The sequence below is a fragment of the Photorhabdus caribbeanensis genome (genome assembly GCF_018448885.1).
Lineage (GTDB): Bacteria > Pseudomonadota > Gammaproteobacteria > Enterobacterales > Enterobacteriaceae > Photorhabdus > Photorhabdus caribbeanensis.
Window position 1 is genome coordinate 1 of sequence record NZ_RCWB01000004.1, and the last position, 115,343, is coordinate 115,343.

Here is a 115,343-nt window from a genome sequence, read left to right on the forward strand (position 1 = left end):
TTTGTGGTAAACCGATTAAATAATCGCCCCCGAAAAACCCGGGGAGGGAAAACCCCGAATGAATTATTTAAAGGAATACGAACATGTTTACTTCCGGATTAACGATGTTGCACTTATTATGTGAATCCAAGAGGTATTAATGACTTTATTATATTTGGTTTTTTTTGATCTTTTGAGGATTAGAGCTACTTATTTTTGTAGTTATGTTTTAGTCTGGTTGGTGAAGTAATATCTCTGTGTTTTTCTGATCAAATTCAAGGCTGAGTGATAAATAGATACATTTATTAGCATCATTGATTTTAAAATTCGTGTAGAATGCGCAACCACGGAGTTAGGATGTATGATGTATTTTTTGACATCCTATGCGATCAAATGTATTAAAATCAGTTTGTTATGATTGAATTCCACCATAACATATTGATTGATATATAACACGACGCCTGTGAAGGCGACAACAGAGGTTGCTCAATGAGCGGTAAGACACAGAAATCTGAAAAGTTACAGAAAATTCTCGCGCGTTCCGGTCACGGTTCCCGCCGCGAAATAGAAGGTTATATTCAACAAGGGCGCGTCAGTGTTGACGGTAAGATTGCGACTTTAGGCGATCGCCTTGAAGTTCAGCCCGCCACGAAAATTCGTCTCGATGGCCGGATATTAAATATCAAAGAATCGCAAAAAGCGGTTTGCCGTGTTCTGGCTTATTACAAACCAGAGGGTGAGCTTTGTACTCGTCATGATCCAGAAGGGCGGCCAACGGTTTTTGATCGTCTGCCTAAATTGCTAGGTTCCCGCTGGATAGCGGTTGGGCGTCTGGATGTGAATACTTGTGGTTTGTTGCTATTTACCACGGATGGTGAACTGGCTAATCGTTTGATGCATCCAAGCCGTGAGGTTGAACGCGAATATGCTGTCCGTGTCTTCGGTGAAGTTGATGATGCTAAATTGAGACAATTGGCTAAAGGCATTCAACTGGAAGATGGCCCCGCCGCATTCCGCACTATCGCGTTTAAAGGCGGTGAGGGGATGAATCAGTGGTATAACGTCACGCTGACAGAAGGACGTAACCGTGAAGTTCGTCGTCTTTGGGAAGCAGTTGGTGTACAGGTGAGTCGTCTTATTCGTGTGCGTTATGGTGATATTGGTTTGCCAAAAGGCTTACCACGCGGGGGATGGACAGAACTGGGTCTGGAGCAGACTAACTATTTACGCCAATTAGTGGGTTTGAATGAAGAGACGGTTTCTAAAGTGGCTGTGGGACCTGATCAACGTCGCCTTAAAGCTAACCAAATTCGCCGAGCGGTTAAACGCCATGCTCAAGTCGCATCGCGTCCAGCCGCAGGCAAGCGTCCGGGCAGTTCACGCCAGAAGACGGGGCGAACAACCGCACCAAAAAGCCGTTAAGTTTTCTGGGCCTCGTGTTATAGCGGGGCCTTTTTTACCAATCGATCCCTTTTCGTGCCTTAATACCGGCGTCAAAGGCATGTTTTACCGGCCGCATCTCTGTGACGGTATCTGCCATTTCCAATAATTCACGATGACAACCGCGACCAGTGATAATAACGGATTGGTGCTCCGGTCGGTGTTTGAGCGCAGTAATCACTTCTTCCAGAGGAAGATAGCCATAACTCACCATATAAGTCAGTTCATCCAGAACAACCAGCGCTAAATCGGGATCAGATAGCATCTCTAACGCATGGCGCCATACTTGGCGGCAGGCTACAGTATCGGTTTCCCGGCTTTGAGTTTCCCAGGTAAAACCTGTCGCCATAACATGGAAATTCACTCCATGTTGTTCTAGCAGGTTTTTTTCGCCATTCTCCCATGTACCTTTGATAAATTGGATCACGCCGGCACGAAATCCATGACCTATCGCACGGGTCACTGTGCCAAATGCCGCAGTGGTTTTGCCTTTACCATTGCCGGTAAAAACAATGAGAATACCCCGTTCTAACTGGGCGGCTTCAATGCGGGAATCTACTTTTTCTTTTAGGCGTTGTTGTCTTTTTTGATGTTGGTTGTCATTGATTGTCATTATTCGGCTGGCCCTGCTTTGCGTCCGGGTTGGGCATCAAAACTGATGCCTGTTTTATGCAGACTATCTCTGCCCATAAGATAAAGATACAGCGGCATAATATCTGCCGGTGTTTTCAGTTTAGCAGAATTTTCGTTAGGGAATGCGCGGGCGCGCATATTTGTGCGTGTACCGCCGGGATTAATACAGTTAACGCGCAGAGAAGTGTGTTTATATTCTTCGGCTAAAACTTGCATCATGCCTTCGGTTGCAAATTTAGAGGCTGAATAGGCTCCCCAACCACAACGACCTTCGCGACCAACGCTCGAACTGGTAAAGATTAATGATCCGTCAGGTGATTTCAATAATAGCGGCAATAAGGCTTGCGTTAACATAAAGGTCGCATTGACGTTGACTTGCATAACATCATGCCATAATTGGACGGGTTGCTCTGCCATTGGCGCGACAGCTCCCAATAAACCGGCATTATGCAATACGCCATCCAGACGCGGATAATGTTGCGCTAAATTGTCAGCGAATGCCTGGCACTCTTTAGCTGTGACGGTAAGCAGATCCATTGTGTAAATAGTTGCAGGGGCATCACCTGCTTGTTCAATCTCTTTTTGGACAGCTTCCAGTTTGTGTGTTGTTCTGCCAAGTAAGATCACTTGTGCGCCGTAACGGGCATAAGTCAAAGCCGCTTCACGGCCAATACCCTCTCCAGCGCCTGTCACTAAAATAATGCGTTGTTGTAGAAGGTCATGTTTTGGTTGGTAATGTAACATTTGAAGATTTCCTGTTATTGACGGCGCGATTTATTACCGTCGGAGGCCGTTCGGGCTATCAAAACAGAAAGTTATATATTGAGTCAAATTTGCCAAGGTTGATTGCTCAGGAGATAAACGGAGAAACATTGCAGGTTATAGCGGTTTGCATAAGTTTTTATGGTGCGGAGTTTCTTGTTGTCTGATTTATAAAGATAATGCTGTGTTGGTAGTTATTTGTTTTTAGCTAATGTATAATTTTTCTTCATCAGAGATTGAGTATTTAATCTAATTTCGTACCGGAGTGATTATGATCCCAATACAAACAGAGAGAACAGCCCTTCTAATTTAATTGATTTGTTAAATCTTACATTAGAAGGGGAAAACATGAATTACTCAAAGGTTGATATAGCGCTCTGGGATAGGAAAGAGCATTTCTTGCATTACCGTAATGTCGTGCAATGCGGATTTAGTCTAACAACAAAGATTGATATTACCCATTTGTTATCTTCGTTGGTAGAAAAACGATATCAATTCTACCCAACCATGATTTATTTAATATCTAAAGTTGTGAACTCTTACTCTGAGTTCAGAATGGCTATAAAAGATGAAGAATTAATTGTATGGGAGGGTGTAAATCCTGCGTATACAATCTTTCACCAGGAAACTGAAACATTCTCAGCGGTTTGGACTGAGTTCAATTCTGATTTGGCAGAGTTTATGAAAAACTATTCTGCTGATTATGAAACCTATAAAGATGATCTTTGCTTTTTTTCTAAACCAGAACTACCTGAAAACCACTTTCACATATCGTCAGTGCCGTGGGTAAGTTTTGATGGATTTAACCTGAACATAGCGAATTTTACGGATTATTTTCCGCCTATATTTACAATGGGAAAATTTTACCAAAATGGAAATCAAACTCAGTTGCCTTTGGCAATTCAGGCGCATCATGCTGCTTGTGATGGTTTCCATGTGGGACGTGTTATTAATAGCTTACAAGAGCTATGTAACGATTTTATTTAGTTGAAGCCAACTTGAATTATTTATGCTAATAGCCATCAGTTAACACTGGTGGTTTTCACGATGAGAGAAGCATTTAAGGTACTGGCGCATCAGCATAACTCTGACGAAATCGAAGCAGAGTTATTTTTACCAGTATAGAAGTAAGCCTTACATGAGACTTTCCGTTCAAATGTCGTAATGGCAACTTAAGTAGCTGAAGTTGGTCGGGATCATGATTATGACTGGGCTATTGCCGTACAAGCGGTGGGTTGTTAAATTTGTTGAACTAGAGGTTCAATGCGGCTACTATCATGTTAAGTGATATAAATTTGTATCATGCTAAGCACTGTTTAATTTCGATTTCCCAATGTTAGGGGGCTATGTGAGAACTGAACATACTAGATCTATACAGACCATTAGCCACTCAACAGAAGTTATCAATTCTTTTTTTGATGAACCGTCACAGAGGATGTTTTCTGTTAGACGCTTAAGTTGTAGAGTTGATATTAAGCGTCAATTGTTTATTGTGACTGTTGAAAACATAAACAACTCAAGCAAGTTCAAGGTGATCCCATACGCTGAACTTACTGTTTGTAAAGACAAGATAAGATATCTTGTAAATCCGGCATATCAGTATCCTGAACTGGAAGATAGATTGTCTTCAATAAACATCAATATTGAAAAAACTGTTTGTGATTTTATTCAGAAATATGCTCCTGTTGCTAGTGTGTAGTTGAGATAAAGATGGCTCCTAATCTGAACGATTCATATATTAAAGATTTAAGTAGAAAACCTGACTGTATAAAAGAAGAGATTGTAGAGAAGTTCTATCACTTATCAAAAGATGGTGATTTATTAGAGGTAATTGAATACCTCTTAAGTGGTGGCGAGTATCATTACTACATAGGGATCATTCGATTAGGATGCTTCACTGAAGATTACTATAAGTCTCAGTCTTTTGAGATGCTTGATAGTGGTTACGATGAACAAGAAATTATTCAGTATCTAATAGATCTTGATATGCACAATCCTGATGAGGATGAGTTAATAGGTCGCATTGCATACAATGATTTTAATTTCTATGACGATGGTATAAAAAAGACAGGCAAGCAGATAAAGGGGGCATTTATTTCGCCAGATTATCAGGCAGCAGGTCTGGGGCGTTCAATATACAGAAGGCTAGTCTTAAAGCACAATCATATTATTTGCGATAATATTCAAAGTGTTGCTGGTGGTACATTGTGGGCGAGCGGAATAATAGCATTAGCTGATGTTAGGGTGTATGACACCATGCGGCATAAATTTATCGATGTGCTGACAGAGGGTGGAATTGGGATTAATGGCGTTAAGCCTTGGAGTGTTACACATGAACTTTCTCGGTGGGAACCGAACTCGATGTCTCATGATTGTTGCCATCATATCGTTAACATTATAAGCAAAGATAAATTGTACAACTAAACCCGCTTCGGTGAGTTTTTTCATATATGCCGCTTAATTGCGGTTTTTTGTATTTAAAATAACCATAGGTGAAGATATATCATTGATTAAAGATGTCATTTCATCATTTTTTGGGAAAGTTTAGGAATGGAAATGGTCGGAATATTTGCATCTAGAACCATTTTGCGGCGTGTCCTTTTATGTGGTTCTATACAGTGGTTTTGTTGATATTGAAGTTAGGATACTAAAGGAGATCTGTGATTCTGCAATCTATCCCTTGATCCCCCATTTCTTCATCTAATGGTGTAGAATTAGCTATTGGGACCGATATACTGGACGTTTTTATTTGTGCGTAATTGTGTGCATCGTTTTATTGAATGCGAATTAATTATAATATATTGTTTTTAAATGAAAAAAATCAAATACATTTATTTGGTAAATGTCTAAGAAACAAAAGGTGAATTTTGTGGAATACTTATCTCTTTACGGGTTGTTTTTAGCCAAAGTAGTTACGCTGGTGTTGGCGGTTATTGCTCTGGCAATATTCGGTATTGGCCTGGGAATGCGGAAATCTTCACTAAAAGGAGAACTGAAACTTACCGATCTTGGTGAGTCATATCGGGATAAACAGCGTCAAATGCAGCGGGCGCGCATGACAGAAGCGGAAGGGAAAATCTGGCAGAAAGAGTTTAATAAGCAACAAAAACTCGAATCCAAGCAGAAGAAGAGTGACGCTAAGGCAGGCCATAAAGGGGTACAGAAACCTTGCCTTTATGTACTGGATTTTAAAGGAAGTATGGATGCACACGAAGTCGATTCATTACGTGAAGAGATTAGCGCAATTCTAGCCGTGGCAGATGCAAAAGATGAAGTGTTGCTACGTCTGGAAAGTCCCGGAGGTATGGTGCATGGTTATGGATTGGCGGCCTCTCAGCTTGCCCGTTTGCGCCAGAAAGGTATTCGCTTGACTATCGTGGTAGATAAAGTTGCTGCCAGTGGCGGCTATATGATGGCTTGTGTTGCTGATCGTGTGGTTGCTGCACCTTTTGCCATTATTGGTTCTATTGGCGTGGTCGCTCAGATTCCGAACATTCATAAGCTATTGAAGAAAAATGATATCGATGTAGAACTCCACACGGCGGGTGAATATAAACGTACACTGACTGTGTTGGGAGAAAATACAGAGCAGGGACGGAAAAAATTTCAGGAAGATCTGAATCAGACTCACGAACTATTCAAAGCGTTTATCCATACACATCGCCCATCACTTGACGTAGAAAGTGTGGCGACAGGCGAATATTGGTACGGCTCACAGGCGAAAGAGAAGGGATTGATTGACGAAATTGGTGTCAGCGATGATCTGTTGATTGCTCAAATAGATAATTGTGAAGTTATTGGCGTCAGTTATACACGCCGTAAACGCATGGTAGAGCGTTTCACCGGCAGTGCAATGGAAAGTATTGATAAACTGTTATTGCGCTGGTGGCAAAGAGGGGAGAAGCCTCTGCTTTAATTAAGATTCTGCTATTTTGGATTAATTATCTTGGCGTCCCCTAAGGCGTTCTATTTCGACGTTCAGGGACGCCTTGATATATTGCTTAATTGTAATGTGCTAATTGAACAGAGCGACGCTTATTCTCATGATGCTATTCCACTGAAAAACCAGCTATTTTGACCCTGTTAAAATATTACAGGTGTTACATAATTTGCTTTACATCCCCCTTCCTGCTTGTGATGAGCCGCAGGCTTTTCTACACCAATAGTTGATACGCTGGCTTTGCGTTTATCTGTTCTGCTTAGCTGATCTTCAAACAAGTCCAAGTCACTTTTGCACAGCGCTATTGGCGTCTTTAAACGCATTATGAAAATCCTCGAAGAACGGCAACATACAATAATATTCATAAGGAAATAAAGTATTATGGCTATTTCACAATACGATATTCATACCAGTCATGCTGTCATCTCTGTTGCTGATACGGGAGGTGATGGATTACCGGTCCTCCTTATACATGGTAATTCAAGTTGTAAAGAAGTTTTTCGTCATCAAATTAACTGTTTTGGTGACGAATACCGGATTTTAGCTATTGATTTACCAGGACACGGCGCTTCATCAAATGCAGTGGACCCTCGCCGGACCTATTCGATACCTGGCTATGCCCTTTGCATCATCGAAGTACTGGAAAAATTAGGCATCGATAAAGTTGCTGTTTTTGGATGGTCACTGGGGGGGCATATCGGTTTGGAGCTGATCCCGCGATTCCCAGGGATTGTTGGGCTAATGATTTGTGGCACGCCGCCGGTTAGCCCAGGTGCAGAAAATGTCAGTCTTGGATTTAAACCAAGTCGGTTTATGGCAATATCTGGTAAGGCTTTGCTGACAGAAGAGGAAATTACGGATTATACCCAAGCGTTGTATGGGGAAAATGCACTTTGTGAGCCGTTTTTAAGAGCCGCAGTGGCGCGGACCGATGGTTTGGCCCGGCAATATATGTCTGAAGCATCGGTTTCACCGGACGTTATGGATCAACGGTTATTGGTTGAAACAAACCCAACACCACTAGCTATCGTTAATGGTGCAGAAGATTTATTTGTTAATATTGATTACATTAACGGGATAACCTACAAAAATCTTTGGACTGGTCAGGTGTATAACTTGCTCAACTTGGGACATGGGCCATTCTGGGAAGCGCCAGAGCAGTTTAATCGTTTAATGGCGGGTTTTTTCTCTGATCTCACCTTGGAAGCGTAATTGATACCTGTAGTTTATCGCCAGAGGCGCTTTATATACCCGGCAGATATATTTTTATATCGTTTTCATATATCTGCCTATTCATTGCTCAATAAATTTTTTTTATTAATTCCCGAGATAATCGTGTTTCGATAGCATATACGTCAGGTGCTTGAACATATTGAAAATGGCAGGACTTTTGATTGTGGGTAAACCACTTTCGTTTAGAAAAGATTCACCATCAATACTAATACATCTCCTTTTTGTTCTACTCTATTTATATACATGCTATGAATAAAATCTTCATGTTGGCGGATAATACAACCGGCTTTTTTTAGTCATTGATTTCGTTTAATCGGCGTTGTTTTGTTCTGTCTTTTCCTGTCCTTATCAAAAATAATTTGTTGCGCATCATTTTTTATCAGGTAGAGTGTGAACTTTTCATCATGCAGATGGAAGATTTTGTTTACGGTGATCACTTCATCCATTTGCATAGCACATGGGCGGTATCTAAAATACCTTAGATAATTCAATATGTTTCGAGTTTGGGGAAATCAACTGAATAAAAATAAGTTGATATATTGAGAATCTATCGCAATATAAAAAGAGGTTTTAAATACCGTGATATGGCGCAGTGAATTCCACCATCTGAAAAGATAATTAGGTAAAGATAACTATGGGTAAAGCTCTTGTAATAGTGGAGTCCCCGGCAAAGGCCAAAACAATCAACAAATATTTGGGGAGTGACTACGTGGTGAAATCCAGCGTTGGTCATATCCGTGATTTGCCGACCAGTGGCTCAGCCAGCCAAAAGAGTTCGAGCTCATCTACCGATAAGTCTAAGAAGAAGGTTAAAAAAGATGAGAAAGCTGCATTAGTCAACCGTATGGGGGTTGATCCATACCGTGGTTGGGAAGCGAATTATCAGATTTTGCCGGGCAAAGAGAAGGTCGTGGCAGAGCTAAAATCATTGGCTGAAAAAGTTGATCATGTTTATCTCGCAACGGATCTTGACCGTGAGGGAGAAGCCATTGCATGGCACTTGCGGGAAGTGATTGGTGGTGATGGCGATCGTTTTAGCCGGGTTGTTTTTAATGAAATCACTAAAAATGCCATCAAGCAGGCATTTGATAATCCGGGTGAATTAAATATTCACCGGATAAATGCTCAACAAGCTCGCCGTTTTATGGATCGAGTCGTGGGTTATATGGTTTCTCCGCTACTGTGGAAAAAGGTTGCCAGAGGGCTTTCCGCCGGTCGTGTGCAATCGGTGGCGGTACGCCTTGTGGTAGAAAGGGAGCGTGAGATTAAAGCGTTTGTGCCGGTAGAATATTGGCAATTGCATGCTGATTTGCTGGCGAAAGGCGAAATTTCACTGCATATGGAAGTGACCCATCAGCAGGGTAAACCGTTTAAGCCGGTTAATAGTGAACAAACCCAAGCCGCCGTCTCTTTGCTGGAAAAAGCCCGTTACAAGGTGATCGATCGTGAAGATCGTCCAACATCCAGCAAACCGAGTGCGCCGTTTATCACATCTACGTTGCAACAGGCCGCCAGCACGCGTTTAGGGTTTGGTGTTAAAAAGACCATGATGATGGCTCAGCGTTTGTATGAGGCCGGATATATTACTTATATGCGTACTGATTCGACTAATTTGAGTCAGGATGCGCTGGATATGGTTCGTGGTTATATCAGTGATAATTTTGGCGATAAATACCTGCCAAAAGCGGCCAATACTTACAGTAGTAAAGAGAATTCACAGGAAGCGCATGAAGCGATTCGTCCTTCCAGTGTTGATATCATGGCAGAACAACTGAAAGATATGGATGCGGATGCACAGAAGTTGTATCAGCTAATTTGGCGTCAGTTTGTGGCTTGCCAGATGACACCGGCGAAATACGATTCCACAACATTGACTGTACAGGCGGGTGATTTTGAATTGCGTGCCAAAGGTCGTACATTGCGTTTTGATGGCTGGACAAAAGTGATGCCTGTATTGCGCAAAGGTGACGAAGACCACACGTTGCCGGTTGTTGAAATTGGTACAGAACTTGATTTGCAACAACTGATCCCAAGCCAGCACTTCACCAAACCACCGGCACGTTACAGTGAGGCATCCCTGGTTAAAGAGCTGGAGAAACGCAGTATTGGTCGGCCATCCACTTATGCTTCCATTATCTCTACGATTCAGGAGCGTGGTTATGTTCGCGTAGAGAGTCGCCGTTTCTACTCAGAGAAAATGGGGGAGATTGTTACTGATCGTCTGGAAGAGAATTTCAACGAGCTGATGAGTTATGATTTTACTGCGCGAATGGAAGATCAGCTTGATCAGGTTGCAAGTAATAAAGCCGAATGGAAAGGGGTTCTGGATGAGTTTTTCACTGATTTTAGTGAACAACTAGACGTAGCTAATAAAGAACCGGAAGAGGGTGGCATGCGCCCCAATCCGATGGTTATTACCTCTATTGAGTGTCCGACATGTCAGCGCTCTATGGGCATTCGAACGGCAACTACCGGCGTTTTCCTGGGTTGTTCTGGCTATGCGTTGTCACCTAAAGAGCGTTGTAAACAGACGATAAACCTTATCCCTGAGAATGAAATTCTTAACGTCTTGGAAGGGGATGAGGCGGAAACAAACGCATTGCGCGCCCGCCGTCGCTGTAAAAAATGTGGTACGGCGATGGACAGCTACCTCATTGATAACCAACGTAAATTACATGTTTGCGGTAATAACCCTGCTTGTGATGGTTATGAAGTGGAAGAGGGTGAATTTCGCATTAAGGGATATGACGGCCCTGTTATCGAATGTGATAAATGTGGCGCTGAAATGCACCTGAAAATGGGGCGTTTCGGTAAATACATGGGCTGTACCGATGAGGCTTGTAAAAATACCCGTAAGATCTTGCGTAGTGGAGAAGTCGCGCCGCCAAAAGAGGACCCGGTTCCGTTACCAGAGCTTCCTTGTGAAAAATCTGACGCCTATTTTGTATTGCGCGATGGTGCCGCTGGCGTATTTTTAGCGGCAAATACTTTCCCTAAATCTAGAGAGACCAGAGCGCCATTGGTAGAAGAGTTAGCGCGTTTTAAAGAGCGTCTGCCGGAGAAATTGCGCTATTTGGCTGATGCTCCTGTGGCAGATGCTGAAGGCAACAAAACAGTTATCCGTTTCAGCCGTAAAACTAAACAGCAATATGCTTCTTCGGAGAAAAATGGCAAGGCAACGGGTTGGAGTGTGTTTTATGTTGATGGAAAATGGGTTGAGAAAGATAAAAAGTAACAAATTTTGACAGAATCAACACTCTCTTTTTCTTAGAAAAGGGATTATTTTCTTCTATTAAGCCAACCTAATAGGTTGGCTTTTTTCGTCTATAGGCAGTATCTTAAAATATATGAATTAGAGTCGCGCTAAACATTCATTATGAATTTTCAATTATTCGTTATATAAATATATAATCGTGTTATAGTGGTTATATGCGACATCAATATTATTTCTATTCGTTATAATAAATAGCAAACAGCAATATCAGTCCAGGTTTCTAAGTCATAATTGTTCACAGCGTTTATTTTGGGATGGTGTTTATATGAAATTGCAACAGCTTCGTTACATCGTGGAGGTGGTAAACCACAACCTTAATGTTTCATCTACGGCAGAAGGATTGTATACATCTCAACCAGGGATAAGTAAGCAAGTCAGAATGCTTGAAGATGAATTAGGCATTCAGATTTTTTCCCGTAGTGGTAAACACCTGACGCATGTTACTCCCGCAGGTGAAGAGGTTGTCCGAATTTCTCGTGAAGTATTATCTAAGATTGATGCAATACGGTCAGTTGCTAGTGAACATACTTATCCGAATCGTGGTTCGCTATATATTGCTACTACCCACACACAGGCCCGTTATGCATTACCTCCTGTGATTAAAGGCTTTATTGAACGTTATCCGCAGGTTTCTTTACACATGCATCAAGGGTCGCCAACGCAAATTGCTGAAGCTGTGAGTAAAGGTAATGCTGATTTTGCTATTGCAACTGAGGCACTGCATTTATATGAAGATTTGGTCATGTTGCCTTGTTACCATTGGAACAGGACGCTGGTGGTGACATCAGATCACCCGCTGGCAGGTAAAGAGAGCGTTTCAATTGAAGAATTGGCTGAATATCAACTGGTCACTTATACATTTGGCTTTACTGGTCGTTCTGAGTTAGATGTTGCATTCGATAAAGTGGGTTTAAAACCTAAAATTGTTTTCACGGCGACGGATGCTGATGTGATTAAAACTTATGTCCGGTTAGGGTTAGGTGTGGGGGTTATTGCCAACATGGCGGTTGATCCGGTACAGGATAAAGATCTGGTTTGCATTGATATGCGTGATAAATTCGGCTATAGCACAACTAAGATTGGTTTTCGTCGCAGTAGTTTCTTACGCAGCTACATGTATGACTTTATGTGGCGTTTTGCGCCTCACTTGACGCGTGATGTTATTGATCAAGCAGTTGCTTTACGCTCAAATGAAGATATCGAAGCTATGTTCAAAGATATCAAATTACCGATCGTATAATGAAATAATTAGGGAGCTAATATTGCTATTAGCTTCCTAATTTTGTTTATCAGTTGGATTCAAACTCACCACTGAAGAAGTCATCAGACTCTTCTATTGATGTTTTTCTGTGTTTGTTAATGAAACTATCAAAACTGGCTTTAATCTCAGGATTTTCTAGCGCTTCATAGTCTAGGATCGATATTAAGGATGAATACTCAAAATCAATGTTGACATTTTCATTGGAAGCACAACTTGATAAAAAGTTTGAATTAGTGCTATCAAAATTAACTCGATAGAGTTTTAGTTTCGGAATATATACGGTCTTATCTCCTACAATCAAGGTATCGATCGCAATTGTCAGTGTTACAGTAGAATAGAAGCCTTTATTTTTCCGTATACCTAAGCGGATCGTTTCCCCTTGTTTAGTAAGGAACTTAGCGAAATCTGGCAGCATATCTGTATTTTCAAATACAACCACATTCATAATGAAATTAAGGAAACTTTTTGAGATGCTTAAACCATTTAATGAATCGGTGTAATTTTTCGATTCAACTTTGCTGGTGCCCATTATAGGTAACTTGTTAACCACTTTACTCCAAAAATCCATATCTGTTTTATATTGTTCTCCATACTTTTCCGCGTATTTATTGACATAATTGGTTGCAATGGAGGAAAGTGCAATTAATGTTTGACTTAATCTATTAGTTTTCTCTATAACTTCTGGTTTATCAGATAATTGTTTGGCTATAATGAACTGAACTAAACCATCTTTTTCGTTATATTTATTGGTATTTTCTATATTAAAATAAGCATCGTCGATGTGAAAGAACGTATTAGCTTCATTGATTTTTGCGATATGTTCCTGGTTATGTGTAATTGCGTTTTTTATATCCATTATTTTTTCCTTGTTTTTTTAATTGATAATTTAAATTCAATTGAATTGTTAGCGAACTAATTCTAGCTGATTATCATTCGATTGTTTACCCGACTAAATTATCAAAATTTATTACTGAAATTCTGATAAATACACTGCATTGACCCATTGTGCGGTAATAAAAAACAAATATTTGCTTATATGTTATGTTTAATATGTGCCATTATCATTAAGGTAGTTTTGAGTTATGCCAGTATAAGAAGAAGGAGGAGTTATGTCGTTTGATTTGAAAAAGGTTTGTGTTTCAACACTTTCCGCTGCAAGTAAACAATATGATTATTACAGCTTACCACTGGTTGCTAAACATTTGGGGGATATTTCCCGTTTGCCCAAATCCATGAAAGTGCTTCTGGAAAATCTTCTTCGCAATATTGATGGCAATTCTGTTGTTGATGATGATTTGAAAGCGCTTATTGATTGGCAGAATACCGGCCATGCAGATAGAGAAATTGCTTACCGGCCGGCACGTGTATTAATGCAGGATTTCACCGGTGTTCCTGCCGTTGTTGATTTAGCGGCTATGAGAGAAGCGGTTCAGCGTCTTGGTGGTGATGTTGAACAAGTTAATCCACTATCACCCGTTGATTTAGTTATTGACCATTCAGTTATGGTGGATAAATTCGGCACGGAAAAAGCCTTTGAACAAAATGTTCAATTAGAAATGGAACGGAACTATGAACGTTATCTCTTTCTGCGTTGGGGGCAGAAAGCATTTAACCGTTTTCGTGTTGTTCCGCCAGGAACGGGAATTTGTCATCAGGTCAATCTGGAATACCTGGGAAAAACGGTTTGGCATGAAATGCATAACGGGCGGGAGCTGGCTTATCCTGATACCTTAGTTGGTACTGATTCTCATACCACCATGATCAATGGCCTGGGTGTCTTAGGGTGGGGTGTAGGGGGTATTGAAGCTGAAGCAGCTATGTTAGGGCAACCTGTTTCCATGCTTATTCCTGATGTGGTGGGTTTTAAACTTACCGGCAAGTTACGCGAAGGGATTACCGCAACAGATCTGGTACTGACAGTAACTCAGATGCTGCGTAAACATGGCGTGGTCGGGAAATTTGTAGAATTTTATGGGGATGGGTTAGCTGATTTGCCGCTGGCAGACAGGGCAACTATTGCTAATATGTCGCCGGAATATGGTGCAACTTGCGGTTTCTTCCCGGTAGATGATATTACTCTGAGCTACATGCGGTTGACAGGGCGTACGGAACAGCAGATTGCGCTGGTGGAAGCCTATTGTAAGGTTCAGGGATTATGGCGAAATCTTGGTGATGAACCGGTATTTACCAGCACTCTTGAGCTGGATATGTCAACAGTGGAAGCGAGCCTCGCTGGACCAAAGCGTCCACAAGACAGAGTGGCTTTAGCGCAAGTACCTCAAGTATTCCAATCAGCCGTTGATCTGGAAATAAATAAATCCCAGGGGAAAACCGCCTCAGCGCCAGTTAATCAAGATAACCAGAAGTATGAGTTAGCAGAGGGGGCGGTCGTTATTGCGGCAATAACTTCTTGTACCAATACATCTAATCCCAGCGTACTGATGGCTGCGGGTTTGTTGGCGAAGAAAGCGGTTGAGAGGGGGCTTAAACGCCAACCGTGGGTGAAAACTTCACTGGCGCCCGGCTCGAAAGTAGTGACGGATTACCTTGAACTGGCGGGTTTGATGCCATATCTGGAGAAACTGGGCTTCAATCTGGTTGGTTATGGTTGCACAACTTGCATTGGTAACTCTGGGCCACTGCCTGAATCTATTGAAATTGCGATTAAGCAAGCTGATCTTACCGTCGGCGCCGTCCTTTCTGGCAACCGAAACTTTGAAGGCCGTATCCATCCTCTGATAAAAACTAACTGGCTAGCGTCGCCGCCGTTGGTTGTGGCGTATGCTTTATCCGGCAGCATGAAAAAGGATTTGACTAAAGATCCCCTTGGTCAAGATCAACAAGGCAATGATATCTATTTGAAAGATATATGGCCTGATAGCAAAGAAATTGCTGAAGCCGTTGATCAAATTAAGGCTGATATGTTTCACAAAGAGTATGCGGAAGTCTTTGATGGTGATGAAACATGGCAATCGCTGGATGTTGCCAGCTCGGCAACTTATCACTTCCAGCCTGATTCTACTTATATTCGCCACCCGCCGTTCTTTAGTGAAATGACAGCAGAGCCAGAAGCAATAACGGATATTCACGGTGCGAATATATTGGCTATTCTTGGGGATTCTGTCACCACAGATCATATTTCTCCGGCGGGGAATATCAAAGCTGACAGCCCGGCAGGGCGTTATCTTCAAGAACATGGCGTTGAACCTAAAGATTTTAACTCCTATGGCTCAAGGCGCGGTAATCATGAAGTGATGATGCGTGGAACGTTTGCCAATATTCGCATTCGTAATGAGATGATTTCTGGTGTAGAAGGAGGATATACCCGCCATATTCCGTCACAGACACAATTAGCGATTTATGATGCGGCTATGCGTTATCAGGAAGAAAAAACGCCATTAGCTATTATTGCGGGTAAAGAATATGGTTCCGGTTCGAGCCGCGACTGGGCAGCGAAAGGGACTCGATTATTGGGCGTTAGAGTGGTGATCGCGGAATCATTTGAGCGGATTCACCGTTCGAATCTGATTGGTATGGGCGTATTACCATTGGAATTTCCTCATGGCGTAAATCGTAAGACGCTAAATCTGCAAGGTGATGAGACAATTGATATTGAAGGGATGAATAACCTCAAGCCGGGACAGATTGTACCGGTGAAAGTGACTTATGTGGATGGGCGTAAGGAAATCATTAATGCCCAGTGTCGTATTGATACCAGAACTGAATTAGATTATTTCCACCACGGTGGTATCCTGCATTATGTTATTCGCCACATGTTGAAATAGTTTTTGCAGCATACTAAAGACGGCACTGATTATTTAGGCGCCGTCTTTACCTGCTAGTTTACTGAAAAACTAATTTTGCTCAGGTAACAAATGCCCCATTTTTCTGGCTTTGGTGTCCAAGTAATAAGCATTTTTAGGATTCCGGCCGGTAATTAATGGAACACGTTCTACGATATTAATACCTGCTTCGGTCATAATTTCCACTTTTTTGGGATTATTTGTCAGCAGACGAATAGCTTGAACGCCGAGTAATTTATACATATCTGCACATAGGGTGAAATCACGCTCGTCGGCGGCAAAACCTAACTGATGGTTAGCTTCTACAGTATCGATACCATTGTCTTGTAATGCGTAAGCTCGAATTTTATTGATTAAACCGATATTACGGCCTTCTTGCCGATGGTAAAGTAATACACCTCGCCCTTCTTTAGCAATCTGAGCAAGGGCGGCTTCAAGTTGAAATCCGCAATCACAACGTAGACTAAACAGGGCGTCACCGGTCAGGCATTCTGAATGGATCCTGGAAAGAACGGGCTCATTGCCAGCAATAGCACCGTATACTAATGCGATATGATCTTGACCTGTGGCGACTTCTTCAAAGCCGACCATTAAAAAATCGCCCCAAGGAGTAGGTAACTTGGCCTCAGCGACTCGTTTTAATTGCATTTTATTGCTCATATGTTGATTCAGACTCGTTGCAAGACATATACCCGTCATCTTTCAAATTACCTCTTTGTTGGCTGCGCTCACTCACCCCAGTCACATAGTTATCTATGCTCCCGGGGATTCGTTCCCTTGCCGTTACGATGCATCTTGAAATCCATAGGGTATAGATGTGGAAAACAATATCGGTCTGGGAAATCAGCGGACACTGCATAAAAGATTTTCTCTGATTATAATGCGGCGTATTTTGCCATATTTACTGAAAATTATCTGTCAAAAACTTTCAAATAATCATATATAAATAGCAGTGATGGCACTAACATGCTAACGCTGAACAGGTTTTTAAAATGTGTATAAAAATAGTCTGGTGTCAGATATGAATCAATTTCTCAAACCCATTATTATCGCAACTCTGATTCTATTGTTACCACCTGTAGCAGTATTGATGGTAGGTTGGCAATGGCAGCCTATGAGTGAGTATTTATGGCTTGAAATACTGTATTGGATTACGAATACTTCTGGTAAGCCGTGGTGTTATCTGGTTTTTCTGTTCTTTATTTTAGGGCTGTTACTGTTGTTCGCGACTTCGGTTAGACAGGGGGGAGTATTGGTCGCTGTTGTTATGGCGCTCCTTTTAACGGGGCAAGGCATAAAGATTTTGGTAAAAAATACCACTAAAGAGCCTCGCCCCTATGTTATTTGGTTAGAAAAAAATTATCGGGTGCCAACAGATGAGTTTTATCAGCACCAACGAAAACAGCGGGCTGAGTTGTTGCAACGCTATTTAAAAGCTGATGACCGTATTCCACAATGGCAACTTATTCATTGGAAAAGAGAGACTGGATATGCTTTTCCTTCTGGGCATACCTTGTTTGCTGCAAGTTTGTCACTACTTTTAGTTGGTTTTTTATGGCCGCGTCGTCGCTATATTTTATCTATAATTGTGACGATATGGGCAATGAGTGTTTTGAGTAGCAGGATGGCATTAGGTATGCACTGGCCGCAGGATATTATCACATCAACGTTAATTAGCGCGGTACTAGTGATGGCTATTTGTTATCTCACAGAAAAATGGCGGTTGATTGACGACAAAAAGGATTTGGCGGAGTAATTGCTTCTTATTTACACTTAATCGATGGGAAGATAGCGTAAAATAGCTGAAAGGCGCATTTATCATGATAAATTGCTTCCTTTATCCAGACTGGAAATGCTAATTTAATGAGCCGTTATCCAGCATAATGTCCAAGCAACAATAGATAACAGGAAAAAATGTGAAATATTTTCTGATTTTATTACTGGTGTTGGTGATCTTTGTCATCTCGGTGACTCTTGGATCAAATAACGATCAGGTTGTTACATTTAACTATCTGATTGCTAAAGGGAATTACTCTGTATCTACACTTTTAGCTGTATTGTTTGCTAGCGGTTTCGTGTTAGGTTGGGTTATTTGTGGATTATTTTATCTTCGTGCTCGTTTGTCATTAGGAAGAGCGGAACGAAAGATTAAGCGACTCGAAGCGCAACTGGAGCAACCTGCTGAGCCTTCGGTTACTCATTCATCGCTTGCACTTAGCAAGGAATAAACTCCTATGTTAGAGCTGTTGTTTCTGCTGCTTCCTGTGGCCGCTGCTTATGGCTGGTATATGGGGCGCAGAAGTGCTCAACAGGATAAGCAACAAAATGCTGATCGCTTATCACGGGAATATGTTGCCGGGGTTAACTTTCTCTTATCAAACCAGCAAGATAAAGCTGTGGATCTGTTTCTTGAAATGCTTAAAGAGGACAGTTCTGCTTTTGAAGCTCATTTGACTTTGGGGAATTTATTCCGTTCCAGGGGTGAAGTAGAACGGGCTATCCGCATCCATCAATCTCTCATGGAAAGCGCTTCTCTGACATTTGATCAGCGTCTGCTTGCGACGCAACAATTGGGCCGCGATTATATGTCTGCGGGTTTGTATGATCGTGCTGAAAATATGTTTGCTCAATTGGTAAATGAGAAAGATTTTCGGGAAAATGCGCTTCAATCGTTGCTGGCTATTTATCAATTAACCAGTGATTGGAAAAAAGCCATTGATATCGCTGAAAAATTAGTCAAATCCGGCAAGCATGATTTACGGGAAAAAATTGCTCATTTTTATTGTGAACTCGCTTTGCAGGAGATGAGTAGCGATGATCTTGATGAGGCTATCAGTTATCTCAATAAAGCGGTTCAGGCAGATAAAAACTGCGCTAGAGTTTCCATCATGTTGGGGCGCCTGTTTATGGCCCGCCAAGAGTACATGAAAGCAGCGGATGCTTTAAAATCGGTTCTTGAGCAAGATAAAAAGTTGGTTAGTGAGGTGTTGCCTATTCTCCAGGAGTGTTACCAGCATCTGAATCAGATTGATGAATGGGAAGATTTCCTGAGACGTTGTGTAGAGGAAGATTGTGGGGCCACGGCTGAACTTTTGTTGGCTGATATTATCGAGCAGCAAAAAGGGCGTGAAGTCGCACAAATTTATATCAACCATCGATTAGAGCGTCATCCGACCATGCGCCTGTTTTATCGCCTGATGGATTACCATTTGGCCGAGGCAGAAGAGGGACGGGCGAAAGAGAGTATTATCTTGCTGCGGGACATGGTTGGTGAGCAAATTCGTACCAAACCTAATTATCGCTGCCATAAATGCGGCTTTACTTCTCATTCACTTTATTGGCACTGTCCATCATGCCGTTCGTGGGATTCAATTAAACCGATCCGTGGATTAGATGGTCAGTGACATAGTGTCATCATAATGTTGCTTTGTTAGTCAAAAAGGTTAAAAAATGACATCTCATACCTTAACATCATTCGGTAGACAGATTAGCTCGCCTGTCATTGTTGCTTTAGATTACGATAATCAGGATGCGGCGCTGGCTTTTGTCGATAAAATTGATCCGCAAGATTGTCGTCTGAAAGTGGGTAAAGAGATGTTTACCCTTCATGGTCCGCAGTTTGTTAAGTTATTGCACCAACGTGGTTTTGAAGTATTTTTGGATTTGAAATTCCATGATATTCCTAATACCACCGCCAGAGCGGTAGCTGCGGCTGCTGAAATGGGGGTTTGGATGGTAAACGTACATGCGAGTGGCGGCGCCAGAATGATGACAGCGGCGAAAGAAGCGCTGCTGCCTTATGGTCATAATGCGCCGTTGTTAATTGCTGTCACAGTATTAACCAGCATGGAACAATCGGATCTGCAAGGCACTGGTATTGATATAACGCCCGCGCAACAGGCCGAAAGGTTGGCAAAACTGGCTCAGGCATGCGGGCTAGATGGTGTGGTTTGTTCTGCGCATGAAGCTCAGCAACTGAAAAAAGTTTGTGGTCAGCATTTTCAGTTAGTTACTCCCGGCATTCGCCCGATGGGCAGTGATGCGGGCGATCAGCGCCGTATCATGACGCCGGAACAGGCGGTATTGGCTGGTGTTGATTATATGGTTATTGGGCGTCCGATTACCCGTGCCGCCGATCCTGCGGCAGCATTGCGTCAGATTAATCAATCTATTGCAGGAGTGATTAATGCAAGATAATAATTCGCGCCTAGTCTATTCCACAGACAGAGGGCGTATCCAGGAAGAAACAGTTAAACCTCAGCGTCCAAAAGGTGATGGTATTGTTCGTATTCAACGTCAAACCAGTGGTCGCAAAGGAAAAGGGGTTTGTGTAATTACCGGAATTGATGCTGATGATCAGGCACTGATTAAACTGGCGGCTGAATTGAAGAAAAAATGTGGCTGTGGTGGTTCAGTAAAGGATGGTGAAATAGAAATTCAAGGTGATAAAAGGGATTTATTGAAACAGTTACTTGAAGCCAAAGGTATGACAGTTAAATTAGCTGGTGGTTGACAGAAGGGCGGATATTCGCCCTTCATTTATTCTATTCCTCAGTTTCATTATTAGTAGTGCTTAATGTATTTTTTTATTTTTCAATAATATTCCCAAGTATTTAAATTAAAAAATAATTCACAATAAAAATATAATATGGATTATTGTAAATAATATTTTAATATTATTTTTTCTTTTAAAAATAAATTTCTATTTTTTGATTGATATAATAAGCAAGAAACAGTAGTGGGAAATTTAATATTATTTCTTCGTTTCTTTGATAATATTCTTATTTAAAAGGGCTATCATGTGGAAATGAGCAGTTTTGATGAAAAAGGTGATAAGTATTATAATTTGTTTTAAATCATACAGATAACAATTTAAATCCATTTTTTTAGTAAAGAGGTTGACTATGGAGAATGATCGTTCTACCATGAAAAACATGGAAGGTGAGCAGGAGCCCAACATCAGGGAAAACATGTTGGATGTTGTAGAGGAATTGATTTACACCAGGGGGATTGCGGCGACAGGTATCGATCTGATAACGCGCACGACAGGTTCTTCACGTAAAACAATTTATCGTTATTTTGGTACGAAAGAGGGGTTGATTGAAGCAGTTCTTCGTCGGCGAGATGAACGCTGGATGCGGTGGTTTACTTCATCAATAGCTGAATATAAAACGCCTAAAGATAAATTGCTGAATATTTTTCTGGTATTACAAGGATGGTTCTCAAATGATGATTTCAGAGGATGTGCATTCATCAATACATCCGGTGAACGGCCTAATCCAGATGATCCGGTAAGAATAATTGCTAAAGAACATAAAGAGAAAGTTTTTACTTACGTACTTTCTATTTGTGAAGAAATATCGCCAGATTCATCAGTGGATTTAGCGAGGAAGCTCCTACTCTTAATAGAAGGCGCTATTACAACTGCGCATGTGATGAATGATACACACTATGCTTTAGAGGCGATGAATATTGCCAGGGCATTGCTGAATAAATACGATGTGAGTTAATGAAGTTTAATTATAATTAGGAGACACTATGTCTGATACAAAAGAAATTCGTCAGCCGGTACCGCCATTTACTCGGGAAACCGCTATTCAAAAAGTCCGTTTAGCGGAAGATGGATGGAATAGCCGTGATCCTGAAAAGGTTTCATTGGCCTATTCATTGGATACCCATTGGCGTAATCGTGCTGAATTTGTGCATAGTCGTAAAGAAGCTCAGGACTTATTAGCCAGAAAATGGGCGAAAGAGCATGAATATCGATTAATTAAAGAACTTTGGGCGTTTACTGATAATAGAATAGCGGTTCGTTATGCTTATGAATGGCATGACGATTCCGGTAACTGGTTTCGCTCATATGGTAATGAGAATTGGGAATTTAACGAAGATGGCTTGATGTACAACCGTTATGCCTGCATTAATGATCTGCCGATAAAAGAATCTGAACGTAAATTTCATTGGCCTTTAGGTCGCCGTCCTGATGATCATCCTGGATTATCTGAGTTAGGGTTGTAATCCTTTTAGAAGATGGCCGAAACGCGGCTGATGTGCATGCTTGGCCTTCTGATAACGGAAGAATTCAGAAGGCCCGTATGTTGAATTTATCGTTTGAGACAAGACAGATTACGGTTAATGCAGTCCGTGACCTGATGGAGTTCGTCAGTGGGAATATCATCAGTTACATTCCGTGCCGTATGGGCGAAGTCAGCGGCGACATCTGCCACTTCATCAATAATGTTGTTCATTTTGGCCGATGCGATGCCCGCATTTTTGGCAATCTTAAGCAACATGGTGCGGGTGATATTCGTGCCATGACCACCCACTGCGGTTTGATGTTGTCCGCCGGGGCCGGCCGCAAAGGTCAAATCATAGGCGGGAGATACCACCCACTCATTGCTTTTATTCAGAATGAAGGAGAAATTCTTCACATGGTCATCGCGGTTATGCATCAACACATTGAACACCATACGACGAGCTTGGATTTCTCGCTCAGCAACAGAGCGCGTGATGAAGCCAGTTGCCCGTAAGATATCTATGTAATCCATACAGGGTAATCGGAAGTCGACGTGTAGGGCACCAGCCATACTCAGTACCGGCACTCGCATTCCATTCTCACGATCGAAACGCTGGACACCGAATGCAGCGAGTCCGCCTTCAAGGCGGAAGTAGCGACTTGTGGGGAAATCAATGCCTGCCATTCTGGCCGTACAGGCGTACACTTCCTCAAGGGCACAAACCCAAGGCTTTTCCTCTGCTGCGGGGAATTTGACCAGCCAGGGCTCACTCCCTGGGAATGCAGTTGTTTTCATCTGGCCGGTGGATGGATTATATTCTACCTGTGCCTTTGGTCTGGCGCCGTGGGGCGAGCCGCCAAGTAGAAAAAGTTCGCGCAGTGCCTCTGAGTCCTGACCAGTTACTTCCTGACGAATCTGTTGAGCCAGCCCGGTCAAGTTCAGAATACTATATTTGTCTTCCTGATCGTCCGGTAAAGGCAGAGCAGGTTGGTAGGTGAGAGCCCCCATTGTGTTATTGCCCAATAATGCCAGGCGTTCCAGGACGGAAATCCGACCGGGATCGACATGATTACGGCGAAGGAACCGGTCCATAAGCAGCCGTCCCCAGCCATCCGGCAGGGAATCTGCGATGAAGCCAGGGAGCCAGTCCTGAAAGTGCTCGAAATTTGCATAAGTCTGTGTGGAAAGTGGCAGTTGTAGGGGGGAGAATTCAATGCCGCTATCAAGAGCTTCATGGGTGTACTCAAATAAATAGCGGCCACGCACAGTACTTTCGGCCAGATGGCCCAACACCCATTGTTCCCCACGACCACTGTAGATCACTTGTAGCCGACCCAGTGATTGGTACTGAAAGTTTTGTGTCGTCATTTTTTTGCGTCTCCTGATTGATGAGCGCGGCCATTGCCGGAGGATTTCCGAGCCGAACGTTGGGTTCGCCGGGCGCGTTGGCGAGCCGGTGCCTTCATGGCTTCAAGCTGTGCAATGCTGATCTGTTGTGGCGCAAACAGAGACTTTATTTCGTTCTCCAGTCGTAGAGCAAAGACGACCTTCATGAAATTCTCAAGCGTGCCCTGTCCGCTGCCTTCAAGTTTTTTGAGCGCAGAGACGGAAATACCGCTCCTGAGAGCTAGTTCTGTCTGGAGCATGTTACGCTGTAACCGATGCCAACGGAGGCGGTGCCCAAGTTCTTCTAGCAACTCCGATTCGGTATAAAGCATTAGAGACACATATACACCTATTAAGTTTAAATTTTATTGTTAAGAGTCTTTATTATACCTCTTATTTTACTAAAATATGATATGAAAGGATAAGCATTTAAGAGTGCTATTTGAAGCTTATAAAGGTATTTAAGATTCTTTAAAGCTTTATATGAGTCCTTTATAAGAGAAATGTCAGCGATATGCTAGTAGCCTGCTGGTAGGTTCATCAGCTAAATTTTCAGCTGATCGGAACTGGGCAAAAAAATTTGCTGAGTGACGAGCCAAATGGGGGCCTCGGCTACTGGTTGGTACGTTAAACGCACCGGTCGTTTTTTTAATCGCCCCTCTTAAAGAGGTTAGCCTCAGCCTCTGAGATTGAGGACTCCTTAATCTCAATAAATCCTTAGACTTCATTTTCACTGCCTCCGTTTCAAACAGTTCATGAATCTGGTTTATTCGTGTTGACCTCCTTAAGAATTTATTGCCATACTTACCTATACATCAAATTTTAAAATGTGAGGTAACATGGCAAAACATCCGGTAGAACAATCACCTAAACTTGATTTCTCAAATTTAGACTTTGTTAAATTTGGGGAATACCTCAGTGAATATAGTATTGTTGATAAACAAGGAAGATACCTTCATTGGAGTCAGCTTAAGTGGCGAGTTCCTAGTAAAGAAGCTGAGTACATCTGGTATGCAGTAAAGTTCTGTAGAGATCAGGCAAAGAAAAGTACGGGCTTATTTGATAAAAGCGGGAATGAGTTTAGTTTTTGTATACATGATTCGCTAGAACCAAAGTTGCACAAAATTGTACAACTTGGTGCAGGTAAAGTAGCCGCAATTGCAGGATCTCAAGCATCAGATAATATTCAACAGAATTACTTAGTATCATCTTTACTGATGGAAGAAGCCATCACCAGCGCTCAATTGGAAGGTGCGGCAACTACCCGAGCTGACGCAAAAAAAATGCTAGAGGAAGAATTAGCGCCCAGCACTCCTGATGAGAGAATGATTCTGAATAATTATATGCTATTGAAGCTAGCGGATAAAAGAAAACAAGAACCCCTTACAAGGGATTTGATGCTTGAATTTCACAGAATAGCGACTAATGGTGTATCTGAAAACGAAAATATACCGGGGGAATTTAGGTGCAGTAATGATATCTACATTGGAAATGATGACAATCCATTATTTTACCCGCCAAACTATGAGGAGTTAGAAAATAGGTTAGAAGAATTATGTACTTTTGCTAACGAAAATCATAATGGAGAGGATGGCCGGAAATTTATACCACCAGTAATAAAAGCGATTATTCTTCATTTCATGATGGGGTATGAACATGCATTTAGGGACGGGAATGGCAGAACTGCAAGGGCGATATTTTACTGGTATATGCTAAAGAACGGATATGATATTTTTAAATATATTTCAATAAGCAAGGTTATCAAGGAGCACGCTAAAGACTATGGTATGTCATATCTTTATGTTCAAAAGGATTATGGAGATTTAACTTATTTTATCAATTTTAATGTTAATATTATTCTAAACGCATTTGATGAATTGCAAGAGTATTTAAAAGTAAAAACAAAAGAATTCTATGAAATTGTCGATGTGTTGGAAAACTCAAAGTATAAAAGTAAGCTAAATTTCATTCAGAAAGATTTAATCAAAAAAGGTGTAAAAGAGCCCGGAAGATTGTTTAAAGTAAAATCGGTTCAAAATATATATGACGTTAGTGAAAATACAGCCAGAAAATTACTTAGAGAGCTTGAGGCAATGAATATATTTCTTCCTATAAAAATAAGACGAACAACTCATTATATTGCTCCCGCAGATCTACGTAGTAGGCTAAATAAGATATCAAAATTGTAGGATGCTTTTTCTTACTCCTCACGGCGCGAGGCTGGATTCCTATACCAAGTGCAAAGATTTGTCAGTATCCTGAGGCGAGAAAACATTTCTCGCCTCAATTTAGTATTTCAAGTAATACAAAAAGACCTTTTAATTATCCATAAGCAGGAAAGGAGCGATGCCAACGATTTTTTCTGTTATGAAATTATGATGCAGATTTACTGCAATAACCGAATAAATTATTGCTCCGTCGGGCGTAAGTGTCGCTGATCGTTTTGAACGTGAAAGAATTACTGTTGGTTGTAGTTTGGGTTCATAACCACCGCCAAGGCCGGTATCATGTACTGATTTCATGTTTATTCTATTCAATTCCTCACGACAGGCAACAAAGGTTATTTCATCATATTTTGCCATCCTTTCATCGGTTCTCAGCAGGGTAAAAATATCGGACAATTTTTTACGATTTCCAGCTTCCGGGCTGACTAATAGGGCGTCGTATTTATTAATATTCGTATTGTCTGCTCTATTTTTCCATACTGCGGCCTTCACTTCCTCATCAGGCATTCTTTCGTAATATTTAATACCGTAATTTCTTACCTTACCATGATTGGTTGCATTGGCTTCTACTCCGGTGGCTAACAGATAATTTTCAATATCATCGGCAGCCATATTCTGAATATCGTTCACAGTAAATGTTTTATCACCTATTTTTACACTGGCCGAACCGGCTTTATTGCCTGATTCTATCGTTGCGTAAGATTGTATCGTCAAGCCACTATTACCCAATGTGACATCAAAAGGGGAATTTAATGGATTTTCTGGTGCTTCTAATAATGTCTGACCGTGGGGACCAAGAAACTGAATTGTTTTCCCCGCGGGAATTTGTGTTGCTGCACTATCAGAGAAAAAATATCCATGTGAACTCAGCATTAATCTATTCGCCGGTTCATTAGGTACTGTCCATAATTCGAATGCACCACCAAGCTCAATTTTTTGCGGTTCAAATTGAGGATATTCTTTTTGTAAAAGTCCAATTCTGTATTGTGCTTTTGTTTTTCTAATATCACTTAATCCAATATCTATATCCATCCCTGGTTTTTTATTGGCTTCCCTCCATTCTCTCACTCTATTACGGTAATCAGTAGCTGATTCACCGGGCATTTTTTCAGGTTTTTCACTACCCACACCCATAACATTGCGATGTGATTTATTTATATTTATTTTGATATTTTCCAATGGAATTTGGTTATCACCTTTACCATAATAAGGTTGAATAACATACTCGTTTTCGCCTTTGAACATGGCATATTCTGCTCTGAATCTATTTTCTGTCAATAAGGCTGAATTATTTTCCAATAAATAGTCGGAACTACTGAAATCGAATAATGTATTTTTATCGTTGGCGTAATATTTTGTTCCCACAATACGTGATTCTTCCAGCAAAGAAAAACCTCCACTGACTTTTTGATCAATCATTTTATTATCGATAGAAGTAAACCATGTTGGGTAACGATTATAATAGATATGTAGCATCTCATGATATAAAGCGATAGCAGGCTCACGGGAACGCCAAGGCTCCTCAGTGAGTTTCTCTTCTGTGCCAATCAGGTGATTCTCTGGATCAAAGGCAATACTGCTGCCGGCGCTATTATGGGCATAAAATTGACCATCTTTTTCGCGAACAATAGCATTCATTGTTGGCGGTTGGATATTTAAACCCTGTTTTTCAAGTTCCTGAATAACGATATTGCCGGAAGGGATCTCACTTATTTCGTCGAGTACATGAGTGACTTGATTAATAAACAGATCATTACCTGTTATTGTGATGCCGACAGGAGGGATATCGACATGGTTACTCTCTACGGATGTGTATTGTATAGTTTTTTGGATATTACCCGAAGAATACTTTGGCATCAGTGTGTTAGGTATTTCCTCAATGGCAAAGGCAATTTTATTGATTGCTGATGCATTAGGTAATTGATTGTCAATGGGATAGATTTCCCTCAGTAAATAAGGCAGTTCGGTTTTGAAGGCATTAATTTTTTCAGCCGAAATACGTATATCGTTTTGTAATGGTAAGGTGACTTCACGTATCCAGGTTTGTTGGATATTCACTACCTCTGTGTTAAGTAGGGCTTCTTTATTGCCAAGTTTTAGGGACTTTTCGAAGAAATGGGTCAATGTGTCAGTAATATCTGATAGTTTATCGATATCGTATTTCTCATAATTTTTGAATGCAGTGTTGATATGAATAAATGCATCCAATATTTTATCGTTATTAATATTACTACGTGCTGCTTCAAGTTCCTGATCTATTTTTTTACTTTGCTCCAAGATAAGAAATTTATTAGATACATCGGTATGAGTAACCCAATGTCCATTTTTATCTAATTTCACCGCGGGCCAATAGCTAAATTGTTCGTGGTAAGCTGGATTGGCTACGCGCCAGGTGTGGTTTGCTTCATCCCATTTGACTTGATAATTAATACCATATTCCTTTATATAGTAATTTTGTTTAATTGCTGTTTCCATACTGGCAGGGCGTATTGAATAAATCCCTTTATATATTCCTTCATTTGTATGAGGCATCATCCCATCGAGTGAAATATTGTTGACTTGCCATTCACTTTTAAGTTTACCGAGTCCTATGGAGCTTTTACCAAAAATATCAGCGAAACTTTTCTCAAGTTTAATACTATTTTTTATCGCCCCTACTGCGCTGACAACGCCCCGGTAAGTTAAGGTGAGTGTCGATCTGATCGGTAAAGGTTCGATTAAATCAATTAATCCGCCGAGCAGAATGCGAGAAGATTGGCGTAGGGTTGTGATGCCATGCTCAGGTAATGTCCTGATAACTGCTGTAATTAACGCTCGTCCGGCCAGACCGGCTTGTTTGAGGCGCAATGTGGTTTGCGTGACTTTTGCGGCCATTGATTCAGTCAATGACATGCCTAGAGTAGCAATAACTAATAGCACATTTGCTGTATCAAAGATAATTGAGCCAATATCCTCTCCTGTTAATTCATATTCACTATCGGTTGTTGATTTATAGATAACATTATAGAAAGGAATAAGAATGGTTGCGGCGATGTGCCAACCAGAGGTAATATCCAGTGCTTGTTTACTTTTTATTGCGATATCGTTTAAACCTTGCTGTACTATATTCGTAGTAACAGAAAGTAAGTTCTCTTCTTTATTAAAATTAAATTTAGGTGAACCTGTGAAGCTAATTCCTACATTCATTCCTGAAGTTATACCGTAATAATCATTCCAAAATGCGTCGTAAGAGTATTTATACCTGCTTGTTTCTGAGAAGCCACTTAAGGTTTTGGCCCGTTCATAGCCAATTGGAAACAGTCTTTTTCCTGTATTGATTATTTGGTTTTCCATAAATATTCCGATGCCTATCATAATTTTTCGCTCAATTAAAAATAGTGCATTGGGTCTAGACATAGCACGTAAGGTGGGCTGGCTATCGACTTGTTGTTGGGAATATTTTTTTGCTTTTACTCCTCCTTGTATTGTTGAGACAACCAACCAATTGCCCTGATACATTTTTATCATGGCGACATTTCCCATACCCTGTTCGACTGAATAGAGAAAGGCTTCTTCTGGTGGGTTAATAATTTCTTCAACAGTTAATTGAGCAGCCGGAGATGAAAGTATTAATTTACTGAGTGAAATGGATTCATAATGACTATATTTATTTTTATAAACATTAAATTGTTCATTAAAATTATATTGTGAATCAAATTTATCTCTCTTTTTGAAATCGATAAAAGAAAAGTATCCTGCTGGCTTTATGTTACTTTTATTGAAAGGATTAAATTTTTGTTTATCATTTTCGAATAATTTTATTGTTCCTAATGTAGAATAATTAAATGCTTGTTCCACATTAGCACTTTCTTTTCTCATCCGATAAATGATTGCTGCGGTTAAAATAATACAGCCTTCCATTTCAATATGTTTTGATTCTTGAGAAAGAATATGATCAGTATCATAGTGAATATTATGTTTTTTAAATAATAATTCAGCCTGATCTTGAGCAAAAAGGATATCGTGATAATCACCATGACCTTGAGTCATTTTTCCGACTTTAGGGGCGATCTGATATAATAGGTCGCCTAATGAAGATAAAACTAATAGATGATATTTGGCAGCTTGTAGAGTTTGCAATTCAAAAATATCTTTCTGGCTATACTCGGTACGATATTGTTTTTTTAATATTATCTCTTCTTTGGCTAATTGGGCTAACAATATATCATAACCAATATTAATACTTTGATTTGTATCCGGGTGAGTAATTGGTATACCTGGATTAATATCATTCGAGGTAATTAAATTCATTACCTTTTCAATTCCTTGTTTATAGGATTTGAAAAGATCTTCTTTATCTTTTATTCGTTGGTTATAATCTGATTTTTCTTTATCACTTAATGTTACATTTCCATCTGACATAAAAGTTAGCAATGCATCTGAATAGAGCTCATCATCGATATCTCCGGTAGAGAATGCCTGACGATATATTTTCAATAAAGGCTCTTCGGCATTGATACCCAGTTCTTGCCATATATCGACTTTAGTTTGGTCTGAATCAATTTTATCCTGATTTATGTTTCTTAATTTTTCATGAATTTCTATCTTTGATATTAATATATTGATTACTGTATCGATATCGGAACTGTTATAATTTTTTATAAAGAAAAGATTAAATATATTATTAATGTTATCCAGTAACTCAGAATATTTTATTTCAGAATATTCATTGAAAACGGCGTTTACAGCTTGTTTTAAAGTCTGTTGTAATTTAGCTGGGTATTTATTATAAGAAAGTAAATTTTCTATGATATATAGAGCAGTTTCTTTAATATCAGAGGTTATTAAAGTTGGATAGTCTTGATTGTCTTGCAGCAGGAAAATAAATGGCTTATCTTCATTTTTATTATTGTCTTGCTTATATTCCCAATATTTTCCATTGACTATGGTATATTCCGTTTCTGTTGGCTGATAGATGTTTTTTTTATTTTCGATATCGTATTCGGAATGTGACATATAATCCTCCAGGTTGATTAAATTTATTATTTGTATATATAGCTACCGTATTCATCTGATTTACGGAGATGATTGTCCATATAAAAATATTATTTTGTGATTTTAAAGTCACAATTGTAAGTCAGGGTGATTATAATTGATCTTGGTTAATATCAAATATCAATTAATAACATTATAAAATTATTAATTAGTATAACTATATATAACTATCTATTTATAGTTTTTTATAAAATGGTTAAATATAAATCAATATATCCATTGATAAGTGGGTTGAAAGGCTTTTGTAGCTAATACGGGATGTTTATTAAAGTGATTCTGTGGTGAGTAGTAAACAGTAGGAATAGTAAATATTTGTAAAGAAGTGGAAAGGAAAATGTTATCACTATGAAGGAATGATGATAATTAAACGTATTGATTGGCATGCAGCCGTGTATTTGGGAAATAATTCAATTAAATTACGGCTGAAAAATTTAAAATAAACTTTTATATGTGATTTTGTATGTTATTATTTTTATGGATATTAATTGCCGTAAACGTTTTTTCTGATGGCTCGCAGTTACTCTCTTTTTTAATGTTGATTTCGCTGTTACAGCAATAGTCTTGTTTCAAGATAACAGGTTGACGTCGGGTTTTATCTAAAAGCAGGCAGGTTACATCGGGCCGTGAATAGTGTCCGGCGGGGTCTGCAACTGCTTTTGCCAAGGTAATAATTCTGGGTAGTGATGTTATTTTTTGAACACTGAAATTAAAAAAATCCCTGACAATATTTGCCAGAGATTTTTTTATAAAAGACTATTTTTATGTTTGATTAATGGATGTTTATTCTTCCTACTGCCTTTTAGTCCATTCAGGGGGTTTGATAATCAGTCGCTCAATTTTTTTGCTATTGAAATCTTTGTATTCCTTGCGGAGGGACAATAAGAAATCTGGATCTTGGGCGGTATAGTATAAATACCGTGCTGATAGGGTAAATGAATCTGCATTTTCCAGCGCATTTCTGGCGGCGGCGGCGCGACGTTGTTTCTCCGTTCGATCCTGCTCATTTGCCGGTGGCATAAGGATATTGAGTAAATCGGTTAAATCGTGTGAGCCTGGGGTGGAGAGAACGCCAATATATTGATGATCTTGCGTCTGCAATACGCCATGAGAGAGTTCATGAATAGCAATGTGTGCGACATGCTCACGGCCTAATAGCGGATCTTTATAGACCCTGTTCAGCGCGTCAGTATATACATTGAGATAGATACTCTTATCGCCTTTTGACCGTTTTCTATATTCATCAACATTCAGATCGGCAACGGTGCTGGATGAACCTGACTTATCCTGCTGAAAATGAATATTTTTTGTGGTTTTTAATTTATCTAGCCCATGAATAACACTGTCAATACGCTTCTTCCATTGCGGTAGTTGATCGACTTCCTGATGACTACCGAAAAATATCTTGAAGATTTCAAGAGCACTTTCATTATTTTTACTCTCTTTCAAGAAGTTACTGGCTATTTTGAGTTGATTAATGGCTCTTTTTTTACCTTCTTTAAAAGTAGCTTGAGCTTTATCGTGTACGTTAGTGCCCAATTCATCCTGATAACGGATCGGGTTATTCTTGACCATGCGGTACAAGTTCAAGCCGTCGATTGTTCCAGCGGGATCGGCACTTAGCCATCTTCCCATCCACGGCTGATAGTAACGATATTGGTAATAATACAACCCGGTTTTGTCTCGCTCTTTACTTGAATACCTGACGGTTTTATAACTGGCTTCGATTTGGTTTCTGGCGGTCCATATTGCTGTGCCTCCGTATGGATAATACTCTTCTTGGCTGATAGTTTTACCTTTGGCATCCAGTTCCAACATGCTGCTGCCAATTAGATTGTCATAACTGTAGCGTATTTGGTCTTTGTTGATGTCATTGGACTTTATTTTTTCCCAGTGTAGTACCTGAACTTGTGCTCGACCGGCTTTCCCAATAGTAATAACTTGTAGGCTTTCGGTGATCTCGGAGCCTGATTTTGTTTCCCGTAGTTCTAGTCCGGGCAGATAAACAACCCGTTGCTGTTGCGTGCTATTACTTGTGTGCTGTTCGCTCACTTTCAGCACCCGCGTTGCGTCTGCATTGTAGCGGTACCATTCCTTATCTGTTGCACTATTATTATCGTCACGGTTGATCGTAGTGACTTGTTGCAGTTCACCTCGTTGGTTCCAATGCAAGTTTTGTCCCGTTCGTAGTGACATCTGATGCCCTCCGGCATCAAATTGTAAATCGACATCACCTGACGTTACTCCGTGCTTGTTCAGTATGGCTCGATTGCTGCGGTGAGATACGGTGATTTCCGTCGTATAAATATTACGAGTTGCCGAGGAGTTATGTTGGATCTGCGTCAAGTTGTTACCTCGGTCATAGCGGTAGGTACGAATGTATTTGGTATAGGTATTGTCATCAGAAGGAAGGGGAACAATAGGGTTGGGGAGACGACTGTTCTGCTGACTCATGTTAGCCATCTCACGACCGGTAGATTCGATAAGTTGATATAGAGAATCATAGGTGTAGGTGTTTTGAGAGGGCACTTTTTGATTACGCCAGAAACGGGTCTCTTCTGCACTATTGCGAATACTCACCACATTGCCTACTGGGTCGTACACATAGCGTAAAGCTTGTAATAATTTCTCATTAAGGAGATATCTTTTGGAATGTTGTGTAGAGATATTGATCAATCGTTGGGTTTCTGGCTCATAAGAGTATTTGGTGATTATGCCGTTACCATGTTCTTCACGTAGCTTTTGCCCTGTTGCTTCATAGGAGAGGGAGCTAACTATTGTCTGCTCTGGTTGCCCTTGGATCGTTAACCAACGACTTTTCAGTTGCCCGGCGACATTGTACGCCAGACGCTGCATATTTCCTTTGGCATCAACTTGTATCAGGGGAGCACCGGTAGTATCAGTAGTATTTTTTGAGGTGTAAATCTTATTTTCTAGTTTGTTTTGCCAGACTGGCCGGTTATCACCGCTCCAATCCGGTGTTTGATCGTCTTTGAGCAGTTGTAGTGACCAGGACAATTTCGCACCAGTCAGAGACAAGCTGTTATATTGATTCATCCCTGCGGTGTCATAGTGACGTGTATGCTGACCGGCTAAATTTTTATATCCCGCTCTGCATAGAGAGCGGGGAAGAAAGTATATCAGGCTGCTTTTTTCCTACTCGATTTTCTTACCTTAATTAGTCCGTCTTCATTAGGCGTCTATTATGTGATTCAATCGTCTCTATAAATCCTGAGGTTGCACTATGAGTGTCACCGATATAATCCGCACTGATTATTCCCGCATGAGGGATCTTTTCAACAGCATCAGCCAAAACGGTATTATTTCTAGATAGGTAACTTTTTACCCCTGAAGTAAATTGTCTGCGTCCAATAGAAGCCACAGGGATGTTTGTCTGCATAATATTAAGTTTACCTTCAGGTGCTGGATTTGCATGAAACTCACTAAGGAACTTGGCTGTACCCCTTGCGTTTGCTCGATTAGCCCACTTTGTGTGAACTTGTTCTTTGTAGGCCCAATGTGGCTCAACTCCGTCATAGCCATGCACCATAATTCCGATGTTTTTTCCTTTGCTTAATAAATCAACCGTTGCTTCGCTTAAACTCTTTGTATCATTACTGGTAATAAGATTATTACGGTGATCTTCGAGTACATTCTGCAAAAATATATCTGAATCCGACGTTCCAGAAGCGGTGTTCTTTTTCTTACCTTCTCCTTTAAATACAAATTTAATGAGATAAAAATTGTTGATATCTCCTGCTGCGTGACTTAATAATTCCTTAACATCGGCAATGGCATCTCCGGCCGCAACACTAGGGCCGTGAAAAAAGCTAAATGTGCCATCTTTATTCCGCGCTACGCGAATATCGAAGTATCTTGTCCCCGCTTCTGCCTGCTCTCTCAAACTCTTATTTTGGGTTTTAAATGCAGAGGGAAATAGCGCTCCTAAGCTACTGAACATTCCATTTCTTTTTTTACTATAAGCATAGGTACCTGCATCATGGCTACCCAACATTGCTATCTGAGATAGCTGAGTGTCAGCAGGTAATTCATTATGATTTATGGAAGTACGCCCATCCATGATATGACTTGAGCTCCTGTTTCTTGGCGCTGCATTTAATTCTAATGAATCGCTTTCATGATGAGTTGCATTCTTTGACTGTGAAGAGCGTCTTTTTTGCTTTTCTTTATAATATTCATGTTCCATATTATCACCTACCTATTAGTTAGTTTTAAGTAAGAAATATTTTTGAAATAAATAGCATACTGAGTGATCATATCTAATGCAATAATTTTGCCCTACAGCATAATTATATATATATTTTAAACGGTTATCCTAGATAACGATTAGATTTTTTCTTTAACTATTTGTTTCAAAATGTGTAATTGGTTTTCTACTTTTGGTGTGCTAAATCTCCACTCATATTCTTTGAGAAAGAATTCAAAATGCTCCTTGGGTATTTCATTAAATTTACGCATATGACGTTCGGTTTGGTTCCATTATAGACTCATTAGCATATCAAATTCATATGACAGTTTTATTTCTTCTTTGGTGAGACCTTTAAATCTATTAATTTTCTTTCTATATGAGTTTAATCATATTCAGTAGGGTGGTTTGATTTTCTTGAGAGATTTTTTCTCTGGAATACAATTTTTTAATTGCTTTTTCACGAATGTCATTTTTAAGAATTTATAAATCTTTCGTTATGGCTGCATTTTCTATTTAATTTTTAGCATTATTTTAATGATCTTATATTCCATCACAGATATATAATTGATTAAATAGTAATGCTAGATTTCAATTAATTTATCAGCATTTTCTCCAACAATTATAATACCTATACCGTTAATCTTAATTACGGCATACTGACTGTTTTTCCACGTTGAGAGAATGTTCTTAATGGCAGGAAATTGCGTAATTATATTATTTTTCATGTGTATTACATGTTAAGCGCGATTATTTCTTTGTTTCTCTTAGCATTTAGTGATAGACAATAGCTACCGCACTAACCTGTTTTGCCTTGGTTACTATTTATAGAGGAACTTTTTACATAGGAACGTTATTTGATGAATCTGAGATCAGATTAATGATCACGGTAAATTATAATCAATGTTTGTTAGTTTTAAATATCAATTGTTGATGTGTGTAATTATTAGTTATAAAAACAATTTTTATGTAAATTGTTTCTCAATCATATTGTTATATTTTTTTAGCAAAGGGTGAATAAATATTGTGTTATAACTTTTGACATGAGGACAATGAGCGGTTTTCAATAAAATTATTTATTAACATGTAGTTATGCCTATTTTTGTAAGATTTAATTTGGCGGGATGTTTTATTTCAATAATGGGAGGTTCAGGAAATGAGTTTCTCATTATCTATTGTGATTGAGTTATGATGCACATCGTTTAGATGTTATCGATAAGATTATGTTTTATTTGATAGTTAAATATATCTAAAGGAATATAACTTGATGAATTACAAATTTTTTCTAGCTATTTCAACGGCAATGTCGTTTGTTGTTTTTAATCCACCGGTATTTAGCCATTCAAACAGCTCTTTTCCCGCAACTACAGTGACTAAACAAATTAATGCCGAAATGGCATCAACTTTGCCATTCAATGATAAATCTGATTTTGATGATGCGAAACGAGGTTTTATCGCCAGGCCGGATTCTCTGATTATTCGTGATGATAAAGGTAAAGTTATATTAGATCTCGATAGTTACCGTAAATTTATTACGGATAAAACACCGGCGCCAGACACGGTTAACCCGAGTTTGTGGCGTAATGCACAACTAAATATGGAATATGGGCTCTATAAAGTGAGCGATCATATTTATCAAGTACGTGGGTATGACCTGGCTAATATTACTTTTATTGCAGGAAATACCGGGTGGATTGTTTTAGATCCGGCGACATCCACGGAAGCGGCAAAAGCGGCCTACGATTTGGTCAGTAAACACTTGGGTAAAAAGCCGGTGGTGAGTGTGATTTACAGCCATTCTCACGTTGATCATTACGGAGGTGTGCGCGGTATTGTCAACGAGGATGATGTTAAAGCCGGAAAAGTACAAATTATTGCGCCAGAAGGTTTTATGGAACAGGCTGCTAGTGAGAAGGTGATTGCCGGTAATGCTATGAGCCGTCGGGCTGTTTATATGTTTGGTTCTTTGTTGCCGCGTACTCCTCAGGGGCATGTGGGGTCGGGTTTGAGTTTGGCATCGGTAGCTGGAACGGTGACGTTGATTCCACCAACACGCACCATCAAACTCACGGGAGAAAAAGTGACGGTTGATGGTGTGGATATGGTATTTCAGGTGACGCCCGGCACAGAAGCTCCCGCAGAAATGAATACATGGTTTCCACAGTGGAAAGCGATGTGGATGGCGGAAAATACGACGAATACCATGCATAATATTTTGTCGTTGCGGGGTACCCAAGTACGCGATGCTTTAGCCTGGTCGAAATATATTGATCAAGTCATTGAATTATATGGGGATCAAGTAGAGGTAAAATTTCAGAGCCACCAATGGCCGATGTGGGGTAAAGAGCGTGTGGTGGATTATTTCAAAAAGCAACGCGATTTATACAAATATATTCACGACCAGACAGTGAATCTGATGAATAAAGGTTACACGGGTGAAGAAATTTCTGAGATGCTCAGATTGCCGTCAGAGCTTGCATATTATTTTCCCAACCGTGGCTATCATGGCGCACTGAGTCATAACGTTCGCGCGGTTTATCAGTTCTATATGGGGTGGTACAGTGGAAATCCTTCTGATTTGAATAACCTGCCGCCGAAACCTGCTGCGATTAAATATGTGGAGTATATGGGAGGAGAAGATGCGTTGATCAAACGTGCTCAGGCTGATTTTGATAAAGGAGAATACCGTTGGGTAGCTCAAGTACTTAAGCATGTTGTTTTTGCTAATCCCGATAGTATGGCAGGGAAGGCATTGCTGGCTAAAACCTATGAGCAATTAGGTTATCAATCTGAATCAAATTCCTGGCGTTCGATCTATTTGCAGGGCGCATCAGAACTGCGTCATGGTGTACCTAAATCTGGCGGTCTGAGTACTGGCAGCCCGGATATGATTCGTGCCATATCACCGGAGATGTTATTTGATTATTTGGCTGTACGGTTGAATGGACCTAAAGCTGCCGGTAAGAAATTAGTGATGAAAATTAATCTCACCGATCTCAATAAGCGTTATACATTGACCGTGGAAAATGGGGTACTGAATTATACGGATAAGCAGGTGGCACGTGCCGATGTCACATTGACGCTAACCAAAGCTATTCTGGATAAAATTCATTTGGGTAAAGAAGAATTTGATAATGAGGTAAAAAAACGGAATGTGAAAATTAAGGGAGAGCGCGCCAAGTTTAATGAGTTCCTTGGTATGTTGGATAATTTTCCATTCTGGTTCAACATTGTGACACCCCGCGCAGAATAAAATGTGATGTAATTCTTCCCTTTGATTGCGGATGTTTAATAACAAACTACAGCTTAATCGCTGTAGTTTGACGCAGAGAAGGTGTTATGAGAATAGTTAGGCCACAGGGCGGGCGACAATATTACGGGTTTCCATTCTGACTTCCTCGATACGAACATCAATAATGTCGTTCAATTGGTAAGCGGTTTCACCTTTGATAATCACTGTGCCAGTCTCTTGGCTACATTGCAGTTCATCACGCACCGCATGCAGGAATGGTGCCGGTATAAAGGCCACTGCACCGTTATCCACTAAGCGAACACGTAAACCACCACGGGTAATATCAATAATTTCCGCGGTAAAACGTTGCTCAGTTCCTGCATGAGGGTGCAGGAAACGTGCATATAGCCAATCCCCTACATCACGTTCGGCCATACGATTCAATCTGCGACGTTCAGCCAGTTGCAAACAGGTTTCTTCTGAGGGTTGTTCCGCATCCGTTTTTTGAATAATCGCTTTCAGTAAGCGATGGTTAATCATATCGCTGTATTTACGGATTGGTGATGTCCAGGTGGCATAAGCATCAAAGCCGAGACCAAAATGAGGGCCTGGTTCAGGTTTAATTTCTGCGAAAGTCTGGAAGCGACGAATGCGACTATCAAGGAATTGCGTTGGTTGTTTATCCAATTCACGGCGTAATTTACAGAAGCCGTTTAAGGTCAACAACTCTTCTGTATTGGCATTGATACTATTTTCTTGCAGTAATTCAACCACTTGTTCAATTTGCAGCGGCTCAAAGCCCATATGGACATTGTAAATACCAAAACCTAACTTATCGCGCAGGATTTTTGCGGCGCACAGGTTGGAAGTGATCATCGCTTCTTCAACAATACGGTTGGCTGTACGGCGTTGTTCTACCACGATATCCAGTACATAACCATTATCATCGAGGATGAAGCGGTAATCAGGACGATCTTTGAAAATAAGAGCGTTTTGGTGGCGCCATTGATTGCGGCGTTCACTCATTTCTTTCAGGAGAACGATTTGAGTCTTAATCGCTTCAGAAGCAGGTTCCCAAGTTCCTGTTTCTTCCAGCCAGTCAGAAACTTCGTCGTAAACCAATTTAGCTTTTGATTCAACCCAGGTAGAGAAAAACGCAATATCATCACCCAGTCGACCATCTTCCAGAATCGAAACTTGACAAACCAATGCCGGGCGGCGGGCGTTAGGGCGCAGAGAGCATAAGTTCTCTGACAGGTCGCGCGGCAACATGGGGATATTAAAACCCGGCAGGTAGTTGGTGAAAGCACGTTGATGGGCGATTTGATCCAGTTCGCTGTTGGCCGCGATATAGGCTGTTGGATCAGCGATAGCGATACTGAGTTTCAGGCTGCCGTCATCTTGCTTAGCGATATGCAAAGCATCGTCCATATCTTCTGTGGTTGCACTGTCGATAGTGACAAAATCCAGCGACGTCAAGTCAATGCGCTCAAGATCGCCATCGTTCATCTGGCAATCGGCAGTCATCGCGGGAGCATCACGTTCCAGATTATGGCGCGTGAGTGTTACCCACCAAGGGGCGTAGTGATCGTTGCCCTCAGTAATATAGCCGGTAATTTCCGCATGAAAACCGCGACTGCCTTTCAGTGGATGATGGCGCATTTCAGCGACGGCCCAATCACCATGCTGAAATGGATGAGTGACCTGATTGGCCGGCCGACAAGGGATAGCATCTCTTAGCAGTGGGTGATCAGGTATGATCCATAAACGGTTATCATTTTCTTTTTTTTGGATACGGCCGACAAAACGATTTAGAAAAGGTTCGACCAATGTTTCTGGTTCGGCGATCTCTCTTTCTTTGTCAGTATGAATAGCGGCAGTGACTCGATCGCCATGCATAACTTTTTTCATGTGTGGGGGAGGAATGAAATAGCTTTTTTGCCCATCGACTTCTAAGAATCCAAATCCTTTTTCGGTACCTTTGACCAAACCTTCTACTCGAAGTGTTTGGGAATGAAGTTGCTGTTTTAGCTGTGCAAGCAGCGGGTTGTTTTGAAACATAATATCCGCGGAGAAAGTTGAGGGTTATTATCAGATAGTTTTTTAGAATAACAGTTTTACGCGAATTGGCGGTGTCGAGCAAGCAACATCTGCAAAATAGCGTAAAACAGTATGGAAATTGCAATGAAAATTACAATAGTTACTCAGGGTAAATTTTTTCTTTAAATTCACATAGATCTTCAATAATACAGGAACCACAACGAGGTTTACGGGCTATGCAGGTATAACGACCGTGTAAAATAAGCCAGTGATGACAATCAACTTTAAATTCGGCCGGGACGACTTGCAGTAATTTATTTTCGACTTCATCGACATTTTTACCGGGCGCGAATTGAGTACGGTTACAAACGCGAAAAATATGGGTATCGACCGCAATAGTCGGCCAGCCGAAAGCGGTGTTTAATACCACATTGGCTGTCTTGCGGCCAACACCTGGCAATGCTTCCAATGCAGCGCGATCTTCGGGAACTTCGCCAGCATGCTTTTCCAGCAATATTCGGCAAGTCTTAATTGTGTTTTCCGCTTTGGTGTTATAAAGACCGATAGTTTTTATATACTCTTTCAACCCGTCTACACCCAGATTTAGAATTGCCTGAGGCGTATTTGCTACTGGATAGAGTTTCGCAGTGGCTTTATTAACACTTACATCTGTCGCTTGCGCTGAAAGCAATACTGAAATAAGTAACTCAAATGGCGTTGTGAAAACTAATTCAGTTGTTGGCTTTGGGTTGTTATCCCGTAAACGCGTTAGAATTTCGATACGTTTCTGTTTGTTCATATCAAATGGAACTCTCCGATCCTTGCGACATTGTTATTGTACTGCTTTTTTCTTTTATTGCTCTGGTTTTCATTTTTTCATCAATAAGATATTTCGCTGCCAGCATTAATCCCAAACCGATAAAAGCGCCAGGTGGTAAGATCGCTAACAGGAAAGGGGAATCCATATGAACGATTTCTATTCGTAATACCTTAGCCCAGTTGCCCAGAAGTAAATCAGCGCCATCAAATAGGGTTCCATTGCCAAGAACTTCTCTAATAGCACCGAGAACAAACAGCGCAAAAGTGGCTCCTAATCCCATAGCTAAGCCATCAATCGCAGAAGGCATAATTGGGTTTTTCGCGGCGTAAGCTTCAGCACGACCGATAACAATACAGTTAGTCACAATCAGTGGAATGAAAATCCCTAATGATTCATACAGGCCAAAAGCATAGGCGTTAATCAACATCTGTACAGTACTTACAACCGAAGCGATGATCATAACATAAATTGGAATACGGATCTCATTGGGTACCCAACGACGCAAACTGGAAACTGCAATGTTGGTACAGACTAGAACCAGTGTCGTTGCCAGCCCTAAACCGAGTGCGTTGGTTGCAGTGGAAGATACGGCTAACAATGGGCACAATCCTAGCAGTTGTACTAAAGCCGAGTTATTTTTCCATAGCCCTTGGATAAATAAATTTTTGGTTTCACTCATGATTTTTCTCCACAGGATTCTAGAGAAGAGAGATGTTCAGGTATAGTCTGTAAATAAAGTGCGGTCCGTTTGACTGAGTTTACCACGGCGCGTGGGGTAATAGTGGCGCCGGTAAATTGATCAATCTCACCGCCATCTTTTTTCACCGCCCAGCGCTGGTCATGATTTGATGTGATGGTTTTCCCTGAGAATACATTAATCCAGTCTGAAATTCGGGTTTCAATTTTATCCCCCAGCCCTGGGGTTTCATGATGTTCTGTAACCCGTACACCAAGCACTTTTCCTGAGAAATCAGCCCCAATCAGTAATTGAATAGCGCCGGAATAACCATCCGGTGCAGTACTTTCCAGTGCGGCTGCTACAGGCTGACCATTTTTACGAGCCAGATAGAGACGATGAGGCAAGTTACTGCCCAGAGCATCCGCATTAACTAGATAGCATTCGTTTTGTATATCGTTGTCGTACAGAACAGGCGGAATAACCTGATCAAGCAGTGACTTGTGCTGTAATGCGGCCTGTTCTGCGATAGTACTTTTGGTGAGTGAATTCACGATAGCCGTCAGCCCGGTGGTAATTGCAGCAAAAATGGCGAGTGTGATGCCGTGACGTCGCATGGTTTCTAACATAACGGCTCCTTATTTATGCCCGTAAACACGGGGTTGGGTGTAATGGTCAATGAGTGGTACGGTGATATTCGCCAGTAAAACCGCAAACGCTATCGCATCAGGATAACCACCATAAACACGGATAATCCAGACTAACAAGCCAATCATGGCGCCAAAAACCAAACGACCTTTGGGGGTTGTAGAAGCACTAACGGGATCGGTTGCAATAAAGAATGCGCCTAGCATGGTGGCACCGGAAAATAGTTGTAATAATGGCGGCGAATAACGAGATGGATCAATCAACCAGCTTGTGAGTGCGCATAAGCCTAATACCAAGATAAATGCTACAGGAATTTGCCAGGTTATCACTTTTCTGTTCAGTAGAATCAGCCCGCCAACAAGATAAGCAATGTTGACCCATTGCCAGCCAATACCAGCCAGAGATCCTTGTAATATGGGTTGGCGAAGAACGTCATCAATATTGTGAGTCAATAAACCGGTTTTGAAACTATCCAGCGGTGTGGCCTGGCTAATCCCGTCGAAACCTTGTTGTAGCTGCTGTAATGTTGTTCCATCGGGGGTATGACCGGTGAAGATCACCATCAGGCAGTCTAGCGGTGTAACTTGTGTTGCTAGTAAATCCATAGGAGGCAACCAACTGGTCATTTGTACTGGGAATGATATTAGCAGTACGACATAACCCACCATTGCCGGGTTGAATGGGTTTTGACCAAGACCACCGTATAAGTGTTTGGCGATAACTACTGCAAAGACAGTTCCCAATACAATTAACCACCAGGGAGCCAATGGTGGAAGGCTGATCCCTAAAAGTAAACCGGTAAGTAATGCAGAATTGTCCTGCAAACGAGGCATAATTGCCTGTTTACGCAAAAGCAGAGCAAATGACTCCGCAAGCAGGGCAGTAATTACCGCAAGCAGGATCTGGAACACGGTACCATAACTAAAAAAGTAAGTTTGTACTGCAATGCCGGGTATTGCTGCCAGCACAACCCACAGCATAATGCGGCTGGTACTTTGCTGATTGTGTGTAAAAGGCGAACTTGCGACTTTTAACTTTTTGTTGTCAGTTTGAACGGGTCTGAATTTCATTTATAACAATCACTATTCTATTGAAATTTTCTGTTGTTCCTGAGCGCCTTTTTTGGCCTTAACCCTGGCTATGGCAGCAGCGATCGCCGCTTTACGCGGATCAGTTTCTTCTGTTGTCGGTATTTCTGCCTGATTTTCAGTTAGTTGCTGAGTCTGAGCTTTCTTGGCTTTGACACGGGCAATAGCGGCCGCGACGGCCGCTTTACGCGGATCAGTTTCTTCTGTTGTCGGTGTTTCTGTCTGAATTTCAGTTAATTGCTGAGTCTGGGCTTTCTTGGCTTTGACACGGGCAATAGCGGCCGCGACGGCAGCTTTGCGCGGATCAGTTTCTTCTGTTGGCGGTGTTTCTGCCTGAGTTTCGGTTAATTGCGGAATCTGGGCTTTCTTGGCTTTGACACGGGCAATAGCGGCCGCGACGGCAGCTTTGCGCGGATCAGTTTCTTCTGTTGGCGGTGTTTCTGCCTGAGTTTCGGTTAATTGCGGAATCTGAGCTTTCTTGGCTTTGACACGGGCAATAGCAGCCGCGACGGCCGCTTTACGCGGATCAGTTTCTTCTGTTGTCGGTGTTTCTGTCTGATTTTCAGTTAATTGCTGAGTCTGGGCTTTCTTGGCTTTGACACGGGCAATAGCAGCCGCGACGGCCGCTTTGCGCGGATCAGTTTCTTCTGTTGTCGGTGTTTCTGCCTGATTTTCAGTTAATTGCTGAGTCTGGGCTTTCTTGGCTTTGACGCGGGCAATAGCGGCCGCAACTGCATCTTTACGGGGATCTTGTTTTTCACTAGCGGTAGTTTCTGGTTCTCTCGTTTCTGGTGATGGTGTTACTTCCTGATGTTGAGCTGCTTTCTTCGCTTTAGCTCTGGCAATCGCTGCTGCTAATGCGGCTTTGCGTGGATCTTCTGCACTTGTTGGTTCAGATGGAGCAATATTAATATTTTCAGCGGCCTGTTTTTCCGCTTGACGAGCGCGAAGCTGTTCTTTTCTTGCCTGACGAGCCGCTATTATTGCCGAGTTATCAGGTACTTGCCCAGGCTCTATAGCAACAGCTTTACCTGCATTAGCCTGTTTTTCTTTCACGCGGGAAAGCGCATCTTGTACAGTACTTTTATCTTTATTATCAATTTGAGCGGCCGATTTTTTGTGTCGTTCTTCACGGGACAGTTTTTCTCGTTCCATACGGGCTTGCTTAGCTTCGAAACGAATTTTGGCTTCGGTCGAACGGCGGTTTTCCTGATCCAAGGCCCGAATTTCGGCTTTTTCTTGGCGATAATATTGCACCAAAGGAATATTGCTTGGGCAGACGTAAGCACAGGCGCCGCACTCAATACAGTCGAATAGATTGTGATCTCTGGCCTTTTCATGCTCTTGTCCACGACTGAACCAATAGAGTTGTTGCGGTAATAAACGGGCAGGGCAGGCTTCCACACATAATCCACAACGAATACAAGACTCTTCCGCTGTATTTGAATCCATTTCCTGATGGGATGGCGCCAGTATACAGTTACTGATCTTAACGATGGGTACGTTGAGGTCAGGTAGAGTGAATCCCATTAAAGGGCCTCCCATAATGACCATTTGTTCTGATTGTGGTTCAAACCCGGCTAACTGGAGAAGAAATTGTACTGGAGTACCGAGCCGCGCCCAGAAATTACCCGGTGAAGTGACTGCTTCGCCAGTAAGCGTAACGACTCGCTCAATCAAAGGTTCTCCGTCAATAATGGCACGTTTGATTGCAACCACTGTACCTACGTTCTGCATCAGCACGCCGATAGCAGAGGAACGGCCGCCGGATGGGACTTCTTTACCTGTCAGGATTTTGGTCAGTTGTTTGGCGCCGCCGGAAGGATATTTGGTCGGAATAACCCGGACGATAATCGATTTATCACCTTTTAGCGCGGTTTTAAGTTCTCTTATTGCTTCTGGCTTATTATCTTCGATACCAATCAGGATCTGTTCCGGTTTAAGCAGATGTTCCAGAATACGAACGCCCTCAATAAGTTCGCCAGCATGTTCCTGCATCAGGCGGTCATCCGCAGTAATATAAGGTTCGCATTCTGCCGCGTTAATGATCAGCGTTTTAAGACCATGACGACCGCTTTGCAATTTGGCGGCGGTAGGAAAACCGGCTCCACCTAAACCAGCGATACCTGCCTGATGGATTCGGTTCAGTATCGTCTCTGTATCCAATGATTGATAATCAGGTGTTTGAATGCGCTCACACCATTGATCTTCACCATCAGGATGCAAACGAACACATAACTCTTTCAACCCGGATGGATGCGCTGTAATACACGGCTCAATGGCAATGATGGCGCCGGAAGTCGATGCATGAACCGGTACAGTGCGACCAGTGCCAAATGTCAAAGGTTGGCCTTTAAGCACCTTATCACCCACTTTAACCAGCAACTCGCCTTCCGTACCCAAATGTTGTTGCAATGGGATGATTAACTCTCCCGGTAGCGGCGCAATGCGTAAAGGAGCCTGGCTGGATTGCAACTTCATTTCAGGTGGATGAATACCACCGGCAAAATCCCAGATTTTGTTTTTATTGAGTAAATTCAATAAATTAAACATGATGTTCAGCCTCAATATTTTTAACTGGGATACTGTTGGCGGAAACGGCGTGCGATGGCTGAACAGTAATATTCCTAACAGGGATGGTTTTTAAATCCCATTTCCAGTTAGCAGTGGTTGTGGCTACAGGGAGCATCGTAATACAGTCGGTTGGGCAAGGCGCAACGCACAGATCACAGCCGGTACATAAGTCTTCAACAACGGTGTGTATGGCACGAGTAGCCCCGACAATCGCGTCTACGGGACATGCCTGAATACATTTGGTGCAGCCAATGCAATTCTCTTCATCAATAAATGCGACTTTGCGAGCAGGGTTTTGTATGCTTGCATCCCCATCCAATGGTTGCGGATCGACACCGAGCAGCTCTGAAATTTTCAGCATGGCTTGCTCGCCGCCGGGTGCGCATTTGTTAATCATCTCACCATTGTTCGCTATAGCTTCAGCATAAGGGCGACAGCCAGGATAACCACATTGTCCACATTGGCTTTGCGGCAAAATATCATCAATGTTTTCAACAATAGGGTCCTCTTCCACCTGAAAACGGCGGGCAGCAAACCCCAGGATTAACCCAAAAATTAACCCTAGTGCACTGAGTGCACCAATAGCAATCCATAATGATGTCATCAGAACTTCACCAAACCACTAAAGCCCATAAAAGCCAAGGACATTAAACCCGCCGTGATAAGACCAATAGATGAACCCTTGAAAGGGGCGGGTACATCAGCAACAGCCAGACGTTCACGAATAGCGGCAAACAGTACCATAACAAGAGAGAAACCGGCGGCGGCACCGAAACCATAAATAGCGGATTGTAAAAAATCGTGTGATTGATTGATATTCAGCAGCGCCACACCAAGTACAGCACAGTTAGTCGTAATCAACGGCAGGAAAATACCCAATAACCGGTATAACGTTGGACTGGTTTTGCGTACAACAAGCTCTGTAAATTGCACCACAACCGCAATGACAAGAATAAAGCTCAGGGTACGCAAATAGATTAAGTCCAGTGGTAACAAAATAAAGGTATTCACCAGCCATGAACATACAGAGGCCAGTGTCATAACGAATGTTGTCGCAAATCCCATCCCGATGGCAGTTTCCAGCTTTTTAGATACGCCCATAAAAGGGCATAAGCCGAGGAATTTCACCAAGACGAAATTGTTAACCAATACGGTTCCAACAAATAAAAGAAAATAGTCAGTCATTGCTGTGCCTGAAAATGAGTTTGTCTACTTTTTATTAAATTGTTTACTTTTTATTAAAGTATTAAGTAATGCCCTTGTCTTACCAGGGGCAATCTATTGTTAATGATAACAACCAAAGAAAGTTGAGGTTATCGATCTTGTGTGAAAGTCATTTTGACTCGATGAGAGCGTTTAATGTAGGGGACGAAAATAGCGGTTGCCAATAGCGGCCATGCTAATGCACGTAAAGCCATTTGATCAGGAATAGGGGAGAAAGCGAAAGTTTTCAATGCAATTAATACGGTAACAATAAGCCAAATAATAAAAATTTGCGGGAATCTTTTTGATCGAATGAAAAGCAGTTTCAATACCCATAGGGTGTAACACCACATTACCGCAGTAATGGCAACAGAAAGAAACCACATTAAAGTAAAGTGATTATTCCCGGCACTCAATGCATTGTTTTGGCTAAAAAATGCCACAATATATAAGGCGAGCATTATACTGGCACTGAAAAAGGTCATAATCAGATAAGCCGCCGGAGCCAGAATCCAACCATTAATTCGGTGATAATCATTGGTTTGATACATAAATCATTCCACTTGAAGCTATATGAAAAAAGAATAATAGGCGATTCTGATAACTTAGGAAATAGGCTGTAGGAATAGATTGGTTGAAAGATCTTCAAGACTGGATTTAGAGATAATTTGCGCAACGGTCATCAGCGATGATATTTTTTACGGATGCTGAATTGCTGCATATTATTAATGAGTTTGAGGGGCTGTTATGCGTGAGCTGTTAAAGGTTGGGTTGGTGGGGTATGGTTATGCGAGTAAAACGTTCCATGCACCATTAATTGCGGGTACTGCTGGTGTTAAATTGACCGCCATTTCCAGTAGTGATGCTGAAAAAGTGAAATCGGATTGGCCAAATATTCCGGTGGTAGCTTGCCATGAGGATCTTTTTAATGATCCCGACATTGACTTAATCGTTATTCCGACACCTAATGATACGCATTATCCTCTGGCACAGAAGGCATTAGCAGCGGGTAAGCATGTTGTGGTGGATAAACCATTTACCATCACAGTTGAACAAGCTGAATCTTTAAAAGAGCAGGCAGAAAAGGCGAATTTATTACTTTCTGTATTTCATAACCGCCGTTGGGATTCCGGTTTTCTGACGATAAAGTCGTTAATTCAAGAGAATCGTCTGGGTAAATTAAAATATTTTGCATCCCATTTTGATCGCTATCGCCCGGTTATACGTCAAAGATGGCGTGAAGCGGCAGGGCAAGGAAGTGGTATTTGGTATGATTTAGGTCCTCACTTACTCGATCAAGCGGTTCAACTATTTGGTAAACCACAATCTATTACGGCTGATTTGGGGATGATTCGCCCACAAGCGGAAGCGATAGATTATTTCCACGTGTTGTTGAATTACCCGGATATCAAAGTGGTTCTTCATGCAACAACCGTGGCGGCGGCTGAATCTGCTGTTTATACGTTACATGGTATGGAAGGCAGTTACGTAAAATATGGTCTTGATCCTCAGGAAGAACGATTGAAAGCAGGGGAAAAGCCTCCGCATGCTGATTGGGGATATGATATTCGTGACGGTGTTATGACACTGTTAAGTGGAGAGGAGTTAGTGACTGAACATGTACCGACTTTGCCAGGTAATTATTCTGCTTATTATGCTGCTATCCGTGATGCGATTACACTAGGTAAACCTAATCCAGTCACGGCAAGTGAAGCAATTCAAATCATGAAATTAATTGAAGCTGGTATTCAGTCGGCAGAACAACAACGTACAGTGGAAATTTAAACTTACTATCTTGTTGTGACTTTTTAATTTACTACTTAGCCTGGTTTGCCGGGCTAATTATTTGCAAAGCAAGGAAAATGATAAATGACTTGGTGGCAAAGATTAAAAATAGATCCTTTTTTGATGGTATTAGTGACGGTAGTCGTTATTGCGACATTCTTTCCTTGCGAAGGTGAAATAAAAGTAGGATTTCAACGGCTAACCACTGCGGCTATTGCTCTACTGTTCTTTATGCATGGCGCCAAATTATCTCGTCAAGCTATTATTGCCGGTATAGGGCATTGGCGGCTTCATTTGGTGGTTTTTCTCAGTACTTTTGTCTTATTCCCGATCATCGGATTAGGATTGAATTTGCTAGTGCCCGAAATTATGACCCCAACGGTTTATTGGGGATTCCTTTATCTTTGCGCATTACCGGCTACAGTTCAGTCAGCTATTGCTTTTACCTCAGTTGCTGGTGGTAATGTTGCCGCTGCTATTTGCAGTGCTTCGGCATCCAGTATTTTGGGCGTGTTTTTGTCGCCAATATTAGTCGGACTTATGATCCATACGCAGGGAGAAGGCAGCCCCGATACGCTGGAAGCAATAAAATCCATCGTCCTTCAATTGATGGTTCCTTTTATTATCGGGCATTTGTCACGGCCATTAATTGCCGGTTGGGTGGAGAAACATAAAAAGTTGGTCAATATGACTGACCGGTCATCAATTCTTTTGGTGGTTTATGTGGCTTTTAGTGAGGCGGTTGTAGAAGGTATTTGGCATAAGATTGATGGTTATTCGCTACTGATGATTGGGATTATTTGCTGCATTATGCTGGCAATTGTATTGATGATTAATACTTATACCGCTCGTTGGTTGGGTTTTAATAAAGAAGACGAAATTACGATTGTCTTTTGTGGTTCGAAAAAGAGCCTGGCTAATGGCGTGCCAATGGCAAATGTTTTATTCCCTGCTGCGACGGTTGGTGTAATGTTGTTGCCGTTGATGATTTTTCATCAAATTCAGTTGATGGTGTGCGCAGTATTAGCGCAACGTTATGCGCGGAGGTTACGAAGGAACTAAAGCGGTTTAAATAGTAGTCTTGATCAACATGAATACCGTTAATATATTTTTCATGTTTTCGATCCTATCCCATTAAGCATTTTAACCCAACGAGAGTATAAACGTTGAATGTTTTTGTGGTGGTGGCTCAAATGTATTAATATTATTTGTTTATAATGGCACGGAGAGTTAAATCTATAAAAGTCGGGGAACTATAGTTTATTGCGAGCCGTGATAAATTATCTTCCCTATTTTCCCGTTTGAAATCATTAATTGCGAGGTTCGTATGCCATTAAGTAATATCCCAGATAATTCTCCGTGGAGTAGCTATGATCCTAATACCGTTATTTACTATAAAATTCTAAATGGGAATTATAACACTCTTAATAATGTCAAAGTAAGGTTGGAAGGAGCAAGTGATAAAACGCTAGTGTTAGAAAAAGGGCAGTCTTTTGTCCTTAATTTTGTTAAAGCTAGTGATGGTAGTTATTATTTCAAATACAGCGGAGCTAAAGTTCAACAAGTTGACTTTAATGATGGGGATTCAGGAGATGACTTAACTTTTCCTGGTTATAGTAGTAACCCCTCATCTTCAACGGTTGTTACTTATAATTCAGGCGATGTTCTCGGTAATATATATGATGTATTACAGCTTAGAACTCATGAATACATAAATAAATTTGACGATGTAGATGGTGTAGACGGTGGGCCGGCAGCGAAATTCACTCAGTCAGTGCAAGGAGATACTCTGGTTCTTCAAATAGATTACAAATAATTAATTCTATTTTATTAAAAAATTAATTGGGGTTGTTTGCTGCATTTTGCTGGCGATTGTATTGATTATTAATACTTATACCTTATGGATTTCAAGGTGCATCGAGACGGAAAGGGAGTGAATCCCCGGGCGCATAGATAACTATGTGACCGGGGTGAGCGAGTGCAGCCTCTCCCACACCGACGGATTTATTCCAGTCCCAGTGAGTTGATGATAGTTGAAATTTCAGCAATATGTTCGGCAGAAATGGGCTGGATGGGACGCGGGAGACAGTCTACGTCAGTCAGACCGAGCACGCCAGCCGCTGCGGCCATCACACGAATACTGCCACCATGCTTTTGAAACAGCCGCCATAATGGCGTAAGTCGTTCCGTCAGGTGTGTGACCAACCCGTGATCTCCCCGGGAAGCTGCCGTAGTGATTTCCTTTGCGGTTTTTGGGAAAAGACCGCCACAAACGGAGTACCAGACCTCACAACCGGCGTTAAGCCCCGGGCCGGCAAAAGCATCACCACTGATACCGATCGTGACGTTTGCCGGCAACTTTTCCCGCAGATGGTTTACCCGGGCAAATGCAGCTTCAGGGTGTGTCGGAACTCCCGGGATTTTGACAGACTGAATTCCGGGTAGTGTGGCTATACGACCATGTAGTTCATCCGAAAACTCAAAATGTGTTGTTCCCGGGTTGTCATAGATACAGACCGGCACGGAAGCATGTTGAGTCACCGTCTCAAACAGACCAAACACCTCATCGTCATTAAGCTTCTGATACGATATCGGTGGCAGCAGTAGCGCGCTGGCGCCGGCCTTCTGGGTATCATCCGTCAGGCGCAGCACCTCGTCCGTACTGATGGCGCCCACGCAGACCATCATGGGGATATCACCGATATGTTCTTTCGCAAGCGAGGCGATGTGTTTTCGTTGTTCCCGGGTCAGATAGGCATAACTACCTGTCGAGCCCATAATCCCAACGGAATCTACTCCGGCAGCGGTGAGTCGGGTGAGAATATTAATAAACCCTGTTTGATCGAACCCTGATGGTGTAACGGGGGTCAACGGGAAGGCACAAAGTCCTGTGAACATATCAGCTCCTGTCTGTTATTTTTTCTCTTTCATCTTCAACTGGCTAGTTTATGGCTCCCCACCTGATGATTCTCATCGTGCTTTTTCGTTGGCGGTCATGACGAATAACGTCACAGTCGCCCTGTGTTGGTATAAGTATGTGGAGCATCTGTCCGGGCGACAGCCGAACCGCCTTTGACACATTTTTCCATTGGCGCATGGATAACATTAATTCATCATTAATATGACCGAAGAAAGTTACTCCAAATAAAAAATTTCCCTGTATTTTAGTAATGCAGTAATTGGCGCAATTAAAAAAAACAACGATAATCCAGTACATAAAATTTTAATTTTTACTGTTTTAGCCGTTTTAACTGTTATGAATACAAAAAATAATCCTAACGGAACAGAGAAATACCAGAAATAACTGAAATACAATACGTAAATCATAAACAGCCAAATTATTACTGCTGTTGCTCCATCCAACATGGACATATTCCAGAACTCCTAACGTGTTTTGATAGATAAATCATAAGGTCAAAACCACCAAAAAATCTACTAAAATCGACTAGAACCTATCATGTAGCTATTACCGCGTTTATATTGCGGTGACGTCCATATTCAGCACTATACGAACTACATATTTGTACATTATATTTCAAATATTAACCATAATCAGGAATGGGAGATTCCATTCCTGAGCTATTTATGTTTAACGACTTGCTGCTTTCATGCGTAATGCCTGTTTTTCTGCATCACTGATAAAAGCAGTTTCCAGTCCATTTATCTGAGCCTGGCGAATTTGCGCGATAGATAAACCTGTGGCAGGGGCGGCAATTTCATATTCATGACGGATGTCGATGCCTTCAACTGCTGGATCATCGGTATTAATGGAAGCAAGAATACCTTTTTCCAGGAATCGTTTGAGTGGATGGTCCAATAAAGAATTAACGGTGCTGGTTTGAAGGTTTGAAGTTAAACAGGATTCAATACCAATACGGTTTTCAACCAAATAATCCATCAATCTGGGATCGGTAATGGCTTTTACCCCATGACCAATACGAGTGGCCCCTAATTCCCTAATTGCTTGCCAAATACTTTCAGCACCAGCGGCTTCGCCGGCATGGATGGTTATGTTCCAGCCAGCATCACGGGCTTTGGTAAAATGAGATTGAAAAAGATGACCGGGAAAACCTAACTCGTCACCCGCCAGATCCAATGCAGTAATATGTTGGCGATGGGCTAGCAGGGCAGCTAATTCCTGAGTACAGGCTTGTTCACCAAAAGTTCTGCTTAAAATTCCGATAAGACGAATATCAATATCGTTATTTTGACGGGCAGAATGGATACCATCAATAATTGCCTCAACGACCCCTTCAACCGGCAATTTGTGGTTCATCGCCATGTAATAAGGGGAAAAACGTAACTCAGCATAGTCGAGCCCAGAATTGATGGCATCTTCAACATTCTCAATAGCAACACGACGACAAGCGTCCAAATCAGCCAGTACCGCCACTCCCCAATCAAGTTTTTGCAAAAAGCTTACCAAGCTAGGTTCATTTTCAATAATTTGTACGTGAGGGCGTAGTGATTCCAGATCATTTGCCGGCAGCTGAATATTATGTTGGTTGGCAAGATCTAAGATAGTCTCCGGCCGGATATTTCCATCAAGGTGGCGGTGTAAATCTGTCAGTGGGAGTTTTATGTCAATCACATTCCAGTCCTTTTTTATATAAAAATGCCAGTCACATGCGTTGACTGGCAATTCAACAAAACGTCTATAAACGTGTTTTATTGTGCAGGTTGCACAGTACCTTCTGTTTTCTCTTTTCCACTGTCGTGGGTGCCGCTTTCTGGCATTGTTTGCTCTGGTGCTTCGTCGTCATCAGAAGAGTCGTCGGATAAATAGTATTCAGACAGGAACTGATGTAAAGGCATTTTCTTACCGTTCATTTCGACATTACCATCTGCATAGTTAAACTTAATGCTGATAGCATCTTTATCAACCGTGGTAATTTTAAACAGTTGTCCTAATTGTTCAAACTGATTTATCTGTTGTTCAGCACTCTGTTCAGCCTTTGTTTTATCCATGCCATTCATGAGCATTGACTGAGTGGAAAACTCAATCATCATAGGTCTTGGTAATGTGACATTCAGAGACATGTTCTGAATTAAAGTGCGAATAGCTTCTTCTGTTTTCATTGAATACAAGCTACTTTTATCTTTCGGTAAGCTCTTCAAACTCACGTGGTAATTAATGGTGCTTTCACCTTTGGCATTTTTCCAGGTTAATGGTTCGATACCAAATTGTGGATTGTTTTTCAGCAAAATAGGCAGGTTAGACAATACCGCGTCAATAATAGCGGTATCTGCCGCATCGGAAGAGAGATCACCAGAAGAGAGTGATTTGGCGGCTGCATCATTGTAGGCTTGAGTAAACTGACGAACAGCTTCACCATCCAGACGATCCGCGGTAATTGCAAACTTACCAGAACCAAAATCAATATTTTTCAGTTTGAGGCCATCTAAACTGTAAGTGATTTTCCCTTTCAGATTAGTTTCATCTTCACCAATATTTGAATCTATTTTAATACCGGAAAGCATCATATCTTCATTGCCGATGCCTTTTAGGCTGATTTCCTGAATTGTAATGCTTTGATCGCCAACGTAGATATCAAATTTGCCTTTTTTATTGGACAAGTTTAAATCAATACCTTTGACAAGGAAATTTTCGTCATTTTTATTGATGGCTAACTGGTCACTCTTGATTGCCAGTGATATCTCTTTCAGATCACGGCTGAGATCGGAAGTCAATTTGGCACCGGAAAAATTGAATTTAGTGCCATTTTTTTCAAAATCGACAGGGATGATATCAACATCAGAAATAACAGAACCACGATAACTGACACGTGAATCAGAAGTAAACAGTGATTTTCCTTTAGTGATTTCAAACAGTGGTTTTAAAGCTTCATTATTCTCCAGTTCGGAATGAACAGAAGCCATGCTAGGAATTAAGGTTAGTTTTTTCACTTGTGCAAGTGGGAAAGGGCCGTGATCAATCACAGACTTAATTGAAATCTCTTCACCTGGTTTAATTTCTGCGTTTTCAACGCCATCTTTAACTGTCAAAATGAGACGAACGTCAGAACTGAACACGCCACGGTGGAAATCTTTACTCTGTAACATTAGACCTGTTTCAGGGAAGGCTTTTTTCAGCTCAGCATTAGCGTGGGAAATAGATTGATCTATACGTTGTTCAATCTGCTTGCCTGTATACCATGAAGCCCCAGTCCAGGCTGCTCCTAAAGCAACAATAATGCCTACGGCCACTAACGATTTTTTCATAATGGAAATCCATCCTTTTAGCACATACTTTGTAGTAAGTAATATGTGCCCTCTAGTATAAAAACGGCCGTTAGCATCACTTGGAATTTAAGCAGTGCTTAACGGCCTGTGAATAAGTTTTAGGCCCAGATTGGCATTATTAATTAAAAACCTGGGCGGTAAAACCATCACCCTGAATAATCACAGCCTTTTCGGTAGCAGATATAAATACTGACTCACCTGGGAAAATTCTTAGTTGGTGTTCTCCAGATTGTATAACTGTTTGACCTTCAACACAAAAAACAATCGACGCCGAATTGTTATCCAGCGTAATTGGCTGCTCTGATAGAGAATAAATAGAAAATGCAAAATCATCTACTGGAATAGGGAAGTTTTCCGCTGTTTTTTCCTGTTTTGGTAGAGTAAATAAGGTGTTTGTTGGTTTTGGCACAAAATCAAGGTTTGCCATTAACTCAGAAATATCGATATATTTATTGGTCAAACCTGCTCGTAGGACATTATCTGAGTTTGCCATAACTTCAAGAGCAACCCCTTCCAGATAAGCATGAGGCGTGCGAGCACATAAAAACATGGCTTGACCAGGTTTAAGTTCGATGACATTAAGTAAAAGTGGAATAAACAGGCCATTGTCATCGGGATAAAACGCGGTCATTTTCTTGATAGAATCCCAAGGTTCACCGAGCCGACTGTTTAACGCTGATTTTAATACGCCAAGAGCTAACTGCTTTTGTTTACCACTCATATTAAGCAATTGGGAAAATAAGCAGGCAAGATTCTGTTCATTTGGTGTTTGAATAAAGTACGGAATCTTGGGATGGGCAGCAGTAACAAATTCCAGTAATTGCACGATTTCGTTTAATGGCCGAAATCCATTCATTGCCCGGAAGGGGGTAAGGGCATAAACCAATTCGGGCTTATGGTTATCATCTTTGTAATTTCTTTCGGGTGAATCCAACGGAATACCGGCGATATTCTCTTTGGCAAAACCCTCTTCTGCGGATTTTTTATCAGGGTGAACCTGAATTGAGAGAGGTTGAGCCGCGCATAATACCTTAAATAGGAAAGGCAAACGGTGAAATCTATCTGAAACTTTTTTCCCCAGATATTTTTCCGGATCACTGGCTATTAATTCATTTAAGGCAATGGGTTTTCCCGTTTCAGGATTGGTTACAAATGAACTGCTTTTAGGATGGGCGCCCATCCATAATTCAGCCATTGGCAGATTATCTGGATTTTCAACACCATAAATATCCGTCAGGGCGGTTCTGCTTCCCCATGAATAGTGCTGGATCTGATTTATCATCTTCAACATGGCCGTTACTCTCTTTTTAAAAAAATCAATCTATTTCCTTTCTACCACAATACGATAAATACGACTTGGTTGGCATAATCAGGAACTAATATGTGGCATGATAACAGAATGTTAATCAGTTTATCTGCAAAGACTGATTATGCATATTCGATTATTCTGTGTGTTAAGGAGAGATAGTAATGGCAGCCACTCGCATTGAAAAAGACTCAATGGGGCCTATCGAAGTACCTGCTGACCAATTGTGGGGAGCGCAAACTCAACGCTCACTTGAGCATTTCCGCATTTCGCAGGAGAAAATGCCGGTTGCATTAATTCATGCTCTGGCGTTGACCAAACAGGCTGCGGCCAGTGTCAATATGGATTTGGGCCTTCTGCCGCAAGAACGTGGAGAAGCAATTATTGCTGCTGCGAAAGAGGTGCTGGAAGGTAAACATCCGACAGAATTTCCGCTTGCTATCTGGCAGACCGGTTCTGGAACGCAAAGCAACATGAACATGAACGAAGTGTTGGCGAACCGTGGTAGCGAGATCCTTGGCGGGGTGAGGGGTAACGAACGCCTTATCCATCCTAACGATGATGTAAATAAAAGTCAGAGTTCTAATGACGTTTTCCCAACAGCAATGCATGTTGCCGCGGTTATCGCGCTGCGTGAACACCTTATCCCTGAGCTGAAAATATTACAAAAAACATTAGCTGATAAAGCTGAAGCTTATAAGGATATCGTTAAAATTGGTCGTACCCACCTGCAAGATGCGACGCCATTGACCCTTGGTCAGGAAATTTCTGGTTGGGCGGCAATGTTAACGCATAGCCTGAAACACATTGAAGACAGTATTCCCCATGTTTGTGAACTGGCACTAGGGGGAACTGCGGTTGGCACCGGTTTAAATACTCATCCTGAATATGCGGTTCGTGTTGCTCAGAAATTGGCTGAACTGACCAACCATCCGTTTGTCACTGCACCAAATAAATTTGAAGCGCTGGCGACTTGCGATGCTCTGGTTCATTCTCATGGCGCATTAAAAGGTCTGGCTGCATCCATGATGAAGATTGCAAACGATGTTCGTTGGTTGGCTTCCGGTCCTCGCTGTGGTATCGGCGAAATTTCAATTCCTGAAAATGAACCGGGTAGTTCAATCATGCCGGGTAAAGTTAACCCAACTCAGTGTGAAGCAGTGACTATGCTTTGTGCTCAGGTGATGGGTAATGATGTTGCTATTAATATTGGTGGCGCATCGGGTAACTTTGAGCTAAACGTGTTCCGCCCAATGGTGATTAATAACTTCTTGCAATCCATTCGCTTGTTGGCTGATGGTATGCGCAGCTTTAATGAACATTGTGCCGTTGGTATCGAACCTAACCGTGATCGCATTACTCAGTTGCTGAATGAATCTCTGATGTTAGTAACGGCGCTGAATACACATATCGGTTATGACAAAGCCGCCGAAATTGCTAAGAAAGCCCATAAAGAAGGGTTGACATTGAAACAATCGGCGATGAAACTGGGTTATCTGACAGAAGCTGAATTTGATGAGTGGGTTCGTCCGGAAGATATGGTTGGCAGCTTGAAATAATTGTTGTTTAGCCATGAAAAACTGACCGGAGACGAGTGCTCCGGTTTTTTATTTCCCGATCTTTAAATTATTTTTTGCCTTTACTAAACGGGAATACGTGGGATTAGGTTTATGGTTTCCACCGCTACTCTTCATTTAATATTGCATTCAGATGTGGCCCACTGCTTGATGGGAAACCAACTGTTCGCCAAAATGGGTTACTCTGGACTTTGTGGCTTGGTATAAAAACTCGCATAAACACCGCTTTAATTCATTTGTCGCTATTTGAATCAAACAAATAACTATGCACTAAATCTCACGATATAAATGTAGCCTTGGAATAATCAATTCCAAGGGTTTGGCTTTGGGTTTATAGCGATGGACTATGGCATTGGCATCGTAGTTAGTAAGTCTACCTATCTTTGGTTGGTTATCGCCATAATCAACATAAAACGCAATGATTGGCAGAGGACAAGCATATTGCACCTGTTTTTGTTGTTCCGCATACCAAATTCGAGCAATAGGTTGTACTTTTACTGGGCGTTTGATTTTTAAAACCACATCGTCCGATAATTTTTTTATATCGGTGATTTCTTTGGCGACCAATGCTGCCCATTGTTCACGAGAATAGGGGGAAACGGCACGCCCAGAGTTATAACTCTTTTCTAAACGTTGCAGGATTTGATCTTTTGTGACTTTATTGATGATATTTTTATTTGCCCAACCAAAGCGAACTGAATCGGGATTGAGAAGGGGAGTGATGGTTCTGTAAGCGTTTAAAGTGATCAAGCCATGTAACTGACTGTGAACGAACTCAAATCGTTGCTCTTTATCCACCCCTGATTGCACCGTTACGATATGTTCAAGTTCTGCTTTCAACTTATTTATTTCCTCAATTAATAGTAAAGCAGAGCGATATTGCTGTTGATTTACAGAAAAACAGAGTACACCGGGAAGGCGAACGGCAGCTTTACTGCTGATATTTTGATTGTTGTGATATATAAATAGCTTTTGGTAATGACTTAACCCTAGATTTAGAGCGTCGTTATCGGTCATTTCATTAACAATTATTTCTGTTACAGGGTCATGTTCACTGCCTTTTTCTACATCAGGCAGAGTAAACACATGAGCGGCTAACAGAAAATAGCTATTTAATTGTTCATCCAGTTGTTTCAACTTACTCACTTGTTGTTGAAAACAACGATTCAAATCTTCAATTGATAAATATTTACTCATTTCAATAACAAAATTAGTTACAACATACTTTTAATTATAAAACAAAAAACGCAAACATCAACCTCACAAGTGGTACTTAAAAGCAAAGCATGGAACTCATATACACCGGACGCATGTTCAACCACCTATAAAACTTAAAACAACAATCATCCGTATCCAGCGGGTAATTACGCAACTGCTGTAACGGTAGCTAGTATATTTCATGCCGAGCCGGGAAACGTGTTATTGGCAATATGGGAAAGCAATACACTACTCCAAAAATTTGAAATTTGAGTGTGTCGAGGATAGAAGCTACCTTGCTTTATTTGCCAGGCATCCCCTGTAAGCAGGAGGATTCGAGTTGTGTATGAGAAAGGATAACCATCCTGCATTTGTTGGAGTTCAGGGCCACATACAGCTAAAGATATTTAAAGACTTTATCAGAATGGGGCTTCACCGAGTGGCTCTGATTTCTAAATCTAGCAGTTAAGTGCTGGATTGGTGACCCGAACAAATATGTTCGGGTTATCTCATCGATGCCCACGATAGCATGACGGTTTTCGGATTTAAGCAGCTACAGGTAGAAATGGTTATTTAAAAGTTGGCGGTTATCGCAACTACCCGGTTATCACTCTTTTTAGCATTGTCACTTTTATGGGAGCTTAGGCATAATCTGTTTTTGTTTTGATTATGTTAATGATGATATATGAATTAATTTAATTAGAAGGAAGGGTGATGAGACGAAAAACGGGGTTTTTCTTTGATGAACATTGTTTTTGGCATAGTACTGGCATGCATGTAACGACTCTACCTGTCGGTGGTTGGGTTCAACCTTCGTCTGGAACTGCACATGCAGAATCGCCGGAAACAAAACGGCGGTTAAAAAATTTGATGGATGTATCAGGCTTGAGCCACTCCTTGCACCTTTCTTCGGCCTCGCCTATTGATGAGCAAACACTACGCAAAATCCATCCTGAAGAGTACTTGAAGCGATTTAAGCAAGTTAGTGATAATGGTGGAGGAATGCTTGGTCCAGAAGCCCCTCTGGGACCGGGAAGCTATGAAATTGCTAAGCTCTCAGCCGGCCTTGCTTGTGCTGCGGTGGAAGCAGTGCTTAGTGGTGAGCTTGATAATGCTTACAGCCTTTCTCGACCACCAGGTCATCACTGTTTGCCTGATAAACCTATGGGATTTTGTTTTCTAGCAAATATCCCATTGGCAATTGAACAGGCAAAAGCACGTTTTGATTTAAAACGAGTCGCAGTCATTGATTGGGATGTTCATCACGGTAATGGTACTCAGCATATTTATTGGGATCGTTCTGATGTTTTGACCATCTCGATGCATCAGGATGGTTGTTTCCCTAACGGATACAGCGGTGAAGATGATATTGGGGAAGGTGAAGGAGCAGGTTATAACCTGAATATCCCATTACTTGCTGGAGCCGGACATAATAGTTATATCTATGCAATGACACAGATAGTGCTTCCTGCGCTTGAACGCTTTAAACCGGAACTGATTATTGTCGCCTGTGGCTATGATGCGAATGCGGTGGACCCTTTGGCAAGGATGCAGCTTCATAGTGAAAGTTTTCGGGAGATGACCCGGCTAGTGCAACAAGCAGCAGATAGTTTGTGCGACGGAAAACTCGTCGTTGTTCATGAAGGCGGGTATGCGGAGTCTTATGTCCCATTCTGTGGATTGGCTGTACTTGAACAGATGAGCGGCATTCGTACGGAAGTCAAAGATCCAATGTTAGATTCTATACGCTTGCAGCAGCCAAGAGCCGAGTTTGAGCTATTTCAACAGCAACAGATTGATAAATTTAAAGAAAAATTCGGTCTTTGAGCTTTGTTGCGTCGGTTTGCTCCACATAACTTGGGAGCAAACCTGTAAGATTCTAGTTGACAAATATGTTTCATATAGTCGTGCATTTAATCCGCGAATAATGGCTATTTTATCGATTATTTATATTGACCAAGCATGGGTTTAATTTTGTTTTCATAAACATCTTTGTTTACATCGAAATCAACTGAGCTCAATAGATGAAATAAGAAGTTCGATAAACAGGAACAGCATCATGCTGTTCCCGATAATAGTTATTTTATAAGATGTACCTAATATCAAGCAGGGCTAATTGTTGTATCAATTACTTGGTAAAATGCATTTAGGGTATCTGAGATTGTCCAAACACCCAGTATAACGTGATAGCCTTGATAACCCTCTGGTAAGGTACATTTATTAATAACTCTACTGCCCGGCATTTTTTCCTGATAATCCTCAAAGCAGAAAGGTGTACTATTAAATTGCTCTCTGGTTAAAGGTTTATTGGGGTCCCAATCAAGTTTGGTAATAAAATATTCCCAACTTGCGGTTTTGTGTTGGATCATAATTTCCCACTGGAACTCAATATCACCGGCAGTAATAGGAATTTTTTTCCAACGATCTTCGGTTTGAATATCCAATGCGCCAAAATGACCAATGCCAGCACTAGCAATATGGCCATCTTCTGGACCGGCCTGTGGAAAACCTTTCTTAGCTTCAAGAGATTGAGGCTCATATTTGACCAACCCACAATCTGTATTTTGTTCATTTCCCTGTGCAGAACAAAGGAATACACGACTTCCTGGGCTGTCAATATAACCATGAGCCCATACGCCATTAGATAAAGCTGTAATTATCGTAGCGGCTAAAGCCATCACTTTCACTTTATGTTTATACATAATAGTGTCCTCCACTTTACAGGATAATTTATCTACGACAAATAAAGCCCCAGGACTTAACTATCAATTCTAGATAAATATAATATGATTATCCATTTCATAAATTGATTAATAATCTAATTATATTAAGTTATTGAAACTTTGTTTAAAATATGCCTGTTACTATTTTTTGTAATATAAAAGGATATGATTTTCTTAATTTATTGGTCGTGGTTCGTACAACAGTCCAATTTGTGCGTTTTAGCTAGTACCTGCTAACTTAAAAACACTTATTTATAGTTATGGTGATGTATCTTCGTCAGTCTATTCTTATGCAGATAATTCAAATAAAAAAATTATCGATATAGGGTAATGAAAACGATTTGTGAATTAATTTAATGTAGAAGGAAAGGATAATGAGACGAAAAACAGGGTTTTTCTTTGATGAATATTGTTTTTGGCATAGTACTGGCATGCATGTAACAACTCTGCCTGTCGGTGGTTGGGTCCAGCCTTCTTCTGGAACTGCACATGCTGAATCGCCGGAAACAAAAAGGCGGTTAAAAAATTTGATGGATGTATCAGGTTTGAGCCACTCTTTACACCTTTCTTCGGCATCGCCTATTGATGAGCAAACACTACGTAAAATCCATCCTGAAGAGTATTTGAAGCGATTTAAGCAAGTCAGTGATAATGGCGGAGGAATGCTTGGTACAGAAGCTCCTCTGGGACCGGGAAGCTATGAAATTGCTAAGCTCTCAGCGGGCCTTGCTTGTGCTGCGGTGAAAGCTGTGCTTAGCGGTGAGCTTGATAATGCTTACAGCCTTTCTCGACCACCAGGTCATCACTGTTTGCCTGATAAACCTATGGGATTTTGTTTTCTGGCAAATATCCCATTGGCTATTGAACAGGCAAAAGCATGTTTTGATTTGAAACGAGTTGCTGTCATTGATTGGGATGTTCACCACGGTAATGGTACTCAGCATATTTATTGGGATCGTTCTGATGTTTTGACCATCTCGATGCATCAGGATGGTTGTTTCCCTAACGGATACAGCGGTGAAGATGATATCGGGGAAGGTGAAGGGGCAGGTTATAACCTGAATATCCCATTACTTGCCGGAGCCGGACATAATAGCTATATCTATGCAATGACACAGATAGTACTTCCTGCGCTTGAACGCTTTAAACCGGAACTGATTATTGTCGCCTGTGGCTATGATGCGAATGCGGTGGACCCTTTGGCAAGGATGCAGCTTCATAGTGAAAGTTTTCGGCAGATGACCCAGCTAGTGCAACAGGCAGCAGATAATTTATGCGACGGAAAACTCGTCGTTGTGCATGAAGGCGGGTATGCGGAGTCTTATGTCCCATTCTGTGGATTGGCTGTACTTGAACAGATGAGCGGCATTCGTACGGAAGTCAAAGATCCAATGTTAGATTCTATACGTTTGCAGCAGCCAAGAGCTGAGTTTGAGCTATTTCAACAACAGCAGATTGATAAACTTAAAGAAAAATTCGGTCTTTGAGCTTTGTTGCATTAGGTTTGCTCCGCATAGTTAGAGATAAACTCAATGCTTACCGTAATAATCCAGTCACATTCGATGATACAGATACATTGAGATAAAGAAAATGTATTAACAATTTGGATGAAAAGAAGTAAGTGACGGGAACAGCACCACATGCTGTTCCCATTTAATATTAGACAAGATAATCTATCAATAGATTGATGAAACTCTCCTAGGGCACCAGTAGGGCCCAGCTAATTAAAGGGAGCCACCAATAACAAAATGCAATAAATAATTCGTCATCAATCTTTATATTGATGATTGATTTTATAGTTGCAACTTAAACGGATATATATTCTCATTTTATATTAAATAATAATTTATCGATATATTATTACGGTTTAAAACAATCAATCTGTTCAAAACCGTAATATCTACTTAAATGCTACAATAATATGTTATTAATGCTTAATAACATAAAGATCTTTTGTCGACACAAAACCCAATGGACTCATATAATACCCACCAATATAAGGTTTAACTAATCTGACGCCGATATAGTAATAAACAGGAATTGCTGGTACATCTTTTGCCAGAATGTCTTCTGCTTGCTGAAAATATTTTCTTTCATTTGTTGCTTTAGCTTTATTTATTAAATCATCATAAGCATGATTGCTATATAAGAACGTATTATTAGAACTATCAGTAACAAAATTATTTAGAAACGAGGCGGGATTATCATAATCAGCAATCCGCGCATATCTTACCATCTCAAAATTACCTTGACGAATAACATCCAACATGGCTTTTCGTTCTTGGTTCTGCAAAACAATATCTACATCCAGATTTTTTTTCCACATTGAAGTCGCCGCAATAGCAATTCGTTTATGCTCTTCTGATGTATTATAAAGAAGTTTAAATTTCAATGGGTTGTCTTTATTATAACCGGCTTCATTTAGCAATTTCCTGGCTTCCTCAACTCTTTCCTGCTGTGTCCATGATGCATAATCAGGCTGCCCTAAATCCATTCCCCCGGTATTAGGCGGCGTATGATTATAAGCGGGCTCTTGACCTTGCCCTAAAACTTTATTTGCTATGATCTCTTTATCTAAAGCCAAATTTAATGCCTGTCTGACCCTAACATCATTAAAAGGCGCTTTTTGATTATTAAAATCATAATAATAAACACCTAATGCTGGCGTGATATGAACCTGATTACCTAATTTGGCCTTTAAAGATTTAAATAAAATTGATGGAATATTCTTGGTGATATCAATTTCATCGGCCAGATAGCGATTTATATCTGCTGTTTCTGATGCTATTGGAAGATAAGTGACTTTATTAATAACAGTATGGGCATTATCCCAATATTGTGAATTCCTGACACCAACAACTTTTTCATTAACAACCCATTCAGCCAACTTAAATGGCCCACTACTGACAAATACATCGGAACGAGTCCATTTTTCGCCATATTTTTCAACCGCTTTTTGGCTGATGGGTACCGTGACAGGATACGCCAGCATTTGTAAAAAATAGGATACCGGTTGTTCTAAGGTCACTTCCAAAGTCAAATTATCCAGTGCTTTCACACCTAATTCATCGGTTTTTTTCTTACCAGAAACAATATCCTTAGCATTGACTACGTGCATGTTTCCAAGATAACTGCCATACGGAGACGCAATTTTGGGATCAACTAAACGCCGCCAGCTAAAAACTACATCATGAGCAGTAATAGGAGAGCCGTCAGACCACTTTATTCCTTTTCTTAGATGAAATAACCATACTTTATTATCTTTGGTGTCCCAACTGACCGCTAAATCAGGATTGATTTTTCCATCGCTGCCCGCGCTGACTAATCCACTGAAAAAGTCATGGATAATATTGAATTCAACATCGTTTTCAACTTTATGAACATCAAGAGACACAGGCTCTGACCCATTATTGCGAACGATATTTTGATTAACTGACAATAATGTACCTGCTGGAATAATTGCGGCATGGGATAATGCCAGATTGCCAAATATAATGCCTGTAAATAAGGATATATTCCTTAATGTTTTATTCATCGTTTGTTCTCCAAGAAGATCTCATTTGGGGTATCCATGTCAGGGAAGTCAGTTATTTGATAATTAAGGTTTTTATGTAATCTTGCAAACCAAACTTCAGAGTGTTTATGATTATTTTAGACGTTAAGTTAAAATTATATGGTTCTATTGAATACCCTATTTTGCATGCGAGAGGTATAACTATCATTAAGTATTAGTATAAAATATTTAGCACTACTCCATCAACATCATGAAATTTAAGTAGTAAATTTATATACATCCTGAAATATTCACTTGTGATATGAATTATTTTAAAATTTTCATATTGCAAATTGATCAATCTCTGATATTAGCTCGATTGTAAATAATCCTACCGAAGAATAGCCCCAAAATCTTTTATTCCAGTTAAAAAAATTCTCGATCCTGTTCACATATCGGCATATTTTCCTGAACAAGAGAGTTGAAAATTATATCTATGTATCTAATTACTCTTTTGTTTTTATTTTTTAGTTAAAAAATTAACACTCACATAACAATTGAAGATATTAAGTTATAGGTTATATTTTATGTTATCCAATCCACTAGGAGGTAATCATGGCGGTACCAACGCTCAGGCATTTCATTAATAGTCAGTATGTTGAATCTAAAAGTTCCGAATATTTTGACCTAGTAAGCCCGGTCACTGGTGAAACCTACGCGCGTTCTCCTAACGCGACTGTAGCGGATGTTGATGAAGCTTATGCATCTGCTGAAAAGGCATTCAAGATCTGGGGGCGCAGCACACCGTCAGCACGTCAACAGGCGTTGCTGGCATTAGCCGATGTGGTGGAAAAAAACTCTGAACGATTGATTGAAGCGCAAAGCCGCAGTACAGGGCAGCTCAAGCATCTGATTGCCTCTGAGGAAGTTGCAACGTCAGTGGATCATATCCGTTTCTTCGCTGGCGCCGCCCGTTTTCTGGAAGGCAAAGCGACTGCTGAATATCTTCCTGATATGACGACCAGCATTCGGCGCGAACCACTAGGCGTGGTAGGGCAAGTTACGCCGTGGAACTACCCGCTGATGATGGCAGTATGGAAGATAGCGCCTGCGCTGGCAGCGGGTAATACTGTGGTACTCAAACCAAGCGATACCACGCCAGAAAGTACTCTGTTGCTGGCTGAACTGGCCGCTCCGTTCTTCCCTATAGGTGCATTCAATGTGGTGTTGGGTAATGCCAGCGCGGGGGCTTTGGTCGTTTCACACAAAACGCCTGCTATGGTTTCTATCACTGGTTCCGTGCGTGCAGGTTTACAGGTTGCCTCTTCGGCGGCGGCTAATCTCACCAGAGCACATTTGGAGCTAGGCGGCAAAGCGCCAGTGGTCGTTTTCGCCGATGCAGATATGGACAAAGCGGTGGAGACCATTGCGACCGCAGGGTATTTCAATGCGGGTCAGGATTGTACGGCAGCCTCGCGTGTGCTGGTGCATGAATCTGTTTACGATACCTTCGTCGCCAAACTGGTGGCGGCAGCTAAAGCTACTCGCTTTGGCCATCCAGAAGATAAAGAGGCTCTGTATGGGCCGCTTAATAATGCTCGTCAGATGGAGCAGGTCAAAGGATTTATTGCTCGTTTGCCCGCTTATGCCTGTATCGAAACAGGAGGCCGTCAGGCCGAACGCTCGGGTTATTACTTTGAACCCACGGTAATTACCGGTCTGGAACAGCACGACGAAGCAATTCAGACCGAGATTTTCGGCCCGGTTATCACAGTGCAGAAATTCCGCGATGAGCAGGATGCCATAGAGAAAGCTAACGACGTGAAATACGGACTGGCATCCAGTGTCTGGACCCGCGACCACGGCCGCGCGGTGCGCCTGTCACGTGAACTCGATTTCGGTACCGTCTGGATTAACACCCACATTCCTATTACGGCAGAAGCGCCGCACGGCGGCTTCAAGAGCTCTGGATATGGTAAAGATCTGTCGGCTTATGGCTTCGATGAATATACACGTATCAAACATGTGATGAGTTCCAACGACTGACACAGGACATCCATAATGATTCAGAATAGATCTCCACGCGACTTGGTGTCGCGTGCGCACCATGAGCTGTTTACTGACCGTGATATAGGGGCGCTTGAGCGTTATTTTGCGCCGCATTTCATCGAACATTCCCCGTTGATCAAAGATGGTCTTGCCGGGTTGCGTGAGCTGGTCTGGACACATCCTGAATTACGCCACGAAACGTATCGTGTACTGCAAGATGGTGATCTGGTCGCCCTCCACGGTCGTTTTACGGGATTAGACGACTGGCCGTTGGTCGGTTTCGATCTATACCGGGTTGCCGACGGTTTAATCGTAGAGCACTGGGGCGGCCTGGTGCCGCAGGCTGCGCCCAACGTCAGTGGCCGGACTCAGTTAGATGGTCCGACCGAAGCAGGCCATGACCATGACCGAGAGAAAAATCGCGAACTGGTGGTCAACTTTTTTACGCGTACCCTGATCGAAGGTCACTACGAAGAGTTTGGAAACTACACTAATGGTGAATTGTTTCGCCAGCACAGTCCCGATATTTCTGATGGTACAGCGGCAGTCATCTCGTTTCTTAAGCAACTCAGGGATGAAGGGCAGGGCCTGCATTACACTAAAATTCACCGTACGGTAGCCGATGGGCAGTTTGTTTTGACCCATTCGGAGGGGAGTATCGCCGGAGAGCGTCACAGCTACTTTGAGCTATGGCGCATTGAGAACGGCAAAGTGGCTGAACTTTGGGATGTTATCACCCCAGTACCGGAGGATGCAAAAGCACTGCATCACCACGGTATTTTTTAGAGTTGATCGATACCCGGCACGGCTATCATGACGGTAGCTTCGTGTGTCAAGTTCCCGTAGAGACAATACGGAAAATAGAGACAACGCGGAAATATCACCTGTTGAGGTTGATGGCTTCAGGTGAACTAGCGAATTTCACGGTGCAAGTGATTGGCCACAGCGCGAAGCCTGTGGCCGCGACGCAACCGAATGCCCATACACAGGCAGATATGTGCTCATCGACGCTCCCTATGTGGATTATGTCGGCAACGGAGCCTACACGATTACAATAGCCCACTTGGTACTCATCGTTGGGGATTTTGTCGGCATGGCGGCGGCGGATATGGTGGTTTCGACGCTGGATCGATTACTTCTACCAGTTCTGGAAGCTATATCACATCAGGCGTCTGTCTGTTGAAGTTCGCTTATTTCAGATTGCTGAGGAGTTTTCATTTATGACTGATATGACTGAATCTATGTTAGCCAAAAGACGCAGCGCGGCTATTGCAAAAGGCGTGGGCGTGACTACACAAATCTATGCGGAGCGTGCGGAAAATGCTGAAATTTGGGACGTTCAGGGGCAACGTTATATCGATTTTGCCGCCGGTATCGCCGTGGTGAATACCGGCCACCGCCATCCGCGCGTCATTGCGGCAGCCAGAGAACAAATGGAACAGTTTACCCACACTTGTCATCAGGTAGTGCCCTACGAAAATTATGTGGCGCTGGCCGAACGTCTGAACCGCTTGGTACCTGGTAATTTTGCGAAGAAAACCGTCTTTATCACTACCGGGGCCGAGGCGGTAGAAAACGCCGTAAAGATCGCACGTGCCGCGACCGGGCGCAGCGGAGTGGTCGCTTTCAGCGGCGCTTTTCATGGCCGTACCTTCCTCGGTATGTCATTAACCGGCAAAGTTGCACCGTATAAAATGGGGTTCGGCCCGCTGGTTAGCGACATTTACCGTGTTCCGTTTCCGGTCGAACTGCATGGCATTAGTGTGGAGCAAACGCTGAATGCGCTGGAAAATCTCTTTAAAACCGACATTGAACCCACCCGCATCGCTGCCATCATCATCGAACCGGTACAGGGAGAAGGCGGTTTCTATCCTGCTCCTCCCGAGCTGCTCAAAGCTCTGCGTGAGATCGCCGATTACCACGGTATTGTACTTATCGCCGATGAGATCCAGACCGGTTTCGCGCGTACGGGCAAACTGTTTGCGATGGAGCATCATGAGGTTGTTGCCGATCTGACCACTATGGCAAAAAGTCTGGCGGGCGGTTTGCCGCTGGCGGCTGTAACGGGACGTGCGGAGTTGATGGACGCTGTAGTGCCTGGTGGTCTGGGAGGAACTTATGGTGGTAATCCCGTGGCGATTGCAGCCGCTCATGCGGTGCTGGATGTGATCGAAGAAGAAAAGCTGAATGAACGAGCGACACAGTTGGGAGACCAGCTAAAACAGCGTCTGCATGAATTGCGACCGCGTGTCCCGCAGATTGCCGACGTACGTGGACTCGGGTTGATGATTGCGGTGGAGTTTAGCCATGCGGACAGCCAGGAACCCGATGCCAATTTTACCAACGCGGTACGCCAGAAAGCGCTGGAGCGTGGCCTGATCTTACTGATGTGCGGTGTACACGGCAACGTGATCCGTTTCCTTCCGCCGCTGACCATACAAAATAACGTTTTTAATGAAGCACTCAGCATTCTGGAGTCTGTGTTGCTCGATCTGACTGAACAGTAGATAGAATCTGCTGCCTCATAAGAGGGGATAACAATGCACTGGTATTTAAATGTATTAAAGAACTATGCATATTTTAGAGGGCGAGCCGGGCGTAAAGAATTCTGGTACTTTTTTCTGTTCCAGATCCTGGCTGTATTTATTATCTCTTTCCTTGAACGCTACTTCGCCATTGCCAATCCTGAAGTTTATATGGGCTGGTTCAGCGCTGTCTATCTGCTACTCACGTTTTTGCCTGCGCTAGCAGTGAATGCCCGCCGCCTGCACGACATCAACTGTAGCGCTTGGTGGTTACTGCTGCATCTCATACCGTTTATCGGCACTGTTATCCTGCTGATTCTCGCTAGTCTGAAAGGGAGTGCTGGCAACAATAAATATAGCTCAGATAGCCGGACTCACTCATAGGGAAGCTCTCCAGACCTGCGGGTGATTTCAAAATCATGACAGGAGTGTTGAAATGACAATGAATAGAAGAGACTTTATCTCTACCGTCGCGACGCTCGCGGGGGCGGGAGTGCTTTCATCCGTACTTCCCAACTTATCCCTGCTCGCCCGGACCTTAACTGCGGCCGATGCTCCGGCCGTCAATATTGATAAGCTGCGGCCGACACTGTTGGAGGATGCTCAGCATAGAGCCAGCCGGTTGGCGCTAGACCCGCGCATCTGGAGCTGGCATAAAGACGCGGCTGCTGACACCATGCCAGCCAACTATTATGAAGCTTCTTTGGCTGACTGGTCAGCTTTTGGAAGCTTGCCTGGAGACCAGAATTGCGAGGTTGTGGTTATCGGTGGAGGGTTGCTTGGCGCTTCCACGGCATTGCATCTGGCTGAAGCGGGAGTGGACGTGATTCTGGTTGAAAAGGATAACATTGGTTCAGGCGCTTCTGGCCGCAATGGGGGACAAATAACCCCTGGGCTTGCACGCTGGGAAGCTAAGACCATGCTGGAAAAACTTTCATTCGATGAGGCTAAACGCTTATGGCGTTTTGCATCTGTTGAAGCGATGAATCTCGTGGATGAACTCCGTGAGCGTTATAGTTTCGAATGTGACCGCAAATATGGTCATATCACGGTTGCGTTGCACGCAGGCCACATGGGGCCGTTAGTGGCTAATGCCGATGCCCGGCGCCATCTGGGAGATACGGCGATGAAGGTTATCGGGCCGCAAGAACTACAGGAAGAGTATTTGCGTTCGGGCATCTATCATGGAGCGAATATCGACAGTATCGGTGGGCAGATCCAGCCTCTGGCACTATTGCGTGGCTTGGTTTATGGTTTCGCCAGACTGGGTGGGCGAATCTATGACAGCACGAAAGTGAAAGACATCAGACAGGATACTGGCGGCACAGTCGTAGAAACTGAGCATGGGACTATCAAGGCAAGCAAAGCCGTGGTGTTGGGTGTGCATGTCTCCACGGGTGAGTTTATCTCCGGCCCTTCCACCACGGTGCCTTTTTTCTCCTACGTGGCGGTAACGCCTCCGTTGCCAGTAGATGTCAAAGAACTGATCCCGTCAGATCTGCCAGTCTACGATACACAGCTACAGGTCGACTACTATCGTGCGGTGCGCAACAATCGCCTGCTGTTCGGGGGACAAGGTACTGGCAATTCCTGGTCTCCGCGTGATGTGAACAACTATCTGCTTAAGCGTATTAGAACCGTGTTCCCGCAGTTGGAAAAAGCCGAACTAGAATATTCTTGGGGCGGGATTAGCGATCTGACCCTGAACGGCGCCATCGATGCTCGCAAGAGCGGCGACAGAGTACCGGTGTATATGGTACATGGCTGGAGTGGTCATGGAGTGGTGCAGACGGTGCGCATTGGCAAGGCTATCAGTGACGATCTTACCAGACGCAACGACGATTTTACCATGCTTACCCGCATTGACCACACGAGTATCCCTCTGGGTTCCTATCTCTCTCCGGTAGCCATTCCGTTGGCCAAGAGTATTCTGGGAGTGATAAGCACCCTTAATCCGGCAGATATGGTTTCGTTCTGAGCAGCAGGGTGTAGGGTTTCGGGAGTTAATGTCGGTTATATTTGCATTGGTTGATATACCATAATAAACGAGCATGACTCTTTTTTACCGGGGTCCTGACCGGAGGTCTGAATATACTAAGCATTTAGGGGTTCTTTAACCAAAGCTCCCATTTGTTCTCTGGCTCGCTCCTAACCCTTGCTACGTCTGGCTTGAGAGGGAAATATCGTTTTCTGCACTCACCAATAGTAATAGTATTTCAATAACCTTTTGAATATTAATGCTTTTATCTTTATTGCAGAATTCATATTTCCCTAGAAAGCTTAAATGTGAGAGCTGAAAAAACAATTATAAGTTTCCGGTCAATGAATCGGCTGATAATTCACATTAAGACGTTGAGCCAATCTCTCAAGTCGCTTATCCAATGTCCAAAGTCTTGCTCCTGGCGTTATTAAGGTTGATGTCAGCAACGTAATATCAATAAAACCACATCCAAGCCCGTACAGTTTTTCACTTTCAATAAACGCCATCACTTCGGCAATACTGGCCTGATGGCTCGGTGGTAAGAGACCTAGATCACCAAGTGTTCGCAGTCTTGGAGCCGGAGGGGTACCACATGCTATCTCTGCCAATACCATTGGATGAATCAGAACCAGATTCCAGCTCAGCAACTGAATCAACCCGTCATTCCGGTTTTTGAAATGGTCAACCCAGACGGATGTATCAACCAAAATAGTCATTATACGGATGGCTCCTCGCGGCGGCGGGGAATCATCTGCATTTCAGGCGATGTACCGCCGAGCGAAGCGAGCCGCTTTGCCGCCTGCACCTGAACAAACGTTTTCATCGCTTCCCGGAAAATATCAGCTTTGTCCATGCCAGGATCGGCCATTTCCAGCGCCTGTGCATACAGCGCATCATCAATCGTGACAGTAGTTCGCATTTGATTACCTCATTGATTCAGATATTGATGCAATATTGCATCAATATCTGAATCAATGCAAGAGCATAAATCATTGGGGACAATTATGTTAACCTGTTGAGCCAAAGCCCCCATTTAGGAAAAATGGGACATAATTCATAAAATCAAAATTACCTCACCGATATGTCTTAAACGAGCACTCTTGGAGTAACTCTCTATAAGTATTCTGTGTTTCACTAAGTAATTATTGATAACGTCACAGTATGATCTGGGTCAATAAATATCTCAAATAGTACCTGTGATAACGCGATACTAATGAGGAACAGCAAATGGACCGTATGCTAGAAGGTAAGGTTGTCATTGTTACTGGCGGCGCGAGTGGTATCGGAGCCGGTATTGCATTAGCTGCGGCGCGTCATGGCGCAGCGACCGTAATTATCGGCGACATCACTGATCAGCCCCGAGAGGGAGGAACGCCAGTGCTTCAGCGCCTTAATTCGCTTGGTACAAAAGCCATATTCCACCGGTGTGATGTCACCTCACGGAGCAATATGGATGCATTGGTCGATATCGCTACACCGTTCGGTGGTGTTGATTTGATGGCTTGCAATGCCGGAATTGCATTAGCTACCGACGGTCCACAGATTAGTGCAGATGATTTTCACAAATTACTTACAGTCAACCTTGATGGCGTTTTATTTGGCGCACAAGCTGCTGCTGAGCAGATGATAAGACTGGGAAAACGCGGAAGTATTGTGGCAACGTCAAGTATGGGATCTATTAGGACAGGACAACTTACAACCGCCTATTCCACTAGCAAAGCTGGAGTGAATATGATGGTGGCCGCATTGGCTGATGCTTTTGGGCCGTCAGGTATTCGTGTTAATGCCGTATGCCCAGGACTGATCAATACCGCACTTCCTCTTTCCTCGCCGGAAGTCGCGAAAATGTTTGATGGGTTACGGGAGAGGATGCCTCTCCGCAGATTGGGCGAGCCGGAAGAGGTAGGAAATGCGGTTGTATGGTTAGGATCGGATCTCGCATCGTTTATAACCGGCGTATCACTGCTAGTCGATGGCGGACAAACAGTAGTACTGTGAGAACACGTATTTTAGGGCGGTTGGTTATTAATGGCTGTTTTTCAATTATATGCTGGAATTCTTTATATAGAATCAACAGAACCGAATATTTTCGCCAGTTTTACCAATTGAGCAATTTCATCATTGGAGGCGCCATTTCTGAGGATATCCAGTACCGTTGTGGATTCAGCTAGATCGATACCAAGATTAAATGTCTTGATTTTACGGAGGAAAAAACCGCACTTTTTTACGCCGCTGACTGGACCTAGATTAGCCAGTATTTCTGGAACACCTTTTAAGTATCCTTTATTGCTAGTTTTCTTATTTACCGAAAACTGGAACACAGGATATAAATTCTCTACTCCCCAATTTAATACAATGAGTTTATGATTTTCACCATATTTATTTACTGTTGGCCGAGTCACTCCTAATATATCTGCAACCTTACTGGACTTATAAACACCACCATATTCCCCAATATGAGCCAGAAAAGCGTTTCTAGTTTCGATAAATTCCTCGTGCTCCTTCTTTTCTGGTGTGATATTTGCCACTATTTCAATATAGTCAGCTCGTCCTTTGACTTCGGTCCAAAATTCATCATCAGGGAGGGTTAACAACAGAGAAATACTCTCCGAGTCTTTGTTTTTAAGCACATTAATAAAATGATCAGCAAGATTGATGATGCGTGCTTTGACCAGTTCAGACTGATCAAATCCGCTTTTCGGTTTTACTGTCCGGTCATTGGGCTGTTTTGCTGATGTCTCCATTAGCACCTCAATGGTATTTTGCAATTTCGAAAAATTAGCTTACAGGAAGAAGAACTTTTTCACCAATCTCTTTTTAAAAAGTCATACCAGTCGGTGATGCGGTTCAACTCTTCTAACCGTTAATTTTCCTGTACTACTATTGGTGGGAATATATATGCCAGTATGGCCATACTGGTCTCCTGATAAATCTTCTACAAATGCTACTGACAATAAGGTCATCAAGTATTGATTTGCTTTAATTCCCTCCTAATTTGATAATAATTTAACTAGATTATTATTGACTACTTTTGAATTTTATTTTCTATTGAAAGAAAAATCGAAGTGGATGTGGATGCCGGAGGTTGAAATTTACCAAGATTATCTACCGATGGTTCAATCGCAAAAATGGTGAGTGTTAGTTGACTTAGGCAAAGTTACAACTGATCCTTAAAACGCCAAGTTATCTAGTAAAGTGGAAAAGCCTGTTTAAATCTCACTTATCATATTAAACGTAACCCAATAAAAAGGATCGTCGAAATAAATAAGAGGTATATATGCATAGCCAAATTAATTCATTGCCCCAATATATGTTAGCGATCAGCATCACTAAGCCCGGAGGCCCGGAGAAATTGCATCTGGTTCAGGTTCCGCTGCCGCGGCCGGGAAAAGGCTACTTGTTGGTAAAAGTGGCTGCGGCAGGTGTTAATCGGCCTGATATATTTCAAAGAATGGGTTCTTATCCACCACCACCTGATGCATCACCATTGCCGGGTTTGGAGATTGCCGGAGAGGTGGTTGCCAAAGGTGAAGATTGTGAACGCTGGAATCTTGGCGATAAAGTTTGCGCCCTTGTTGCCGGAGGCGGTTACGCCGAATATTGCCTGGTACATGACTCTGTTGCCTTACCTATCTACGGTTTGGATTTTGTTCAGGCAGCCGCATTGCCAGAAAACTTTTTTACCGTCTGGGCCAATGTTTTTCAGGCCGGCAAGTTAAAACAAGGAGAAAATTTGCTGATTCACGGTGGTACCTCAGGGATAGGCAGCGTCACTATTATGTTAGCAAAAGCCTTTGGCGCCAGAGTCATTACTACCGTCGGCTCTGATGAGAAAGCTAAAGTTGCACACAGTTTAGGTGCTGACTTTGTTATTAATTACCGTAAAGAAGATTTTGTTGATCGGGTATTGAAAATCACCGGTAATCATGGCGTTGATATGGTTGTTGACTTAATCGGCGGTGATTATGTCAATAAAAACTATAAGGTTGCGGCTAAATTCGGGAGAATTATTCAGATTGGCATGATGAAAGGAAACCCTGAAAATCTTAATCTGATGCCCTTAATGCTAAAACGCCTGACTCACACGGGTTCTACATTACGTTCTCGCAGTGTAGAGGAAAAAGCAGAGATAGCCAGGGAATTGGAAAAACAGGTCTGGCCATTATTGAAATCAGGAAAAGTCAGTCCATTAATTTGTAAAGTTTTTGATCTGAAAGATGCTGCTGATGCACATCGAATGATGGAAGCCGGTGATGTTATCGGCAAGGTTATGTTGGTAAATGTATCATCTTAATAGTACTTCTGCTTAAATCAGGGCTATTTTAATTTGTAGCCCTGCATTCTATCTACTAACCACTTCATGTTAAAAAAATCCTTATAATTTTCAAGGTTAATAACAAATAAGTCCCTATTTTCCTCTGTTTTTTGATTTGTTTTTATTCGTTCTTTGTCCTCGCGCACAAAATCAGAATTTATATTTAACGTCATTGTTAATATTTTAACAAATATAGTCTATATCTATTAACAAATGATCGTTTATAGATATGTTAATGATTAATCTATTCCACCTGATAGATTTTTCTTAATGTCTAGAATAATGAGGTATGACCAGCTATTGGTAAGTTAGGTGGCATATAATTTTCTGTCTGAACATCAGAGAATGATAGTGATTTTATTAACAAGTAAAGAATTTCAGAATCTCTCTGTTGCTGACAGCCGTTTTTGTTAGTTGAAAGGGTAATGTGATATGACCAAGCAGTTTACTTCGCACTTAAACATTGATGCGTTGTTTTTAGGCCCTAAATCAGAAAATACGGTTTTTTTTAGAGAAATGATGGAATATGCCGTAAGTGAACACATGCACTGGCGTTCTGATTTTCACCCGGAAGATCCCGCCTTAGTGACCTCGGTTGATCGTTATGCACCTGATTATAGAGAAACACTTTATCGGACAGAGGGTATTCTGAACCAGCTATCTGCCAAACTGAAAAACACCTCTATTCCCTGGTTTTCTCCTCGCTATATGGGGCATATGAATGCCGATACCCTGATGGTTTCCAATCTCGCTTATGTCATGGCAATGATGTACAACCCGAACAATTGTGCTCACGAATCATCACCGACAACAACGGAGCTAGAAATTGAAGCAGGGCTGGATCTATGCCGGATGTTTGGTTATGACCCTCGCCGAGCCTGGGGACATATTACATCAGGAGGAACCGTCGCCAATTATGAAGGGCTATGGGTTGCGCGTAATTTAAAAACCATGCCTCTTGCCATTGCACAACATCCACAATCCAGTGATCTGGTCGCAAATAAATCAGAACAACAACTGTTGAATATGTCGCCATCAGATATTCTGGATTTGACGGATGAATTAAAAAAACGTGGCATTTTCGAAGAAGTTCGTGAACTTTCTTGCCGTGGCGCCGGAATAAAGCAGGGGAGGTTAGGCAAGGTCCTGGTTCCACAGTCGAAACATTATTCATGGATGAAAGCAATGGATATTCTAGGAATTGGTCAACAGCATATCGTGCCATTGCCGGTCGATGCGAATTATCGTACCGATGTTGAAAAAATGCGTGAAATTACATTTGACCTGATAGAGCAGGGGGAGCCGATTCTGGCGATGGTGACTGTAGTTGGAACGACGGAAGTAGGAGCTATTGACCGAGTTGATGAAGTTATTGCGTTGCGTAAAGAGTGTGAGGAGCGTTACGGCGTCTCATTTTATGTGCATATTGATGCTGCTTATGCAGGTTATGCCAGCGCGATGTTCCTCAATGAACGGGGAGAGTTTATGGAATATGATGAACTTATCCGTCGTTATCATGAATTGGCGATCATTCCCGAAGAAATTATTTGGCCTAAACCTGAAATTTACCAAAGTTTCCGAGCCATGTGTCAGGCCGATTCAATCACCGTAGATCCTCACAAAGTTGGATTTATTCAATATGCCGCCGGTGCGGTATGTATGAAAGATAAGCGTATTGTTGACCTAATTTCCTACCGTGCGGCTTATGTTTTTGAAGATGTTGATACTCAACCAGAGCAAGCCATTGACCGGCATGTCGTACTCGGCGCCTCTATTATGGAGGGATCTAAAGCCGGAGCTATCGCCGCCGCAATTTGGGCCGCGCACCGATTGGTTCCACTTAATATCAGCGGCTATGGAAAAGTGATTGCTGCCGGTATTGTCACCGCTAACTGGATGATTAAAAAACTTTTAACCGCAGAACCATTAGTTGTTGGCAAACGTCGGTTTGAAATTCATACCATGCCAAATCCTGATTTCCATATGGTCAATTTTACTTTTAAAGAGCAAGGAAATAATGACTTAAGTCACCATAACCGTCTTAATAAACGGATGTACGAACTTTGTTCGTATGCCTCTGGACGTAGTTACACCAATGATTTTTTGACTTCTTCCACCTCCCTTGGTTATGGCGAATATGGTGATACGCCTTGGCACTACGTTAAAAGTTGCGGTTTTGACCAAGAAGAATGGCAGAAAGTCCACAGTTTATATGTTTTACGTGCTGCTGTGATGACTCATTGTTTACGTAATGCTGACGACTTTGACGAGTATTGGGAAAGGCTCCAAAAAATTTTCATTCACAAACTGACTCAGATTGTTGATGAAGAAGAAAAAAAGAAAGTGGCCTGATTTTCTATTATTAAAAATTTGTTGTTTATTCGAAGGGAAAAAAACGTGAAGAACCGTACTTTTGGCAGTACTTTTATTATCGCCGGAACGACCATAGGTGCTGGTATGTTAGCCATGCCATTAGCCACCGCCGGTGTAGGATTTGGTGTCAGTTTGATCATGTTGGTCGGCTTGTGGGTTTTGATGAGTTACACCGCATTATTGCTGGTTGAAGCTTATCAATATGAGTCTCCTGATACGGGATTAGGGACACTTGCTCAACGTTATCTTGGTAGCGGCGGCAAAATATTAACGGGTTTCAGCATGATGTTTCTAATGTATGCGTTAACATCAGCATATATTAGCGGCGCTGGGGAATTACTGACAGTCAACCTCAATAAATGGCTTAATTTATCTCTGCCTGCTTCTGTGGGCGTTATTCTGTTTACGGTAATTGCCGGAGGAATCGTTTGCATTGGCACCAGTTCAGTAGATATGGTTAATCGGGTTATTTTCAGTGCAAAAATTATTTTCTTGGTATTGATGTTGGGGCTGATGATGCCGCATGTTCAGCATGCTAACCTACTGACACTACCATTAAAGCAAGGGTTAATATTATCTTCAATTCCGGTGATATTCACATCGTTTGGTTTTCACGGCAGTGTTCCCAGTATTGTGAAATATATGAACGGCGATGTACGTCGGCTCCGTTGGGTGTTTATTATCGGTAGCGCAATTCCGCTAATTACTTATATTTTCTGGCAATTGGCGACATTAGGCAGTATCAATTCCAACACGTTTGTTGATATCTTAGCTGAAAACGCAGGGCTGAATGGCTTATTACACAGCATTCGTGAAGTTGTTGCTTCACCGAAAACTGAACTTGCAGTACAAATGTTTGCTAATCTAGCGCTCGCAACCTCATTCCTCGGTGTTACACTTGGCCTGTTTGATTTTCTGGGTGATCTATTTAAACGCAAAGATAACATAACCGGGCGTATGCAAACCGGTTTGCTGACTTTCGTTCCACCCTTGATTTTCGCGCTATTTTACCCAAAAGGTTTTGTGATGGCGTTGGGGTATGCCGCGGTCGCGCTGTCAATTTTGGCATTATTGTTGCCTAGCCTCCTGGCATATAAATCCCGTCAGCAAAATGAACGTCGATACCGGGTACCTGGTGGTAAACCTGTACTATTACTGGTATTTGCCTGCGGTATTGCAGTAATAGCAATCCAAATTGGCATAGTCAGTGGAATATTGCCGAAAGTAGGGTGAATACAGGGTTATCAAAGACAGGTTATTTTTTTGATCCAAATAAGTTCTTTTTTGCCCTAAAGCGTATTCTCTGACAGACTGCTAGCATAATAGACCTATTAGCGGAGGCAATTATGAATCATACCCGTTACGAAACTGATGTGGTCGCTTGGGCAAATGAACAGGCAGCGTTATTACGTGCCGGTAAATTCTCTGAGATTGATATAACCAATATTGCTGAGGAGATCGAAGACGTGGGCAAGAGCGAACAGCGTGAGTTGGCTAGCCGCATGGCAGTATTAATTGCTCACTTATTAAAATGGAAATACCAACCAAGCCATAGAGGAGCAAGTTGGGAAAGAACAATTAAAGCGCAAAGAAAAGAGATTCTTTATGGTTTAAAAGAATCTCTTAGTTTAAAGACAAAGTTAGATGATCCAGACTGGGTTGATGTTGTCTGGTCTAAAGCCGTTGCCTCAGCAATGAACGAAACCGGATTAGATGCGTTTCCCGATGTATGCATTTGGGGTATGTCCCAGATACTGTCCTCTGAGTTTTATCCTGATTAGCAAAATTCTGTTTGCCCCGGTGAAAAACTAATATTAATTATAAGGAGTTAGATCATGGCGAAAGAATTATTTACTGCCACAGTAAAATCTATAGCTGGATTGAAAGTTGAATGTACATCAAGAGATTTCTCCTTTTATTTGGATGAACCGCGTAATTTAGGTGGTACTGATCAGGGGATGAATCCCGTTGAAGCTTTACTCTGTTCTCTCGGCGCTTGTAAATGTATCGTAGCAAAGGCTTTTGCTAAACTGCACAAAATTAACTTAATTGATATTCACGTTGATCTGGAAGGTGAGCTTGATACTGATGGTTTCACTGGTAGAAATAAACAAGCGAAATTAGGTTTCTCTAAAATAGTGACAAAATTTCATATTAAAGCGGATAATAGTGAAGAAGAAATTCATGCCTTTGTCGACTTTATTAATAAAACCTGCCCAGTTCACGATACCATTGAGAATGCACCGAGTTTTGTCACTGAAATATATTGTGAATAAAATATATGTTGTGCTGAAATAATTTAACAAAGAAAATGTTGTTTGAATTAATTTAAAAATCCTCTACAGTTAAGTAGAGGATTTTATTATAAGATTAAGAAAACCAAGTTTTATCTATCTCTTTATCCCACTGATAATAATATAAGAAATAATTACTATTGTTTAAAAACGTAAACCGTAGTTATATTACAACTTGGGTTTTCTATGCCAACTTTAATATTTAAACCCTGTGCATAAGCTTGGCTCAATAGCCTATTAATGTTTTCGGCGCTTGATCCTGACCAAATATAACCTGGTTTTCCACAGTTACCAGCTAAATTTCCGCTGAATGTATAAAAATAATGTGCAGGATTGTCCCAATCAGCTTTAATTTCTGCGACTTTAACAATACCACTATTTGTTTCCGCTGAAAATGCAGGAGCACTAATCATACCAATAAGAATAAATAACATAGATATCAATTTTTTCATACTCTACTCCTAGTTAATAATAAAGAAAATTTGACGCATTTGAAGTGTAAATTATGAAAATAATCTTTGCACCAACTTCATATTAATATAATAGGTGAATCTCCTGATAAATAATGCTAAAAGTTTTTCCATTGAAATAAGAAGTTAATAAAAACAACATGATAATTTTTATCAAAAAAATAAAGATTTTTATCATTAAATTCAGTATTATGTTGCAGATTTATTTTCTTCCTCTGCTAATTTATCAGTTATTTCTTTAGCAAGCTGATTACCACCATCTGGTACCATAATCATCAAACACCAACTCACTAACTGGTTATATTAAAACAACAAAAATCTATTCTCATAGCAAACTATTCATATCCAGATAATTCTGGTGATAAAGATGAAATGATTAATCACCTACTCTAATAAAATAACAACGATGAATTATTTACTTGATAAGCATGTTTTAATCTGGCTTTTTCTATTGGACGCTGTGAAGAAAAATTTTTAACAAATCTCTTTTATTAATAAATTTTTTAAAGTAGAAGTATATGTTTCTGGTGTATCCCATTACACTATTAATTAGATAATATACATCTTGTTAGTATAATAAAGGCTTCATCTATATGAACAAATCATCGTGCAATTCAGAATCAAAATTAAAATCTTATTTATGTATAGGAAATGAGGGAGTATCTGATGACCTTTTAGCGGTACTTAAAAGCAATTGTAGCAATTACCAGTCATCAGTAAAAAAATTCATAGAATTGCTTAAATATATTCAAAATAATAATATTAATACGGAATCATTTTATGAATTAGTAGCCCTTCATGAACTTGTAGCCCCACATGATTGTGCTGTAGTTTCTATGCTATCAATTCATTTTAATTTAGCCATAGGCACTATCGCTAACTTAGGAGTGCAAACTCCATATGTGAAAGAGCTTTACCAAAAACTTTGTTCAGGTCGTGCTATTGGAGTATATCTGGCAACCGAACTGGCTCACGGGAATGGTCTAATTGCAATTGATACACAGGCTAATTATCTCCCGGAAAAAGGTGTATTTATGTTGAATTCACCAAGCCCAAATGCCTATAAATTTATGCCTAATACTACACCTTGTGAGATACCCAAGGTGGCTGTAATTTTAGCTCAGCTAAATGTATCAGGAAAGAAATATGGTATTTTCCCATTCATCTTCCCCCTGTCCGTAAATGGAACATTAACTCCTGGAGTTAAAATTACTCCACTTGGCGATAAGCCAGGATTTTATTTAGATAACGCAATAACTTCATTTGATAATGTCGAAATTCCCTTTGAAGGGCTCCTGGCGGGCAATATGATAACATTGACCAGGGAGGGTAAAGTATCATTGCATATTAAAGAATTAAGAGAAAGGTTCTCGTTAATTACAAATAGATTACATTCAGGGAAGTTATGCATGGCAGTGATCTCAGTTACAGGGGCTAAATCAGCTCTTCATATAACGAGTACATATGGAAATAAACGACAAACATTCGGCTATTCAGGTATTATGCCAATAATTAATTATTCTCATTTCAAAGAGGGTATTGCCTGGGATACTTTGAGCACAATCACTCATGCGTTATACTTAAAAGAGCTAACAAGAAAAGTTTCAATTATATTATCAGAATCGACTAGAAACTTTAAATTTCCAGATGAATTACTTATTGAAATCATTACTACTAAGTCCTTGTGCACATGGCGTACACAAGAAATATTAATTAATTGTCGTGAACGCTGTGGCGCACAGGGTTTATTTACTCTTAACAAGATCTCCCCTTATTTGATATCTAATTTTGGTGCGATTACTTCGGAAGGTGATAATCTTGTATTATCACTAAAAGCCGGAAGAATGATCGTTCTCAATAAGATGAAAGAAATAGGTAAAACATCTTTCCAGTATAACCTATTTTCAATTTTGAATGATTATATGAAATTTTTATATGAAAAATTAAATAAATTAATAGCGAGTAACAATAAAAAAATAGACTTAGATATGCTTAATAAGCATAGTGGGGATTTTCTAGAGCTAGGCCAAACATATGCCGTTTTATCCGTGGTAACGACAACTATTGACACATACCACAACAATAATGATGATGATTTTTATATGATTATCGAAGGCTATCTCCTCGACTGGATTCATCGTACCATGAGCAACCTCCTGAGAAGTGAAATAATCAATTTACAGGAATCGCAAAAAATAGATGAGAGACGCATTGAATATATAGGTAAACATGCAGACAGAATAAACGATTATATTGCCTGTTTTGGCGTGGATAAAATTGGAGTCGAGACGCCAATATCAAGTGATGATCATATCTCTTGGTATGCAAATAATCATCATCAGTTAGAAAACAATTAATCATAAAACAGGTCTAAATTCGGTGACTAGTTAAAATGTCACCGTTAACGAAATTAACGAAATTAACGAAAGGGAGATTGGAGATTACCTATGTTATCTCGCTCTTTTTTCGTTAATGATTGCTTTAACCATTTTTTTTGCGCATAAATCGATTAGTATGCCGTGTTCCAGTTCACTATCAATGCATTGATAATATTACCCATTTCTAGTGAAGGAACTCATGATAATATTGGTATTAGATTAAAATAAAAATTCAATATGTTCATTTTGATTTGTAAGTATAATAAGAGGGATAATTTATGGTCATTATTTTAATAACGGCAATGTTTGTTTTATTATGATTAACCTTATAATATAGTCACTATATTTTTTAACAATTACCTGCCTTAATATCCTATTATTAATGAACTTCTTCAGAATAATAGCTATACTTTAACATAATAAAGTCGCTCTACACCATAATCTAAATACCTTTTAGATAACTTAAGTCAATATAGTGAGAAATAAATATGGATAATAACAGTAATAATATTGATGAAAAATTAAATATTGACCATCAAACCAAGCGTTCTCTGTCAGTATGGGCTCCTAATGATTGGATGGGGCAATTGCATGATGATAATCGACTTTTGAGTCATATCACTATTCCAGGAACACATGAAAGTTGCGCCCACAGGAACATATCGGGGCTTGCTAAATGCCAGGATTTGTCAATATCGGACCAATTGCAGCTAGGAATTCGTTATTTGGATATCCGATGTCATGCAGAGACGAATAATAGAGGATTTGTCATTAATGGCTATGAAGACAGGTGGATTTTCAAAATGCACCACGGGATCATCAATGAATACATCATATTCGATAAGGTAGTTAATGACTGTCAGAATTTTCTTAAAGCTAATCCATCAGAAACGATTTTGATGAGTATTAAGCAAGAGCAATCAAAGGAACCCGACGAATTATTCAATGCTATTTTCAAGCACTACAAGGACAAATACTCTCCGCTCTTTCATGATGACAGCCAAATTCCAAAGCTTGGTGATGTCAGAGGAAAAATTGTTATTATTTCAAGGAATAAAGGGTTGCCTGGGATTGCCTGGACATCAATGGATATTGAGGATCACTATGATAATCCCGGGAAAGAGGAGAAATATCATTTTGTCGTTAATCATCTCAACAAGGCATTGAAAGATAGTGGGGATACTCTATATCTGACTAACACGAGTGCATACAGTGGCCCTGATTTCACTCTTGATTATGCTTTTTACATGTACAAGAGCCTTAAGGATTGGCTTATTTATACCTACCAACCTGAACACCCAGGTTACGATAAGCCAACTCTCGGAATCGTAGCAATGGACTTTGTTGGCAGATGGAATAACGGCGATGTGGTTTCCCTACTTTATGAAGGCTGCAATTCTGACAAAATGCCAGGTTGTTCAAGTTCCAACTAGGTTAACAGGGCTTTTGGCTGGCCGATCACTTTGAAGTATCAATCAGACCAAATATGGAAGCTACTCCCAAGTATATCGATATTTGTCCAGAGCAACTTGGGACCCGTAGCTTTCTATTCTCCACGGAAAATATCGATATCCGATAATATAGCCTTGGAAGTCATTCCTGTTAAAGTAAATACCACCGTACTCATGACAATAGATTTGATAAAGAGTAATCACATTACATGTTGAAATAATGATATAAGGAAAGAATTACATACAAAAAATAGACATATTATAAACACTCATTTCACCTAAATTACATATATAAAAAACTGATAATAATCAGACTCCAAATAAAAGGAAAAAATCATTAATTGAGGGAATTATCAATTCTTACAAGGCTGGTTACTATGGCAAATAGAAATAATTCTTATCGCGGCTGTAAAGTTGACGTTTCGGGTTTTGGTCAAAGTTGTTGACCCAGATATAGCTGATACGTTGACCTTTCATATGCCTCCGATACTGAATGTGCCAGAAAATAATCTATGACATTTAATCGGGAGAGGCAAACAATTTGAATCTCGATCCTACTCTGACAATTTAGTGTTGACTATTCTGACGACAAGTTAGGGTAGTCAATGCCGACATTAATTGGGACAGAATTATTTCTATGTTTATTAACTGACTTTTTAGCCATTATTTTTTATGTTGTTGATATACCGTTTAAGATATTCATCTCTGTTCGTTGTCTGACGACTAATACAATAGTTAGGCTTCATCCCCCTACAAACAAAATTGTAGGCAGCGTAAAAGTTTTTGCGATACTTTTATCTTTGTCATTACATCCGGTACCAACAAAAAAGGAGAATTAGAATGAATAAACCAAAGGAGAATAATATGAAAATTAATGTAGCATCTATAAGACAAGCGACATTTCGCTCTGAGTTTTCTCTTGATAGAGAAAGCGGACAGAGCATACAAGATTACTTGTCGAAAGAGATAGAACGTAGAATTGACTTGGTGAGAGAAAATATTCTTCTTGCATCAGAAAATAAAGAAAAAAACATCCCGTTGTTTTTTTCTTTACCTGAATTTTTTTGGAACATAAAATGGAATACGCTCAAAAACAAAGATGAGCTATATCAGCTAACTGACTATATGATGCATTATCTATCAGATGCACAGGAAAGTTTGATGAATTCCTTGCCCGAAAGCGAAGTAGGTAAAATCGTTCTGTTGGCAGGAACAATGGTAGTCTTGGTAGAAACTAGCAATGACGGGGTATTTGAACCTTTAAATTACTGTTTAATAAGCAATAACTTTAAAAAGAAAAATGATGGTAGATTTGAAAGGTCAATGTGGCCAAAGCGTACAACTTCACATATTGATTTCGGTCTTAAAGATAAAGTGACTAATAATGGGTTTATATTTACCTTTGCAGATAAATTAACTGTCGAAGTTCTAAACAAGACTCAGCATGTTGGTGAGCATGATAATAATATCAACTATGGTTTCTCTATCGATAACAATATAATTAACGACTGCCCGTTTAGTATTAACTTATGCCTTGATTATGGGAGAGTTAAACCAGGTGAACGCAATGATGAACTTATTGAATCATCATCGAAGATTGATTTCTTATTGGCTTGCGGTATGTCTTTGAGTCCAAATTACAAATATCCACCCAGCGTGCGATTTGCTGTAAGGAATGACGGAATGAGAGATGGAAAGGTTGAATGCTTCTCAATCAAAAATAGACATTTATTTAAAAAAATTCCACAGAGAGAATTAAATACCCGTTTATCGATGGTGGAGCTTACTCTTTAAATAGATAATATAACTACTCTTTCCTATGCCGATATTCAAGATCGGCATTTTTGTTATTAAACTCAGGTGGTCAGTAATTCAATATTATGTTCCAGACCCATTTTTCTCCTTAGCTAATTTATCAGCCACTTATTTAGTAAGTTAATTATCACTATCGGTATTTTTTAGCACCTGATTAATAACTTGTTTATGATAACTAATCCGCATTTCTATGATGAATGTGTACGATTAAAGGGTTGTAAAAGGGGTTGATATCATACTATTTATATGAGACAACTTTATCCGAGATCCAACCGTGGTGACGAAATTCATTTTTACTATCCGGTCAGCGATCCTCATATGGACATGATTTGCATGGGATCAGGATGATGACTCGTCATACAGACCAAGCTGCCAATAAAAGTAAAAGACCCACTGTCTTAACGGATGCGAAGCAATTCGCCCTGAATGCGCTTTCTAATTTCGATGAAGGTCTACAATTGGAATTTCTATCGCTGTCAATAAGTGAACTAGAGCTTGCTACAAACGGGCCGGATTTGTATTCCAAAATTTACTGTGTCCTACAAATCGGTTATTTCAAAGTTAAGTATTGTACTCAACGTAAACTAATCGCAGAATTGTTTGGATATTCTCTATGGTCTGAAAAATTCCGGCAACAATTCTCACAACGGCTGCTCGCCGAATTTTTATTTTTAAAAGGATGAAAGTAAATGTCTTATATTCAATCGCATTTGAAGGGAGGGTGTTGGTTTACCCTCGGCGACAGTATAACTGAAAGAGGTTGGTACCAACCAATAGTGACTGAAAACTTAGGTCTAAAAGAATGGAAAAACTATGGAATAGGGGGAACATGCATAGCTCAAAAAGATAAAAATGACAATTCAGCCATTTGTTTGAGATATGAAAAAATGGGAAGTAATCCAGATATTATTACAATATGGGGAGGGGTAAATGATTTTGGATTTGACTTTGGCTCCTATGGCGGGGTGGAAATAGGTGATTATAACGACAAAACCTCATTGACATTTATTGGAGGTATGAAGTTATTAATGACTGGAATTACCAAAAAATACCCATTAGCAAGAATAGGATTTATTATAACAACACCAATATCAGTACAAAGAGGTATGAATAGTAAAAACGCCAAAGGGTACTACTTGTCTGATTATTGCAACGTTTGTCGGGAAATTTGTGAAAAATATTCCATCCCATATCTGGATTTGTTAAAACAATCTGGATTCAATGAAAGAAATATCGATATTATGACCAGCAATAGCTTGGGCACAGTGTCCGATGGTTTACATCCATCAAAAATAGGTATGGCCAGGATTGCCCCCAAAATTTCAAACTTCATTTTATCTATTTAAGAGACAAAAAATGAGAATATTAACCATAGATTTATTAAAGATCGTTTCTATATTTTTCGTTGTAATTTCTCACGTTACTTTATTTTTCTTGTTGCGCGATGATAATGACGTGGTTTTGTATTTTTTTAGGCAGATTGGTCAGTTGGGGGTCTCGCTGTTTTTTATGTGCAGTGGCTATTTCTTACTAAATAACAAGCATGAAAAGCAGGTGGATTACGTCATTAATAAAGCTAAAGGGATATTAACTGTATTGCTGTTTTGGCTTATCTTTTATTATCTGTATGACACCTGTTTTATCAGTAAATTTACAACCGTGCCTACTGTTGATTTTTTAAATTATATTAATGTTAGTAGAACCACATCAGATGCCACTCATTTATGGTTTATATTTGCAATTGTTTCTCTCTATATATTAACACCACTAATGCGTAACACATTTAACGAAACAAATGCAAAGGGGATTATGAAAATACTTGTCATAATGCTTATAATTTCTAATCTTACATTGCTGAATGCACTAACAGATTACAAATTCTCTTTTTCCCTAATCCCATTCAATATTTTGCTTCCGTTCCAAGTTGAGGGTTTGATTAGTTTCTTGATAGGCGGATATTTAGGGCTAACGAAACCTCAAATAAAGACATTTTCCTTTAAGCACATAATGCTTCTAGTACTTTTTATTATATCATTGATATCTTTATCAATCATTTCATCCAGGACAGGGATGACCTTCTTTTATGGGAAGTTTTATAATGTATTTCTTCAGGTTTCTTCAGTTTGCCTGTTTTTATTCTTGGTTAATTTGAATATCAACGAAATACCATTCTTAATAAATGATATTAGTAAGAATATACTGGGTATATATCTTGTTCACAATATTTTTGTTATTGAAATACATAACGAATTTATCCATAATTTATTCTTAGAAAAATTTAATTACATAAATATATATGTTTACATAATAGCCTATTCTTTGCTGGCTTTTATCCTGTCATATATATTATGCGTTTTGTTACGAAAATCAAAAATAACATCAAAAATTATAACCATCTAGCGTTATTTACAGGGAGAGCCGGTTTCTTCCAGTAATATCTTTTTGGCAGTAAAGTATATTGGCTAAAGGAAGGCGTTTTACAATTATCACAGACCACACAGTGGGTTGAAAAGTAAAACGCCTTATGAGACTCCCGTTGAAAAAATGAGAGCTTAAAAATGCTCTGTCAATTGAAGCCAGAGATCACACATCATATATTTTTATAATGAGTTCCAACACTATGAATCGTGATTGTATTTTCAGTATTATTTTGAGTGAAAGTTACCCTGTCTTTTTGGCTTAGCCTCACACTAAATAAATTATTTGGCAGTTTTTCCAAGTTACTGCCGCTTGCTGTACCAATACTCTTTGCTGCTGTAAGTGGATCGTTACCCTTTTGCACCTCTTTTATAAATGAACTATACTTTTGTTTCGCAGCACCGTCCATATTAGAAAACCCATTCCTGGATTTGTTCTTTTTAAGTTCTTGAAAACTCACTCTCCATTTAGGTGGTTCAGTTGGGCCTGCTAAATAACCTATTCTGCCATCAGGTAATTTCTGTGGTGGCCGAAAAAAGGGTTTAGAAAGTTTTTTTCTCTCAATATAACTTTCTAATGATTTAGATTCTAATCTATTGTAAAAGTTTTTTGAAAAAATCATCTTTCCTAGTGATGTTACAGCAGATAATATAAATAAGAAATCAATTAATTTAAAAAACCTTGCGATATTTGATTGTTGATTTTCCTCCAAAGGAATTTCCTGTGTAGCAAAAAAATATAGTGCAAATAATTTATCGTCATCTGAATAATCACTTAATGGTTTATTTTCAAGACCAGGAATATTCCAAATATTTTCAGGATATTCACCTTCAAAATCCAGTTCATTCTTGAAAAAACCATTTGCCATATCTTTAGAAATTTGATCACCATTTTCATCTAATAGTGCAGATGAAAGATTAGACATATATTCTTGATAAATTCTCTCAGCAGTCTCTTTATTATTATAATAGTCATCAGGAAGTTGAGATACATTATGAATACCACTTGCAGCTAAAGCATACGCTAATATTATTTTTTTAGCCCGATATTCAACTCCATATAATGCTGTATGCCCCTCATCTGTTTGCTGAAAGTTTAGTACACGTACTATATCTCCTGCTATTTGCTTTTCAACAGGTGGATATCCACTTCTATCATCAGGTGTTAATTGTATAACCATTATATTTCTCCATTATGTTAATGTTTATTTGAACTATGAAATCTCTGACAGAAAACGCTGCAATTTGTCGCTGATAATATAAATTTCAACTTTAAATATAGGGTTTTCCCTGGCTTTTTAATCATTAATTTCAATGTAAAATTAACTTACACAAGAATTATTAGCAAGCTTTTATTTTGCCATTTATCTTTTGGTTTTTTTCATTTAAATCATTAACTTAATGTTAGTTAAACAAATAATCAAATGAGTTAAATAAAAAAACAGAGGACACTAAAAACAAACTGTACTAATACAGGTATGAAGAGTGGGGTAATTTAATGTTAAAAAAATATTTTTAATATAGCTGCATGTTGTTATGCAACTGTGAAATAACCATTGTGCATGACAGAGAATAGGCGGTTTTCGATTATTTTTAATGAAAAACTCACTTAATATATCCTATGGATTTCAAGATGCATCGCGGCGGCAAGGGAGCGAATCCCCGGGAGCATAGATAATTATGTTACCGAGGTGAGTGCAGCCAACAAAGAAGCAACTTGAAAGATGACGGGTACAAATGATTTTCATTGATCGTTTTTTTATTAATGAAGCCTCGTGTAAACGAGGCTATTTTTGATATACAAGGTCATATAGATTTCTTCAATACACCACAGTGTAATATCTCAAGTCCTACGGCGTGATATAACTAGCTTATCCTTAGGACGATCCGCCCAGTCGGAAGGCTTATTATTGAAGTTATCCGCAAGCAAATAAGACGGAGTTTTAGCTAACCAATCAGAGAGTGAAATATCTTGGTAGATACCGTTATCCAGCACAACCAGCACCTTAAGATCATCATTGCCAATATTTTCGATATAGTGACCAAATCCCTGTGGCACATAACCGACATCGGTTGGCCCATATTTTGCGGTCTGTGCGTGTCCGTGAGAACTAAATACGGTCATACGCCCTTTACCTGAAATGTAGTATTGCCATTCGTTAGCATTAGGGTGCCAATGTAGTTCACGTATTGCACCAGGTTTGACCGTTTCTATGAGACCAGTGATCGTTGTAGAAATAGGAAATTCTTTCGATGATGCCCGATAAATACTCCCTGCGTCGTTCTCGAAGAAAGGTTTATTTTTCAAGAGTTCATAGCGGTGGGTAAGTGGAGCATCGTTTAATCCTCCATCGTCAGCAGGTAGGGGGAGTTTTGGCGGTATAGCGCCGCCAACAATGTAAGCTTCTCCTTGCTTAATTTTAGAAAAAACGGATGCCGGCATGTTGACGCTTTTCTCAAGCACCTCTTTCGGCATATGCGTTATCCAATCAGTAATACTGAAAGTACCAAACTCTGAGAAATGTCCGTCATCAAAAGTTAGAATAAAATGCGCGCCATCTTCAAGTGCCTGAATGGAATGACCATGACCTTTAGGAAAATACCATACATCGCCGGGACCAAAATCAGCTACTTCACTTTTACCTTCAGGATCGATAATAGTGATACGCGCATGACCTTCCAGCATATATGCCCATTCAGCGGCAATAGCATGCCAATGAAGTTCACGGACACCACCCGGTTTAAGTAACATATCAACACCGGCAATCCCTGTAGATATCGGGAATTGTTCTACCGTGGCTTCTCGTGCCCATCCATTTTCCAATATCCGTTTTTTGCTATCGGTGAATTTGTATTTATACAAACTTTTGGCATCTACTGGTGGTTTATTTTTGCCAGCAGTGACTATATTGTGTTGTTCATCTGCAACAGCCGCTTTAATCATACCGCCCATGCTAGCGGCGGCGGCGCCAATTGCGGATGCCTTCAAAATATCACGACGAGAGAACATATTTATTGCCTCCGGGAATAAAATGGGTACCAGCAGGAATAGTTGCAAGCTGATATCTATTTATTTGGTTTTTTTAAGTTAATGGTTGTCACTGGAAAGAAAAATTAGAGGTGACTGATTAAGCATAGTAGAAAATTAGTCGTCTCGGGAAAACCAGAAACAACCTTGGTTTTCCCGAGGGTTGGAAGAAAAAGTGTTTTTACTTCATTTACTCTTTTTTGCCAGAGTAAGGGCGAACGTATTTCATAATGCAGTCAAGTTTTTCACAGGTCTCTTGCCATTCTCTTTCTGGTTTTGAATCTCTGACCAATCCCGCGCCAGCCTGAAGCCAACAGCTCCCTTGATGCTGATAGAGAGAACGTAATACCAGAGCCGCATCCAGTTTACCTGAGCTATCTAATAACATGACACAACCGCTATAAAGCTGGCGTGGTTCACCTTCATAATGTGAAATTGCTTGTAAAGAAGGTTTTTTAGGTATCCCCGAAGCGGTTACTGCCGGAAATAGGGCGATAAATGCATCCCAACGATTTTTACCTGTCTGTAGTAATCCTTTTACCCGTGATGCCAAATGTTGTACTGAACCCCGTTTACGAATCGTCATAAACTCTGATACACAAAGTGTGTCAGCCTGACAAATCGGCGCCAGTTCTTCTAATGCCAATTTGGCCGAAACAGCATGTTCGGAGATCTCTTTTGGGTCAGAAAGCAAATCTGCTCTCAACCGTTGATCCTGATCTTTATTATGTGTCAAAGCTCTGGTTCCAGCCAATGGTTGTGTACTGACCCAACCTGAACCATCTGCTTCAACCACGGTTTCTGGGCTGAAACCATAAACAGAGAAATCTTCATCCCGCAAGAAGAAGGAGCGGGCAGGTGTGTTAGCCTGACGACCTAACCAGTAACTGTGTGGCATATCAATGTTCGAACCAAGTTCAACTCGACGTGACAGGATCACTTTTTGGTAGTGGCCCACGGTAATGTCCTTAACTGCATTGGAGACGTTATCCTTATAATGCTTTGCCGCGTCTGGCTTATTAATGATTTCCATATCTTCTGTACATGAGAAAACAGGTGTGCCTAATTGGTCAGCATGGCGAATTTTCTCACTCCATATGGCGAGTTGATCTTCTTCGAGCGTTCGTATCAGAACCTGTCCTTGAGTTATGCGTAATTCATGCTGTGGAATAGTGATTTTTATTAATTCTTCGTTTTGTTGTGCTAATGGCAACCTATATGTCATATGGGAGAATTCAAATAAAGTTCTTCCATAGGCCCGCCAATCCTGAATGGGGAGGGCATTAAGCGCCTGTTCAAGTTTTTGGCTCAATGTGCTGATATCGTATGGATGATAATTCCCTTGTGAATCAATCAATTGACCTGATGCGTCCGCACTGATGGTCGCTGCACAGCCTATCCCCAATGACCACTCGCCTTTCACTTCATAGAGCATATAAGGTTGTGCTTCGTCATCTGAAAGTAAATGCGTGATTAAATCTAACGGAGTGCTGGCAATAACAACAGTTTGCTCATGATATTGCTGTATTGGGTTGCCATGTTCTGCTTGTGCCATCTGTACCAAGCGGCGTTTATCAATTTTTCCTACTGTAGTTAACGGCCAATAGGCGACAAACAACCATTGGTCAGGAATTTTATGACGCTGAACCCCTTTCTGTTGTAGAAATGCCTCTAGCTGTACCGGTTCCAGTTGATTGCCATTGTTAGGTAAACAGGCGCAGGTTCGTTCACCCAACAGTTCATCAGGCACAGAAATGACAACTACATCATTAATGTTAGGGTGTTGCAGCAACAAGGTTTCAACTTCTTGGGTCGAAATTTTCTCGCCACTGCGGTTAATCAGCTCTTTAATTCGGCCCTCAACGATCAGGTTGCCATCTGAGGTCATACGAACCAGATCACCGGTACGATAGAACCCATCGGTGGTGAAAGCTACAGTATTATGCTGTTCTGCACGGTAATATTCGGTAATGGTGTAAGGGCCACGTGTAATAAGCTCTCCTATCTCTCCGGGCGCTACAGGTTGCAAATTGGCGTCAACTATTTTGATCTCATCTTCTTCTGATAACGGTCGCCCTTGGGTATTAATGATGACCTCATAGGGATCATCTAATCGGGTGTAACAGAGTAATCCTTCCGCTGTACCAAACACCTGTTGCAAAGGCCCAAGACGCGCTATCACTTGTTCCGCTAGTTCTGGCGTCAACCTGCTGCCGCCTACTTGCAAACAGCGTAGGGATGAAAGATCGCTTTGTTCCCAGTCGCGAGCCTGTTCCCAGAGCCGTGCAAGAGCCGGTACTAATGCTAGATGGGTCACTTTGTGTTGCTCGATTAGCGGCATAGCTTCATCACAACTGGCGGTATCGCTCAGAAGAACCCTTCCCCCCTGGGAAAGGACGCCCAAAATACCGGGGCTGCCTAACGTGAAGTTATGTGCCACAGGCAGTACGGCCAAATAAACACTTTCCGTATTTACTGCGCACAAGCGAGCAGAGAGCACAAAATCATAGGTATAAGCGTTGTGAGTACGGGGAATTAATTTAGGTGTGCCGGTCGTTCCCCCTGAAAGCAATAAAACAGCAATATCGCCATAGCTTGGACCAGGAATATTTAGCGGTGCATCATCAATGGATGCTAATGCGGTAAATTCTTCCGCTTTTCCGTCAACAATAATGTGTTTCAAATCGGGACACGATGCCGCAATTTCTCGTGCCATTTCCCGGTAGTCAAAATCATGGATGCAATCGGGGATAATGTAAGCAACCGGACGTACAATCCGGCAAAGGGCCTGAACGTCATGTGCCCGCTGTGTCGGCATTAATAACACTGGATGAGCGCCTAACCTAAATAGGGCAAAACAGGCAACAACAAAGGAGATACGGTTAGGCAGTTGTACCATAACATTATCCCCACGACGTATCCCTCGACGAAATAGTCCGCTGGCTAATCTCTCTGCGGATTGGTGCAACTCACGGTAAGTTAGTTGTTGTTCTTGATAGATCAGCGCTGTTTTATCGCCCCAAATACCGGACCACCCGGCAAGTTGTTGGTCCAGCGTTTTGCCATTCCAAAGATAGTCCGGAGTCATAGTAAGTGTTTTCCTAGAAAAAATGCCATTATGTAACCTCCTGTAAATAGACATATTGTATAAATCGTGTCACCTGACGAATAAAACTCTCAGGTTCTTGAGTAATATAAAAATGGTCGCCTACAATCAGGTTTTCTCTCTGTGCGGGAGTGAATGAGACTATCAAGTCAGAACGTGATTGAGCCAATGGCGCAATACTGGCGGCAGCCTTTTCCGCCATACGGCTGTCACGTCCAGGGTAAATTACTAATGTGTATTCAGGCTTGCCGTGAGTCGTCAGACACGGGCGAATCATCGGGTGTATAGGGAGTGCCCACGTCATCAACATTCTTCCTTAGTTAACATCAACTTTGCTGGCTCAATCCAAACAGCGGGCGGTACATCCTGAATAATAGGTTCTCCCATGATGCGCAAAATTTGTTGCCATAAACTAGCTAACCGCAGTTGGTAATCATAAGCAAAAGCAGACGGGCAGGAGGCGCCATTCAATACAGAACTCAAAGTATTGAGTAGCAATGCCACACCTTTAGCGCCATCACATTCAAATGCCGTCATCCAGTTTTTGGTTGCCGGGCAAAGAATTTGTGATGTTGCCCGGTGTAAATAGTTACCATCCGGCTGACTGGCGTTTAAGTAGAGGCTTTGTTCGCTATTCAGATGGTCAGGGGCATGAAGGACAGGTGTCCAAATGACCGGCCCGTAACTGGCTTCCTGCGTAAGATAACCGACAGGCCAAATCAGCGTCATTTTATGCATCACCAGATTGTGCATATCGGGATCTCTCGGGTCTAGATAGGATTGCACGTTCAACGTTACTGTTGTTCCTGCAAAGCTAAGTTCAAAGCAATGAAATGCACGACTTCGCTGGCCAACATAGACTATTTCCGTCTGTTCCGGGCAGTGACATGCCTGTAACAACAGATCGAGCGCAGAAAATAGCAATTGGCGACTGGTTGTCAGATAACCACTTACCGGACGTTGCTGCGATAATTGACTAATTTTTCGCGCCGCGTGTAACCAACTTCTTCCAGCATGGCATTGGCTATAAAAGCTATTTACCCAAAACACCGCATTATGTTTGTTGGCGGTTAATTGATGTCTGTTAATGGCTTCGACGTCAAGGGGGTGTTCCTGAATGACAGAAATTCCACGAGCCAAGAGTGCCTGAGTGAGCTGATCGCCTTTGCCGCCAATAACCTCTGCCCGTATTACCACACAGGCAATATCGATATTGTCTGGTAGTTCATCCAATGAGCGAAACAGAGGCACATTGAAATCACGAGCAAGTTGCTGCGAACGAGCGCTGCCTTGTGCCAAAATGCCAGCCAGTTCCAGACCAGACTGAGGTTGTAGGAACGCATTAAGATATAATTCGCCAAATTTCGAACCGACAATCAGAACCCGCCGTGGCTTTATCATATGTTCTCCTTAACAAGATTAGTGGTTGATACTGAATTCAAGATATCTTTCATACAGGTAATCAGTGAGCCAACATGTTCATGTTGGAACAAGGTGTAATGATCGCCCGCAAGTTGTGTCACATGGACTGGCCCAAAAGCCTGCCAGCCAAGATCGATTGAGGCGATGGTGGTTGGGTCGAGATAATCCATAAAATCAGGTAATGCCTGTGCTGCCCGAATAAGCCAGAAAGGCTGTGAAGTCTGCGGAGGGCGGTAGTCAAGCAACGCATTCAAGTTATAACGCCACACGTCATAAAGTGTAGTCAGCGAGCTATCAATCTGTGCAGATTGTGGCAAGGCATCATGCATTGCATTAAGGAAAGTCTTAGTATCGGCAGCGATAACATGATTATCCAGAGTCAGACCTGGAAATTGCCCCTGCAAATCGAGCAGGAAATGACGATGACAAAATGTTTCATTCAATGTTAAATCGGTGCGCACATTTGGTGCAAAGCTGTCAATCAGGATGCATTGCGAAACACGTTCACCCATCGTTCGTAATTGATGAGCCATTTCATAAGCTACCAATCCACCAAAAGACCATCCGGCCAAAGCATAAGGCCCTTGCGGCTGGAAGGCCCGGATTTGACTGATATAGTCAGCCGCCAACACCGCCACGGAAGGGGTATCTGTATTTAAATTATCTGGCGAAAACGCCAGCCCAATCATGCGTTGGTCGCCGAAATTGGCCGCTAAATGGCGATATCCCAACAGATGCCCGCCAATAGGGTGTACGATAAACAGAGTAGGTTGCTCAATACTCCCTTTGTTCAAGATCACCCCTTGGCAAGGGCTTTCTGGCTGATGCTCAATAAATTCCGCTAAAGCGTGTACGGTATCGTAAGCCTGTAGCAGGCTGAGTGGGTATTGACGGTTAAACGTCTGATTAATTTTCACCATTAATCGTACCGCTGCCAGAGAATCGCCGCCTAGCGTAAAGAAACTCTCATGCACGTTGATAGCTTGTTGTGCCAATACCGATTGCCAAAGGTCCAACACAGCTTGTTCTGTCACACTGAGAGCAACTGATGTTGGATTGATATCCTGTGTCGTTTCCTCAACCAAAGCTACCAATGCGCTCCTGTCAATTTTGCCGTTGTCCGATACCGGGATCGCATTAAGAATGATAAAGCGCTGTGGACACATCCAAGCAGGTAAGGTCTGCTGCAACCAATGAGGCAACACGGGTAAAAGTTCTGTAGATAGCGGTGCGTCATCAGATAAACGTACACCCGCGACGAGTTGCAATGCGCCTGTTGATGTAGTACATGCAAACGCTAATGCCTGTTGTATATCTGGATGCTCACATAAGCGATGTTCGATCTCGCCTAACTCAATCCGGTAGCCACGAACTTTAATCTGGTGATCATTGCGCCCTAAGAATTCAATATTACCGTCTGGTCGCCAGCGCCCTAAATCACCGGTGCGGTACAACCGTTCACCCGTTTGAGGATGAGTAATAAAGGCTTGGGCGGTTTTTTCCAAATCAGCCCAGTAACCTAGCGCTAACCCTTGTCCACCAATATAGAGTTCCCCCGTTACCCAAACCGGGCAGGGTGAAAGCGTTGCATTGAGCACATAGAAGGTCTGATTAGCCAGTGGTTTTCCATATGGAATGCTGCGCCAGTTTGGATCAACCTGAGCAATAGGATAGGCAATAGACCAAATTGATGCTTCGGTTGCGCCACCCAAACTGAGAAGATTCAGCGCAGGATGGATCGCAAATAATCTTTCCGGCAAATTGGTTGGTATCCAATCACCACTCATCAATACCCAACGTAAGCTATCCAGCGAATGTGGATAATCTTTAGCATATTCCTCAAGTAGTTGTACAAATGCCGGAACAGAGTTCCAAACTGTAACGGATTCTTGCTGTAACCACGCCAGTAATTTGTCGGGTTGTCGGCTGTCACCGGGAGAAGGAATTACCAGTTTTGCGCCACAACTTAAAGTACCGAACAGATCATAAACTGAAAGGTCGAATGTTAATTCTGAGATTGCCAGTACGGTATCTAGTTCATTGAGGGTAATACGCTGGTTAATATCAAGAATGGTATTAACTGCTCCCTGATGATCTATCATCACGCCTTTCGGTTTGCCAGTAGAGCCTGATGTGAAGATCACATAAGCCAAATCCTCAGGACAAACAGACAAGCGCTGTTCAGCGGTATTTTTCGGCGAGCGATTAAGTAATAGTTCGTCCAGCGAGATAACCTGTATACCATCAGGCCAACTTATTTGTTGAGCAAACTTAGGTTGAGTTAATACCGTATCAACTTGCCCTGATGCCAATAGCTGATGGATGCGCTGTTGCGGGTAGCTGGCATCAATAGGCAGATAAGCCCGTCCTGCCAATAAAACCGCTATAACCGCGACAATCTGTTCCCAACCTTTTTCCATCACCACGCCAATCAGAGACGAATGTTGATTTTCTTGCGCTTGTAGATGAACAGCCAGCGTCAGGCTTTGCGACCACAAAGTGTGGTAATCGATTTGACGATAAGTATCAACTACCGCTGTACGTTGTGGGTAACGGTTTACCGCTTGTTCAATTAACGAACAAAGCGTATGCGGCGGAAAAACTTCCTTTGTCGCATTACTGTTTTGGCACAAAATCCGATCATTTGCCGGGAGCCACTCTGGCAGTGGAGCGCTCCATTGGTAATCGGGTTCAAGCAGGGCGGCGACGCTCGCCTGATAATGAGCAAACATGTTTTCTGCAACTTGTGGCTGGAACAGTTGCGGCAAAATTACCCATTGAATGGTAACACCACTATCTGAATTGGAAATCAGTATACAGTCGAGATAAACATGCGGTGTTTGCGCACCAAAAAGATTCAGCGTTCCCAACCCTGATGGCCTTTGACCTGGCATATTGGTTGTATCGCTGAATACGATCGGCATGCCGGCGTTCAGATTGTGATGGCGCTGATTTTTCTCTCTGAGCACCAGTTGACCATCAAATAGAGCATGTTGCAGATCTGCTAACCACTGTTTCTGTATCTGACTTACCGCATCACTGAATCCGGTGATATGGCGTAAATCCACCTCCAACAATGATGTAGTGGACAAATTTCCGACCAACGTATCGCAATATTGCAGCATTAGCAGTCGGTTGCTATGCAGAACATTAATGGTAAAGTGCTCGCTGTTGCTCCATGCCGCCAGAACATGGGTGAATAACGTCAGCATAACTTGTGATGGCGATGCTCGGTATTCTGCTGCACGTTGTTGCAAACGCTGCCATTGTTGCGGGCTGATATATCCCTCTAAACATTTTTGATTAAGCGCTTGTGATTGATGATCTTTTAATGGCAACAACGGAGCATCAGGCAGATAAGGTAAACGATTAAGCCAATATTGCCGGCTTTGTTGCCAGGCTTTCCCTGTTTTCTCATTCTCCAGTGCTTGAATATAATCACTAATAGTCACAACCAGTGGTTCTGGCTGCCAGTTGGGTTCCAGATATCCGCGTTGCAAATCGCCTAGAATTAACATCAGACCTTTGCCATCAGTAGCTACCAGGTCGATAGTCAAATGCAATAAATGTGTCCGGTCATCAGTATGATACAGCGTCAAATCAAACAGCGGCCAGTTATCGCTAGGAATACCTTTAATGCGCAGGGTATCACGGGCATCAGCGAGTTTTGTCTCGCGTTGAGTAGGCATCATGTGACGGCAGTCGATTACCGTCGGGGTATAGCAGGGAACTTCTGGCAGAATATGATATTGCCCATCTTTCACATAGCCACGTAACTGCTCATGATGGTTGATCACTCGGTTCCAGGCAGTAGTGAAACGAGGTAGATCAAGATCGTTGATAGCCAGTTCAGCATAGAAATGAGCGATACCGTTACCAAACTGAAACAGTTGGCTTTCACCTAACCAATAGGCATATTGCAATGCAGTTAATGGCAGCGTCTGCTCCGATGTTGGTTTAGTCTCAAGTGGAACAGCCTGTGTAGCGGGTGTGGTTTCAACTGTTTCAATTGTCCGCAAAGTACGGCAAAATTCACTTAACTTCGGATGTTCAAAAAGCTGTTGCAGATTTGCCTGTTCGTAACCCTGACGACGCAATTGCACCACCATCCGGGTAGCAATTAAGCTGTCACCGCCACTCTGGAAAAAGTCACTGTGACGCTGTATTGGCTGAGAAAGCAGTGAACACCAGAGCGCGATTACCTGTTGTTCAATCTCATGGAGTTGCTCATCCGCTGTTTCCGACTGCGCTGTTTCCGTAGTTGATGACTGTGCCATGTGTTCTTTAGCGGTAACTATCAGCGGCAATTGTTCTTGCTGTTGAATATGCAAGAAATCATAACGTGCATGACCAGAAGGGGGAATATGAAGATCATAATGCTCTATGTAGTCAGGCTGACGGCAAATTTGTACTAACAGCGCGTTATAAGCGGCAAACAGTGCTTCAATAACTCCCGGCGCCAATACATCATCCATGCAGTACCAGTTAAACAATAAATCACCATCCACTTCCATGACCTGATGATCCAGCCAGACTTGTGGGGTTTGACTCAGAACAAAAACCGGGTCCCCCAGTAACTGAGTGATGGATTGTTTGATGGCGACGCCTTCTTGCGCCATTCCCAACATGCTGGTGAAAACTACCGGCGTCAGTGGTTGTCTGCTATGAGCTTCACCATTTTGTTGGCGGCCAAGTTCTCGCAACACTTCAACACCATTGACATAGTTATGGCTCAGTCGTTGCCATAGCAAAGCTTGTGTTTTCTCCATACTGGCACGCAGGGAGGTTGTTTTGCGTAAGTCAAAATCCATCAACATAACTGAGGTAAAATCACCAATCAGATCTTGAACTTCTGGATGGAAAGGTTGCCGGTTAAAGAATGTCAAGTTAAGAGTAAACAGCGGATGGCGACTGTACCATTCCAGTGTATGAGCAAACAGCGTCAGCAGACCGGCAGAAGGAGTCACGCCCCATTGTTGCCAGCATTGTTTAAGCATTTGCCAATCAGATTGTGCTAATCGACCTTCATAAGTGGTGAATTGCGGCTGACTACGCTGAGGCAATTGTGGATTCAGCGGCAATCTTGGCGCCGGAGGCAGCGAAGGTAATTGTTCCTGCCAGTAGGCCCATGATGCACGCCACTCTTTACTTGCCCGTTGAGCTTGTTCCGCCATTACATAATCACGGAAAGTAAACACTTGTGGCATCAGTGGTTGCTGGTGATAAGCGCGTTGCAAATCGTCCATCATGATTCGGAAACTCTGTACGTCAAACTGCAACAGATCCAGATTCATGTGTAAGCGACAGCGGGCATTCGGCAACAGAGAAACAGAAACTTCAAACAGCGGCCACTGTTCTGCTGGCGGGACCTGGTAAGAAAGCGTATGACGACGCTGAACCAGCGCCTGTTGGCAAGCTGTTTCATCCAACATACGCAAATCATCTTGTGATAAAGCATACCAAGGCGTTTCAGGCAGAATTCTTTGTTGTCCGTCCTCATCCACTACCATGCGCAACATGCCATGACGCTGAATTAAAGCATTCCATGCCTTCTCAAAACGCGGAATATCAAAACGATCCATATCAAAACTACCCAGCGTCATATCCCACTCAAATAAGACGTGACATGCGACACCGCCAAAATCAATGGCCTGAGTACGACCAATCCAGTAAGCATGCTGAATAGGTGTTAGCGGGAATGGAGCATAACGTTGGGCGCGGTCAATAATGATCTCAGGCTGAGAACAGGTTACTGGTTGTTCAGATAACGCGTCGCCAATAAGCCGATTAAGCCCTGCCAAAGTTATATTCTGATAAGCCAATTCGGCAGTTAGCCTGACACCAAACTGCTGGTGGATCACTGCATTTAGCTCCAGGAACAATAGGGAATCCAAACCGAATTGCAGTAAATCCTGTTGCGATTCCAAACGTTCAGGCTGTTCTAACCGCAGCAATGCCGCGACACGTTGACGCAACCAATTAAGCCGCTCTTCACTATCTTGATACAACGTGTTATCGACAGAGTGTGAATGAGCAGGGGTTGCCACTGGGTGGCTATGGTCAGTATCAGGCTGTAAACGCCGAGAAATATCGGGATGATGTTCACCCAACCGCATTGCCAGATAGCAGGGGGATGTGGTGCGCAGAGATTGATTAAAATGCCAGATACCTTCATTGACACTGAACGGCAACATGCCATCTTGCGCCAATTTTTCCACTAATCGTTGATCGCGAGCCATGCCAACGCCACCCCAAACACCCCAAACCAGTGCTTTGACCATCAACGGATTCGGTGCTGTCAGCGCCAAAGATTCCAGGTAAGCATTGGCAACGGCATAAGCGCTTTGTCCTTGAGCGCCTAGCATTGATGCAGCGGAAGCGTGAAGCAGTAGATAATGTGCATTATGTTGTTTAAGAGCCGCTTGTAATACCGATGCACTCAGGGCTTTTACTGATAACACCTGTGACAGACGTCGAGATTCAATTTCTGCCAGCCGGGTATGATCAGCGATACCCGCCGCATGAATCGCCCCGGCGATACCATCCTCTTGAGCCAGCGTCTGCACTGCATTTAACAAGGCTGGCGTATCAGTAACATCAACTTTAATCCAGCGTATCTCACATTCAGCATTCAGTGATAACGCTTGAACAAAAGCATCCCAATCCGCATGCTGACGGCGGGCAAATACCGCAATTTTACGTGCGCCTTGGGCCAACAACCAACGGATGGAAATCTGACCAATTCCTCCCATTCCCCCAGTCACGATATGCCAACCCTGATGGGAAATCGACATCGATTGTTGGGAAAGCAGTAAGGATTGACGTTGTAAAACCGGTACCGAGACTTGATTGCCGCGTACTCTCAGCCAACGGTTACGTTCACTCAAATATCCAAGCGCTAATGACAAAGCATCAGCATCGTTGATATCAGCAATATCAATCGCTTGAATACGACGATAGGGATATTCTTCAACCGCAACACGTAACAATGCCCACACAGCATATTGAGCTGGATTGATATTTTCTGGTGATAAGGTGGTTTCCGGTTGAGCGCAACAAGTGACAACGGTTAATGATGTTGCTTCATCACGTTTTAATTCGGTAATAACTTGATTGCATAATTCAAGTACATCACTGCCGGTAAGCAGTAATAAGATGTTTTCGCTTTCTGGCTGTAAACCAATACCCGCTCGACGCCAATGATTAACCATCTCATCATTCGCAGTTGAAGAGCGGAGAGTGTATGCCGTTGAAGATCTTGGGTTATCTATGATGTTTATTGTACTCCAGTGTAGGGCATAGTGGGTGTCAGGGCACGGTTGTGGCGCCGGAAGCCATGAGTTGGTCGCAGTGGGTGTTGACACAAACTGACGCGGCAAATCACAACGATCGCTTAACAGGGCGAATAGACGCTCACCGGCATAAATCAAGGCCGGAAAAGCAGTGAGTAAATGTGACTCTAATAATCTGCGTTTGCCATATGGCAAGGGACGATCAGGACGATACATTTTACTTGCCATCGGCCCAGAAACTTCCCGGTAATAACCTTGCTGGACGCAATAGGTTAATAATTGTTCCAACAAAGGACGCCAACAAGGTTGTAGTCGGCCAGCCCGAATAGTGTCGATGGCACCGAAACCTTGTTCAGCATCACGCCCATGACATTGGTATACCAATGCATCGGTATACAACACACGTAGTGTCGCAGCATCGGGGTTTTGCTCAATGGCAGGATCGAGAAGAGCATTTACATCAAGTCCAGCATTGATATGGGTTGTGGTCTGCACTGATTTGGCAACAGGGAAGCGGTAATGCTGTTCATCAAATGGATAGAGCGGAGCGTGGCATTTTTCCCCAGTGGGTGAGAAAAGATGCGGCCAGTCAAGATGCACACCAGCACAGTAAAGTTGCATAAGCGCCGTTTGTTGAGCTGTCTCTGGAGAGCTTTGACGCTGTACGCCAGCAATCCAGCTTTCCTGTGGCAGACTGACACGCCGCCCGATGCCGGTTAATTGTGCATCAGCGCCCATCTCCATAAATAATGCCACCCCTTGCCGACGGGCAAATTCAACAGCCGGATAATAGCGTACAGTCTGACGCATATGGTTACGCCAGTAGTCCGGTGAAGCCAATTGTTCAGCCGTTGCAATATTGGCTGTCAGGGTAGAAATCAGCGGAATTTCCCCCAATGCAGGTTGCAATTGGCTACAACGTAGAGAAAATGCCGCCAATACGCCATCAAGCATGGCTGAATGTGCGGCGCAGGCAACATTCAGGCGCTGGCAACGAATCTGCTGTTGCTCCAGACGTTGTGCCAAAGCAGCAATTTCCGTCTCTGTACCGGCCCAAACCCAGTGTTGTGGGCCATTGCAAGCCGCCAAATCTAATGCCAGAGAATGAACAAACGGAAATACATCTTCTTCATTGGCAAAAACCGCCAGCATTGTCCCTCCTTGGGAGCAGCTTTGCATCAGTTTGCCTCGTATCGCGACTAACGGCATCACCTGTTCAGGTGTAAAAATCCCGGCAACCACGGCAGCGGCAAATTCGCCAACCGAGTGCCCCAGAACATAATCAGGCTTCAATCCAAGGGCTAGCCAATGCGCCGCTAGTGCAATCTGATGCGCCACAATTGCCGGTTGTGCGTATTCGGTGGCGGCTAATGCGGCATCATGCTCTCCGAACATGACTGCTTTTAATGGCAGTGCCAACTCTGATGCACAGGCTGCACAGCAACGATCCAACATAGCGGAAAAAACAGCAGAGAATGCATACATTGCTTTTCCCATTCCAGACCATTGACAACCTTGTCCACTAAATTGCCAAAGTTGTTTACTTTCACTATTGACTTGTCCACTGAAAATATTTCGTGTTGGATTTTTATTGGCAAAAGCGGATAAATTTTCAGCGCTTTGTGACGTTAGCGTCAAGGCTAAACGCCAGGGTAATGAAAGATCACGCCCCTGTAATGCGGTCCAGGCCAAATCTGTATGATGCTCTGATGCATCACTGAGTGCAGCCGCATAACGTTGTGCCAATTGACGTAATGAAGATTCAGAAGCCGCAGAGAGCAATAAAGGCGAGGTTTGCGCATGATGGATACGGTGACAACGTAACTCTTCCGGCAATGATTGCACGATAACATGACAGTTGGTGCCGCCAATACCGAATGAAGAGACGCCAGCAGTTCGTAATGCTTGTGTCCAGCGCCGTCCTTGCGTTGCCAACCTGAATGGACTTTGTTCCAACCGTAACGCCGGGTTGGGTTGCTGAACATTGATCGTCGGTGGAATATAACCATGCCAAACAGACAGAACCGCTTTAATCAAGCTGGCAATGCCGGCGGCTGTATCAAGATGGCCCATATTGCTTTTCACAGAGCCAAGATAACAAGGCGGCGCCGCCACACTACGGTCAGAAAATATACTGCGTAGCGCGTCAACTTCTATCGGATCGCCAAGAGGCGTTCCTGTACCATGTGCTTCAATCATGCCAACATCATCAATACTGACATCGGCCAGTTGGAGTGCTTCGATAATAACGTTGCGCTGACCGTTGACCGAAGGGGCGGTAAAGCCAACTTTCTCATTGCCATCATTATTAATTGCACTGCCACGTAACACAGCCATGATGGGATCGCCATCGCGCAGAGCATCATTCAAGCGTTTTAGCGTGACAACACCAACGCCATTGCCGCCATAAGTGCCATTTGCCTGACTATCAAAAGGGCGGCAACGTCCATCAGGGGAGAAGATCATTCCCGGCTGATACAAGTAACCGCTTTCTTGCGGGAAAGAAACCGCCACACCACCGGCCAATGCCATGTCACACTCACCGGCACGCAGGTTTTCACAAGCCATATGCACAGCAACCAGTGAACTTGAACACGCTGTTTGTACCGTCAGCGCCGGGCCTTTTAGGTTTAATTTATACGCGGTACGTGTTGCAAGATAATCTTTATCGTTGCTGATTAATGCTTGAAGCCCTTTAACTTTGCCAACATCGGTCATGGAAAATTGTGACCATGAAGGCCAAGTACTAACCCGGCTGCTACCAAAAACACCGGTTTTCAGGGGAACATGACGTGGCGCATAACCGGCATGTTCAAGAGCATGCCAGGCGGTCTGGAGAAAAAGACGCTGTTGAGGGTCCAGCATCTCCGCTTCCTGACGTGAATAACCAAATAGCGAGGCGTCAAACTGTTCCGCCTTCTCTAATATGGCTGCCCGATTGACAAAATTTTCACTCTCAATAACTTCAGGAGGAATACCTGCATCTAATAATGTTTGACGGGAAAGTGGAACAGTACACTCAACGCCGTGTTGCAGGTTATGCCAGAAAGCATCGCTATCTGGCGCCCGAGGAAAGCGGCAGGCAAGGCCAATCACTGCGATAGGATCGCAATTATCGTAGTGAGGCGTTAAATCGGTCATTATGCAGCTCCTTTGTGACGTTTTTCCCGTTGTTGCCGACGCTTTTGTTGTTGACGCTGACGAGGAGTAATCGACTGGCGATTTCCGTCGTGAAAATCCTTCCGGCAGCGCAAACTGAGTGCCTCTGGTGTTGGATAAGCAAATAAATCAGTCACGGCAAGATGATGAAAACCCGCATGTTGTAACTTGCTATGCAATTGAATGAGTTGTAGTGAGCTAGCTCCTGCCTCAAAAAAGTTTTGTTGTGCGTTAATAGAATGATCTGTTACGGATAAGAACAGACGTTGAATTTCGCTGCATATTTGTGGGTCATATCCCTCTGAACGCAATGATGGCGCAATAGCAACAGCAGTATTTTCAACCATCACGGATTGCTGACGCGGCATCAATTGCTCCAGTGCTGCGTGCCAACTTTCTGGTTGTGTCGCAAGGGTACGTAATAGCGTCGTGTAGCTATTGAACATGTTTTGTAATTGACGAGGTTCAAACAATTCTTCGACAGCATCCCAATTTAGGCAAAGTTCATTATCAGATTCATAAACTTGATGATCCAACCAGATTTGTGGCGTTTGCGAAATACCCCAAACGGGTTTCATCCACGAGGAATGTGAAAGGAATTGCCCTTGGCGTGTCCCCAACGCACTGGTGAAAACAACCGGCATAATGGCAATATCAGGGCCGCGGCTCTGTGCCAATTCACGCATCACTCTGATTGCTGAAATGTGACGGTGATCCAGATTCTGCCATAGCTGTTGTTGCAATCTACGGGCGCTTGATAACCAATTTTTCTCCGGATGCCAGGCTAATAATGACAGAGAAGTGAAATCACCCAGAATGTCATTAATATCTTCATGCCAGTGCGGACGATCAAAAAGGGTAAGGTTGAGCGTTAGCTCCGGTTTAGTACTGAATGCAGAAAGAACCGCTGCATAAGCCGCAATTAATAGCGCGGAAGGCGTTATCTGATAGGGAGCCGCATGTTGTTTTAACTGACTCCATTCATATGCAGATAACCGATCGCTATAGCGCACAAAACGTGGCGATTGAACACTTTCCGGGGCAATACGCAGTGGCAATTGTGGCGCCAGTGGTAATGTTTTCACTTGCTCCTGCCAATATTGCAGCGAACTCTGATGTGCTGGCGCCTGTTGCTGGCGTAGTACACAATCCCTGAATGTCACTTTTAATGGCGGCAATTCATGTTGTTCGTCAAGATAAAGCTGTTCTAACTCGGCCAGCAATATCTGCATGCTCAACCCGTCTAATAGCAGATTATCCAGACTGACAAATAGCCGGGAGACAATCCCATCGTCTTGCGCAAGCTGGAAATCGAACACCGGCCAGCTACTGGCATCTAATACCTGATGTGAAAGCTGTTCACGTAACGTATCTGCCTGCGTAATATTGGCGAATTGATGTTGTTTGGCGGAAAATAGCGGGACATTTTCTAATACCTTCTGCTGGCCATTGACAACCACGGTTCTCAGCATTGGATGACGCTGGATCAGGCGATTTAACACCCGATTTAAACGTTGAACATCTAACCGCTCTATCTGGTATTCAATAAAGAAATGCGCCCCAACGCCACTTAAAGTGAACCCCGGATGGCGTCCGACCAAGTAAGCCTGTTGAACTTCCGTGAGTGGGAAAGGGTGGTATTCGTTTTGCTCTTTCGACAAAGCACACGCTGGTGATGAAATTTTAGCCAAAGGAACCAATGTCGCCGCAAAGGCAGCCAATTGTGGGTTACGGAAAAGATAACCCAGTTCACCTTTGAAACCTTGTTGTGTCAGTTCACCAACCAAACGTGTAGCCAGAAGACTGTCTCCACCAAGTTGGAAAAAGTCACTGTCACGGCTCAGTTGCTCGGTATTGAGCAAGCGTTGCCAAATGCCAGCAACAATTTGTTCCACCGCACTCAACAAAGTCATTTCATTCTGGCGTGGCGCTGTCTCCGTTTTTGTCGCGGACTGTAGTTCTTGCAACAATGCATTACGATCAATTTTGCCGTTAGGCGTCAGTGGCAGGCGAGGAATGATGTGTAAACGCTGTGGAATCATATATCCCGGCAGATGTTGTGCCAGCACAGCCTTAATTTTTTCCCGATCAGGAATAGTTACACCGTCACTTGCCTGCATCAATAACACACTAAAGTTACCGATAGTAATTGGCATTTCAGCCTGTAGTGGTAATAGTTGTAGTAATAGCGATAACCACTGTGACGCAGAGCGTAATTGAATACCTTGAGGTGAAAGCAATTCAGTCGTAATCAGGGAGAGAGACGATGCCTGTCGCAACTCCATTGCCAATATCAACGCGCCAGGTTGAGCAAGCGGCACCAATTCCTTGACACAACGTACGGGATCTTTTTCCCGGTGTAATACGTTATTCAACAGAATAATATCAGCCTGATGTTGCAGCGATTCAGGAAGTTGTTCAGGCCAATTCTGTTCAGACCAATATTGTACCGATGCATGAGCATAACCGCTCAACCGTGTCTGCGCCTGATTAACCAGTGCTTGAGAACGTTCAAAACCGAGATAACAGAGGTGCTGATCAGTAATATGCTCTGCCAGCCACTGCGCACAGAGACCGCTACGAGCATCAAACTCCATCAAAGTCACAGGGCGTTGTAATCGCTGAGAGAGGATAGTAATTACCTGTTGTAATCCTGCCAACCATTGCCGGGTTTCTGGCAACACAAACAATTGTTGTTCCGGCGCGAATTGCGGATCGTCAAGTAATGCGATTGCCGTCTGTTGACCAGTAAGAACATCCCGTAGCACAGTATGCCAACGCTCTGGGATGCATATCGCCTCACTATTGGATGTAGCAGATAACCATCCGGCCTGATATACATGCTGTGTAGACTCAACCAATACTTTGCATTGGCAAAGGTATGCCAACATACGGCCAAACCAGTCATGGTATTCCGGTTGGGGCTGATAGCGCTGCAAGCAATCCGCCAGTGATTGTGGTGAAGTAAAGGTAATACCGTGACGAGAAAGATGTTCCAGCAGGAATATTGCAACTTGAGGTTCACTGCTATCTACGGTTATTACATGCATTGCGGGGAACAGCTCGCGATAGCCAACGGGTAACTGTGGCGCACGATTTACCCGTTGGCATAAAGCATCGCCTTCCAACTCAAGGAACGCCACCAGAGACTTCTCTTTTTCACCACTGGCTAATGCAACCCCTTTACTAATTCCAGTTAGTTGATTAAGGGCTGCATCAATTTCCCCCAACTCAATTCGATAACCACCAATTTTTACCTGGCTATCACGACGTCCCAGAAATTCAAGCCAGCCTTCAGGATGGTAACAACCCAGATCACCGGTGCGGTACCAGCGCTCCCCTTGATCGACAACAAATTGCGCAGAAGTGCGTTCTTCATCATTAAAGTAGCCTAATGCAACACCTGCGCCGCCAATCCAAAGCTCACCGACAACCCAATCAGGGCAATCACGGCCATCTTCGCCTACCACACGATAACGCTGGTTAGCCAAGGGATAACCATACGGAATAGAGCGCCACTGTGCTGCAACTTCTCTGACGATATATTCGTTTGACCAAATAGCCGCTTCTGTCGCACCGCCCATTGCACTCAAAACACCATCAGGATTGAATGCATGATAACGTTCAGGCAGCGACAACCCGATCCAATCCCCAGATAACATCACGGTACGAAGCGCTTTCGGCGTATCCACCTCTATCCCTTCGCAATAGGTCAGCAACATATCGAACAGTGCAGGCACACTATTCCACAACGTCACATTATGACGGGCGATCAACATTTCCCAGGTTGATGGGTCACGACGCTGTGTTTCATTGATTAATACCAGCGCGCCTCCCGCAGTGAGGATACCGAAAATGTCATAAACGGAGAGGTCGAAATGTAGGGCAGAGAGCGCCAACAGCCGGTCACTGCTTTGAACCTGATGACGGCGGTTAATATCCAAACAGGTATTCAGTGCGCTTTGGTGGCTAATAACCACCCCTTTGGGAATACCGGTTGAACCAGAGGTATAGATGATATAAGCCGGATCAGTAACCGCACGCTTAACCCTATTTGTCAAAGGCAGACATTGCTCATCCTGATGCCAAGAAACACAGTGCACATCTTGTAACCAGCCATCAGGTTGTTGTTCAGGATCAATAATAACGACACAAATTCCAGCACTTTCACAGATAGCGCGACGCCGGTTTACCGGCTGATCAACGGGAACTGGGACATAAATACCACCAGCATAAAGTATCGCCAATGCTGCGACGATTTGTCCGACGCCTTTTTCCATGCTGATGGCAACCCGATCCCCCGGTATAACCGACATTTTTTGCAACACGGCCGCCAGCCGACGGGCTGCCAAACTTAACTCACCATAACTAATTTCTTTATTATTAGTGACTAAAGCAACAATATTTGGTGTACGTTCTGCCTGTAAAAACACCCCTTCATGCAGCAGAGTACTTGGCAGAGGTTCAGTTGAGTCATTGATTTGATGCCGCAGTTGGTATTGCGATTCAGGCATCAGATCAGGTAGTTCTTCACGCCACTGCGTGGCGTTTTCCGTCAAATTTTCAATGAGACCCTGATAGGCGGTAAATAAGGTATCCATTAACCCATCGGGAAAGAGTTCGTCGTTACTATCCCACTGAATGTTCAGCGTGTTCTCGTGTTCAAATGCAACGAAATCCAGCCATACCTGCGGAGTTTGTGATATTCCCCAACCCGGTTTCCCCAGAACATCACGGGTATTTTCACCATATAAAGGTCGGCTTAGATTGCTGGTAAACACAATTGGCGCGCCATATGGATGACTGCCGCGTTTTTTAAGTTCACGTAAAACTTCTACCCCAGACCAATGGCGGTGTTCATAAGCTTCAGCAAATGTTGCCTGAGCGTCTTGAGCCAGTTGGCAGAATGGCAAATTATCAGCGGGAATATCTAATAGCAGAATATTAGTAAAATCAGCCAGCAAGCTATTAACTGCGGGGTGCAACGGTGCTCTATCGAACAACGTTAGGTTAAACAACAGACGAGGGGCATGATTCCAACGACACAATAAACCGGCAAATGCGGTCGCTAATGCCATCGTTGGCGTAACACCATTTTGTTGAGCAAGTTGTTTAAAACGTTGCCAATGTTCAGGGGCCAAGCGGAAACATCTGCGCTGAATGCGGACGTTTTTTATTAGCGAAGGTTCTTTAGCCAGTGGAAGTTGCGGAGCAGGGGGAAGGGTATCTAACCGATTAAGCCAAAATATTTCTGCTTCTTGTCGAGCCTGCTTAAATTGAGCCTGATATTGCGTCAAATAGCGGCAAAAATCGTAGTCAGAAGGAATAACAGGCAGGTTGCATTTGACAATTAATGCCGCCAGTTCGGTAAAGAACAAGCTAAAACTAGCGGCATCCATGATCAGCAAATCAATATTAGCGTGTAACCGGTGCTGATTCTCACCAAACAGACTTAGCTGAATATCGAACGTTTCCCCTTGTTCAACCCGTAATACCCGATGGCTTAGCTGTTCGCGGATATTATTCAGCGCTTGTTGCTGTTTGTCCGCTGTCAAACTGCGCAGGTTATGGACCGTTAATTTTTTCCAATAAGCGTCGGTCATGCCTTGCTGGCGACCATCTGGTAAAAACCGTACTCGTAACATCGGATGTCGCTGAATCAACCGATGAATTGCCGCTTCCAGTTGTTCAGGTTCCAGCCCGCTACCGTCAAATTCTTGATATAAATGGCAACCTACTCCCCCCAACGTCTGTTCTGGCGAACGCCCAACAAAATAAGCATGTTGTACCGCGGTCAACGGGAACGGACGAGTATCTGCAATCAATGGCTGCGCATCATCAGGCTTAGAAGTTGTATGAGTGACAGGTGCATGACGTTGTAAAAGCTGGCTCCAGGCATGCAGTGTGGGGTTTTGATACAGTTCACGCAGGGTGACGCGATATCCGTGACGCCTCAACTGGTTTAACAATGCCATCATTTGCATTGAGTCCAACCCTCTGCGAATTAAATCGTCGTTATCATCCACCAGTATATTTTTCTGATTAAGAAAGCCAGATATGATCTGACGCAATGAGTCTGGAGAGACAAGATCCGTGTGCATGAAGATATCCTATTAAATAATGACGGTTACGAAACGGTGGGTTACACCTTAATTTTGCGTATTTGGGTATAGATGCCAGTGCTCTTCTGAGCCAAGGTGGTTTTCCCAAAGAGATTGGTAAAGTGAACAGCGCCCTAACAATTCGTCGTGAGTGCCGCTATCACAAAGGGTTCCATGATCCATCACCAATATTTGGTCAGCGCGGGTTATAGTGCTCAGCCGATGAGCGATAACAAAGACTGTTTTATTCTGGGTAAGAGAATCAAACGCCTGTTGTATTAATTGTTCGTTTTCGGAATCGAGAGAAGCCGTCGCTTCATCGAGGAATAAAACCGGAGATTGTTTCAAGATGGCACGGGCAATGGCAAGACGCTGACGCTCGCCGCCAGATAGCGTACCGCCATCCACGCCTAGCAGAGTATCGTACCCTTGTGGTAATGCTAAAATCGTATCGTGAATATTGGCAAGGCGAGCAGCTTGCTCCAGTTCTAACTGGGTTGCATTGGGATTACCCAACCGGAGATTGTTAGCGACGGTATCCTGAAATAGCGCGGTTTCCTGAAATACCATAGTAACGGTGTCATACAGCGCCTGGGTTTGGTAATGATGGATATCATTTCCACCCAAGCGGATTTCCCCCTTATCCAGTTGATAGAAAGAGAGCAATAGATAAGCCAGTGTGGATTTTCCACTGCCACTGGGTCCGACAATGGCGGTCATACTGCCTTGCGGCGCATAAAACGACACATCTTGGATAGCGGGTTGATTCGTACCTGGATAGCTAAACGAAATGTTATTAACTTCGACATCATATTTGTCTGGCGCGGCTAGTGGCCCAGAAGCTTGCGTTGCAATGGTTTCTATCTCTGCAATATGGGCTTCACCTACTTGCGTTAAGGCTGTGATATTGAGCAGGGGGATGATCCCACGCAGGGGGGTAATCGAGGCAAACAACAACAGAATCGTGATAAGCATTTCCGAAAGTGTTAATGCTTCCGATGAATTAAAGCTCAGAGCGCCAGCCAGAATGCCAACAACCACGCTAGTATCAATAATGATATAAAACAAGCTCAATAGTGGAATACTTCTGAATACCCCACGGCGGAACGCGACACGTAATTGGTCGATTTCGCGGTCAAAGCGCTGTTCTATCGTCGTGGTCGCTGCCGCAGCGCGAATAAAAGACATGCCTTGGGCGTACTCAACGATAGCTTCTGATACATCAGCCATCATAACTGCGCGTAAGCGCAATATTTCATTCAGTTTTTTACGGATAGCCGCCAAGATGAGCATCCCAACCATCAGCACCAATAATGCACTGCCGGCAACCACCCAATCAAACCAGAATAAAGCCAGGTAGATAAGGGTCAG

81 protein-coding genes and 5 pseudogenes (1 of these 86 running past the window's edge) are annotated in these 115,343 nt (G+C 42.2%); 44 read left to right on the forward strand and 42 right to left on the reverse strand.

All coding sequences use genetic code 11. The annotated features are described in order from the left end of the window. Together EAE90_RS04200 and rluB are read left to right on the forward strand one after the other, a co-directional pair. Positions 1-102: pseudogene (locus EAE90_RS04200) on the forward strand (IS30 family transposase); the annotation flags it as partial. A gap of 366 nt (positions 103-468) precedes the next feature. Then, positions 469-1,401 carry a 23S rRNA pseudouridine(2605) synthase RluB gene (gene rluB / locus EAE90_RS04205; protein WP_214052413.1) on the forward strand — a complete coding sequence of 311 codons (933 nt, stop codon included), beginning with the start codon at positions 469-471 and terminating at the stop codon, positions 1,399-1,401. A 34-nt stretch (positions 1,402-1,435) separates the two neighbouring features. Here rluB and cobO read toward each other — a convergent pair whose 3' ends face one another. Next, the gene (cobO, locus tag EAE90_RS04210) at positions 1,436-2,032 is read right to left on the reverse strand and encodes a cob(I)yrinic acid a,c-diamide adenosyltransferase (RefSeq protein WP_246550349.1); all 597 of its coding nucleotides are present in this window, start codon (positions 2,030-2,032) and stop codon (positions 1,436-1,438) included. Further along, complete coding sequence (locus EAE90_RS04215; protein WP_214052414.1) at positions 2,032-2,796, reverse strand: YciK family oxidoreductase; 765 nt, start codon at positions 2,794-2,796, stop codon at positions 2,032-2,034. The genes cobO and EAE90_RS04215 overlap by 1 nt, the downstream gene beginning before the upstream one ends. 366 nt (positions 2,797-3,162) lie before the next feature. On the opposite strand from EAE90_RS04215, the gene catA reads away from it, so the two are divergent. From catA to sohB, 4 genes are all read left to right on the forward strand, one after another. Further along, entirely contained in the window at positions 3,163-3,801 is a 639-nt protein-coding gene (catA, locus tag EAE90_RS04220) for a type A chloramphenicol O-acetyltransferase (protein WP_214052415.1), read from the forward strand. A 361-nt stretch (positions 3,802-4,162) separates the two neighbouring features. Further along, positions 4,163-4,513: a hypothetical protein gene (locus tag EAE90_RS04225; protein ID WP_214052416.1), complete on the forward strand. Its 351-nt coding sequence runs from the start codon at positions 4,163-4,165 to the stop codon at positions 4,511-4,513. 11 nt (positions 4,514-4,524) lie between these two features. After that, complete coding sequence (locus tag EAE90_RS04230; RefSeq protein WP_214052417.1) at positions 4,525-5,238, forward strand: hypothetical protein; 714 nt, start codon at positions 4,525-4,527, stop codon at positions 5,236-5,238. A 445-nt stretch (positions 5,239-5,683) separates the two neighbouring features. Next, complete coding sequence (sohB, locus tag EAE90_RS04235; protein WP_214052418.1) at positions 5,684-6,730, forward strand: protease SohB; 1,047 nt, start codon at positions 5,684-5,686, stop codon at positions 6,728-6,730. A gap of 167 nt (positions 6,731-6,897) precedes the next feature. On the opposite strand, the gene EAE90_RS04240 is transcribed toward sohB, so the two are convergent. Continuing rightward, complete coding sequence (locus tag EAE90_RS04240) at positions 6,898-7,077, reverse strand: hypothetical protein (RefSeq protein WP_214052419.1); 180 nt, start codon at positions 7,075-7,077, stop codon at positions 6,898-6,900. Positions 7,078-7,135: 58 nt separating this feature from the next. Here EAE90_RS04240 and EAE90_RS04245 point away from each other — a divergent pair, with 58 nt between their 5' ends. Continuing rightward, positions 7,136-7,966 carry an alpha/beta fold hydrolase gene (locus EAE90_RS04245; protein WP_214052420.1) on the forward strand — a complete coding sequence of 277 codons (831 nt, stop codon included), beginning with the start codon at positions 7,136-7,138 and terminating at the stop codon, positions 7,964-7,966. Between the two features lie 105 nt (positions 7,967-8,071). Here the strand turns inward: EAE90_RS04245 and EAE90_RS24420 are convergent. Further along, positions 8,072-8,343: pseudogene (locus EAE90_RS24420) on the reverse strand (DUF2498 family protein). Between the two features lie 278 nt (positions 8,344-8,621). On the opposite strand from EAE90_RS24420, the gene topA reads away from it, so the two are divergent. Next, positions 8,622-11,222, forward strand: a complete 2,601-nt coding sequence (gene topA, locus EAE90_RS04255) for a type I DNA topoisomerase (RefSeq protein WP_214052421.1) — start codon at positions 8,622-8,624, stop codon at positions 11,220-11,222. Positions 11,223-11,526: 304 nt separating this feature from the next. Continuing rightward, positions 11,527-12,501, forward strand: a complete 975-nt coding sequence (cysB, locus tag EAE90_RS04260) for an HTH-type transcriptional regulator CysB (protein WP_065388674.1) — start codon at positions 11,527-11,529, stop codon at positions 12,499-12,501. 49 nt (positions 12,502-12,550) lie between these two features. Here cysB and EAE90_RS04265 read toward each other — a convergent pair whose 3' ends face one another. After that, positions 12,551-13,378 (reverse strand): hypothetical protein, encoded by an 828-nt coding sequence (locus tag EAE90_RS04265; protein ID WP_214052422.1) that lies wholly within the window; start codon positions 13,376-13,378, stop codon positions 12,551-12,553. 253 nt (positions 13,379-13,631) lie between these two features. Between EAE90_RS04265 and acnA the strand changes: the two genes are divergently transcribed. After that, a complete protein-coding gene (gene acnA / locus EAE90_RS04270; RefSeq protein WP_214052423.1) occupies positions 13,632-16,307 on the forward strand; it encodes an aconitate hydratase AcnA in 2,676 nt (891 codons plus the stop codon). A gap of 69 nt (positions 16,308-16,376) precedes the next feature. Here the strand turns inward: acnA and ribA are convergent, their stop codons facing one another. Next, on the reverse strand, positions 16,377-16,973 hold the full coding sequence (gene ribA, locus EAE90_RS04275) for a GTP cyclohydrolase II (protein WP_214052424.1): 597 nt from the start codon (positions 16,971-16,973) through the stop codon (positions 16,377-16,379). A gap of 373 nt (positions 16,974-17,346) precedes the next feature. Between ribA and pgpB the strand changes: the two genes are divergently transcribed. From pgpB to EAE90_RS04310, 7 genes are all read left to right on the forward strand, one after another. Further along, the gene (gene pgpB / locus EAE90_RS04280; RefSeq protein ID WP_214052425.1) at positions 17,347-18,081 is read left to right on the forward strand and encodes a phosphatidylglycerophosphatase B; all 735 of its coding nucleotides are present in this window, start codon (positions 17,347-17,349) and stop codon (positions 18,079-18,081) included. 160 nt (positions 18,082-18,241) lie between these two features. Beyond that, the gene (locus tag EAE90_RS04285) at positions 18,242-18,553 is read left to right on the forward strand and encodes a LapA family protein (RefSeq protein ID WP_036805770.1); all 312 of its coding nucleotides are present in this window, start codon (positions 18,242-18,244) and stop codon (positions 18,551-18,553) included. 6 nt (positions 18,554-18,559) lie between these two features. After that, entirely contained in the window at positions 18,560-19,729 is a 1,170-nt protein-coding gene (gene lapB / locus EAE90_RS04290; RefSeq protein ID WP_214052426.1) for a lipopolysaccharide assembly protein LapB, read from the forward strand. Positions 19,730-19,775: 46 nt separating this feature from the next. Next, on the forward strand, positions 19,776-20,522 hold the full coding sequence (gene pyrF / locus EAE90_RS04295) for an orotidine-5'-phosphate decarboxylase (RefSeq protein ID WP_214052427.1): 747 nt from the start codon (positions 19,776-19,778) through the stop codon (positions 20,520-20,522). After that, positions 20,512-20,838 carry a stress response translation initiation inhibitor YciH gene (gene yciH / locus EAE90_RS04300; RefSeq protein ID WP_214052428.1) on the forward strand — a complete coding sequence of 109 codons (327 nt, stop codon included), beginning with the start codon at positions 20,512-20,514 and terminating at the stop codon, positions 20,836-20,838. Before pyrF ends, yciH begins: the two co-directional genes overlap by 11 nt. A gap of 391 nt (positions 20,839-21,229) precedes the next feature. Further along, positions 21,230-21,835 (forward strand): TetR/AcrR family transcriptional regulator, encoded by a 606-nt coding sequence (locus EAE90_RS04305; protein ID WP_214052429.1) that lies wholly within the window; start codon positions 21,230-21,232, stop codon positions 21,833-21,835. A 28-nt stretch (positions 21,836-21,863) separates the two neighbouring features. Next, entirely contained in the window at positions 21,864-22,343 is a 480-nt protein-coding gene (locus EAE90_RS04310) for a nuclear transport factor 2 family protein (RefSeq protein ID WP_214052430.1), read from the forward strand. A gap of 86 nt (positions 22,344-22,429) precedes the next feature. On the opposite strand, the gene EAE90_RS04315 is transcribed toward EAE90_RS04310, so the two are convergent. Then, positions 22,430-23,710 (reverse strand): type II toxin-antitoxin system HipA family toxin, encoded by a 1,281-nt coding sequence (locus tag EAE90_RS04315; RefSeq protein WP_214052431.1) that lies wholly within the window; start codon positions 23,708-23,710, stop codon positions 22,430-22,432. Next, entirely contained in the window at positions 23,707-24,060 is a 354-nt protein-coding gene (locus EAE90_RS04320; RefSeq protein ID WP_246550375.1) for a helix-turn-helix domain-containing protein, read from the reverse strand. Before EAE90_RS04320 ends, EAE90_RS04315 begins: the two co-directional genes overlap by 4 nt. A 507-nt stretch (positions 24,061-24,567) precedes the next feature. Here EAE90_RS04320 and EAE90_RS04325 point away from each other — a divergent pair. Next, complete coding sequence (locus EAE90_RS04325; protein WP_214052433.1) at positions 24,568-25,917, forward strand: Fic family protein; 1,350 nt, start codon at positions 24,568-24,570, stop codon at positions 25,915-25,917. A 129-nt stretch (positions 25,918-26,046) separates the two neighbouring features. Here EAE90_RS04325 and EAE90_RS04330 read toward each other — a convergent pair whose 3' ends face one another. The 4 genes and pseudogenes from EAE90_RS04330 to EAE90_RS04345 all read right to left on the reverse strand — a co-directional run. Then, positions 26,047-30,948 carry a putative adhesin gene (locus EAE90_RS04330; RefSeq protein ID WP_214052434.1) on the reverse strand — a complete coding sequence of 1,634 codons (4,902 nt, stop codon included), beginning with the start codon at positions 30,946-30,948 and terminating at the stop codon, positions 26,047-26,049. Between the two features lie 828 nt (positions 30,949-31,776). Next, positions 31,777-34,083 (reverse strand): annotated as a pseudogene (locus EAE90_RS04335) (RHS repeat protein); the annotation flags it as partial. Positions 34,084-34,162: 79 nt separating this feature from the next. Next, positions 34,163-35,191 carry a PI-PLC domain-containing protein gene (locus tag EAE90_RS04340; protein WP_214052436.1) on the reverse strand — a complete coding sequence of 343 codons (1,029 nt, stop codon included), beginning with the start codon at positions 35,189-35,191 and terminating at the stop codon, positions 34,163-34,165. 140 nt (positions 35,192-35,331) lie between these two features. Further along, a pseudogene (locus EAE90_RS04345) lies at positions 35,332-35,484 on the reverse strand (IS1595 family transposase); the annotation flags it as partial. 974 nt (positions 35,485-36,458) lie between these two features. Between EAE90_RS04345 and EAE90_RS04350 the strand changes: the two are divergent. After that, positions 36,459-38,444: an alkyl/aryl-sulfatase gene (locus tag EAE90_RS04350; RefSeq protein ID WP_214052437.1), complete on the forward strand. Its 1,986-nt coding sequence runs from the start codon at positions 36,459-36,461 to the stop codon at positions 38,442-38,444. A 96-nt stretch (positions 38,445-38,540) separates the two neighbouring features. Here the strand turns inward: EAE90_RS04350 and EAE90_RS04355 are convergent, their stop codons facing one another. The 9 genes from EAE90_RS04355 to EAE90_RS04395 form a co-directional block, all read right to left on the reverse strand. Beyond that, positions 38,541-40,484 carry an exoribonuclease II gene (locus EAE90_RS04355; RefSeq protein WP_214052438.1) on the reverse strand — a complete coding sequence of 648 codons (1,944 nt, stop codon included), beginning with the start codon at positions 40,482-40,484 and terminating at the stop codon, positions 38,541-38,543. A 139-nt stretch (positions 40,485-40,623) separates the two neighbouring features. Next, on the reverse strand, positions 40,624-41,262 hold the full coding sequence (gene nth / locus EAE90_RS04360) for an endonuclease III (RefSeq protein WP_036776177.1): 639 nt from the start codon (positions 41,260-41,262) through the stop codon (positions 40,624-40,626). A 1-nt stretch (position 41,263) separates the two neighbouring features. Further along, positions 41,264-41,962 carry an electron transport complex subunit E gene (locus tag EAE90_RS04365; protein WP_214052439.1) on the reverse strand — a complete coding sequence of 233 codons (699 nt, stop codon included), beginning with the start codon at positions 41,960-41,962 and terminating at the stop codon, positions 41,264-41,266. Further along, positions 41,959-42,588 (reverse strand): electron transport complex subunit RsxG, encoded by a 630-nt coding sequence (gene rsxG, locus EAE90_RS04370; protein ID WP_214052440.1) that lies wholly within the window; start codon positions 42,586-42,588, stop codon positions 41,959-41,961. Before rsxG ends, EAE90_RS04365 begins: the two co-directional genes overlap by 4 nt. Before the next feature lie 9 nt (positions 42,589-42,597). Further along, entirely contained in the window at positions 42,598-43,677 is a 1,080-nt protein-coding gene (rsxD, locus tag EAE90_RS04375; RefSeq protein WP_214052441.1) for an electron transport complex subunit RsxD, read from the reverse strand. Positions 43,678-43,689: 12 nt separating this feature from the next. After that, on the reverse strand, positions 43,690-46,248 hold the full coding sequence (gene rsxC / locus EAE90_RS04380) for an electron transport complex subunit RsxC (protein ID WP_214052442.1): 2,559 nt from the start codon (positions 46,246-46,248) through the stop codon (positions 43,690-43,692). Next, entirely contained in the window at positions 46,241-46,873 is a 633-nt protein-coding gene (gene rsxB, locus EAE90_RS04385) for an electron transport complex subunit RsxB (protein ID WP_214052443.1), read from the reverse strand. Before rsxB ends, rsxC begins: the two co-directional genes overlap by 8 nt. Beyond that, positions 46,873-47,454: an electron transport complex subunit RsxA gene (gene rsxA, locus EAE90_RS04390; protein ID WP_011146612.1), complete on the reverse strand. Its 582-nt coding sequence runs from the start codon at positions 47,452-47,454 to the stop codon at positions 46,873-46,875. Before rsxA ends, rsxB begins: the two co-directional genes overlap by 1 nt. A gap of 128 nt (positions 47,455-47,582) precedes the next feature. Then, positions 47,583-48,023 carry a DUF2569 domain-containing protein gene (locus EAE90_RS04395; protein WP_214052444.1) on the reverse strand — a complete coding sequence of 147 codons (441 nt, stop codon included), beginning with the start codon at positions 48,021-48,023 and terminating at the stop codon, positions 47,583-47,585. Between the two features lie 196 nt (positions 48,024-48,219). Here EAE90_RS04395 and EAE90_RS04400 point away from each other — a divergent pair, with 196 nt between their 5' ends. The 3 genes from EAE90_RS04400 to EAE90_RS04410 all read left to right on the forward strand — a co-directional run bounded on the left by EAE90_RS04400 (position 48,220) and on the right by EAE90_RS04410 (position 51,073). Then, on the forward strand, positions 48,220-49,257 hold the full coding sequence (locus tag EAE90_RS04400; RefSeq protein WP_214052445.1) for an oxidoreductase: 1,038 nt from the start codon (positions 48,220-48,222) through the stop codon (positions 49,255-49,257). 84 nt (positions 49,258-49,341) lie between these two features. Continuing rightward, positions 49,342-50,319 (forward strand): bile acid:sodium symporter family protein, encoded by a 978-nt coding sequence (locus tag EAE90_RS04405; RefSeq protein ID WP_214052446.1) that lies wholly within the window; start codon positions 49,342-49,344, stop codon positions 50,317-50,319. 265 nt (positions 50,320-50,584) lie between these two features. Next, positions 50,585-51,073: a hypothetical protein gene (locus EAE90_RS04410; RefSeq protein ID WP_214052447.1), complete on the forward strand. Its 489-nt coding sequence runs from the start codon at positions 50,585-50,587 to the stop codon at positions 51,071-51,073. Between the two features lie 188 nt (positions 51,074-51,261). On the opposite strand, the gene EAE90_RS04415 is transcribed toward EAE90_RS04410, so the two are convergent. Then, the gene (locus EAE90_RS04415; protein WP_214052448.1) at positions 51,262-52,155 is read right to left on the reverse strand and encodes a dihydrodipicolinate synthase family protein; all 894 of its coding nucleotides are present in this window, start codon (positions 52,153-52,155) and stop codon (positions 51,262-51,264) included. Here EAE90_RS04415 and EAE90_RS04420 point away from each other — a divergent pair. Further along, a complete protein-coding gene (locus EAE90_RS04420) occupies positions 52,148-52,333 on the forward strand; it encodes a hypothetical protein (protein WP_214052449.1) in 186 nt (61 codons plus the stop codon). The genes EAE90_RS04415 and EAE90_RS04420 overlap by 8 nt on opposite strands. Positions 52,334-52,392: 59 nt before the next feature. On the opposite strand, the gene EAE90_RS04425 is transcribed toward EAE90_RS04420, so the two are convergent. The 4 genes from EAE90_RS04425 to manA form a co-directional block, all read right to left on the reverse strand. Further along, positions 52,393-52,629, reverse strand: coding sequence for a hypothetical protein (locus EAE90_RS04425; protein ID WP_214052450.1), 237 nt, complete (start codon positions 52,627-52,629; stop codon positions 52,393-52,395). A 217-nt stretch (positions 52,630-52,846) separates the two neighbouring features. Next, positions 52,847-53,848: an adenosine deaminase gene (add, locus tag EAE90_RS04430; protein ID WP_214052451.1), complete on the reverse strand. Its 1,002-nt coding sequence runs from the start codon at positions 53,846-53,848 to the stop codon at positions 52,847-52,849. 77 nt (positions 53,849-53,925) lie between these two features. After that, a complete protein-coding gene (locus tag EAE90_RS04435) occupies positions 53,926-55,479 on the reverse strand; it encodes a YdgA family protein (RefSeq protein WP_214052452.1) in 1,554 nt (517 codons plus the stop codon). A 139-nt stretch (positions 55,480-55,618) separates the two neighbouring features. Then, complete coding sequence (manA, locus tag EAE90_RS04440) at positions 55,619-56,791, reverse strand: mannose-6-phosphate isomerase (RefSeq protein WP_214052453.1); 1,173 nt, start codon at positions 56,789-56,791, stop codon at positions 55,619-55,621. 179 nt (positions 56,792-56,970) lie between these two features. Between manA and fumC the strand changes: the two genes are divergently transcribed. Next, positions 56,971-58,365 carry a class II fumarate hydratase gene (gene fumC, locus EAE90_RS04445; protein WP_214052454.1) on the forward strand — a complete coding sequence of 465 codons (1,395 nt, stop codon included), beginning with the start codon at positions 56,971-56,973 and terminating at the stop codon, positions 58,363-58,365. 130 nt (positions 58,366-58,495) lie between these two features. Here the strand turns inward: fumC and EAE90_RS04450 are convergent. Then, a pseudogene (locus tag EAE90_RS04450) lies at positions 58,496-58,600 on the reverse strand (toxin-antitoxin system antitoxin component); the annotation flags it as partial. Between the two features lie 53 nt (positions 58,601-58,653). Further along, positions 58,654-59,580, reverse strand: a complete 927-nt coding sequence (tus, locus tag EAE90_RS04455; protein WP_214052455.1) for a DNA replication terminus site-binding protein — start codon at positions 59,578-59,580, stop codon at positions 58,654-58,656. Positions 59,581-60,294: 714 nt separating this feature from the next. Between tus and EAE90_RS04460 the strand changes: the two genes are divergently transcribed. After that, on the forward strand, positions 60,295-61,407 hold the full coding sequence (locus tag EAE90_RS04460) for a class II histone deacetylase (RefSeq protein ID WP_214052456.1): 1,113 nt from the start codon (positions 60,295-60,297) through the stop codon (positions 61,405-61,407). Positions 61,408-61,682: 275 nt separating this feature from the next. On the opposite strand, the gene EAE90_RS04465 is transcribed toward EAE90_RS04460, so the two are convergent. After that, positions 61,683-62,282 (reverse strand): lytic polysaccharide monooxygenase, encoded by a 600-nt coding sequence (locus tag EAE90_RS04465; RefSeq protein WP_214052457.1) that lies wholly within the window; start codon positions 62,280-62,282, stop codon positions 61,683-61,685. A gap of 395 nt (positions 62,283-62,677) precedes the next feature. Between EAE90_RS04465 and EAE90_RS04470 the strand changes: the two genes are divergently transcribed. Then, positions 62,678-63,790: a class II histone deacetylase gene (locus tag EAE90_RS04470; RefSeq protein ID WP_214052458.1), complete on the forward strand. Its 1,113-nt coding sequence runs from the start codon at positions 62,678-62,680 to the stop codon at positions 63,788-63,790. Positions 63,791-64,230: 440 nt separating this feature from the next. Here the strand turns inward: EAE90_RS04470 and EAE90_RS04475 are convergent, their stop codons facing one another. Beyond that, positions 64,231-65,838 carry an ABC transporter substrate-binding protein gene (locus tag EAE90_RS04475; protein ID WP_214052459.1) on the reverse strand — a complete coding sequence of 536 codons (1,608 nt, stop codon included), beginning with the start codon at positions 65,836-65,838 and terminating at the stop codon, positions 64,231-64,233. Between the two features lie 573 nt (positions 65,839-66,411). Here EAE90_RS04475 and EAE90_RS04480 point away from each other — a divergent pair. The 6 genes from EAE90_RS04480 to EAE90_RS04505 all read left to right on the forward strand — a co-directional run bounded on the left by EAE90_RS04480 (position 66,412) and on the right by EAE90_RS04505 (position 72,348). Next, positions 66,412-67,842, forward strand: coding sequence for a gamma-aminobutyraldehyde dehydrogenase (locus EAE90_RS04480; protein WP_214052460.1), 1,431 nt, complete (start codon positions 66,412-66,414; stop codon positions 67,840-67,842). Positions 67,843-67,857: 15 nt separating this feature from the next. Next, entirely contained in the window at positions 67,858-68,631 is a 774-nt protein-coding gene (locus EAE90_RS04485) for a nuclear transport factor 2 family protein (protein WP_214052461.1), read from the forward strand. Positions 68,632-68,672: 41 nt separating this feature from the next. Beyond that, positions 68,673-68,903, forward strand: coding sequence for a hypothetical protein (locus tag EAE90_RS04490; protein WP_214052557.1), 231 nt, complete (start codon positions 68,673-68,675; stop codon positions 68,901-68,903). Between the two features lie 171 nt (positions 68,904-69,074). Then, positions 69,075-70,352: a 4-aminobutyrate--2-oxoglutarate transaminase gene (locus tag EAE90_RS04495; protein ID WP_214052549.1), complete on the forward strand. Its 1,278-nt coding sequence runs from the start codon at positions 69,075-69,077 to the stop codon at positions 70,350-70,352. A gap of 33 nt (positions 70,353-70,385) precedes the next feature. Next, positions 70,386-70,754, forward strand: coding sequence for a DUF805 domain-containing protein (locus EAE90_RS04500; RefSeq protein ID WP_214052462.1), 369 nt, complete (start codon positions 70,386-70,388; stop codon positions 70,752-70,754). A 52-nt stretch (positions 70,755-70,806) separates the two neighbouring features. Next, positions 70,807-72,348 carry an NAD(P)/FAD-dependent oxidoreductase gene (locus EAE90_RS04505; RefSeq protein ID WP_214052463.1) on the forward strand — a complete coding sequence of 514 codons (1,542 nt, stop codon included), beginning with the start codon at positions 70,807-70,809 and terminating at the stop codon, positions 72,346-72,348. A 341-nt stretch (positions 72,349-72,689) separates the two neighbouring features. On the opposite strand, the gene EAE90_RS04510 is transcribed toward EAE90_RS04505, so the two are convergent. Further along, the gene (locus EAE90_RS04510; RefSeq protein WP_214052464.1) at positions 72,690-73,067 is read right to left on the reverse strand and encodes a type II toxin-antitoxin system VapC family toxin; all 378 of its coding nucleotides are present in this window, start codon (positions 73,065-73,067) and stop codon (positions 72,690-72,692) included. Continuing rightward, positions 73,067-73,270: a type II toxin-antitoxin system VapB family antitoxin gene (locus EAE90_RS04515; protein WP_214052465.1), complete on the reverse strand. Its 204-nt coding sequence runs from the start codon at positions 73,268-73,270 to the stop codon at positions 73,067-73,069. Before EAE90_RS04515 ends, EAE90_RS04510 begins: the two co-directional genes overlap by 1 nt. A 308-nt stretch (positions 73,271-73,578) precedes the next feature. Here EAE90_RS04515 and EAE90_RS04520 point away from each other — a divergent pair, with 308 nt between their 5' ends. Beyond that, the gene (locus tag EAE90_RS04520; protein WP_214052466.1) at positions 73,579-74,349 is read left to right on the forward strand and encodes a glucose 1-dehydrogenase; all 771 of its coding nucleotides are present in this window, start codon (positions 73,579-73,581) and stop codon (positions 74,347-74,349) included. A 62-nt stretch (positions 74,350-74,411) separates the two neighbouring features. Here EAE90_RS04520 and EAE90_RS04525 read toward each other — a convergent pair whose 3' ends face one another. Next, complete coding sequence (locus EAE90_RS04525) at positions 74,412-75,095, reverse strand: hypothetical protein (RefSeq protein ID WP_214052467.1); 684 nt, start codon at positions 75,093-75,095, stop codon at positions 74,412-74,414. Positions 75,096-75,628: 533 nt separating this feature from the next. Here EAE90_RS04525 and EAE90_RS04530 point away from each other — a divergent pair. From EAE90_RS04530 to EAE90_RS04550, 5 genes are all read left to right on the forward strand, one after another. Then, positions 75,629-76,645 (forward strand): NAD(P)H-quinone oxidoreductase, encoded by a 1,017-nt coding sequence (locus EAE90_RS04530; RefSeq protein WP_214052468.1) that lies wholly within the window; start codon positions 75,629-75,631, stop codon positions 76,643-76,645. 453 nt (positions 76,646-77,098) lie between these two features. Next, a complete protein-coding gene (locus EAE90_RS04535) occupies positions 77,099-79,018 on the forward strand; it encodes a pyridoxal phosphate-dependent decarboxylase family protein (RefSeq protein ID WP_214052469.1) in 1,920 nt (639 codons plus the stop codon). Between the two features lie 45 nt (positions 79,019-79,063). Continuing rightward, a complete protein-coding gene (gene tyrP / locus EAE90_RS04540; protein WP_214052470.1) occupies positions 79,064-80,272 on the forward strand; it encodes a tyrosine transporter TyrP in 1,209 nt (402 codons plus the stop codon). 113 nt (positions 80,273-80,385) lie between these two features. Continuing rightward, positions 80,386-80,820: a DUF29 domain-containing protein gene (locus EAE90_RS04545; RefSeq protein WP_214052471.1), complete on the forward strand. Its 435-nt coding sequence runs from the start codon at positions 80,386-80,388 to the stop codon at positions 80,818-80,820. A gap of 54 nt (positions 80,821-80,874) precedes the next feature. Continuing rightward, positions 80,875-81,315, forward strand: a complete 441-nt coding sequence (locus EAE90_RS04550; protein WP_214052472.1) for an OsmC family protein — start codon at positions 80,875-80,877, stop codon at positions 81,313-81,315. A 155-nt stretch (positions 81,316-81,470) separates the two neighbouring features. Here EAE90_RS04550 and EAE90_RS04555 read toward each other — a convergent pair whose 3' ends face one another. Continuing rightward, a complete protein-coding gene (locus EAE90_RS04555; protein WP_214052473.1) occupies positions 81,471-81,785 on the reverse strand; it encodes a hypothetical protein in 315 nt (104 codons plus the stop codon). A gap of 611 nt (positions 81,786-82,396) precedes the next feature. On the opposite strand from EAE90_RS04555, the gene EAE90_RS04560 reads away from it, so the two are divergent. The 6 genes from EAE90_RS04560 (at position 82,397) to EAE90_RS04585 (ending at position 89,847) form a co-directional block, all read left to right on the forward strand. Next, complete coding sequence (locus EAE90_RS04560) at positions 82,397-84,160, forward strand: acyl-CoA dehydrogenase family protein (RefSeq protein ID WP_214052474.1); 1,764 nt, start codon at positions 82,397-82,399, stop codon at positions 84,158-84,160. A 509-nt stretch (positions 84,161-84,669) separates the two neighbouring features. Further along, on the forward strand, positions 84,670-85,614 hold the full coding sequence (locus EAE90_RS04565; RefSeq protein ID WP_214052475.1) for a phosphatidylinositol-specific phospholipase C: 945 nt from the start codon (positions 84,670-84,672) through the stop codon (positions 85,612-85,614). Between the two features lie 858 nt (positions 85,615-86,472). Continuing rightward, positions 86,473-87,426, forward strand: coding sequence for a hypothetical protein (locus EAE90_RS04570; protein WP_214052476.1), 954 nt, complete (start codon positions 86,473-86,475; stop codon positions 87,424-87,426). Between the two features lie 365 nt (positions 87,427-87,791). Continuing rightward, entirely contained in the window at positions 87,792-88,130 is a 339-nt protein-coding gene (locus EAE90_RS04575; protein ID WP_214052477.1) for a DUF4158 domain-containing protein, read from the forward strand. Positions 88,131-88,136: 6 nt separating this feature from the next. Next, positions 88,137-88,793, forward strand: a complete 657-nt coding sequence (locus EAE90_RS04580) for an SGNH/GDSL hydrolase family protein (protein WP_214052478.1) — start codon at positions 88,137-88,139, stop codon at positions 88,791-88,793. Between the two features lie 10 nt (positions 88,794-88,803). Beyond that, positions 88,804-89,847 carry an acyltransferase gene (locus EAE90_RS04585; protein ID WP_214052479.1) on the forward strand — a complete coding sequence of 348 codons (1,044 nt, stop codon included), beginning with the start codon at positions 88,804-88,806 and terminating at the stop codon, positions 89,845-89,847. Between the two features lie 190 nt (positions 89,848-90,037). Here the strand turns inward: EAE90_RS04585 and EAE90_RS04590 are convergent, their stop codons facing one another. From EAE90_RS04590 to EAE90_RS04625, 8 genes are all read right to left on the reverse strand, one after another. Then, positions 90,038-91,045, reverse strand: coding sequence for a Txp40, insecticidal toxin (previously name A24tox) (locus EAE90_RS04590; RefSeq protein WP_214052480.1), 1,008 nt, complete (start codon positions 91,043-91,045; stop codon positions 90,038-90,040). A gap of 662 nt (positions 91,046-91,707) precedes the next feature. Continuing rightward, positions 91,708-92,874 carry a cupin domain-containing protein gene (locus tag EAE90_RS04595; RefSeq protein ID WP_214052481.1) on the reverse strand — a complete coding sequence of 389 codons (1,167 nt, stop codon included), beginning with the start codon at positions 92,872-92,874 and terminating at the stop codon, positions 91,708-91,710. 208 nt (positions 92,875-93,082) lie between these two features. Continuing rightward, complete coding sequence (locus EAE90_RS04600; protein ID WP_214052482.1) at positions 93,083-95,980, reverse strand: salicylate synthase; 2,898 nt, start codon at positions 95,978-95,980, stop codon at positions 93,083-93,085. 28 nt (positions 95,981-96,008) lie between these two features. Further along, the gene (locus tag EAE90_RS04605) at positions 96,009-96,302 is read right to left on the reverse strand and encodes a hypothetical protein (RefSeq protein ID WP_246550353.1); all 294 of its coding nucleotides are present in this window, start codon (positions 96,300-96,302) and stop codon (positions 96,009-96,011) included. Continuing rightward, entirely contained in the window at positions 96,302-97,399 is a 1,098-nt protein-coding gene (locus EAE90_RS04610; protein WP_214052483.1) for a Gfo/Idh/MocA family oxidoreductase, read from the reverse strand. The genes EAE90_RS04605 and EAE90_RS04610 overlap by 1 nt, the downstream gene beginning before the upstream one ends. After that, entirely contained in the window at positions 97,396-107,853 is a 10,458-nt protein-coding gene (locus tag EAE90_RS04615; protein WP_214052484.1) for a non-ribosomal peptide synthetase/type I polyketide synthase, read from the reverse strand. Before EAE90_RS04615 ends, EAE90_RS04610 begins: the two co-directional genes overlap by 4 nt. Continuing rightward, entirely contained in the window at positions 107,853-113,972 is a 6,120-nt protein-coding gene (locus EAE90_RS04620) for a non-ribosomal peptide synthetase (RefSeq protein WP_214052485.1), read from the reverse strand. Before EAE90_RS04620 ends, EAE90_RS04615 begins: the two co-directional genes overlap by 1 nt. Positions 113,973-114,020: 48 nt before the next feature. Next, a protein-coding gene (locus EAE90_RS04625) for an ABC transporter ATP-binding protein (RefSeq protein WP_214052486.1) crosses the window boundary here: on the reverse strand, positions 114,021-115,343 show its 3' portion. Its footprint extends 432 nt past the window's final position; the window shows 1,323 of its 1,755 coding nt (coding positions 433-1,755); its start codon lies beyond the right edge, outside the window; it ends in the stop codon at positions 114,021-114,023.

Excerpts from the sequence above, each read along its gene's own strand:
- EAE90_RS04465 (WP_214052457.1), bottom strand. The coding sequence starts at position 62,282 with ATGTATAAACATAAAGTGAAAGTGATGGCTTTAGCCGCTACGATAATT.
- EAE90_RS04535 (WP_214052469.1), top strand. The coding sequence starts at position 77,099 with ATGACCAAGCAGTTTACTTCGCACTTAAACATTGATGCGTTGTTTTTA.
- EAE90_RS04605 (WP_246550353.1), bottom strand. The coding sequence starts at position 96,302 with ATGACGTGGGCACTCCCTATACACCCGATGATTCGCCCGTGTCTGACG.
- EAE90_RS04315 (WP_214052431.1), bottom strand. The coding sequence starts at position 23,710 with ATGACGACACAAAACTTTCAGTACCAATCACTGGGTCGGCTACAAGTG.
- EAE90_RS04485 (WP_214052461.1), top strand. The coding sequence starts at position 67,858 with ATGATTCAGAATAGATCTCCACGCGACTTGGTGTCGCGTGCGCACCAT.
- rsxC (WP_214052442.1), bottom strand. The coding sequence starts at position 46,248 with ATGTTTAATTTATTGAATTTACTCAATAAAAACAAAATCTGGGATTTT.
- EAE90_RS04515 (WP_214052465.1), bottom strand. The coding sequence starts at position 73,270 with ATGCGAACTACTGTCACGATTGATGATGCGCTGTATGCACAGGCGCTG.
- EAE90_RS04215 (WP_214052414.1), bottom strand. The coding sequence starts at position 2,796 with ATGTTACATTACCAACCAAAACATGACCTTCTACAACAACGCATTATT.
- EAE90_RS04590 (WP_214052480.1), bottom strand. The coding sequence starts at position 91,045 with ATGGTTATACAATTAACACCTGATGATAGAAGTGGATATCCACCTGTT.
- EAE90_RS04400 (WP_214052445.1), top strand. The coding sequence starts at position 48,220 with ATGCGTGAGCTGTTAAAGGTTGGGTTGGTGGGGTATGGTTATGCGAGT.
- EAE90_RS04565 (WP_214052475.1), top strand. The coding sequence starts at position 84,670 with ATGGATAATAACAGTAATAATATTGATGAAAAATTAAATATTGACCAT.
- EAE90_RS04620 (WP_214052485.1), bottom strand. The coding sequence starts at position 113,972 with ATGCACACGGATCTTGTCTCTCCAGACTCATTGCGTCAGATCATATCT.
- EAE90_RS04610 (WP_214052483.1), bottom strand. The coding sequence starts at position 97,399 with ATGATAAAGCCACGGCGGGTTCTGATTGTCGGTTCGAAATTTGGCGAA.
- EAE90_RS04460 (WP_214052456.1), top strand. The coding sequence starts at position 60,295 with ATGAGACGAAAAACGGGGTTTTTCTTTGATGAACATTGTTTTTGGCAT.
- EAE90_RS04230 (WP_214052417.1), top strand. The coding sequence starts at position 4,525 with ATGGCTCCTAATCTGAACGATTCATATATTAAAGATTTAAGTAGAAAA.
- EAE90_RS04265 (WP_214052422.1), bottom strand. The coding sequence starts at position 13,378 with ATGGATATAAAAAACGCAATTACACATAACCAGGAACATATCGCAAAA.
- catA (WP_214052415.1), top strand. The coding sequence starts at position 3,163 with ATGAATTACTCAAAGGTTGATATAGCGCTCTGGGATAGGAAAGAGCAT.
- EAE90_RS04560 (WP_214052474.1), top strand. The coding sequence starts at position 82,397 with ATGAACAAATCATCGTGCAATTCAGAATCAAAATTAAAATCTTATTTA.
- cobO (WP_246550349.1), bottom strand. The coding sequence starts at position 2,032 with ATGACAATCAATGACAACCAACATCAAAAAAGACAACAACGCCTAAAA.
- topA (WP_214052421.1), top strand. The coding sequence starts at position 8,622 with ATGGGTAAAGCTCTTGTAATAGTGGAGTCCCCGGCAAAGGCCAAAACA.
- rsxG (WP_214052440.1), bottom strand. The coding sequence starts at position 42,588 with ATGTTAGAAACCATGCGACGTCACGGCATCACACTCGCCATTTTTGCT.
- EAE90_RS04470 (WP_214052458.1), top strand. The coding sequence starts at position 62,678 with ATGAGACGAAAAACAGGGTTTTTCTTTGATGAATATTGTTTTTGGCAT.
- cysB (WP_065388674.1), top strand. The coding sequence starts at position 11,527 with ATGAAATTGCAACAGCTTCGTTACATCGTGGAGGTGGTAAACCACAAC.
- yciH (WP_214052428.1), top strand. The coding sequence starts at position 20,512 with ATGCAAGATAATAATTCGCGCCTAGTCTATTCCACAGACAGAGGGCGT.
- manA (WP_214052453.1), bottom strand. The coding sequence starts at position 56,791 with ATGTTGAAGATGATAAATCAGATCCAGCACTATTCATGGGGAAGCAGA.
- pgpB (WP_214052425.1), top strand. The coding sequence starts at position 17,347 with ATGAATCAATTTCTCAAACCCATTATTATCGCAACTCTGATTCTATTG.
- EAE90_RS04495 (WP_214052549.1), top strand. The coding sequence starts at position 69,075 with ATGACTGAATCTATGTTAGCCAAAAGACGCAGCGCGGCTATTGCAAAA.
- EAE90_RS04435 (WP_214052452.1), bottom strand. The coding sequence starts at position 55,479 with ATGAAAAAATCGTTAGTGGCCGTAGGCATTATTGTTGCTTTAGGAGCA.
- EAE90_RS04320 (WP_246550375.1), bottom strand. The coding sequence starts at position 24,060 with ATGCTTTATACCGAATCGGAGTTGCTAGAAGAACTTGGGCACCGCCTC.
- EAE90_RS04330 (WP_214052434.1), bottom strand. The coding sequence starts at position 30,948 with ATGTCACATTCCGAATACGATATCGAAAATAAAAAAAACATCTATCAG.
- EAE90_RS04355 (WP_214052438.1), bottom strand. The coding sequence starts at position 40,484 with ATGTTTCAAAACAACCCGCTGCTTGCACAGCTAAAACAGCAACTTCAT.
- EAE90_RS04410 (WP_214052447.1), top strand. The coding sequence starts at position 50,585 with ATGCCATTAAGTAATATCCCAGATAATTCTCCGTGGAGTAGCTATGAT.
- EAE90_RS04500 (WP_214052462.1), top strand. The coding sequence starts at position 70,386 with ATGCACTGGTATTTAAATGTATTAAAGAACTATGCATATTTTAGAGGG.
- rsxB (WP_214052443.1), bottom strand. The coding sequence starts at position 46,873 with ATGACATCATTATGGATTGCTATTGGTGCACTCAGTGCACTAGGGTTA.
- EAE90_RS04240 (WP_214052419.1), bottom strand. The coding sequence starts at position 7,077 with ATGCGTTTAAAGACGCCAATAGCGCTGTGCAAAAGTGACTTGGACTTG.
- acnA (WP_214052423.1), top strand. The coding sequence starts at position 13,632 with ATGTCGTTTGATTTGAAAAAGGTTTGTGTTTCAACACTTTCCGCTGCA.
- EAE90_RS04505 (WP_214052463.1), top strand. The coding sequence starts at position 70,807 with ATGACAATGAATAGAAGAGACTTTATCTCTACCGTCGCGACGCTCGCG.
- rluB (WP_214052413.1), top strand. The coding sequence starts at position 469 with ATGAGCGGTAAGACACAGAAATCTGAAAAGTTACAGAAAATTCTCGCG.
- EAE90_RS04425 (WP_214052450.1), bottom strand. The coding sequence starts at position 52,629 with ATGTCCATGTTGGATGGAGCAACAGCAGTAATAATTTGGCTGTTTATG.
- tus (WP_214052455.1), bottom strand. The coding sequence starts at position 59,580 with ATGAGTAAATATTTATCAATTGAAGATTTGAATCGTTGTTTTCAACAA.
- EAE90_RS04305 (WP_214052429.1), top strand. The coding sequence starts at position 21,230 with ATGGAGAATGATCGTTCTACCATGAAAAACATGGAAGGTGAGCAGGAG.
- ribA (WP_214052424.1), bottom strand. The coding sequence starts at position 16,973 with ATGCAATTAAAACGAGTCGCTGAGGCCAAGTTACCTACTCCTTGGGGC.
- EAE90_RS04615 (WP_214052484.1), bottom strand. The coding sequence starts at position 107,853 with ATGACCGATTTAACGCCTCACTACGATAATTGCGATCCTATCGCAGTG.
- EAE90_RS04415 (WP_214052448.1), bottom strand. The coding sequence starts at position 52,155 with ATGTTCACAGGACTTTGTGCCTTCCCGTTGACCCCCGTTACACCATCA.
- EAE90_RS04405 (WP_214052446.1), top strand. The coding sequence starts at position 49,342 with ATGACTTGGTGGCAAAGATTAAAAATAGATCCTTTTTTGATGGTATTA.
- EAE90_RS04550 (WP_214052472.1), top strand. The coding sequence starts at position 80,875 with ATGGCGAAAGAATTATTTACTGCCACAGTAAAATCTATAGCTGGATTG.
- fumC (WP_214052454.1), top strand. The coding sequence starts at position 56,971 with ATGGCAGCCACTCGCATTGAAAAAGACTCAATGGGGCCTATCGAAGTA.
- EAE90_RS04525 (WP_214052467.1), bottom strand. The coding sequence starts at position 75,095 with ATGGAGACATCAGCAAAACAGCCCAATGACCGGACAGTAAAACCGAAA.
- EAE90_RS04365 (WP_214052439.1), bottom strand. The coding sequence starts at position 41,962 with ATGAGTGAAACCAAAAATTTATTTATCCAAGGGCTATGGAAAAATAAC.
- EAE90_RS04350 (WP_214052437.1), top strand. The coding sequence starts at position 36,459 with ATGAATTACAAATTTTTTCTAGCTATTTCAACGGCAATGTCGTTTGTT.
- rsxD (WP_214052441.1), bottom strand. The coding sequence starts at position 43,677 with ATGAAATTCAGACCCGTTCAAACTGACAACAAAAAGTTAAAAGTCGCA.
- EAE90_RS04545 (WP_214052471.1), top strand. The coding sequence starts at position 80,386 with ATGAATCATACCCGTTACGAAACTGATGTGGTCGCTTGGGCAAATGAA.
- pyrF (WP_214052427.1), top strand. The coding sequence starts at position 19,776 with ATGACATCTCATACCTTAACATCATTCGGTAGACAGATTAGCTCGCCT.
- EAE90_RS04520 (WP_214052466.1), top strand. The coding sequence starts at position 73,579 with ATGGACCGTATGCTAGAAGGTAAGGTTGTCATTGTTACTGGCGGCGCG.
- EAE90_RS04575 (WP_214052477.1), top strand. The coding sequence starts at position 87,792 with ATGATGACTCGTCATACAGACCAAGCTGCCAATAAAAGTAAAAGACCC.
- EAE90_RS04395 (WP_214052444.1), bottom strand. The coding sequence starts at position 48,023 with ATGTATCAAACCAATGATTATCACCGAATTAATGGTTGGATTCTGGCT.
- lapB (WP_214052426.1), top strand. The coding sequence starts at position 18,560 with ATGTTAGAGCTGTTGTTTCTGCTGCTTCCTGTGGCCGCTGCTTATGGC.
- EAE90_RS04555 (WP_214052473.1), bottom strand. The coding sequence starts at position 81,785 with ATGAAAAAATTGATATCTATGTTATTTATTCTTATTGGTATGATTAGT.
- EAE90_RS04530 (WP_214052468.1), top strand. The coding sequence starts at position 75,629 with ATGCATAGCCAAATTAATTCATTGCCCCAATATATGTTAGCGATCAGC.
- EAE90_RS04340 (WP_214052436.1), bottom strand. The coding sequence starts at position 35,191 with ATGGAACATGAATATTATAAAGAAAAGCAAAAAAGACGCTCTTCACAG.
- EAE90_RS04595 (WP_214052481.1), bottom strand. The coding sequence starts at position 92,874 with ATGTTCTCTCGTCGTGATATTTTGAAGGCATCCGCAATTGGCGCCGCC.
- EAE90_RS04325 (WP_214052433.1), top strand. The coding sequence starts at position 24,568 with ATGGCAAAACATCCGGTAGAACAATCACCTAAACTTGATTTCTCAAAT.
- EAE90_RS04475 (WP_214052459.1), bottom strand. The coding sequence starts at position 65,838 with ATGAATAAAACATTAAGGAATATATCCTTATTTACAGGCATTATATTT.
- EAE90_RS04245 (WP_214052420.1), top strand. The coding sequence starts at position 7,136 with ATGGCTATTTCACAATACGATATTCATACCAGTCATGCTGTCATCTCT.
- EAE90_RS04570 (WP_214052476.1), top strand. The coding sequence starts at position 86,473 with ATGAATAAACCAAAGGAGAATAATATGAAAATTAATGTAGCATCTATA.
- EAE90_RS04580 (WP_214052478.1), top strand. The coding sequence starts at position 88,137 with ATGTCTTATATTCAATCGCATTTGAAGGGAGGGTGTTGGTTTACCCTC.
- EAE90_RS04480 (WP_214052460.1), top strand. The coding sequence starts at position 66,412 with ATGGCGGTACCAACGCTCAGGCATTTCATTAATAGTCAGTATGTTGAA.
- EAE90_RS04585 (WP_214052479.1), top strand. The coding sequence starts at position 88,804 with ATGAGAATATTAACCATAGATTTATTAAAGATCGTTTCTATATTTTTC.
- nth (WP_036776177.1), bottom strand. The coding sequence starts at position 41,262 with ATGAACAAACAGAAACGTATCGAAATTCTAACGCGTTTACGGGATAAC.
- rsxA (WP_011146612.1), bottom strand. The coding sequence starts at position 47,454 with ATGACTGACTATTTTCTTTTATTTGTTGGAACCGTATTGGTTAACAAT.
- EAE90_RS04310 (WP_214052430.1), top strand. The coding sequence starts at position 21,864 with ATGTCTGATACAAAAGAAATTCGTCAGCCGGTACCGCCATTTACTCGG.
- EAE90_RS04510 (WP_214052464.1), bottom strand. The coding sequence starts at position 73,067 with ATGACTATTTTGGTTGATACATCCGTCTGGGTTGACCATTTCAAAAAC.
- EAE90_RS04600 (WP_214052482.1), bottom strand. The coding sequence starts at position 95,980 with ATGACTCCGGACTATCTTTGGAATGGCAAAACGCTGGACCAACAACTT.